Below are 81,253 nucleotides of genomic sequence, written 5' to 3' on the forward strand. Positions count from 1 at the left end.
GTTTTCGCTGCGGCGCGGGGTGTGCATATTACGCTTTCCCGCTTCAGAGTCAAGCGTTTGTTTCGCTTTTCTCTGCTGACCCGGCGGCGTGCGTGCCGTTGTTCCGTGTCAGTGGAGGCGCATTATAGGGAGTTATTCTGAAGTGACAAGCACAAAATACAAAAAACTTTTCGTTCGCTCACTTTTCAAACTTAACGCTTATTTAAGTCGCGAATCGCCCGCTAAATGGGCAATTTCCCGCGCAAAACTGGCCACCTGCGACCAGTCGGTATAAACCACTTCTTTACGCGTATCGGTTTCGCCACCCGTCATCTTCATTATCAGGCGGATCATGAAGCGGTCATACCAGCGGTAGCGAGGATAGCGCAGCGCACCGGCAAAGACGGCGCACAGGTCTGGCTGCCACGGCGAGCCGAGCAAAAACTTGCGCGTGTAGCTGTTGGTCTGCGGCGTACGCTTCTCAGCTTTACGGGCAACCAGATTGACCGAGTAAAACGCGCCCGGCAATGTGTTGAGTACCGCCGTATGCTTTTTCACAAAGCGATCCAGCGCCGGATGGAAGTGTCCGTAACGAATGGAGGCGCCAATCACCACGCGATCGTACTCCTGCCAGGCAATCTCCTCCGCGCGATTCAGGTTCACCACATCTGAGTAAATGCCCAGCTCTTTTAATTCCGACGCCAGATACGCGGCAATCTCACGCGTTTGCCCGTCTCGCGTAGAGAAAAGAATCAGTGTTTTCATCAACGGCTCCTTATTCGCGCCAGAATGTTGGGGTGAACAGCACCAGCAGCGTAAAGACCTCAAGACGACCAAACAGCATATTGGCAATAAGGATCCATTTCGCAACCGGGTTCATGCTGGCAAAGTTATCCGCCACAACCCCCAGCCCAGGCCCGAGGTTGTTCAGTGTTGCGACGACGGACGCAAAGGCGGAGAAATCATCCACTCCCGTCGCGATGATAGCCAGCATGCTGACGATAAAGACCAGCGCATACGCCGAGAAGAATCCCCACACCGCTTCGAGGATACGTTCCGGCAGCGCGCGGTTCCCCAGCTTAATGCTGTAGACCGCATTCGGGTGGACCAGGCGCTTCAGCTCACGGTTCCCCTGCTTAAACAGCAGCAGAATACGAATCACCTTCAAACCACCGCCCGTCGACCCGGCGCATCCGCCGATAAACGCGGAGCACAGCAGAAGTACCGGCAGGAACAGCGGCCAGCGCGCGATGCTGTCCGTGGTAAACCCGGCGGTCGTCGCCATCGACACCACCTGGAAAAACGCCTGATTGAGCGTGGTCAGCGCCGAGTTGTAAACATCATGGAACCACAGCACCAGGGTACAGATGACGACCAGGGTAAGCTGGACGCCAATGAACATGCGGAACTCAGGATCGCGCCAGTACACCTTCAGACTACGTCCGCTCAGTAAAGAAAAGTGCAGGCCGTAGTTACAGCCGGAAATCAGCAGGAAAATCGCAATGATGGTGTTAATCGTTGGGCTGTCGAAGTACCCCACGCTGGCATCGTGAGTGGAGAACCCGCCAATGGCAATCGTCGCGAAGCTGTGCCCGATAGCATCGAAGGCAGGCATCCCGGCAAACCACAGCGCCAGCGCGCAGGCTACCGTCAGCAAAACATAAATCAACCACAGGGTTTTCGCCGTCTCGGCAATACGCGGACGCATCTTGTTGTCTTTCAGCGGCCCCGGCATTTCAGCCCTGTACAGCTGCATCCCCCCGACGCCCAGAATCGGCAGGATGGCCACCGCCAGGACGATGATCCCCATCCCCCCGAACCACTGCAGCATCTGGCGATAAAAGAGAATAGCGTGGGGTAACGAATCCAGCCCCACCAGCGTCGTCGCACCGGTGGTCGTTAAACCAGAAAACGATTCAAAAAAGGCATCCGTGATGCTGAGGTTAGGCTGTTCAGAGAAGATAAAGGGCAGCGAACCGACGCTTCCCAGCACCGTCCAGAACAGGACCACAATCAGAAAGCCTTCGCGAGATTTCAGCTCACCTTTCTGACGACGGTTCGGCCACCACAGCAGCGAGCCGATCGCCAGCGCGACAAAGAAGGTCTGGGTAAAAGCCCGCCCCGCGCCGTCCCGGTAGATAAGCGCCACCAGTCCAGGGAGAATCATCGTCCCCGAAAAGAGTATGACCAGCAGTCCAACGATTCGGGTTATGGCACGAAAATGCATCTCTGCCGCTTCCTTTGGTATTCAAAAAGTGAGGTGGGGATTATTCTTCAATCGGCAGCAATTGCAACGAACCGCGACTGAAATCAGCCAGTTTTGCTGAAAAAGCAGCCAGTTCTGCCTGAGGAAGCGCCACGCGTAATTGCACCATTGCCTGGTAATCACTGTGCGCAATCACGCCGTTAAATTGTTTGAGCAGTGTTTCAATGCCCGATAGCTGAGCGTAATCGCACAATAAAGTATATTCGGTGAGCGGCGTTTTGCGGATGGTCGTCAGGATATTCAGTGCCTGCTGCACTCCACCGCCATACGCTTTAACCAGCCCGCCCGTGCCCAACAGGATGCCGCCGTAGTAGCGCACCACCACGGCGGTAATTTCACCCACGCCGCTGCCCATCAGCTGCGAAAGCATAGGTTTACCGGCCGTGCCAGCCGGTTCACCGTCATCAGAAAACCCCAGCTGTTGCGAATCGTCCGGCGGTCCTGCCACCCACGCCACGCAGTGGTGACGTGCATCAGGATGCTCCGCGCGAACGGACTCGACAAACGCCTTCGCCGCCTCCACCCCATCGGTGTGCGCCAGCAGCGTAATAAAGCGGCTTTTCTTGATTTCCTCAACAACGGTGACCGGTTCAGCCGGTATCAGCCAGCTTTCCATCAGGCCAGCTTCAGGTCTCGCGTCATATTCTCGATACCGTTCTCGTGAACCACCACGTTATCTTCGATACGAATGCCGCCAAACGGTTTCAGCGCGTCGATTTTTTCCCAGTTGAAGTGCTTGCTGAACTGCCCTTCACGCCACGGCGCCAGCAGGGATTCAATAAAGTAGATCCCCGGCTCGATGGTCAATACCATGCGCGGCTCAAGAATACGGGTGCAGCGCAGGTAAGGATATTTAGACGGTGCCGCCAGGTGCGTACCGGTATCATCCTGCATGAAGCCCGCAACGTCGTGAACCTGCAGGCCCAGCGGGTGGCCGATACCGTGCGGCATGAATGGTCCGGTCAGGTCGTTTTCGACCATCGCCTCTTCGCTCATGTCTTTCACAATCTGATGCTTACGCAGCAGTTTAGCAATGCGCTGATGGAACTGGATGTGGTAATCCACGTAGCTGGTTCCGGCCTTCATGGTGCCAATCAACGCCAGCTGTTCGTCGTTTACGTCCTTAATAAGCTGCGCAAAATCGGTGTCCGCATTCGCCGCCCAGGTGCGGGTCAGATCGGCCGCATAGCCGTTGTACTCTGCGCCTGCGTCCAGCAGGAAGCTGCGCATCTCAGACGGAACCTGATGATCCAGTTTGGTGTAGTGGAGAACAGACGCATGCTCATTCAGCGCGACGATGTTGCTGTACGGTACGTCGGTGTCACGATGACCGGTTGCGGTCAGGTAGGCCAGGTTGATATCGAACTCGCTCATGCCTGACTGGAACGCTTCGTGCGCGGCGCGGTGGCCATTCACCGCCGTTTTTTGCGCTTCACGCATGCAGTAGAGTTCATAGTCGGTTTTATACGCGCGGTAATAGTGCAGGTAATCCAGCACGCCTTTCGGATTGAGTTTGTCAGCCGGAATATCCAGACCGAGCGCACGTTCAGGTACAGGGCCAATGTAGCCGATGTTGCCGCGCGCCGCTGGCAGCTGGCTGCCAATGCCGTCCGCTTTTGGCAGGGCGATCACCTCAATTTCTTCGGTCCAGAAAGAGGTCGGCAGCGGTTCGACGTTGTGCCAGTAATCAACCGGCAGGTAGAACCACAGTTTCGGCTTGTTCACGCCGTCCACCAGCAGCCAGCAATTCGGAACCTGTGTCACCGGCACCCAGGCTTTAAACTGCGGGTTAACCTTAAACGGATAGGCGTGGTCATCAAGAAAAGTATTCATCAGCTCGCCGGAGTGGATCAGAAGAGCATCCAGCTTGAAGCGGGCCAGTACATCGCGGGTACGTTCCTGTAGGGTAACGATATGATTTTTATAAAGCGAAGCCAGTGAGTCCATCATTCTTCCTTTCGTTTTTTTGACCTCAAGTCATCGCATCTTAGCACACCTCACTCCGGCTGCGTGATTTCCACCGACCGTGATCAACGCAGCAATTTCTTAATGAGTAATTTGCATTTTATTAACATAAATTCCACACTCCGTCTCATCTGGTATGACCAGATCCACTTGCTGGATTCAGGAGACTGACATGCTTTACAAAGGCGACACCCTGTACCTCAACTGGCTGGAAGATGGCATTGCCGAACTGGTGTTCGATGCCCCCGGCTCAGTGAATAAGCTTGATACCGCGACGGTGGCCAGTCTTGGCCAGGCGCTGGAAGTACTTGAAAAGCAATCTGAATTAAAAGGGCTGCTGCTGCGTTCTAACAAAGCGGCCTTTATCGTCGGTGCCGATATCACCGAATTCCTTTCGCTGTTCCAGGTTCCGGAAGAACAGCTGAGCCAATGGCTGCACTTTGCCAACAGCGTCTTTAATCGTCTGGAAGATCTGCCTGTTCCAACGATCTCTGCCGTGAACGGCTACGCGCTAGGCGGCGGCTGCGAGTGCGTGCTGGCGACCGACTACCGTCTGGCGACCCCGGACCTGCGTATCGGCCTGCCGGAAACCAAGCTGGGCATCATGCCGGGCTTTGGCGGTTCCGTGCGTATGCCCCGCATGCTGGGCGCCGACAGCGCCCTGGAAATCATTGCCGCCGGTAAAGACGTGGGTGCAGAACAGGCGCAGAAAATCGGTCTGGTCGACGGCGTCGTGAAACCAGAGAAGCTGGTTGAAGGTGCACTCGCCATTCTGCGTCAGGCGATTAACGGCGATTTGGACTGGAAAGCCAAACGTCAGCCGAAGCTGGAGCCGTTAAAGCTTAGCAAGATTGAAGCCACCATGAGCTTCACCATCGCCAAAGGCATGGTGATGCAGACGGCGGGTAAACACTACCCGGCGCCAATCACGGCGGTGAAAACCATTGAAGCGGCAGCCCGCTTTGGCCGCGACGAAGCCCTGAAGCTGGAAAACCAGAGCTTTGTTCCGCTGGCGCACACCAATGAAGCCCGCGCGCTGGTTGGCATCTTCCTCAACGATCAGTTCGTGAAGGGCAAAGCCAAACAGCTGACCAAAAACGTTGAGACGCCAAAACACGCGGCGGTACTCGGCGCCGGTATTATGGGCGGCGGCATCGCTTACCAGTCGGCCTGGAAAGGCGTGCCGGTAGTGATGAAAGACATCAACGAGAAATCTCTGACGCTGGGCATGACCGAAGCCGCCAAGCTGCTGAATAAACAGCTTGAGCGCGGAAAAATTGACGGGCTGAAGCTCGCAGGCGTGATCTCAACCATCCAGCCTGTGCTGGAATACAGCGGTTTCGACCGTGTGGACGTGGTGGTTGAAGCGGTCGTTGAGAACCCGAAAGTCAAAAAAGCGGTGCTGGCGGAAACGGAAGACAAGGTTCGCCCGGACGCCGTCCTGGCCTCAAACACCTCCACCATCCCCATCAGCGAACTGGCGAGCGTGCTGAAGCGTCCGGAAAACTTCTGCGGAATGCACTTCTTCAACCCGGTACACCGTATGCCACTGGTCGAAGTGATCCGTGGAGAAAAAACCTCTGACGAAACCATCGCTAAAGTCGTGGCGTGGGCAAGCAAGATGGGTAAAACGCCGATCGTCGTTAATGACTGCCCAGGCTTCTTCGTCAACCGCGTGCTGTTCCCATACTTCGCCGGCTTCAGCCAGCTGCTGCGCGACGGCGCGGACTTCCGCAAAATCGACAAAGTAATGGAAAAACAGTTCGGCTGGCCGATGGGCCCGGCGTATCTGCTGGACGTCGTCGGCATTGATACCGCCCACCACGCGCAGGCCGTCATGGCGGCGGGCTTCCCGCAGCGCATGCAGAAAGATTATCGCGATGCCATTGACGCCCTCTTTGACGCCAACCGCTTCGGACAGAAAAACGGCCTGGGCTTCTGGCGTTATAAAGAAGACAGCAAAGGCAAACCGAAGAAAGAAGAAGATGCGGCGGTGGATGGCCTGCTGGCCGACGTATGCCAGCCGAAACGCGACTTCACCGACGACGAAATTATTGCCCGTATGATGATTCCGATGATCAACGAAGTGGTCCGTTGCCTGGAAGAAGGCATTATTGCCAGCCCGGCAGAAGCGGATATGGCGTTGGTATATGGCCTGGGCTTCCCTCCGTTCCACGGCGGCGCGTTCCGCTGGCTGGATACGCTCGGCAGCGCCCGCTATCTCGATATGGCGCAGCAGTATCAGCACCTCGGCCCGCTTTATGAAGTGCCGGAAGGGCTGCGTAACAAAGCGCGCCATAACGAACCCTACTATCCAGCAGTTGAGCCAGCCCGTCCGGTTGGCGCGCTGAAAACGGCTTAAGGAGTCACAATGGAAAAGGTTGTCATTGTTGATGCGATTCGCACCCCGATGGGCCGTTCAAAAGGCGGTGCGTTCCGTAACGTGCGCGCGGAAGACCTCTCCGCGCACCTGATGCGTAGCCTGCTGGCGCGTAACCCGGCGCTGGACCCAGCAGCGCTCGACGATATCTACTGGGGCTGCGTGCAGCAAACGCTGGAGCAGGGCTTCAACATCGCCCGCAACGCGTCGCTGCTGGCGGAGATCCCGCATTCGGTTCCGGCGGTCACCGTCAACCGCCTGTGCGGTTCGTCGATGCAGGCCCTGCACGACGCGGCGCGCATGATCATGACCGGCGATGCGCAGGCCTGTCTGGTCGGCGGCGTTGAACACATGGGCCATGTGCCGATGAGCCACGGGGTCGATTTCCATCCGGGCATGAGCCGCAACGTGGCGAAAGCCGCAGGCATGATGGGCCTTACCGCTGAGATGCTCTCCCGCCTGCACGGCATCAGTCGTGAAATGCAGGATGCTTTTGCCGCGCGCTCTCACGCCCGCGCCTGGGCCGCCACGCAGTCCGGTGCCTTCAAGAATGAGATCATCCCGACCGGGGGCCACGATGCAGACGGCGTACTGAAGCAGTTTAGCTACGACGAAGTCATTCGTCCGGAAACGACGGTCGAAGCGCTTTCTACCCTGCGTCCGGCATTTGATCCGGTCACCGGTACGGTAACGGCAGGGACGTCGTCGGCGCTATCCGACGGTGCCGCCGCGATGCTGGTGATGAGCGAAAGCCGTGCCCGTGAATTAGGCCTGACGCCACGCGCTCGCGTGCGTTCGATGGCGGTGGTGGGCTGCGATCCTTCAATCATGGGTTACGGCCCGGTTCCGGCCTCGAAGCTGGCGCTGAAAAAAGCGGGCTTAACTGCCAGCGATATCGATCTGTTCGAGATGAACGAAGCGTTTGCCGCGCAGATCCTGCCGTGCATTAAAGATCTGGGGCTGATGGAGCAGATCGACGAGAAGATTAACCTCAACGGCGGCGCGATCGCCCTCGGTCACCCGCTGGGCTGTTCCGGGGCGCGTATCAGCACGACGCTGATTAACCTGATGGAACGCAAAGATGCCCAGTTTGGTCTGGCAACGATGTGTATCGGCCTGGGTCAGGGTATCGCGACGGTGTTTGAGAGAGTGTAAGTAAGGAAAAGTATCTCAAAGCCAATGACGTCAGAACAAGGCGGCAAGCGAGCGAATCCCGATGAGCTTACATTAGTAAGTGATTCGGGTGAACGAGCGCAGCCAACGCAGTTATGGCGTCATTGGCGAAGAGAGACAGTTTAGTTGCCGTTCTTCCCGCCTGTCAGGGGCGGGTTTTTTATTTAAATGAAGGCAAACGCATCGCCAAACAGGCGATCTTCACGCGCATCGCGTTCGTTACAGAACAGGTCGCGGGCAATTTTCGCCATCTCGAAACGGCCTGCAATGTAGATATCATGTCCCGCCAGCGTGCCGTGATCCTGCAGTACCGCCGTCAGCACCGTCCCGCTACGTCCACGCCAGCCCTCTTCCGGCTGCTCGACCACTGGCTCAATGCGCAGGTTAGGATGGTTAACGCTCAGCGCTTCCAGTTCAGACAGGTCGTACAGGTGCTTCTCTTCGCGGCCGCCCCAGTAGATGGTGATGTCACGGTCTGGATTACGCGCCAACGCGGTCAACAGAATAGAGCGCACATAGGAGAAGCCCGTACCGCCCGCGATCAGAATCAGCGGACGGTTTTCGTCATCACGCAACCACGCGTCGCCGTGAGGAATGTCGACCACAATCTCACGCTCTTTCAGGATGCGGTCCATCACGGCCATCGCGTACAGGTTAAGCTCAGACGCACCAATATGCAGCTCAATAAATTCCTGCTCTGCTGGCGTAGAGGCCATAGAGAAAGGACGCTTATCACGCTCATCCATCACCACCATCAGGTACTGGCCGGCACGGAATGAGAATGCCGCTTCAGGAACCAAACGGACGCGATATACGGTGTCGGTAATAGCATCTACCGACGTCACTTTACAGCTTAAGGTTGTCATTCGCTCTCTCTGTCGGGAAGTCTATAGGGCTTAACGGTCAGCTCAGGGTTTACCGTTATTCATTATGGCCAGTTCGTCCCAGATCGCGTCAATTCGCGCGGTCACAGCAGGATCTTTTTTGATCGGGCGACCCCATTCACGGTCGGTTTCGCCAGGCCATTTATTTGTGGCATCCAGTCCCATCTTTGAGCCAAGACCGGAAACCGGCGAGGCAAAATCCAGATAATCTATCGGCGTATTTTCGACTAACACCGTATCACGCGCAGGATCCATTCGCGTGGTTATCGCCCAGATAACGTCGTTCCAGTCACGGGCGTTAACGTCATCATCGCAGACAATAACAAATTTGGTATACATAAACTGGCGCAGGAAAGACCATACGCCCATCATCACGCGTTTAGCATGTCCGGGATACTGCTTCTTCATCGTGACCACCGCCATGCGATACGAGCATCCTTCAGGCGGCAGATAAAAATCAACGATTTCCGGGAACTGCTTTTGCAGGATCGGCACAAATACTTCGTTCAGCGCCACGCCGAGCACCGCCGGTTCATCCGGTGGGCGGCCAGTATAGGTGGAGTGATAAATCGCATCTTCACGCTGAGTAACATGCGTGACGGTAAACACCGGGAAGTTATCCACTTCGTTGTAATAGCCGGTGTGGTCGCCGTATGGGCCTTCTGGCGCCATTTCACCCTGCTCAATGTAACCTTCCAGCACAATTTCGGCGCTGGCCGGCACTTCGAGATCGTTGGAGATACACTTCACGACCTCGGTTTTAGTCCCGCGCAACAGGCCAGCAAACGCATATTCAGAGAGCGTATCCGGTACGGGCGTGACCGCCCCCAGAATGGTGGCCGGATCGGCACCTAACGCGACAGACACCGGCAACCGTTCACCCGGATGTGCAGCACACCACTCCTGGAAATCCAGCGCGCCGCCGCGGTGCGACAGCCAGCGCATGATGAGCTTATTCTTGCCAATCAGCTGCTGGCGATAAATACCGAGGTTTTGCCGCTCTTTATGCGGTCCGCGCGTCACGGTGAGGCCCCAGGTGATCAGCGGCGCAGCATCTTCAGGCCAGCACTGCATGATAGGGATTTTGGTGAGATCCACCGCATCGCCTTCCAGCACTTTCTGCTGACACGGCGCGCCGCGCAGGCGTTTGGTGGGCATGTTCAACACCTGCTTAAACTGCGGCAGCTTATCGAACAGATCGCGGAAACCTTTCGGTGGCTCAGGCTCTTTCAGAAATGCCAGCAGTTTCCCCACTTCACGCAGCGCGGTAACGTCTTCTTGCCCCATTCCCAGCGCGACACGACGCGGGGTGCCAAACAGGTTGCACAGCACCGGCATAGAGTAACCTTTTGGATTTTCAAACAGTAATGCAGGGCCACCGGCACGCAGGGTGCGGTCAGCAATTTCTGTCATTTCCAGATAAGGATCAACAGGAAGTGTAATGCGTTTCAGTTCACCCTGCTTTTCCAGCAGCGTCAGGAAGTCGCGGAGATCGTGGTATTTCATGCAGTTAGTCATGGCCTCTCTGTAAGCGCTTCATTATACGGCGTAAGCCTGCTTGATGCTGTAATTTTGTTAAATTAGCGTGAACTTATCCGCTGTGTTCGAATTTCCCCCATTATAATCAACTTAGCGATCCCTCCAGGGTTTTGATATGCTTGCGCCCCGAACTAAGGGAAAGAGTGATTATGCAGGCCTGGTATTTACTGTATTGCAAACGCGGGCAACTTCAGCGCGCGCAGGAACATCTTGAACGTCAGTCTGTAAATTGTCTGACACCCGTGATCACGCTTGAAAAAATGCAGCGCGGGAAGCGCACAACCGTCAGTGAGCCTTTATTCCCGAACTATCTGTTCGTGGAGTTCGACCCTGAGGTGATCCACACCACTACCATCAGCGCAACGCGCGGCGTCAGCCACTTCGTTCGTTTTGGTGCCCACCCGGCAACCGTTCCGTCGACCGTCATTCATCAGCTGTCTGTTTATCAACAGCCTGAAGGGATCACCGACCCGGAAACCCCTTACGCGGGTGATAGCGTCGTCATTACCGAAGGCGCATTCGAAGGCCTGCAGGCGATTTTCGCCGAGCCGGACGGTGAAGCGCGCTCCATGCTGTTGCTCAATCTGCTGAACAAGCAGGTGCTGCAGAGCGTGAAAAACACCGACTTCCGCAAAGTTTAAACGTTTATCCCGAACAGGCGACGCACGTTGTCATCCGTCTGCGCGGAAAGCCAGTGCGGATCCTCTCCGCGCCAGTGCGCTACGCGCTCAACAATGTGCCCCAGCAAGGCGGGCTCGTTTCGCCGCGATGCCGGTTTGGGCTTCATATCTCGCGGCAGCAGGTATGGCGCATCGGTTTCAAGAAGCAAACGGTCTGCCGGGATTATCGGCAGCAGCTCGCGAAGCTCAAGCCCGCGGCGCTCATCACACACCCAACCGGTGATCCCCAGATACAAACCGCGGTTCAGGCAATCCAGCGCTTCCTGGCGAGACCCGGTGAAGCAGTGGAGCACTGCGCCGGGCAGTTTATCCAGCCACGGGTTCAGCAGTGCGAGAAAACGTTCATGCGCATCGCGACAATGCATAAAGACGGGCATTTTAAGCTCTGCCGCCAGCGCAAGCTGGGCAGTGAACGCCTTTTCCTGTTCTTCAGGCTTGGAGAAGTTGCGGTTAAAATCGAGCCCGCACTCGCCAATAGCCACCACCTCTGCCGTTTTTGCCAGCGTGCGCAGGGTTTCTGCGCTCTCAGCCGTCCACTGGCTGCTGTCATGAGGGTGGACGCCGGCGGTTGACCAGCAGTGTTGATAGCGTTGCGCCAACAGCAGCGCCTGCTCGCTCTCATGCAGGTTGGTCCCGGTCAGGAGCAGCCCTTTTACGCCAGCCTCAAAAGCACGCGCAACCACCTCGTCACGATCTTTCGCAAACTGCGAGCTGGTCAGGTTGAGTCCGATATCAAACATGCGATTCCCCATAGAACAACCGCCCTGACGGGCGGCTGGTTTTACTCTTCAGTGGTCTTTTCGGACGCATCGTCTTCATCGTCCGACCGGCGTCCTTTTCCCACGTAGAAACGCGAGAAGAATACGCCAACCTCAAACAGGCAGTACATCGGTATTGCCAGCAGCGTTTGTGAGAAGACGTCCGGCGGCGTCAGCAGCATGCCGACTACGAAGGCGCCCACCAGAATATAGGGACGCTTCTTACGCAGGTCATCAGGGGTGGTTACCCCAACCCAGCAGAGCAGCACAATGGCCACCGGCACTTCAAACGCCACACCGAACGCCATAAACAGCGCCATCACAAAGCTGAGGTAGCTGGCGATATCCGTCGATACCTGAACCCCTTCCGGCGCGGTATGCGTCAGGAAGCCAAAGGCCAGCGGGAAGACAACGAAGTAGGCAAACGCCATGCCGATATAGAACAGCAGCGAACTGGAGACCAGCAGCGGGATCACCAGTTTACGTTCGTGCCTGTACAGTGCTGGCGCCACAAATGCCCATACCTGATAAAGGATGACGGGTGCAGACGCAATCAACGACACCCAGAAGGTGAGCTTAATCGGGGTGAAAAACGGTGATGCAACGTCTGTTGCAATCATCGTTGCCCCCAGCGGCATCTGCTTGATCAGCGGCGCAGAAACCACCTGATAAATATCGTTGGCGAAATAGACCAGGCACAGGAATATGAGGAATACCGCAATAATGCAGTTTAACAGGCGCTTACGCAGCTCAATCAGGTGCGTAATAAGCGGTTGAGTATCATCTACTGCCATGGTTACGCTTTATCACTCGACGAGGGGGATGATTCGGAAACGGGCGCGGCGGGTTTCGCTTCAGCCGCTTTTACCACCGGTTCTTCCGGCGGCGCCTGTTTTTTCAGTTCAGTTTCCTGCGGCGTTTGTTCAGGCGCTGCGGCCTGGTGCTCCGCACTCGCTGGCGTCACGCCCTCACGCTGCGCTTCGCTGTCCTTCACCACCGGGTTATGAATAGTGTTCGCTTCATCGCTCGCTTTTTCAGGATCGTTAACGCTGTAAGAGCGCTTCATGGATTCCGCCGCTTCGCGCAGCTCATCCATTGAGGCTTTCAGTTCCGGCGTCAGGTTATCCATGCTCGCCTTCTCAACCTTTTTCAGGCTTTCCTGAAACTCCTGCAGCTTAAGTTCCTGCGCCAGCTCGTTCTGAACGGTCGAAGCCAGCGATCTTAGCGCTCGAACCCAGCCCACGACGGTTTTCACCGCTACCGGCAGACGCTGCGGCCCCAGCACGATCAGACCAATCACAAAGACCAGCAGCAGCTCACTAAAACCAATGTCGAACACGACTTACACCTGCTCTTTATCGTGGCGTTTAGCGTCTTCCTTTTTGGCATCTTCTTGCTTATCGGAGATGGATTTAGCAGTAAAGTCAGCGTCCTGGCTGGTTTTATCCTGCTTGCTCTCATCATCGCTCATTGCTTTCTTGAAGCCTTTGATAGACGCGCCCAGATCGGAACCAATAGAACCGAGCTTTTTGGTGCCAAACAGCAGCACAACGATGACGGCAATAATGACTAATTGCCAGATACTGATACCACCCATACATATTCCTCAGGGATAGATGATTAATTGGTCAGGTCGCATTATACGTATGCGACCTGTCGATGGCGATGCAAACTCAGCGCGTTTTTCTCCATCCTGCAAGCCAGACAACAACCCCGCCAGCCATCAGCCAGGCGGGCATCATCTGCCAGTCAGGACGGTTGATCAGCAGCAACGTACCGCTCAGCAGCAGCGTTGCGCCAATGCCAAAGAGGTAGCGTGACTGTCCCTGGCGCACACGGCTGGACTGAAGCTCGCGGGCGATTTTATCCATGCTGTGCTGAAGATTCTTGCTCTGACGCAAACTGTCGTAAACCAGTTCAGGAATTTCAGGCATTTTTTCGATCCAGAACGGGCCTTTCTCTTTCAGCGAACGCACCAGCGCTGGAAGGCCAACCTGATCCTTAATCCAGGATTCCAGGAAAGGTTTAGCCGTCTTCCACAAGTCTAACTGAGGATAGAGTTGTCGACCTACACCCTCAACGTAAAGTAATGTTTTCTGAAGTAAAACTAACTGTGGCTGAACTTCCATATTAAAGCGGCGGGCCGTATTGAACAGGTTTAACAGCACGTGTCCAAAAGAGATCTCTGCCAGCGGTTTTTCAAAAATCGGTTCGCAAACGGTACGGATAGCAAACTCGAACTCTTCGACGTTGGTGTCTGGCGGAACCCAGCCGGAATCCACATGCAGCTCGGCCACCTTACGGTAGTCGCGGTTGAAGAAGGCGATGAAGTTCTCAGCCAGATAACGTTTATCTTCTTTATTCAGCGAGCCCACAATTCCGCAGTCGATACCGATGTATTTCGGATCCTCAGGATGCTCATAGCTCACGAAGATATTGCCCGGATGCATGTCCGCATGGAAAAAACTGTCGCGGAATACCTGAGTAAAGAAGACCTGCACGCCACGTTCGGCCAGCAGCTTCATGTTCGTTCCCTGCTTCTCCAGGGCCACCACATCCGAAACCGGAATACCGTAGATGCGCTCCATGACCATCATGTTCTGGCTGCAATAGTCAGAATAGACTTCAGGCACGTAGAGCATCGGGCTGTTTTCAAAATTGCGGCGCAGCTGAATGGCGTTTGCCGATTCACGCAGCAGATTAAGCTCATCAATCAGCGTTTTTTCATATTCCCGCACCACTTCCATCGGGCGCAGTCGACGGCCGTCCGGCAGCAGACGCGGAACCCAACGCGCCAGACGATAAATTAGCTTCATGTCGGCTTTGATAATCGGCAGGATATCCGGGCGGATCACCTTGATCACCACCTCTTTGCCGTTCTCTTTCAGACGCGCAGTGTGCACCTGAGCGATAGAAGCCGACGCCAGCGGTTCTATTTCGAAATCGTCAAACCAGGTTTCAACGGGAAGGTTACCCATCGCCTCCTCGATCTGTTTCTTCGCTCTCACCCCGTCAAACGGGGCGACACGGTCCTGCAGCATCGCCAGTTCATCGGCAATGTGCGGCGGGAAGAGATCGCGGCGAGTTGAGAGCATTTGTCCGAACTTAATCCATACCGGGCCGAGCTCCTGCAGCGCCAGACGCAGGCGTTCACCCAGCGGCTGGCCTTTATGGCGATTTGGCATCCAGAACAGCGTCCGCCGCCAGATCCTGAGCGGCAGCGTGATACGCATTTTGGGGATGAGCTCGTCGAGCCCGTAACTCAAAAAGGTGTGGATGATAAAATAGAGGCGCCGAATTTCACCAGGCGTCATTTGCCCTCCAGTTTTTCCAGCCGTTTGCTTAGGGCATCAACCGCACGTTCAACCGCGGCCGTCTCTTCTGCGAACCACGCAACTTCCAGCGGCCCGGGCGCCATGCGCCACTCCTCGGTCAGTACTTCTGCGGCATAACGCTGTTGGCGTTGCAGATTTTTGCGCAGGAACGCAGTGCCGCTATGAATAACTTTCCCGATCCCTTCAGCGGCGATGTCGCCAATAAAAGGCGCCAGCAGCTCTGCCGGGTCAAACTCAGCCAGATCGCTGAGCGCAACGAAGTTCTGCACGACCTGGATGTCGCCTTCCACTTCCAGCTCACCGCTGCGGATAAGCGCCGTTAATTGCTGGCGATCGCGCAGTTTTGGCAGCACGCTCATATGGGTAATGACCGAGCAATCAGCTTCACCTTCCCACTCACCCAGAACGTCAAGCTGACGTTCGCTGAAAACCAGCACGAGCGGCGTCGAGAACTCTTTTAACACAATGCGCAGTACCTTCCCGTTAAGCCGCTGACGTGCGGCTTTCAGCGCCGGAGCGCGATACAGGAAGGCATTCAGCACATTCTCGATGCCTGCGGTGACTAAGGGTTTAAAGGGCACGGGACACCTCCACTCAGAATTTGTAACCGCGATGCAGCGCGACGACACCCGCCGTCATGTTGAAGTACTCAACGTTCTCAAATTCCGCATCCTGCATCATGGCTTTTAAGGTGTCCTGATCCGGATGCATGCGAATTGATTCCGCCAGATAGCGATAGCTTTCCGCGTCGTTTGCCACCAGTTCGCCAATACGCGGCAGCACGTGGAAGGAATAGGCGTCGTAGGCTTTGCTCAGCGGGTCGATAATTGGTTTAGAGAACTCGAGCACCAGCAGGCGTCCACCCGGCTTCAACACGCGGTACATGGAACGCAGCGCTTTTTCTTTATCAGTGACGTTACGCAGACCGAAGGAAATCGTGATGCAGTCAAAAGTATTGTCCGGGAAGGGCAGCGCTTCGGCGTTGGCCTGTACGTATTCCACGTTACCCACCACGCCGATGTTACGCAGCTTTTCGCGTCCCATTTTAAGCATGGAGTCATTAATATCAGCCAGTACAACGCGACCGGTTTCGCCCACCAGACGGGAGAATTTCGCCGTCAGATCGCCCGTACCGCCAGCCAGATCGAGAACCGTTTGTCCACGACGCACACCGCTGCAGTCGATGGTGAAGCGCTTCCACAAGCGATGAATGCCGAACGACATCAAGTCATTCATCACATCGTACTTCGCCGCCACGGAATGAAATACGTGGGCCACCATGTCAGCTTTCTGCGCTTTGGCTACAGTCTGAAAGCCAAAGTGCGTCGTGTCTTGTGAATCGTCAACCATTTCAGAGCCTGCTAATCAGTCAAATGTTCGTGAAGTGTAACAGATTGGGCGCAATTGCCCTACGATTCAACCACCGCGAAAGAAACGCGCTGGCTGCTCGTCTGGCGATAAATCCGGCGCTAAATCGTTGTCCTGGCTGGGTGAATTTTGTTCATCCCCGCCCTCACGCAGTCGGAACTCTTCGTCCTGGGCTGTCGCCTGTTCGACCAATTCCGGATTAATCTCGCGTTTAACCTCCACTCCCAGGCTGCGGAATGCTTCAGCCTGCGCAAGCAGGTTGCTACGCCCGGAGGAGAGCTTTTTCATCGCCTGGCGGTAGTTATCCTGCGCACGATCCAGGCTTTGCCCGACGGAGGACATGTCGTCCACGAAGAGGCGCATTTTGTCGTACAGCTTGCTGGCGCGATCGGCAATCTGCTGGGCGTTACGGCTCTGGTGCTCATAGCGCCACAGGTTCGCAATGGTGCGTAAAGCCACCAGCAGCGTGGTGGGGCTGACCAGCATAATGTTATTTTTCAGCGCTTCGGTGATCAGTTCGGGCTGTCTGTCGAGCGCCAGCAAAAACGCGGGTTCGACCGGGATAAACATCAGCACGTAGTCCAGCGAGCGCAGCCCCGGCAGTTGCTGATAATCTTTTCTGCCCAGCAGGCGAATATGGTTACGCACGGAGGCAATGTGCTCCTGCAGCGCCGATTCGCGCGTATAGTCATCTTCAGCGTTGAAGTAACGCTCATAGGCCACCAGCGTCATTTTGGCGTCAATGACCACATCTTTGCCCTGCGGCAGACGCACAATCACATCTGGCTGCATTCGCGAGCGGGCATCGTTTTCGATACTCACCTGCGTTTCGTATTCATACCCTTCCCGCAGGCCAGAGGCCTCCAGCACGCGGGTGAGCACCACTTCCCCCCAGTTACCCTGGGTTTTGTTATCGCCTTTCAGCGCCCGCGTCAGGTTGACCGCTTCCTGCGCCATCTGGGCATTCAGCTGTTGAAGATTGCGGATCTCATGCGCCAGCGTGTGGCGTTCGCGGGCTTCCTGACCAAAGCTGTCCTGTACCTGACGGCGAAAGCCGTCCAGCTGTTCGCGCAGCGGCGTCAGCAGGCTGTTCAGGCTCTGGCGATTTTGCTCATCAACGCGGCGGTTGCTGTGCTCGAAAATGCGGTTGGCGAGGTTCTCGAACTGCTCGCTGAGGCGCTGCTCGCTGTTGATCATCTGGCGGATTTTGTCTTCGGCATGCAGCTGGGTGGATTCAAGGCGGGTAGTCACTTCGCGGAGATCGGCCTCCAGCGAGGTGTTGATATCACGCAGGTTACGCAGTTCGTTATTGAGCAGTTCACACTCGTCGCGCCAGTGGTCGCTTAGGGCAAGCTGCTGTTTTGCGGCGCTTAAATCGGCGACGATCTCTTCGCGTTCAGCCAACTGCTCGGCCTTCTGCTGTACATGCTGATAGCTGGATATCAGCCAGCCTATCGCCACGCCCGCCAGCGCAATTACCGCATAAATCAGGATTGATATATCCACAATGCCCCCTGCATCAACGTATTACCCGCACAAAATAAGATTGTGCTGTATAAACGTCCAGTTTGAAAGGGTTTTCCTGCGAGGCGCTACGCAAAAAATAAAGGCCGAACGCGTCGGCCTTTTATCTCAGAGAGGAGAACTAGATCAGGCGGCGAGCCGCTTCAACCACGATTTTCACCGCGTGACTTTCTGTCTGCTTCATGGTTTCGGCGTTCGGGATCTCCTGCTGGGTACGGTTGACGATAACGCCCGCCACCATACCGGCACGCAGACCCTGGCTTGCGCACATGGTCAGCAGCGTTGCGGATTCCATCTCGTAGTTCATCACGCCCATAGACTGCCACTCTTCCATTGAGCCTTTGAAGCGGCTCACCACGCGGCCTGAGAAGGTGTCGTAACGCTCCTGGCCCGGATAGAAGGTATCAGAAGAGGCAGTTACGCCCACGTGAGTGGTTGCGCCCACGGATTTCGCCGCTTCAACCAGCGCGGTGGTGCACTCGAAGTCAGCCACTGCCGGGAATTCCATCGGTGCAAAGTGCAGGCTTGCGCCGTCCAGACGCACGGAAGCGGTCGTCACCAGCACGTCGCCCACGTTAATGTGCGGCTGAATCGCGCCGGTGGTGCCGATACGCAGGAAAGTACGAATGCCCAGCTGCGCCAGCTCTTCCACGGCGATAGAGGTAGACGGGCCACCGATACCGGTAGAGCACACAATCACCGCTTTGCCATCCAGCTCTGCGCGCCAGGTGGTGAATTCACGATGGGCAGCCAGCTTGACCGGCTTATCCATCAGCGCGGCGATCTTTTCCACACGCTCTGGGTCGCCAGGGACGATAGCGAGCGTAGCCCCTTGTAAATCGTTTTTAGTGAGGCCGAGATGAAAAACATCAGACTTAGACATAGGTGACTCCTCTGTGGGTCGGTTAGTCAGAAGAAGTAAAACGGTACTTTACAGAAGCGGTAAGCATAATTTCGTGACGCATCTCACCATGAATGAAAATGATTGCATTGAATTTCCATCAAAAAGTGATTCACATCACATTAACAAGTTATATCGTCGGGTGCTGCACAAAAGATAGACCGTTTAAGGCACTGTGAGTTGTTAACCTGGTGTCTATATTTACCTTTGCGCTAACTCATTGGTACGGAGAATGCCATGACTGAAAAAACCGGATTTGCACCTGCTGCGGCTCCGCATGCTTCAACCGTCGTCTCAACCTCAGAAGAGGCCATTACGGCGGGCGAGACCTCTATTCCCTCGCAGGGAGAGAATATGCCTGCTTACCACGCCCGACCAAAATCGGCAGAAGGTCCGCTGCCCATTGTGATCGTGGTCCAGGAAATTTTCGGCGTTCACGAACACATTCGCGACCTCTGCCGCCGGCTGGCGCTGGAAGGCTATCTGGCCGTTGCGCCAGAGCTCTACTTCCGTCAGGGCGATCCGAACGATTACAGCGATATTCCCACCTTGCTCAGCAACCTGGTCAGCAAAGTCCCGGATGCGCAGGTGCTGGCCGATCTCGACCACGTCGCCAGTTGGGCGGCGCGCAACGGGGGCGATCCCCATCGTCTGCTGGTCACCGGTTTCTGCTGGGGCGGACGCATCAGTTGGCTGTATGCCGCGCATAACCCGCAGCTTAAAGCCGCCGTTGCCTGGTACGGCAAACTGGTGGGCGAAAAGACGCTGAACTCACCGAAGCATCCGGTTGATATCGCTACCGATCTCAATGCCCCGGTGTTAGGGCTATATGGTGGCCAGGATACCGGCATTCCGCTTGATACCGTCGAGACGATGCGCCACGCGCTGCGGGCGGCGAACGCGAAGGCCGAAATCGTGGTGTATCCCGATGCCGGACACGCGTTTAATGCCGATTATCGTCCGAGCTATCACGCGGAATCCGCGAAAGATGGCTGGCAGAGAATGCTGGCATGGTTTAGCCAGTACGGTGGGAAGAAAGCATAAAAAAAGCCCGGTGGCGACTGCGCCTTACCGGGCCTGCGCGTCATCAAGCCTGACGCAAATTCTGCGCCGCCTTCACCATGTTGGCGAGCGCCGCACGCGTCTCCGGCCAGCCGCGGGTTTTCAGGCCGCAGTCCGGGTTTACCCACAGGCGTTCCGCCGGGATGCGCTGAGCGGCTTTTTTAAGCAGCGCCTCAATCCACTCCACGCTCGGCACGTTCGGGGAGTGAATGTCGTACACGCCCGGCCCAATTTCGTTCGGGTAGTCGAACTCTTCAAACGACTCCAGCAGTTCCATGTCTGAACGCGAGGTCTCGATGGTGATCACGTCTGCATCCAGCGCGGCAATCGAATCCATGATGTCGTTAAATTCGCAGTAACACATATGGGTGTGGATCTGGGTGTCGTCCTTCGCCACTGCGGCGTTGATGCGGAACGCTTCCACGCCCCACTGCAGGTAAGCATCCCAGTCGCTGCGGCGCAGCGGCAAACCTTCGCGCAGCGCCGGTTCGTCAATCTGGATGATGCCAATCCCCGCCGCCTCCAGATCCGCCACTTCATCACGCAGCGCCAGGGCGATCTGTTTGGCGATGGTTTCACGGGTCACGTCTTCGCGCGGGAACGACCAGCAGAGGATGGTCACCGGGCCGGTCAGCATGCCTTTTACCGGCTTGTCGGTCAGGGACTGGGCGTACTTCGCCCACTCCACCGTGATCGGTTCCGGGCGGCTGACGTCGCCAATGACCACCGGCGGCTTCACGCAGCGGGAGCCGTAGCTCTGTACCCAGCCGTTCTGGGTAAAGACGAAGCCGTCCAGGTGCTCACCGAAATATTCCACCATGTCGTTACGCTCGGCTTCACCGTGCACCAGCACGTCCAGCCCGAGGCGTTCCTGCTCGATAATCGCCTGCTTGATGTGTTCCGCAATGCCGGTGCGGTAGTGATTCGCATCCAAATTGCCCTTTTTGAAGTCCAGACGCAGGCCGCGGATCTCGGTAGTTTGCGGGAATGAACCGATGGTCGTGGTCGGCCATGCGGGCAGGTTGAAGCGGGCGCGCTGGGCTTCGGCACGTACCTCGTACGGGCTCTGACGCTGGCTGTCCCCGGCGGTGATGGCCGCCAGACGTTTTTCTACCGCCGGGTTGTGCACGCGAGCCGAGTGACGACGCGCCTGAATCGGTGCGCTCCAGTCGGTAATCGCCGCCGTGTCGCCGCTGTTGAGCGCGTCGCGCAGCAGTGCCAGCTCTTCACATTTTTGCAGGGCGAAGGCAAACCAGCTTTTCACTTCAGGGTCGAGACGGGTCTCCACGCTCAGATCGATCGGACTGTGCAGCAGCGAGCATGATGATGCCACCCACAGCTCGCGTTTGCCGACGATGTCTTTAATTTGGGCGTATTTCTCGGTCAGATCGGCGCGCCAGACGTTACGGCCGTTGACCAGACCGGCGGAGAGCAACCACTCCTCAGGCAGGCGCTTGTGCAGCTCTGCGACATCGTCCTTACCGTGAACCAGGTCAACGTGCAGGCCCTGAACCGGCAGCGCGGTGATAGTGTCGAGGTTCGGCGTCACGCCCTCGAAATAGGTGGTCAGCAGCAGCTTCACCTGGCCGGTGAGCGCGTCATACGCCGGTTTGAAGGCATCGAGCCACTCCTGCGGCAGCTCCAGCACCAGCGCGGGTTCGTCGATTTGCACCCACTGAATGCCGCGCTTGCCCAGCTCAATCAGCACCTGCTTATAGACCGGCAGAATATCGTTCAGCAGGCTGAGGCGGTCAAATTGTTCGCCCTTCACTTTACCCAGCCACAGGTAGGTTACCGGCCCCAGCAATACGGGCTTCACCTGGTGGCCCAGCGCCAGTGCTTCATCCACTTCGTCCAGAAGCTGCGTCCAGGCCAGCGTAAACTGCTGACCTTTGACGAACTCCGGCACCATATAGTGATAGTTGGTGTTAAACCACTTGGTCATTTCCGCCGCTGCCGCTGGCTCACCCGTTGGCGCGCGGCCACGGCCGATGCGGAACAGGGTGTCGATATCCACCGATCCATCTTTGTTCTGATGACGAGCCGGCACGTTGCCCAGCAGCAGGCTGGTCGTCAGAACATGGTCGTACCAGGCGAAATCGCCCACAGGCAGCAGGTCAATACCCGCCTGTTTTTGCTGATCCCAGTGACGGGCGCGCAGCTCCCGCCCCACCGCCAGGAGTTCTTCACGGGTGGCGTTGCCCGCCCAGTAGCTTTCTTGCGCTTTTTTCAGCTCGCGACGCAGGCCAACGCGAGGAAAACCGAGAGTGTGAGTGCGGATTGTCATGGTATGCCCCTTGTGAAATTTGTTATTTAGACGTCCAGATGTTTACACATCTATAATTGGCAGGTACTGTATATTCCTCAAGCGCAAAATGTTCATGGCGGAGTGAAGGACTTTCATGATCGAGATTAAACACCTGAAAACGCTACAAGCGTTGCGGAACTGCGGTTCGCTCGCGGCGGCGGCGGCCACGCTGCACCAGACCCAGTCCGCCCTTTCTCACCAGTTCAGCGATCTGGAACAACGCCTCGGATTTCGTCTTTTTGTGCGTAAGAGCCAGCCTTTGCGCTTTACGCCGCAGGGTGAAATTCTTCTTCAACTGGCGAATCAGGTACTGCCGCAGATCGCCAGCGCGCTGCAGGCGTGTAACGAGCCGCAGCAGACCAAACTGCGGATCGCCATTGAGTGCCACAGCTGTATTCAGTGGCTGACCCCCGCGCTTGAGAACTTTCGCCAGAAGTGGCCGCAGGTGGAGATGGACTTTAAATCCGGCGTGACGTTCGACCCGCAGCCCTCGCTCCAGCAGGGCGAGCTGGATCTGGTGATGACGTCCGACATCCTGCCGCGCAGCGGCCTGCACTATTCGCCGATGTTTGATTTTGAGGTGCGTCTGGTGCTGGCGCCGGACCATCCGCTGGCGGCCAAAACGCGCATTACGCCGGAAGATCTGGCGACAGAAACGCTGCTGATTTACCCGGTTCAGCGCAGCCGCCTGGATATCTGGCGTCATTTTCTGCAGCCGGCAGGCATCAGCCCTCAACTGAAAAGCGTGGATAACACCCTGCTGCTGATCCAGATGGTGGCGGCCAGCATGGGTATCGCGGCGCTGCCGCACTGGGTGGTTGAGAGCTTTGAACGCCAGGGTCTGGTGGTCACCAAAACCCTGGGGGAAGGACTGTGGAGCCGGTTGTACGCCGCCGTGCGCGATGGCGAGCAGCGTCAGCCGGTTACGGAGGCGTTTATTCGCTCAGCGCGGAACCACGCGTGCGACCATCTTCCGTTTGTGCGGAGCGCGGAGCGACCCAGCGGCGATGGACCCACAGTGAAGCCAGGATCACCGCCCCCCCAATAAGGAAGCTCGGCCAGTGCGGCTGTTCCTGCCAGATGGCAAGGTTCACCAGCAGCCCCGCCGGGACGTGCACGTTGTTCATGATCCCCAGCGTACCGGCGTCTACCTGCGTAGCGCCGTAGTTCCACATAAAGTACCCCAGCCCCGACGCCACCACGCCCAGCCAGACCAGAACGCTCCACTGCACGGTGGTGGTCGGCAGCTTTTGCGGGTTGCCGAGCATAAACCACGCCGCCACCGCGACGATCGCCGCACCCATATAGAACCACGCAAACGCGTTGTGCTGCGGCATCGGGCGGGTTTCCATCAGGCGCTTGTAGCCCACCATACCAATGGCAAAGCTGATGTTGGCAAGCTGGACGAACATCAGCCCTGTCCAGAAGTGATCGCTAACTTTGTCGTAGCGAATGATCGCCGCGCCAATAACCGCCAGCGCGGCGCTTAGCAGATATCCCCAGCGCAGACGGCGCCTGCTGAGCAGGTCGTAGATCAGGGTGATATAGAGCGGCGTCAGCACGGTAAAGAGCAGGAATTCGGAGACGGACAGGTAGACGTAAGCCCGGAAGCTGAACAGATACATGATGCCAAGCTGCATCGCCCCCACCAGCATGTACAGCAGAATGGTTTTCAGCGATTGCCCGCGCGTGCGCAGGAACGGCAGAAACACCAGCGCCGCCAGCCCCACGCGCATTAGCACCGAGAAGTAGCTGTCGACCGAACCGGCAAGGTATTCGCCAATCAGGCTAAAGGAGAAGGCCCACAGGATAGTGGTGATAATGAGTAGCGCCACAATGCTTGTCTCTCAGAAAGAAGGACAGGCATTGTAGCGAACTCTTTAGTTGACAACTGAACAATAAACAACCGAATGAAGATTATTCAAGGAACAGTTTGCGCAGGTATTTCGGTACCGCGTTGTCTGCGTTGGTGCCGATGACCTCCAGCTCCGGATGCAGATCCTTCAGGCGCTGGTGCGCGTTTTCCATGATGCAGCCTTTGCCCGCCATAGAGAGCATCTCGGCGTCGTTCATGCCGTCGCCAAAGGCGATACAGTCTTTAAGCGCGAAGCCCAGACGTTTCGCAACCGCTTCGAGCGCGTGACCTTTGGAAACGCCGCCCGCCATCACTTCCAGACAGGTCAGGGTAGAGAAGCTCACGTTGACGCGATCGCCCCAGCGGGCGTTGATCGCCTGCTCAAGCGGCAGCAGCTCTTCGTGGCTGTCGCAGGTGAAGAACACCTTGCTGATCCCCTCTGGATCCAGCAGGCACGGCTCATACAGGGAGTAGTTGAATACCGCTTCCTTGAAGAAACGCATTTCATCCGGGCGGTGGCGGTTCATGAACCATTCGTCGTCACGGTATACGTTGGTGACGATAGCCGGATTGTTATGCACCACGCCGAAGAGATCGGCAGCAATATCGCGATCCAGGTTATGGGTGAAGATCAGGTTGCCGTCGGTATCATGCACGCGCGCACCGTTGGAGGTGATCATGTACGACTTGATCTCCAGATTATCGCGGATCTGCCCCACGTCCACGTGGTGGCGGCCGGTAGCGAACACAAAGTTCACGCCACGGGCGGTCAGAAGCTTTAAGGTCTCTTTCGCATAAGGCGACAGGGTGTGGTCGGGGGAAAGCAGCGTGCCATCTAAATCAGATGCAACAACCTGGTACATAGGAAAATTTAACCTCAATAGAAAATCAGTTATGCCGGTCGAAAAACTCGACGATGGCGTTAAGCGCGACTGAGCGCATAGCGTCCTTTTCAAAAAGGATCTCATGGTACGCGCCGTTGATGACCAGCGGTTTACCCCCTTCACAAGGGTGACCGGCGGCAGCGCGCAGTTCACAATAGCGGTCATGCATGCGGTTATCCACCACACGCTCTTCCTCCGCCTGAATCAGAAGCGTCGGCGTGTCATCATCGCCTACGCCTGCCAGCACCTGCTCACCGGCCAGAATACCCTCACGCACCCAGTGCCAGGTCGGGCCGCCGACGCGCAAGCGCGGTTCATCGGCATAAAAGCGCAGGTTGCGGCGATAGCGCTGCCGACTGTGGGTTAAGACGTTGATGGCGAACGGCAATGCGCGCCAGCGTCCGGTTCCGATGGCATAGCCTTCACGAATGCGCTGATGGCCCTCAGCCCAGTCGAGAAGATGGCGCACCATCCAGTCGGGAAAACGAATGACAATACCGTACATCGGCGCGGTGAGCGCAATGGCGTCGCACTGGTGCTCATACCGCTGCAAAAACAGCGTCGAAATGGCGCCGCCCATGGAGTGCGCAAGGATGTACCGCTTGCGCCAGGGGCCGGGCTGAACTTCCTGCTGCCAGAACGCGGCAAAATCGTCGACATAATCGCTGAAGTGATCCACATGTCCGCGGTGCGTATCCGGCAGCATGCGCCCGGACAGCCCCTGTCCACGGTGGTCGATGATCAGCACGTCAAACCCCATGTTGACCAGGTCGTAGGCCAGTTCGGCATATTTAACGTAGCTTTCGATACGCCCGGGGCAGACCACGATCACCCGGTCATTTTTTTCATTGCGGAAGCGAACGAAGCGCACCGGGATGCCACCGACGCCCGTAAACTCGTCTTCCTCACGCTGCCGCCAGAAATCGGTCAGCGGCCCCATTGAGAAAGCAGCAAACGCGTTTTCTCGTGTTTCCCAGTCCTTTTTCTGCTGAAACATTGGGTTTCCACTCACGTAATCCAGGGAATATCGTTTTTTTTCGTCACTGGTCACAAAATGACTCAACAATAGCGTATTGTGGCATAAAAATAGACGGTTCGGGAGCTTCAAATGACCTTCGAGTGGTGGTTCGCCTACCTGCTGACATCAATCATCCTTAGCCTTTCACCCGGCTCTGGCGCCATTAACACTATGACCACCTCCATCAACCACGGCTATCGCGGTGCGGCGGCGTCCATTGCCGGTTTACAGACCGGGCTCGGCATTCATATTGTGCTGGTGGGGATTGGTCTGGGGACGCTGTTCTCTCGTTCGGTGCTGGCCTTTGAGGTACTGAAATGGGCCGGTGCGGCGTATCTGATTTGGCTCGGTATCCAGCAGTGGCGCGCGGCAGGCTCGATTGACCTGAATACGCTCTCCAGGACGCAAACGCGCGGCCATCTGTTTAAGCGCGCGGTGTTCGTGAACCTGACGAACCCGAAAAGCATTGTGTTCCTCGCCGCCCTTTTCCCACAGTTTATCGTGCCACATCAGCCTCAGGTCATGCAGTACGTGGTGCTGGGCGCGACCACCATTATTGTCGATATCATCGTGATGATTGGTTACGCGACGCTGGCGCAGCGGATAGCGGCGTGGATCAAAGGGCCTAAGCAGATGAAGGCCCTGAATAAAGTCTTTGGTTCGCTGTTTATGCTGGTTGGCGCGCTGCTTGCGTCAGCGCGTCATGCTTAGCGAGAGATGATGAGATGAATGCCGAAGCCGGCGAACAGCGCGCCGGCGAAGCCGTCGATCCACTTCGCGATGCGCTGATAGCCGCGGCGCATCGCCGGTAAGGCGAACAGGCTGGCAACAATAGTGAACCAGGCGAACGTCTCAACAACGATCAGCAGGAAGATCCCCCAGCGCGCGCCTGCGCCGACGCTGTCACCCACAAACAGCGAGAACACGGATCCGAAATAGATAATCGCTTTCGGGTTTGCCAGGTTAGTCAGGAGCCCTTTTACAAAGCTGCGGCCGCCCGTTGCCAGCTCTACCTTTGGCTCTTCCGGTTTTTTCTCTTCTTTCTTCAGCGCCCCGCGCAGCATCTGGTAGCCCATCCAGCACAGGTACAGCCCGCCGCCAACCATAATGATGTTATGCAGCCAGGCCATCTTCGCCAGGATCAGGTTCAGACCGAGCAGCGCGACCGCCGCCCAGACCATAACGCCCATGGTAATACCGAGCACGCCCATCATCGCCTCTTTGCGGGAGCGGCTGACGGCAGTTTGCGACACGAAGAAAAAGTCTGGGCCAGGGCTCATCAGCGCAACGATGTGCACTAACGCCACGGTGAGAAATAGCATTAACATAATTAGCTCGCGGGGAAATAATTCAGTGAGTCATCATCCTGGCACTTTTTCGCCCGGCTGACTACTCCTCATCATCACCATCGGCGTGAGAGCGGATAAGCGCCATAAACTCTTTACCGAAGCGCTCCAGCTTGCGCGTCCCCACGCCGTTAACGCTGAGCATTTCGCTGGCGCTGAGCGGCATCTGCTCGGCCATCTCTATCAGCGTCGCGTCGTTGAACACCACGTATGGCGGGATGTTCTCTTCGTCAGCGATAGCTTTACGCAGCTTGCGGAGCTTGGCAAACAGCTTGCGGTCATAGTTACCGCCGTAGGATTTCTGCATCACGCGCGGCTTGAGGGCGACCACGCGCGGCACGGCGAGCTTGAGCTCAACGTCACCGCGCAGCACCGGACGCGCTGCTTCGGTCAGCTGTAGCGCGGAGTGCTGGGCAATGTTCTGTGTGGCAAAGCCGAGGTGGATCAGCTGACGAATAATGCTGACCCAGTGCTCGTGGCTCTGGTCTTTACCGATGCCGTAAACCGGCAGCTTGTCGTGCCCCAAGTCGCGGATACGCTGGTTATTGGCACCGCGCAGCACTTCCACCACGTAGCCCATCCCGAAGCGTTGATTCACGCGGTAAATGGTCGAGAGCGCTTTGCGCGCGTCCATCAGACCATCGTACTGCTTTGGCGGATCGAGGCAGATATCGCAGTTGCCGCACGGCTCCTGTCGCCCTTCACCAAAGTAGTTGAGCAGCACCAGACGGCGGCAGGTTTGCGCTTCAGCGAAGGCACCCATCGCGTTGAGCTTGTGGCGCTCAATGTCCTGGAGTTGTCCCTGCGGCTTCTCTTCCAGACAGCGGCGCAGCCACGCCATATCGGCCGGATCGTAAAACAGCATCGCTTCCGCAGGCAGGCCGTCACGGCCGGCGCGGCCGGTCTCCTGATAGTAGGATTCGATATTGCGCGGAATGTCGAAATGCACCACAAAGCGCACGTTCGGCTTGTTGATGCCCATCCCGAACGCCACCGTCGCGACGACGATTTGCAGGTCGTCGCGCTGGAATTTCTCCTGCACGTCGGCGCGGATGTGGTTCTCCAGCCCGGCGTGATAGGCCGCGGCGCTAAAGCCGCGATTTTGCAGACGCGCGGCGGTGTCTTCCACCTTCGCACGGCTGTTGCAGTAGATGATGCCGGACTTGCCGCGCTGCTCCTGAACGTAGCGCAGGAGCTGGTCCAGCGGCTTGAATTTTTCCATCAGCATGTAGCGGATGTTCGGGCGGTCGAAGCTGCTGACCTGAATATACGGGTCGTTCAGCCCCAGCAGGCGAACAATGTCCAGACGCGTGGTGTCGTCCGCCGTGGCGGTAAGCGCCATAAACGGCAGTTCAGGGAAGCGCTGACGCAGCTGGCCGAGGGCAGCATATTCCGGACGGAAATCGTGTCCCCACTGGGAGATACAGTGCGCTTCATCCACCGCAAGCAGAACCGGATTCCAGTGCGCGAGATGGTCGAGGAAGTTATCCAGCATCAGGCGTTCCGGCGCGATATACAGCAGGCGGATCTGCCCGGTGCGGCACCCGGCCATCACCTCTTGCTGCTGCTCGCGGGTTTGGGTCGAGTTCAGGCAGGCCGCCGCCACGCCGTTGGCGAGCAGCTGGTCGACCTGGTCTTTCATCAGGGAAATGAGAGGCGATACCACGACCGTCAGGCCGTTAAGCACCAGCGCGGGCACCTGATAACAGAGGGATTTACCGCCGCCGGTCGGCATCACCACCAGGCAATCGCGGCCTTCCAGAACCGTTTCAATGATGGTTTCCTGGCCGGGGCGGAACTGCTGGTAGCCAAAGGTTTCATGCAAAACCTGTTTAGCCAGCGACTCCTGATTCAATACTTCCGCCTGCGCCACGTTAACCCCATTTGCGAAAAATAAAACAGGCGCTATTTTCAGCGCCTGAGAGAGAAACTTCAACGTTTAACGCAAAAACATTCGAGCAGCTTAGAGAATATCGTTCAGCATTACGCCCACGCCAACGCGAGTCTGATTGAAGTTGTAGTCGATCAGCGACTCGCCGTAGCCGCTATACACCTGGGTATAGAGACGCACGTGCTTCGTCACCGGGTAGCTCAGACCGAGCTCCGCACCGCCGTAGCCGGTGTTCCAGTTGTACTGGCCTTTCGCGCTCAGCACGGCATCACCAAGCTGGTAGCCGACCTTGAGCTGGTAGTAGCCCATATATTTGGTGATATCCGGGTTGTCATCGGTGCTGCCGAGCACATACCACGGCTTCACTTCCACCATCCAGTTACCGTTCTGCGCCATCAGGCGCGTATAGGCGCGGTTCCAGCTACGGGAGGTTGGATCGGAACGTCCGTTAGAATCATGGTTAAAGCCCACTTCGACGTCGCGCAGCGTCCAGCCAGCAAATTCATAGTCCGTTGCGAAGCCGAGGAAAAGCTGCGGCTCATAGTTGGTTTCACGGAACGGTGAAGATTCGCCGCTGTTGGAGAGCTGCCACCAGGATTTCTGCGTATAAGACGCGCCGAGCACCGAGTTTGGCCCCAGAATACCGCGCCAGAACGGGAACGCGAGGCTAAGCTGGAACTTCACCTCATCCTTACGCGCATTATCAGACCAGTTATAGGAGCTTATCGCTTCTTTGTTGAGATCGCTGGTTTGGGTATAAATCACGTAGTTCGTGTCATACGGGTAGAGCGTGAACGGATTGTCATGCTCCTGCAGCATATTGGCGATAATGCTGCCCTTAACGGCAGGTTTATCATGGACTTCTTTAATCGTCGCTTCCTGCGCATATGCTGTGAGGGGCAGCGCAACCGCCGCCAGTAACCAGGCCAGATACGTCCGCATCGGTGGTGTTCTCCTGCAAAGAGTAAAATTACCTGAATAGTTATGAGGCGAACATTCTACAGACTTCTGCGATAACTGCTGCATCCTCGTTTCTGAAAGTGGAATTCCTTATTGCTGAAGCATAAAATCAACATTTCATTAACAATAAGGATGTAATGTCTCATGTCAGCCATGCTTACCGCCGAAGAAGTGTTAAAACTCGTGGGCGAGATTTTTGTTTACCATATGCCGTTTAACCGTGCGCTGGGTCTTGAGCTGGAGCGTTACGAGAAAGAGTTTGCCCAGCTGAGTTTCAACAACCAGCCGATGATGGTGGGCAACTGGGCGCAAAGTATTCTGCACGGCGGGGTGATTGCCTCCGCGCTGGACGTGGCGGCAGGTCTGGTCTGCGTGGGCAGTACGCTGACGCGCCATGACACCATCAACGAAGATGAACTCCGCCAGCGTCTGGCGCGCATGGGCACCATTGATTTACGCGTCGACTATCTTCGCCCGGGGCGCGGAAACCGCTTTACCTGCACCAGCAGCCTGCTGCGTGCCGGGAATAAAGTTGCCGTTGCCCGCGTTGAGCTGCATAACGAGGAGCAGGTTTATATCGCCAGCGCAACCGCCACTTATATGGTGGGTTGAGGCGGCAAATTCGGGTAAAATTGATTCACTTTTTTGTCACGGATTTTCCCGATGGATGCTAAACAGACGCGGCAGGGCGTTTTACTCGCCCTTGCCGCTTATTTTATTTGGGGTATCGCCCCGGCGTATTTCAAATTTATCGCCTATGTTCCGGCCGACGAGATCCTCACTCACCGCGTCATCTGGTCGTTTTTCTTTATGATCGCGCTGATGAGCCTCAGCCGTCAGTGGTCCGGCGTCAAAACGCTGCTGCAAACCCCTAAAAAGGTCTTCCTGCTGGCGCTTTCTGCGGTGCTGATCGGCGGCAACTGGCTGCTGTTTATCTGGGCGGTGAATAACCACCACATGCTCGAAGCGAGCCTGGGGTACTTCATTAACCCGCTGGTGAATATCGTGCTGGGGATGATTTTCCTCGGCGAACGCTTCCGCCGGATGCAGTGGGTGGCGGTGATTCTCGCCTTCTGCGGCGTGCTGGTGCAGCTGTGGACCTTTGGATCGCTGCCGGTTATCGCCCTCGGTCTGGCGTTCAGCTTTGCTTTTTACGGCCTGGTACGTAAGAAAATTGCGGTGGAAGCGCAAACCGGGATGCTGTTTGAAACCCTGTGGCTGCTCCCGGTGGCGGCGATCTATCTGTTCGGTATCGCCGACAGCACCACCAGCCATATGGGCAGCAACCCGTGGTCGCTAAACCTGATGCTGATGGCGGCGGGCGTAGTGACCACCATTCCGCTGCTGTGCTTCACCGGTGCGGCAACGCGCCTGCGCCTCTCCACGCTGGGCTTCTTCCAGTACATTGGCCCGACGCTGATGTTCCTGCTGGCGGTGGTGTTTTACGGCGAAGTGCCGGGTGCGGATAAGATGGTGACCTTTGCCTTTATCTGGGTGGCGCTGGCGATTTTCGTCGCCGATGCGATTTATACCCAGCGCAGAACCCGCAGAGGAATGTAGGTGTTTTGTAGGGCGGGTAAGCGCAGCGCCACCCGCCAGATTTTACAGCCAGTTCCGACGCTTAAAGTACAGATATGGTGCCAGCCCGGCGAGGATCATAAAGATAATCGCCCCCGGGTAGCCAAAGCTCCACTTCAGCTCCGGCATAAACTCGAAGTTCATCCCGTAGCTGGACGCCACCAGCGTCGGCGGCAGGAACACCACGGACACTACCGAGAAGATCTTGATAATGCGGTTCTGCTCGATGTTGATAAAGCCCATCGCCGCCTGCATCAGGAAGTTCACCTTCTGGAACAGGGATTCGTTGTGCGGCAGCAGGGATTCGATATCGCGTAAGATCTCACGCGCCTGCTCCAGCTGACCGCCCGGCAGACGCGCCTTGCGCACCAGGAAGTTCAGCGCGCGCTGGGTATCCATCAGACACAAGCGCACCTTCCAGCCGATATCTTCCAGCTCTGCCAGCGTCGAAAGCGCTTCGTCGTACTCATCCCCCTGATGGCCTTCCATGATCACGCGGCTCAGCTTTTCCAGATCGCTGTAGATGTTTTCAATTTCGTCCGCCAGCTGTTCAATTTTAGTTTCGAACAGATCGAGCAGCAGCTCGTAAGCGTTACCGTCCACCATCGCCTGGCTGCGGGCGCGCATGCGGTAGAGACGGAATGCCGGCAGTTCGCGTTCACGCAGAGTAAACAGACGACCGTCGCGAATGGTAAACGCCACGGTGGAGTTGCCCGCGTGATCTTCCGCATCTTCAAAGAAGAAGAAGGAGTGAATGTGCAGGCCGTCTTCATCTTCAAAGAAACGCGCGGAGGCTTCGATGTCTTCCAGTTCCGGGCGGGTTGCCAGGCTTTGCCCCAGCTCAGATTGTACGCGAAGGCGCTCATCGTCGTCCGGCTCGACCAGATCCACCCATACGGCATCAATGAGGGGCTGTGACTCTTCGGCTTCAAGCCGAGTCAGTCGGTTATTTTCGAGTTGAAATGCGCTCAACATGACCGGGACTCCCAATGCAAAAAATATCGGACAGTTCGGTGGGCACACAGAAACAAATTGGGTTTCAGACCATTAAACAGCCTGACTCAGCGCGACGGGAATAATGCAGTCGCTGACAACCACTAAGGCCATCAGCATGAGGAGATAGCCTTAGGAGTTGTTCCTGGATGACAGGGAATTGAGCCAGTATCTACTGGGTGTGTCCAAGGCGAATGTCCTCTTAGCGTAATCGTGCGCGCATGTTACGCCAGCAGTAACTGTGGCGTCAACACGCAACGGAACGCTGAAGGGCATTAATTGACCTTCACTGTATAAGGCTAGCAGATTATTACAAAATAATGATATTTTTCTGAATGTTAGACTGTTTCCAGCTTCGCGTAGGCCGCCACCAGCCATTTGATCCCCTGCCCCTGGAACGCGACCTGCAGGCGGCTGTGCTCGCCGCTGCCTTCCAGATTCACAATGGTACCTTCGCCAAACTTCGAATGGCGCACGCGCTGGCCCAGCTTGTAGCCGGTGTCGGTTTCAGAGATCGGCGAGCCCATGCGCGGATGGCTAACCGGACGGCTGATGCTGGCGCGCAGACGCACCTCTTCCACGCACTCTTCCGGCAGTTCACCGATAAAGCGCGACGGACGGTGATAGACCTCTTTACCGTACAGGCGGCGGGTTTCAGCGTAGGTTAGCGTCAGCTTCTGCATCGCTCGCGTCACGCCCACATAAGCCAGACGACGTTCTTCTTCCAGACGCCCGCCTTCATCGAGCGACATCTGGCTTGGGAACATGCCCTCTTCCATGCCGACGATAAACACCTGCGGGAACTCCAGACCTTTGGCGGAGTGCAGGGTCATCAGTTGAACCGCGTCCTGCCAGGTGTCCGCCTGCCCTTCACCCGCCTCCAGTGCGGCGTGAGAGAGGAACGCCTGCAGCGGCATCAGGTCTTCGTCTTCTTCGTTGTAGCTGAACTGGCGCGTTGCCGTGACCAGTTCCTCTAAGTTCTCAATACGGGTCTGCCCCTTTTCGCCTTTTTCCTGCTCGTACATGGTACGCAGCCCGGAGTCTTTAATCACCCGGTCGGTCTGCACGTGCAGCGGCATGTCGGCGGTTTCCTGCGCCAGGGCATCAATTAATTCCAGGAAGCGCTGGAGCGCGCTGGCGGCGCGTCCGGCAAGGGCCTTTTCCTGCAGCAGCTCGCGGCACGCCTGCCACAGCGTCAGCTGGCGATCGCGCGAGGCCTGACGCACCACGTCCAGCGTACGGTCGCCAATCCCGCGAGTCGGCGTGTTCACCACGCGCTCAAACGCCGCGTCGTCGTTGCGGTTGGCGATCAGGCGCAGATACGAAAGCGCATCTTTGATCTCCTGACGTTCGAAGAATCGCATGCCGCCGTAAATGCGGTACGGCATGCTTACCTGCAGCAGCGCCTCTTCCAGCACGCGCGACTGGGCGTTGCTGCGGTAGAGAATGGCGCACTGCTCCAGCGCGCCGCCGTTGTCCTGCCAGGTTTTGATGCGGTTCACCACGAAGCGGGCTTCGTCGAGCTCGTTGAAGGCGCAGTAAATTGAGATCGGTTCGCCGTCGACGCCGTCGGTCCACAGCTTTTTGCCCAGACGCCCGTTGTTGTTCTCAATCAGGGCGTTGGCCGCGCTCAGGATGTTGCTGGTTGAGCGGTAGTTCTGCTCCAGTCGGATGGTTTGCGCGCCGGGAAAATCGTTGAGGAAGCGCTGGATGTTTTCCACCTGCGCGCCGCGCCAGCCGTAGATCGACTGGTCGTCATCGCCCACGATCATCACCTTGCCGGTATCTCCGGCCAGCAGGCGGATCCACGCGTACTGGATGTTGTTGGTATCCTGGAATTCGTCCACCAGGATGTTGGTGAAGCGTTCGCGGTAGTGCTGCAGGATATGCGGTTTGTTGAGCCACAGCTCGTGGGCGCGCAGCAGCAGCTCGGCGAAATCCACCAGGCCGGCGCGATCGCACGCCTCCTGATAGGCCTTATAGACGTTCTGCCAGGTCTGCTCGACCGGGTTGCCGAAACTCTGAATGTGGTGCGGGCGCAGCCCCTCGTCTTTCTGACCGTTGATGTACCACATCGCCTGACGCGGCGGCCACTGCTTCTCATCGAGGTTCATCGCCTTGATCAGGCGCTTCAGCAGACGGAGCTGATCTTCGCTGTCGAGGATCTGGAAATCCTGCGGCAGGTTAGCGTCCATATGGTGCGCGCGCAGCAGACGGTGCGCCAGGCCGTGGAAGGTGCCAACCCACATGCCGCCCTGGCTGGTGCCCATCAGCTGGGCGATACGGTGACGCATCTCCGCCGCCGCCTTGTTGGTAAACGTCACGGCCATAATCGAGTACGGTGAGCAGTTTTCCACGCTCTGCAGCCAGGCGATACGGTGAACCAGCACGCGTGTCTTACCACTCCCCGCCCCAGCCAGAACCAGCAGGTTGGTGCGCGAGGCGGCAACCGCGTCACGCTGTTTGTCATTAAGGCTGTCGAGCAGGTAAGAAACGTCCATTGGCACCGTCACGTCATGTCGGGCAGGCAAATGTTTCCACTCGCCAAAACCCTGTTAATTTATACAGAACAATTGATGATTATATCAGCGTCGTGAGGGATGCCAACCGCGAAATTTCCACGTGCGGCAGAAGACGGCTGTCTGTTGCGGTCATCAGCTCCGCATTTTCTGGCTTGGTCCAGCAGGCCTGCATGCCGCAGCGGATGGCACCGGCCACGTCGGTGGTCAGGTCATCGCCCACGTGCAGGATCTCACCCAGCGGCAGGTTAAGCTTATCTGCCGCCAGATGGTACATGTCACTGAACGGCTTCGCGCGCCCGTGCGGACCCGCGCGCAGCACGAATTCAAAATAATCGCTGAGGCCAAACAGCTCCGGCTGGGCATTGCCGTTGGTGATGGCCACCAGCGGCCACTTTTCGGCAAGCTTCGCCAGCGTGTCGTGGGTTTCCTGCGGCACGTCGATGCGGCTACGCCATTTGGCGAAGTTTTCCATTGCCGCTTCGGCACCGACGGCGGCATCCTGTGCGCTCAGACCCGCGTTCAGCATCGCCTGCTCAACCGCGCGACGACGCCATTCGGTCACGTCGTGGTAAATGTCCGGCTCGGTCTCCCGCAGGGACTGACGCAGCTTCTGGAAGTCCTTGTTCTGCATCGCCTTCAGCGCGGGATGGTAGTTCTGCACAAACGCCAGCGACTCCTGCTCGGTACGCAGGATCACCTCGCGGTTGTCATAAAGGGTGTCATCAAGGTCAAACGTCAGGGCTGAGATCTGACCGAGTGGGCGGTAAAAACGCATTATTTCCCCCGTTTGGCGCGTGGATGCGCCGCGTCATACACCGAGGCAAGGTGTTGGAAGTCTAAGTGGGTGTAGATTTGAGTGGTCGACAGATTCGCGTGGCCAAGCAGTTCCTGTACGCCGCGCAGATCGCCGCTCGATTCCAGCATGTGTGTCGCAAAAGAGTGGCGCAGCTTGTGGGGATGCACGTGGCTGTTCAGCCCCTGCTTGATGCCCCACTCCGCAAAGCGCTTCTGCACGTTACGCGCGGAGATCCGCTTGCCGAGCTTTGATAAAAACAGCGCATCCTCTTCCGCGCCAAACAGGCCGCGCAGATCCAGCCAGTGCTCAATCCAGGAGACGGCGTTGCGGCCAATCGGCAGGCGGCGCTCTTTGCTGCCCTTGCCCATCACCCACACTTCGCCGGATTCCAGATCGAGATGCTTTAAGTCGAGGTTCACCAGTTCGGAGAGACGCAGGCCCGCACCGTACATTACCTCCAGCATCGCGCGGTCGCGCACGGCCAGCGGATCGTTCAGATCGATATCCAGCAGGCGGTTTACGTCGTCGACGTCAATATTTTTCGGCAGATGGCGCGGCGCCTTCGGCGTGGCGATCCCTTTTGCCGGGTTGGCTTTTAAGCCCCCCTGGCTGACCAGCCAGTCGAAGAAGCTGCGCAGGGCAGAGAGCCGGAGCGCAAGGCTCGCCGGGCTAAGGTTTTTTTTACGGCTACGCACGACGAACCCGCGTACCGTGGCGGCGTCACATTGTTGCCAGCTTTTCAGGCCGATTTCTTCGGCAATCTGCATGATGGCATCAAGCTGACGCTGATAGTTGAGCAGCGTGATGGGGCTGAGCTGACGTTCCACGCCGAGATAGCGCAGAAACCGGGTGACGTCAGTGGCGAGCAGTCCGTCCGTCATACGCGTTCAATCCAGCGCTCCAGCAGCTCGGGCAGCATCAGGGCGATCTCCTGCAGCAGGTGCGTGGCTTGCCCCTGCTCATAGTGGTGCGCGTCGCGGCTGGTAAATAATATTACCCCCAGGTCGCCATCGCGCCCCATCAGCGACATCGCCACCGAGCCAATCGCTTTGGCTTCCGGCAGCACTACCAGCAGCTCAGGTCCGTTCAGCGGCCCCAGATAGTGATGCTCATGACCCAGGCGCTGAATGCGCAGCGGCTCAAACGCCTGACGGCTGAGCGCCAGATGGGTGAACCCCGACGGTGCGCCGATGCGCCAGCGGTCAGGGAACAGACGAATCGTTGCGCCCGCCAGCCCCAGCTCGCGCGCCCAGCGATGGAAGCGGCTGAGAAACTCTTCAAGGCTGTGCGCCGAGGCCAGACGCGCCTGCAGGTGCAGAAGGCGATAGAACAGGCTTTCGTTGGTGCTGGCCTGCTCCATCAGCAGCGTCATGTTCTCTTCAAGCTGGTTGATGTGGTTACGCGAGCGCGCCATGTGCCATTCGACCAGCGACACGGTCCCGCGAACCGGATGCGGCACGCGCATTCGTTCGACGACGCGTGCATTGCGAATAAAAAACTCAGGATTGTTCAGCAGATAATCAACAACAGCGCTGTCGTCCAGTTCCGTCACTGTTTCCTGCAGTTCTTCCCCTGGTTGTTTCATAGATGGATAAACCCGTCATAAACATGTGTCGCCGGGCCAGTCATGTACAGTGGATGACCCGCTCCTTTCCAGGCGATATCAAGACGACCGCCCGGTAATTCCACGCGAACCTCTTCTGCCAGTAACCCCTGGGAGATACCGACGGCCACCGCCGCACAGGCGCCGCTTCCGCAGGCCTGGGTTTCGCCCGCGCCGCGCTCGTAAACCCGCAGACGGATGTGTTCACGCTTCATCACCTGCATAAAGCCGATGTTCGCCCGCTCCGGGAACCGCTCGTGGCTCTCCAGCACCGGACCGAGCGTTTCGACCGCCGCGGTTTCCACGTCATCCACCTGAATCACGCAGTGCGGGTTACCCATCGAGACAACGCCGCACAATACTGTCTGCTCGGCCGCCCGCATAATATAGGTCTTTTCCGCTTTGTTTGCGCGAAACGGCACGGCGGAAGGCTCGAAGTTAGGCTCGCCCATATTGACGCGCACCAGCTCATCGTCGGTAACGCTGAGCACCATACGACCGTTGGCGGTACTGACGCGGATATCGCGCTTATTGGTGAGCCCTTTCAGGCGGACAAAGCGGGCGAAACAGCGCGCGCCATTGCCGCACTGGTTAACCTCACTGCCGTCAGCGTTGAAAATACGGTAGTGGAAATCGAGGTCAGGATCGTAGGGCGGCTCAACCACCAGCAGCTGATCGAACCCCACGCCCACGTGCCGATCCGCCAGGCGGCGGATCAGTTCCGGGGAGAAAAACACATTCTGCGTTACCGCGTCGACGACCATAAAATCGTTGCCAAGGCCATGCATTTTAGAGAACTGCATCATTTGCTCCATTGCGCGGGTACAGAACGTTGTCGTCAGAGGTTAACCTGAGTCGGACCGCCGTTATCGCCACGATCGTTAGTCTTTGGCGTGGAAGACTCGATGCCGCTGTTAACCGGTTTTGTCGGCGGCGGCGCGGTTTTATCCGCAGGCGGGAAGTAGAGTGGTCCCTTCAGTCCGCAGCCGGTCAGGCTAAACAGCGTGATGAGAACGGCAAGCGTTCGGAAAGCGTTTTTCATTATAAAGTTGCCCGTAAGTTCAAATCTGTTTCTATCATCGCAGGAGAAGACACAAAAGCAAGAGTTTGCCGCTTTCCTGCAACGGGAATTATTTAGCGTTATACTGCCGCCATCACGAAAAACAGGAACAAAACCATGAACGACAGTGAATTCCATCGCCTTGCCGACACCCTGTGGATGACCATCGAAGAACGTATCGACGACTGGGACGGCGACAGCGATATCGATTGTGAAATCAACGGCGGCATTCTGACCCTGAGCTTCGAAAACGGCAGCAAAATTATTATTAACCGTCAGGAGCCGCTTCACCAGGTGTGGCTGGCGGCCAAACAGGGCGGCTATCACTTTGATTTGAAGGGTGACGAGTGGGTTTGCGATCGCAGCGGCGAAACGTTCTGGGATCTGCTGGAACAGGCGGCGACCGCGCAGGCGGGCGAGGAAGTGCGTTTCAGGTAGTTTTGTTGCCCGGTGGCGGCTACGCCTTACCGGGCGAAAAGCCTCAGGAAAAATACTGCTGCAACAGCGGTGCGGTATCCTGATTCGCAGGCGCCGCAGGGGTAATTGCCTGCGTACGGAACGGGATCACCTGCGCTCGCCCATCTACGTTCACAATCTGGTAGAACTGCGGCAGGTTGAAGTTGATAAAGCTGGAACCGTAGGTGAAGCGGTCATGCGAGGAAGAGTAGAAGCGGCTGACGTCGCGCACCAGTTCCTCTTTGCTGCCTTCACAGTGGTGATACACCTCGGCGCGGTTGGTCTCATCCAGAATGTAGATGTTGAACCCGGCATCGTCGCCCGACTCTTCAAAGAAGAACTGAATAATCCCTTCACTGGCAAAGCCATCCACCACCTGCGGCAGCTTGACGTGGTTGGTTTCCACCTGAACCGACAGGCCGTGCAGCTTGTTGTGTGAAATCGCGCCGTAGAACTCGATAGCGTTTTCCAGCTTCTGTACCGACACGTTCAGACGCTCGAAGAATAGCCCCCAGGTCTGGCCGGAGACGCGCAGCGCTTTAAAGCGCCCGGTTTCCTGGCGGGTGCTGGATAGACGCAGTTCGATGCATTCAGACACCAGCTGCTGCACGCGGGTACGAATTAAACCGCGAAGGTGCTGGCTGTAGCAGAACACTTCGACGCTGTCCGGCGGCGCGGCGTCCTGGTGCATCTTGCCGAGAATGGTTTTCAGCGCTTCAATCATCGCCTGCTCGCCGTTGAAGTGCAGGGTACGCACTTCGTTCCACGAGTTGCGGTACAGCAGGTCTACGCTGCCCACCAGGCAGTTTTGCTGCTCGCCAAAGCTGAAGACGTCCAGCTTGCGGAAGTCAAAATGGACCACCTGATTGCGGAAGGCCGCCGTCGGGTCGTATTCCAGGTTGACGATGATCGCCAGATGGCGAATCTCACACGGGCTGTAGAGCGCTTTTGGCGTTGGGGCAGGCAGACGCAGCGGGAAGTGGTGCGACACATCCGCCACCATCTCCTGCAGCTTGGCTAAATCGACCACCTCGTTGCCTTTGATAAACAGGCGCGTGCGCGAGGTCAGCAGGCCGTTAAACCAGGCCCACGCCACCAGCTTGTTCAGATAGCGGTTATATTCCAGCGGCTGATGGCTGATGATGGAATCCATGCTTGGCGCACGGTTGTACAGATACCACCCGGTGCGGTTCGCGCGGCCCGGCGGCACATAGATAAAGGTCAGGTTTGGTTCAGACAGGTCAGGCGAAATCTGCGGGTTAACCAGGGTCACTTTGCCCGGCAGCGCTTCAAACGCGGCGTACAGCTTACGGGTTAACACCCCGATATCCTGCGGGCTGGCGGAAACGCTGAGGTTGTTGCGGCGCGCAAAGCGGATCAGATTACGGTAGCTTTGCATCATCGCATCGAGCAGTTCGTTGTGTGCTTCACGCACCTGATCGATTTTCCAGTTGGCCCGGTTGTCGAGCATGGACAGACGCGCTTCGTCCCATCCCCACTCTTTCACTAGCTGACTGACCACTTCACGACGCCAGCCCACGCAGGCGCGCTCACGGCTCAGCTTTTCACAGACCTTGAGATAGAAACATCGACGCACCAGGTCAAGACGCGTGGCGTCATCAATGGCTTTCAGGTATTCGGTAACGCGCTCCAGCATCATGCAGTAGGCGTCGAGCCCGTAGGAGACAATTTCGCCATCGTGCAGGCGCTGCTTGATATCTTTCGCCAGCAGGCGCGGCGTAGGGTATTCCCACGAGTAGGCTTCCAGCAGCAGGGTTTTCAGCACCGCTTTGTACGGTGAATCAATGCTCTTGTAGAGCTGCCAGAGGCTTGCGCCAAAGTACTCTTCGGCGGACAGGGAGCTGAGGCCGCCCAGGTCCAGCCATTCGTTTGGCGTCAGTACGCCCTGCGAGTAAAGCGACATGACGTAATCGTCATAATTCTCTTCTTCATCGCACGGCACCATATTCCACAGAATACGTTTCCCGGCCAGGCGAACGGCAGTACGGTAAAACTCATCCAGCAACAGAATGTGCTGGGTCGAGCCGCAGTCCTCACCACCCAGACTGCCGCTTTCGTTATGGCGGAAACGGTTTTCATCAATCAGGAAGAAGCTCACTTCCACGCCGAGCGATGCCGCCCAGCTCTCCAGCAGGCTGCATTTACGCTGCAGCAGCTGGCGCTCTTCGTTGTCGAGCCAGGACTGATGGCAGACCCAGATGTCCAGGTCCGAAGAACAGCTTTGCCCTACCGATGAGGTGCTCCCCATGGAGTAAACGCCGGTAATCGGCAGTTCACCTTTCGGAGAAACCTGAGGCGGCATGCCGCGGTAAAGTTCCAGCTCGTTCAAATAATGCTGTTGGGTTTCATCAGGCGTGAAGAGGCAAATGCCCTGGGGAACGTTACCATCAAGGTAGCCAGGCATTAGCGGGTGGTGATAGTGCAATAATGTCGGCAGCAGACTGTATACCTGCTGGAAAGCAGGGCCCATGGCAGCAAGCGCGCGATCCACACGCAGTTGATTTATGGCATCCAGTCTCTGTTTCAGAGTCTCAATATAGAGGTACAAGACGTATCGCCTGATGTTTCCGGGTGTCGTAAGCTATTCAAAACACGAATAACAGCGAGCCCGCAGTATTTCAAAAAGATAACCGTTACCCTTTTTTCGCACTTGTCATTATGGTGGTACCGACGAAAAAATGGTCTAAAACGTGATCAATTTAACACCTTGCCGGTTGACCGTAAAGAAAGATGCGCTACATACAAGTGTAGCACCGTTCTGTACGTGTAAATTCCTGAATACGGCTATGGCTGACGAATACGCCGCCTTGTCCCTCTCACGCTTCATCAACCGTAAAACTGCCATCCCAGAGTCAACAATGTTAGGATGGTTAGCGATTGATAATGACGGTAACAAGCATGTTAGACAATGTTTTGAGAATTGCCACACGCCAAAGCCCTCTCGCGCTCTGGCAGGCACATTATGTTAAGCAGCGCCTTGAAGCCTGCCACAGTGGATTGCGCGTCGAGCTGGTGCCGATGGTCACGCGCGGTGACGTGATTCTGGATACGCCGCTGGCGAAAGTGGGCGGCAAGGGCCTGTTTGTCAAAGAGCTGGAACTGGCATTGCTTGAGAACCGCGCCGATATCGCCGTACATTCGATGAAAGACGTGCCCGTCGAGTTCCCGGAAGGGCTGGGGCTGGTGACCATCTGCGAGCGCGAAGATCCGCGTGACGCGTTTGTCTCGAACCACTATGACTCGCTCGACGCGCTGCCGGCGGGTAGCGTGGTTGGCACGTCCAGTTTACGCCGTCAGTGTCAGCTGGCGGAGCGTCGTCCTGACCTTATCATCCGCTCGCTGCGCGGTAACGTTGGCACGCGTCTGGGCAAGCTGGATAACGGCGATTACGATGCCATTATTCTTGCCGTTGCAGGCCTGAAGCGCCTGGGGCTGGAGGAACGCATTCGCGTGGCGTTGCCGCCAGAGCTGTCGCTGCCGGCCGTCGGACAGGGCGCCGTCGGCATTGAGTGCCGTCTGGACGATGCGCGCACCCGCGAGCTGCTCGCTCCGCTGAACCATGACGAGACCGCAACCCGCGTAAAAGCCGAGCGGGCGATGAATACTCGCCTCGAAGGCGGGTGTCAGGTGCCGATTGGCAGCTATGCTGAATTAACAGACGGTGAACTGTGGCTGCGTGCGCTGGTGGGCGCGCCGGACGGTTCACAGATGGTGCGCGGCGAACGTCGCGGCAAGCCGCAGGATGCCGAAGCGCTTGGCGTGTCGCTGGCGGAAGAGCTGCTGAATAACGGCGCACGTGAAATTCTGGCCGAGGTCTATAACGGAGAACCCCCTGCATGAGTATTCTTGTCACCCGCCCTTCTCCCGCAGGAGAGCAGTTAGTGAGCCGTCTGCGCGCACTGGGGCAGGTGGCCTGGAGTTTTCCGCTAATTGAATTCTCCCCCGGTCGGGAGCTCTCTGCGCTCGCCGACCAGATGAATACTCTTCAGGAAGGCGACCTGCTGTTTGCGCTATCGCAGCATGCCGTGGAATTTGCCCATGCGCAGCTGCAACAGGCGGGGACACGCTGGCCGACCGCTCCGCGCTTTTTTGCTATCGGCAGAACCACCGCGCTGGCCTTACATACCGTGAGTGGAACAGACGTTCGCTACCCGTTGGATCGGGAAATCAGCGAAGTCTTGCTACAATTACCTGAATTACAAACTATTGCCGGAAAGCGCGCGCTCATTTTGCGCGGCAACGGTGGCCGCGAACTGCTGGGTGAAACGCTGCGGAAACGCGGGGCTGACGTCACGTTTGTTGAGTGCTACCAGCGCTGTGCGAAACACTACGACGGTGCTGAAGAGGCGATGCGCTGGCACGCGCGCGGTATTAATACGCTGGTGGTCACCAGCGGTGAAATGTTACAACAGCTTTGGTCGCTGATACCGAGTTGGTATCGCGAAAACTGGTTACTCCGCTGTCGGCTTCTGGTCGTCAGTGAGCGTCTGGCGAACCTCGCCCGGGAACTGGGCTGGCAGGATATTCGGATCGCTGATAACGCCGACAACGATGCGCTGCTGCGCGCATTACAATAACTCTCAAATGGGAAGCCATAATGACGGAACACGAAAAATCCTCCGCCGTGGTTGAAGAGACCAGGGAGACTGTGGAGACAACGCCACAGCCAGAGACGACTGAGAAAACCGCTGAGAAGAAAAACGGCAGCAATAAAACCAGCCTCGCGCTGAGCGCGATTGCCATCGCCATTGCGCTGGCAGCAGGCGTCGGCCTGTATGGTCTGGTAAAGCAACAGAGTGCTAACCAGACGGCCACCAGCGATACGCTGGTCAATCAGCTTACCTCCCTGCAAAAAGCGCAGGAAACGCAGAAAACCGAGCTGGAAGCGGTGATTAAGCAGCAGGCCGCCGCGCTTGCCGAGGCGAACAGCAAACAGGAAGAGCTGACCAAACAGCTGGGCGAAGTACAGCAGAAAGTCGCCACCATCTCCGGCACCGATGCCAAAACCTGGCTGCTCTCGCAGGCCGATTTCCTCGTCAAACTCGCCGGGCGTAAGCTGTGGAGCGATCAGGACGTGACCACCGCCGCCGCGCTGCTGAAAAGCGCCGATGCGAGCCTGGCCGACATGAACGACCCGAGCCTCATTACCGCGCGCCGTGCGATTACCGAAGATATCGCCAGCCTCTCCGCCGTTTCACAGGTGGATTACGACGGCATTATCCTCAAGGTGAACCAGCTTTCGAATCAAATAGATAACCTGCAGCTGGCGGATAACAATGACGACGACTCCCCGATGGACTCTGACGGTACCGAGCTGTCCAGCTCCCTGAGCGAATGGCGCATAAACCTGCAGAAAAGCTGGCAGAACTTTATGGACAGCTTCATCACCATACGCCGTCGCGATGAAACCGCCGTACCGCTGTTAGCGCCGAATCAGGATATCTATCTGCGCGAAAACATCCGTTCCCGCCTGCTGGTCGCGGCGCAGGCCGTGCCGCGCCATCAGGAAGAAACGTACAAACAGGCGCTGGATAACGTCTCGACGTGGGTACGCGCCTACTACGACACCGATGATGCAACGACCACCGCCTTCCTCGAAGATATCGACAAGCTGAGCCAGCAGAACATCACCATGAACGTGCCGGATAAACTGGCCAGCCAGCCGATTCTGGAGAAGCTGATGCAGACGCGCGTGCGTAACCTGCTGGCGCAGCCGGGCGTTCCGGCCGGGCAGACCGGCACAGCGGCGGCACCAGCGCCAGAAAGCGCGCCACAGGGAGAGTAATGATGCTAAAAGTCCTTTTACTCTTCATCCTGCTGATCGCCGGGATCGTCCTGGGCCCGATGCTTGCGGGTCATCAGGGATACGTACTGATCCAGACCGATAACTACAACATTGAAACCAGCGTAACGGGTCTGGCGATCGTTCTGATCCTCGGCGTCGTGGTCCTGCTTGCCGTTGAATGGATCCTGCGCCGTATTTTCCGCACCGGTGCCCATACCCGCGGCTGGTTCGTTGGTCGTAAGCGTCGCCGCGCCCGTAAGCAAACGGAACAGGCACTGCTAAAGCTGGCCGAAGGCGATTACCAGCAGGTTGAAAAGCTGATGTCGAAAAACGCCGACCACGCGGAACAGCCGGTGGTGAACTATCTTCTGGCCGCCGAAGCGGCGCAGCAGCGCGGTGATGAAGCCCGCGCTAACCAGCATCTGGAACGCGCGTCAGAACTGGCGTCTGGCGACCCGATCCCAGTGGAAATTACCCGCGTCCGCCTGCAGCTCGCGCGCAATGAGAACCACGCGGCGCGCCACGGCATTGACCGTCTGCTGGAAATCGCACCGCGTCATCCGGAAGTCCTGCGCCTTGCGGAGCAGGCCTATATTCGTACCGGAGCGTGGGGCTCGTTGCTGGACATTATTCCGTCGATGGCGAAGGCCGAGGTGGGTGATGATGAACATCGTGATGAACTTCAGCGTCTGGCATGGATTGGCCTGATGGATCAGGCGCGCGCCGACCTGGGCAGCGAAGGCCTGAAAACCTGGTGGAAGAATCAGAGCCGGAAAACGCGCCAGCAGGTCCCCCTGCAGGTGGCCATGGCGGAACATCTTATTGAATGTGACGATCATGACACTGCCCAGGAGATCCTTCTCGACGGCCTGAAGCGCCAGTACGACGATCGCCTGGTCATGGTGATCCCGCGCCTGAAAACCAATAACCCTGAGCAGGTCGAAAAAGTGCTGCGCCAGCAGATCAAAACCGTCGGTGACCGTCCGCTGCTGTGGAGTACCCTGGGCCAGTCGCTGATGAAGCACGGCGAATGGCAAGAGGCGAGCCTGGCCTTCCGTGCGGCACTGAAACAGCGTCCGGACGCGTTTGACTACGCGTGGCTTGCCGATACGCTGGACAAACAGCATAAGCCAGAAGAGGCGGCCGCTATGCGGCGCGATGGGCTGTTGCTGACGCTGCAAAATAACGGTAACCCGCAATAAATAAAAGAAGGAGGCCAGACGGCCTCCTTTTTTTATCGCCTTTCTCCTGCTACATTCTTTACACCCACATCTGCAAACGAACCCGCCAATGTAACGATGTCTTTTCATTAACCTTTTTTCACACACGCGCACTTTCTGCAGCGTGGATTAAATCGTTTTTGAAAGGAAATCTTCATGAACTCGCTTTTGTATGCGCTTATTGAAGCGCTGCGCTGCCACCGCTGGCTGCGCCTGCTTGCCTGTGCTTTTATCTTTTCTTCGCTGGGAAATGGTTTAACCCAGGTCGTGGTCTTTGGTTTACTGTTAGCGTGGTCGGCCCCGCCCGCCCTGCTCACCCTCGCTTTTCTTTTCGCAACGGTTCCGGGATTCATCGGCAGCGCGATCGGCGAAAAGCTGTGCTCGCGCTATTCTCCAGTATTCCTGCTGATACTGACCGAGGGGCTGGGATTGCTCGCCCTACTCTTCCCCCTGCTCGGTGCGGGTTATCACAGCATTGCCTCGCTACTCGCCGTGCAATCCACCGAAGCGCTGCTCAGCGGGATGAGCTGGCCCGCGCTGACATTGCTCTTTAAACGCGGACTTAGCGAAACAGAGCTGCCTGCTGCAACCTGTCTGGAAAATGTGACTTTTGCTTCTCAGGTGTTATTAGGTACTGGACTCGGCGTGGTGCTATTCAAGCAGACCTCCGTGTTTACCTTGCTGGCTATTGATGCCGCCAGTTTTCTCGGGTCGCTGCTGCTGCTGTGGCTGGCTGGGCGGCGGTTTTCTGCGCCATTGCTACCTCTCCCCGGTGAAGAGGCAGCCCCCGCGCCACTGCGCTGGCGGACGTTGACCGTTCGGCAAAAGCGCAGCCTGCTCATTTTGCCGGCGCTGGCGGCCGTCGGCTCACCGGCTATGGCGCTACTTCCGGCCCTGGCGCAGCAGCTCCATCCTCAGGATGCGGCGGGCCTTGCTCTGCCTCTGCTTTTCGCAAGGAGCATGGGGCAACTTTGCGGCCCCATGCTGCTAAAAAAAGAGAGCCTGACGCGCTTTGCCGTCCACACGCCGCGAATCATCGTTTGTCTCGGTATTTTTCTTGCCGCTTATGGAATGCTGCCGTTGCTGTCTGGGTGGATGGCATGTGCGCTGGGGATGATCTTTATCGCGCATCTGGCCTCAAACGTTCTATTCGCAGCCGGCACGTTTGGCGTACTCAGCAGTTTTCATATCACGCAAACCGCGTCAGCCAGCGGTAAAGCCTGGCGTTGGCAAACGCTCAGCGCCTCGCTTTTCACCGGCATTACAGCGATAGTGGCTGTTGGGCTTGGCTCAGTGCTGGCGCTCTATACGGTCTCGTCAGCCGCCCTGCTGTTGGTCGCCCTGATCATGCGTGGGTATCGGGAATAAGACATAAAAAAACGCCTGCTATAAAAGCAGGCGTTAAAACAGGTCTGTAAGACAACATATTTGGTGCTTCACTCAACGTTATGTCCATGGTGTCTGATGAGGCCGAAGCGACATCTGTCAGTGGACGATAAGCACCGTAAATGGCTCTGCGTCATTCCTGAGTTTATGAGGCACTAAGGCGAACATAAGAGATGGAATGAGCATCTACGCGTATATTATTGCATGTTACGTGCCAGATTTACACGCAGAACTTTTACATGGCGCAACATTTTAAGATAAAAGGAAATTATGCTGTTAAGTCGCATCTGAAGCTTCATAGCGTATCGGCAAAAGCAGAAATATGTCGCCAGGAAGAGACAGTAAATCCCACAAATAATTATTTATCTTATTTTCAATGACTTGCATGTCACTGAATCGCGACAATGATAAAGGGTGCTTTCTGGAGATAACGACAGGGGAAAAAACTTACAGAAAACAAAAAACCCCGCCGAAGCGGGGTTCAAAATTGGTCGGCGAGAGAGGATTCGAACCTCCGACCCACTGGTCCCAAACCAGTTGCGCTACCAAGCTGCGCTACTCGCCGATGTACTGCTTTTTTGAATTTTTAGTTCAATTCATTTAAAAAGTCGTGGTGCGAGGGGGGGGACTCGAACCCCCACATCCTAAGGACACTAACACCTGAAGCTAGCGCGTCTACCAATTCCGCCACCTTCGCAATTCACAACTCTTTCAATAATGGGGTGGCTAATGGGATTCGAACCCACGACAACTGGAATCACAATCCAGGGCTCTACCAACTGAGCTATAGCCACCACTGTATTCTTTCACGCGGTACTGACTACTTCTCAGACCACCGCAGCTCTAGCGCCGGGAACTAAAATGGCGCGCCCGACAGGATTCGAACCTGAGACCTCTGCCTCCGGAGGGCAGCGCTCTATCCAGCTGAGCTACGGGCGCTTAGCGCCGTTGCGGGGCTGGATATTACGTACCTCCGTCCCCGCTGTCTAGTGCTTTTTTGAAAAAAATGCGCGTTTGGTTATGGTTTGCACATTTTGCCGCTTATTCCTCCACTTTCTGCGTGGTGGCACGGCGACCCAGGCCAAAAAGCTTATACGCGGCCGTCACTGCCGCCAGGAAGATCAGCCCGACAAACAGCGACATGCGGGTATCTTCATTAAAGTACATTCCAATTAATACGCAAATCAGGAACGCCATCGTCAAATAGTTCGCATACGGGAAAAGGATCGAGCGGAACGGATGGCTGGCGATCGCTTTTTTATGCGCATGGCGGAAACGCAGCTGGCTGATGAGGATAACAAACCACGGCACCATGCCCGGCAGCACGCTGGCGCTGTAGACATAAACAAACACGCGCTGCGGATTAGGGATGATGTAATTCAGGCAGGAGCCAATCAGCAGGATGACAATGGAGACCGCGACGCCCGCTACCGGCACGCCAGCACGTGAGACTTTACTCATTGCCGCAGGCAGCTGGTTATTTTTCGAGAGTGCGTAGAGCATACGGCCACAGCTGTACATCCCGCTGTTACAGCCTGACAGCGCTGCCGTCAGGACCACAAAGTTGATGATACCCGCTGCTGCTGTAATCCCAATCTTCGCAAAGGTTAATACGAACGGGCTCCCCGTCGTGCCGATTTCGTTCCACGGGAAGATGGTCACAATAACGAAGATTGCGCCCACGTAGAAAATCAGGATGCGCCACAGCACTTTGCCCACCGCGCTACGCAGCGTAACCTGCGGGTTTTTCGCTTCCCCGGCGGTAATCCCGATCAGCTCCACGCCCTGATACGAGGCCACAACAATACACAGCGCCGTCAGGAAGCCCTTCCAGCCGCCGGCGAAGAAGCCGCCGTGTTCAGTCAGGTTGCCAAAGCCGATGGCGTGTCCGCCGTTGCCAAAACCATAGAAAATCACGCCCAGGCCAATAACAATCATCACGATGATGGTGGTTACTTTGATCATCGCAAACCAGAACTCGATTTCACCGTAAAGGCGCACGGCGGCCAGGTTTGCCAGCGCCACCAGCCCCACGGCAATGAGTGCCGGTATCCACTGGACCATGTCCGGGAACCAGAACTGGACGTAAACCCCTATGGCGGTGATTTCAGAGATGCCCACCGCCATCCACATAAACCAGTATGACCAGGCCGTCAGGTAGCCGAAGAACGGGCTCATATAACGGTGTGCGTAAACGGCGAAGGAACCGGTCACCGGCTCCAGAAAGAGCATTTCGCCCATTGAGCGCATGATGAAGAAAACAAACAGCCCGGCGATGATATACGCCAGTAATACGGAAGGGCCTGCCCATTTGAGGGTGCTTGCGGAGCCCATAAACAGGCCAACGCCGATAGTGCCGCCCAGCGCTATCAGTTCGATATGACGAGCTTCCAGCCCACGCTGTAGCTCCGGTTGTTTCTCTGCCATAGATCCTCGATTGTGTTTGCTGTTTCCCGGCTTAATACCGGTTATTGTTTTTTAGGGGTACTAAAATACGGTGCGAATGGTTTCTTAAAATCGGCCAAATGGCAAACGATGCATTAAAAAAATGAATGCATTGCACAAATTATCAGCAGCTTTGCAGGTCAGTTGCAGCGCGAACAGCATATCGCGCTACATTTTGATTACATTTTACCGGTATAGTGCCAGGTGAGGTAGCGAAGCAGTCGAATCTGTCGTTTAATGCGGGTGGGTTGGGAGAGCAGGCGGTAGAGCCACTCCAGCCCCATATTTTGCCAAATCTTCGGCGCGCGCTTCACGTGGCCGGTAAAGACATCGTAGGTGCCGCCGACGCCCATATAAAGCGCATCCGGGCTGACCAGGCGGCAGTCGCGCATCAGGATCTCCTGGCGCGGGGACCCCATCGCCACGGTGACGATTTTTGCCCCGCTGTCGCGCACGCGGGCAAACAAAGCCTGCTGGTCTTCAGGCTTGAAGTAACCATTCTGGCTACCAACAATATTAACATTCCATTGACGACGCAGTTTCTCTTCGGTCTCGGCCAGCACCTCAGGCTTACCGCCAATCAGGAACACCGGCGTACCCTCCGCACCAGCGCGGGCCATAAGCTGCTCCCAGAGATCGGCACCCGCCACGCGAGATACATTAGCGTCAGGATATTTTTTACGGATAGAGCGGACCACGCTGATACCGTCCGCGTATTTAAATTCAGCCGCTTCTATCAGGCTTTTGACTTCGGCGTTATCTTCCACCGCCAGCATCTTTTCCGCATTGATAGCGACCAGCGTACCGGATTTCATCTGCCCGTCGGCGAACAGAAAATCCAGCGCGTGCTGCATGTCGCGCCAGCCAATCAGCTGCAAACCACGAAGCGCATAGCGCGGTGCAGAAGTTTTATCAGTCATTACTTTCCCTACTCAGACTTGCGACAGCGTTGTGCTGCCCTGTGGCTCGCGCTTGTGCACAAGCCCTGCGCTGTCGAACAGCCAGTACAACAGTTTGGCCAGTAACAGGCAGATGCCAAAAACGACCATGAAGAACACCACGCGCGAAACAAACGAGTCCAGCCCCTCGCGCGCCAGAACGATCATATTGAAAATGGCACCAAAGCAGAAACTGTGCAAAATGGCCGCTTTATAGCGGTTGGTCTCTTCGTTACCACGCACGTAAAGCCAGTCAAACCACTTAATAATCAACCCTACGACAAACGCGCCCGGCAGGATAAACCAGCCTCCCCCCATCACCACCAGGGAACCAATCAAGGTTGGCGAGATCGCCAGGCCCGAATGGTTGTTCAGCACTTCCCAGGTAAAATAGTTCGCGGTATTGAGTACTACGCCAGGGCGGTCCGGCCAGAGCCAGCTCGGGATAAAGACGTAGAAATCGCGCACAATCGGCGCCAGCCCCTGGAAATCAATCTTGTCGTAGTTTTGCAGCAACAATGCCAGGTTTTCCCACGGCGAGAAGGTGTCGCGCGTCAGGTAGAGGAACGTGTAAAACGCCTCGTCGCCCGCCACGTTCATCCCGTAGCGCTTCAGCGCCAGCCAGAACATCCCCACAATGCCAAATACCCCTGCCGCAACCAGCATCCACAGCGAGATCCAGCCGCGGATGATGCCGATGAAGAGGAAGATAGCGAAAGCGATGATAATGTTGGCACGCGTACCGCCCACGATCATGTAGGTCAGGATACCGAACGCAACCGTACTGACCAGGAAGAACAGCCATGCCTTGCTGTCCTGGCGAAGGAAGAAGATCACCAGCATCGCCGGGATGAAGAAATAGAAGAATCGCTTAAGCGCCACGCCTGAGACTTCAGCCGAAAAAATCTGGCTGTAGGAGTGGAGCTTAAACAGCAGGAAGCCGTTATGCATGAAGAAGATGCCGACGCTGACCAGGGCGATCGTCATGAGCATCACCCACGTCAGATGGGTCTCCACCCGGTTCATGGTAAAGAGCGCCCGACGCGGGGCAGCGGCCTGCGCTGGTCGCAGACGCGTTTTATAGGTGACGTAGTAAACACCATAGAAGCAGGTCGCCGCCAGCAGGGCCTGGAGAAGAATTTCCGGCGGCGCGACGCTCACGTCAAAACGGAAGACCAGAATGCTGGTCAGCGGGAAGCCGAAAAAGAAGGTCAGCAGAAACAGCAACGAGAAGAACACGTTAAAGTTGAAGCGCACCCGGCGGAACTCAAACCAGGTGAGCGTGGCGATAAATAGCGTGCTCAGAAGCCAGACAACCAGTAAGCCGCTAAACTGCAACTGACTCATGCGTTGTCTCCTGAAGCGATACGCAGCGCGCGGTGCCACGGCGTGAGGTAATTCGGGCTGAAAAAGTCGATGCTATTTTTATCCACCAGCGTGAGCTGGCGTTGTGCTTCACGTACCACTTCGACATTCAGCGCGTCTGAGGTGAACAACACCGGAATATGCTGCTCGGCCATGTCCTGCCAGAACGGGTTTTCACGATTAAGCACGCACGGTACACCCGCCTGAATCAGCAGGCACAGCGTACCAATCCCCTGCTGGCGAGCAAAGATGAAATAGCCCAGATCGCATTTTCGCAGCAGCGCAAGATAGTCATCAAACTCCAGCTTTTCGCTGAGAATGTGCAGATTTTCTTCGCTGAATAACGCAAGCCCCTGCTGGCGAACCTCATCAATGTAGGCGTCGTTGTTGGCCGGATAACCCATCGGCACCACCACGTTCACCGTGTCGCCAAACTGCTGGTGTACCGCCCGGAGCGCGGCGACATGTTCGTTACTGCGGTCGCCGGAATTCCCCACCAGCACCGTCAGCTTGCCTTCGCGAACCGCGTCATTCGCCATGGTGTTCAGCGCCGGATCCATACGGGTTGGGAAATAGAGTAGCTCACCGCGCACATTAGGGTGCTGCTTCGCAAAATAATTCAGATCGCCACGGGTGGCAAAAACGCGGCCCACCCTTCCCTGCGCCATGCGACGCAGCGGATAGAAAAGACGGAATTTCCAGCCGCGCGAGACTTCGTAGAGATCGGCTCCCCAGATATGCCAGCTGCACTGGGAGGGTTTAATTCCCCCGCTGAGCAGAGCCAGCCACAGGCCGGTATTGAACTGCCCGTGGAAAAAGAAACGTTGCTCACGATCCGCTTTGGCTTTGGCAATAACCGCCTTCGCCAGGGTAGCTTTATCCGGCCAGAAGGTGATTGTCAGCGCCGGAAACGCCGCGCTCAGGCCATTATCCTGACCTGCAACCATAAACTCGCGCGCATCAGGATTGCCCGATGCCAGCTCGTCGTTGAAGAACCGCAAAACGGTCTGGTTATGGTGTGGGATATCCGATCCCAGGATGTGAATCAGTGCAGTCATGCGCGTTTACGCCACAATAAAAATACGCCGCAGCAGGCAGCGAAATAAACGATATAGGTTGTCATGTAGGCCTGAGCCGCCCCCAGCGCACCGTGCGCGGGTATCAGCCAGTGTGAAAATGCTGTCAGCAATGCAAACTGGCTAACCTCCGCGAGGATATACAGCCGCAGCGAGGCTTTCGCAATCACCAGATAGCCGAAAACGTAAGCACCCACTTTCAGCACATCACCCACCAGTTGCCAGGCAAAAAGATCGCGCATGGCGGTAAACTTCGCCGAGAACAGCAGCCAGATGGCGACATCACGCAATAACCAGACGGTCAAACTGGCCGCCGCCACTGCGGGTAATACAAAACGCAGGGAGCGGAAAATTTCGCGGGTAATATCCTGCCTGGACGTCAGACGCGATAAGGTTGGCAGCAAATAAACGCTAAAGGAAGCCGTTATAAACTGGAGGTAAGCATCGGAAATACTGCTTACGCCCTGCCAGATCCCCACCTCATCCCAGCTGTAATGCGCCGCCAGCAGGTTTCGCATCATCACGTAGGCCACCGGCAGCGTGACGGAAGTAATGAGCGCCATCAGGGTAAACTTACCCAGCTGGCTGGCAAGCACCTTGTCCCATTGCGGTTTCAGGTAGCTCAGAGGGATAACGCCCTGGCGCATCAGCATGAACGCCGCAGGCACAACAACCAGTGCCGGAACCAGCGCCAGCCCAAGCAGTGCGCCTTCATAGCCGCCCAGGCGGTAGCAGAAATAATAGGCAATCACGCCGATGACGCTACCCAGGATGAGCGCAAGCGCGTTCCCGGCAGCATCGCGAAAACCTTTCATCAGCGCCAGCAGCAGGTTAGCCCAGGCAATGCCCATCTGGACCAGCGCGACCAGACGCACCAGCCCCTGATAATGGGTGTGCCCGAACAATCCCTGGCTAATGGGCGCCGCGGCCAGCAGGAACACAATCGCCAGCAGGGTCGAAAAGCCCGTGACCATTGCCGACGCGGTGCCCACTACCCTGCGAAGCTGGGCCGCATCGTCATGATACTGAGCAACGTATTTGGTCACGCCGTTGAAGATTCCGGCACCGGCCAGCACCCCAAGGACGGTAACAAGCTGGCGGAAGTTGCCCGCCAGCCCGACGCCTGAGGGGCCGAATGAGACGGCCAGCAGCTTGACGACCAGCAGTCCGGCACCAATTTTTACAAGCGTGGACGCGGCGGTCCACACCGATGCTTTTGCCAGAGACATATCAGCCGAAATAGCTCAGAAGGGTATTGATCACCGTACGCTGGTTAACTGGCGCGAGGTTGAAGAACAGTGGCAGGCGAAGCAAACGCTCACTTTCTTTCGTGGTGTAACGGTCTTCACCTGCGAACATCCCAAACGCTTCGCCCGCCGGGCTGGAGTGCAGCGGAATATAGTGAAAGACCGCCATAATTTCGGCCTCTTTCAGCCAGGCGATGAGCTGGCTGCGATCGTCGTTATCGCGCAGCTTGATGTAAAACATGTGGGCGTTGTGGACGCAATCGGCCGGAATGGTTGGCAGCTCAATGCGTCCGGCTTTTGCCAGCGGCTCAAGCGCATCGTAATAGGTTTGCCACAGGGACAGGCGCTGGAGATTAATTCGCTCTGCCGCTTCCAGCTGTGCCCACAGGTACGCTGCCTGCAGGTCGGCCATCAGATAGCTTGAGCCGATATCGCGCCAGGTGTACTTATCAACCTGACCGCGGAAGAATTGGCTGCGGTTGGTGCCTTTTTCACGGATCACTTCCGCACGCTCAACCAGCGCACGATCGTTAATCAGCGTCGCACCGCCCTCACCGCCGGCAGTGTAGTTTTTCGTTTCGTGGAAGCTGAAGCAGCCGATGTGGCCGATAGTGCCCAGCGCGCGCCCCTTGTAGGTGGACATCACGCCCTGCGCGGCATCTTCTACCACAAACAGGTTGTGCTTTTTGGCGATTGCCATGATGGTGTCCATTTCACAGGCCACGCCCGCGTAGTGAACCGGCACAATCGCACGCGTTTTGTCGGTGATCGCCGCTTCAATCAGCGTCTCATCAATGTTCATGGTGTCCGGGCGGATATCCACAAAGACGATTTTCGCTCCGCGCAGGACAAATGCATTCGCGGTAGAGACGAAGGTATAGCTCGGCATGATCACTTCATCACCGGGCTGGATATCCAGCAGCAGGGCCGCCATTTCCAGCGATGCCGTGCAGGACGGGGTCAGCAGCACTTTAGCACTGCGAAAACGCTGCTCCATCCACTGCTGACAGCGACGGGTAAAACCACCGTCACCGCAGAGTTTGCCGCTGCCCATGGCAGACTGCATATAGTCGAGCTCGGTTCCCACGACGGGTGGTGCGTTAAATGGAATCATCTTGTCACCTGTATAACCAGTAGGCGGTGGCGTCGATGTTGGCACCACTCGCAATATAACGTTTAAGCGCGGCGGTGTTGCCCACCTGGGTCGCCACCCGCAGCGTCTCAACCTGCTGCAGCTGCGCCCAGTGCAGCGCCGCCTGCATGAGTTTCTCCCCCATGCCGCGCCCGGCTAATAAGCCAATACGCGCCTCGCGCTCGTTAAGCTTGCGCAGCGAGACAAATCCCTGGATCTGGCCGTTCGCTGCACGGAAAATCAGGCAGACGTGGTCAAAGGTACCTTTGACCGCATTCTCTACCCACTGGGCATAGAAACGTCCGCTATCGTCAGGCGCATACCAGGGCGTGCGAAAGCGGCTCTGCGCAAACGCCCGGGCCGCCATCTGGCGCAGCACAGGAATGTCCTGTTCCGTTGCAATTTCCGCGCCGGACGCATCGTGCCGGGTGAGGGTGATGGAAAGGTCTACCTCGCCTTCAACCAGTTGAAAACCGTGTTGCTGGAGCGCGTCAAGCAGGTCGGCACGGTCCGCCGGGATCTTAGCCTGCACGCGCTGCCAGGCGCTGAAGTCCACTTCCTGCAGAGCGGGCGCATTCTCGCGCCAGCGGACTATCGCCGAGGGGCGGGCAAAAAATGCGCTTTCCCACTCAAGGGATTCCAGCACGCCGTGGAGTGCACTCAACGCCAGACGCCTTTCGTATCAACCACATACTGCTGACGCACTGCATCACCGGACGTCGCTTTAAACTCTTTATGGTCCACCAGCAGCACCAGCACGTCCGCCGTCGCCAGCGCGTCATTGAGCGTCGTCAGCGTGCAGTGCCCCGCCAGTTTTGCCGGCAGTTCATGAATATTTGGCTCGACCACCAGCGTTTCGCCCTTATGCCATTCGGCAATCATCTCAGCAATTTCCATCGCCGGGCTTTCACGCAGATCGTCAATATTGGGTTTAAATGCCAGACCAAAGCAGGCAATTTTCAGCTCGCTGGCGCGCTTGCCGCTCTCTGCCAGACAATCCGCTACCGTCGCTTTAACCTGATTCAGTACCCAGTGAGGTTTGCTATCGTTCACTTCACGCGCGGTGCGAATCAGGCGCGCCTGCGCCGGGTTCTGCGCCACAATAAACCACGGATCGACGGCGATACAGTGACCGCCCACCCCTGGGCCAGGCTGGAGAATGTTGACGCGCGGATGGCGATTCGCCAGGCGGATTAACTCCCAGACGTTAATCCCCTGATCGGCACAGATCAGCGACAGTTCGTTTGCGAAGGCGATGTTAACGTCACGGAAGCTATTTTCCGTCAGCTTGCACATCTCGGCGGTGCGGGAGTTGGTTACCACGCATTCGCCTTCCAGGAAAATCTTGTACAGCGCGCTGGCGCGTTCAGAACAGACCGGCGTCATGCCGCCTATCACCCGGTCGTTTTTAATCAGTTCGACCATCACCTGCCCCGGCAGCACGCGCTCCGGGCAGTAGGCGATGTTGATATCCGCCTGCTCACCGGCCTGCTGTGGGAAGCGTAAATCAGGACGCGCATCGGCCAGCCACTGCGCCATCTGCTCGGTAGCGCCGACGGGAGAAGTCGACTCCAGAATTACCAGCGCCCCTTTCTTCAGCACGGGGGCAATAGATTTTGCCGCCGCCTCGACGTAGACCATATCGGGCTCGTGGTCGCCTTTAAAGGGCGTTGGAACGGCAATCAGGTAGGCATCCGCTTCCACTGGCGTCGTGCTGGCGCGCAGGAAGCCGCCATCAACCGCCTCTTTCACCACGCGGTCAAGATCGGGCTCCACAATATGAATTTCGCCACGATTAATGGTTTCTACCGCACGTGCGTTGATATCCACACCAACAACCTGCTTTTGACGGGAGGCGAATGCCGCCGCAGTAGGCAGGCCAATGTAGCCAAGACCAATGACAGAGATGGTAGTAAAACTCATAGCGATACCCGATTGTGTTTAAGTGCTTGCAAAATACGGCCACAAGCCTGCCCATCTCCGTAGGGATTGTGGGCCCGGCTCATCGCCTGATACGCTTCATCGTCGTGTAGCAGCCGCGTGACCTCTTCGACGATGAGCTGTGCGTTGGTGCCGACAAGACGCACTGTCCCGGCTTTAACCGCTTCCGGACGTTCAGTGGTTTCACGCATCACCAGCACCGGCTTGCCAAGAGAGGGCGCTTCTTCCTGAATCCCACCGGAATCGGTGAGGATCAGCCAGGCGTGGTTCATCAGCCAGACAAACGGCATGTAGTCCTGCGGTTCAATCAGCAGGACGTTTTCGACGTGGCCCAGGATGCGGTTGACCGGCTCGCTGACGTTAGGGTTAAGGTGTACCGGATAGACAATTTGCACATCGTCGTTCTGCGCGGCGATTTCAGCCAGCGCGTGACAGATTTGCTCAAAGCCCCGACCAAAGCTTTCGCGACGGTGGCCAGTGACCAGAATGGTTTTTTTGCCGTTATTCAGGAAAGGATAGCGGGCAGCGAGTTCTTTCTGCAGATCGCTGTTTGCCAGCACGCGATCGCGTACCCAAATCAACGCGTCAATGACCGTATTGCCGGTAACAAAGATGTTGTTATCGGCGACATTTTCACGCAGCAGGTTCTGGCGAGAGTTCTCGGTTGGCGCAAAATGGTACATCGCCAGATGCCCGGTAAGCGTACGGTTGGCCTCTTCCGGCCACGGAGAATAAAGATTGCCGGTGCGCAGACCCGCTTCAACATGGCCGACGGGAATACGCTGGTAAAACGCGGCCAGGCTTGTTGCCATCGTCGTCGTGGTATCCCCGTGCACCAGCACGACGTCGGGCTTGAATGACTCCAGGATCGGCTTGAGATCCTGCAGAATGCGGCAGGTTATTTCCGTCAATCCCTGTCCCGGCTTCATAATATTAAGGTCGTAATCCGGGACGATGGAAAAGAGGGTTAGGACCTGATCGAGCATCTCACGGTGCTGGGCCGTGACGCAGACCTTCGCTTCAATATCAGGATCGCTGGCCAGCGCATGAACCAGAGGCGCCATCTTAATGGCCTCCGGCCTGGTGCCAAATACGGTAAGTACTTTCACATCGATTCTCTTCGATTAGGCGATGAAGGCCGCAGCCTTCATCGTAAACGGCGTTCTTAGTTTGTACGACGACGCGTTAACGCCACGCCAGCACCAACGAGTGCACCCACAATACCCCACATGATCATCAGGAATGCGCGGCGCGGACTGTCGCGTTTTACAGGTTCTTCAGGCGTTCTCAAATAACGATAGGTCTGAAAACGCGGGTCCAGGGAGGGACCGACATTAAGCGTGTTAAGCATCGCGCGGTTTTGATCGTAGTCGAGATCAAAATCAGGCCCAACGGCCTGCAGGTTTTCCAGACGCGCCTGCAGCATTGGGCGACCAAGAAGGAACATTTCAGAATCAGGCAATTCATCAGCCGGAACATCCGTCTCAGTGCGGGAAATGTTGTGCTGCTCCGCAATTTTCAGCGCCTGCTGAATGTTATGCACGCGGCGCGCAAAAATGGCGTTTGCCACCTCTTCCTGACGTTTGACCTGCGCTTTCATCTGGATAGTGCGCGCTGCCCAGGCGCCTTTAAGCTCTTCATTTAGATGGCTGGCGGCACGCTGGCTGGCAAACGCGACGTACTGGCGCAACAGGTTGTTTGCATCCGGCGCAGTTTCGGCAATCAGCTTGACGCTGTCGTTGACGTTACGCAGCACGTCGCCCGGCATAAACTGAATATTGTTAATCAGATCGTCCAGCAGCGCGGCATCGGCTTTGGTGTTATCAACCCGACGCTGCTTGAAGTAATCTGTCTGGGACCAGAAATCGCGGCGCGTATCCCACGAGGCCAGCTGCATCACAAACTCTTTGTAGGCCTCATCCATAACGGAAGCCTGATCCGGGGTGGCAAGGCTGGCTTTAATATCCAGGTTTCGCAGGAACTGCTGCTGGGAGTAGTACCCCCCGAGCATGTTAACCGTGGGTCTGTCCGTGATTGCCGTGGCGCTCCACTCCTGTTTTGCAAAGAACGTGTAGGCTAGCGCTAACAGTGCAAACCCCAGCGCGATCCCCACAATCCAAAGTTTGCCTGCCCATAACACGCGAAACAAACCCCGAATGTCCAGCTCATTCTCTGTTACCACTGATTTCGCTCCCGCCAACGGTTGAGTCATCATAGTCCCGGTTTTACTTAGTTAATGTTGTGTTTTTGCTACTGTTACGTCGCATCCTGCGCTTAATACGTTTAATGAATCGCGCCACCTTCCATGCGCGCTTAATGCAGTAGCCGTAGAGAGAAAATGCTAGCAAGAACAATACCAACATGGCCCACTCAGGCACAAAGTGCGTATATTCCGCCGTCACGCCAATCCCCGCTAGAATAGCAGCCGCCAGCGTAATAAGCACAAATGCCTGCCGGGAAGTGAATCCGGCTCGCATGATCAAATGATGAATGTGCTGACGGTCAGCAGAGAATGGACTCATTCCTTTACGCAGGCGGCGATACATAATCGCAACCATATCCATTAAGGGGATGGCAATAATCCATAGCGCCGTTACCGGGCTGATGGGATGCACATCGCCCTGAGTGGTTTCCAGCAAGATCCAAATGACAGTAAAGCCGATAAGCGTGCTACCCGCATCGCCCATGAAGACTTTATAGCGTCGGCCCAATACGCCGAGATTTAACAGGATATAAGGCAGGATGGCAGCAATCATGGCGAAACACCACATAGCAAGGCTATATTGCCCATCGAACCATAAAATGAAACCAATGGCGGCAAATGAGACGCAGGATAGGCCACCAAGCAAACCATCAATACCGTCAACCATGTTGAACGCGTTAATCGCCACCCACACGGCAAAAAGTGTCAGGAAATAGCCGAATGGGCCGAGTTCCATCTCCCAGGCCCCGAAAATATAGCCCAGGCTACTCAGGTGCAACTTAGCAAACACCATCATTGCAATAGCGACAGCTGCCTGAACGAAAGCGCGGATTTTGACGCTGATGTCGTATCTATCGTCCAGCGCACCAATCACAACAAGAACTGTTGAGCATATGAGATAAAGCCTGGCATGCGGAATATAGTAATCTGCAATAGCAAAAGTGAAGCAGATCCCCGCAAAAACAGAGATGCCACCGACCAGAGGGATCATGCCTTGATGACGTTTACGGAAGTTGGGTTTATCCACTAAGCCCAGATATTTTGCAACCTTACGTGCCAGAAACAAAAAGCAGGTGGTAAACAAGAAAATACTGGTTAGTTCAGTAAACGTATCAAGTAGGTTCACAATGGATGTTCTCAACAAATGTTAGTCAAGGAAGTATAACCATCAAGGGGCCGCGCCTGAAGTTATAAAGCAAACCTCTTACAATTCCATTTGTTTATTATTCAAGCTATTAATGTTTTTACTGTGCGAATTATCTTATTGTCGCACTGACCGGTCAAAATTGGGAGTAGGCGATAATAGCGTATAGTCCATAAAAGAAAAACGCCACGTAAAAACGTGGCGTTCGCTGGCTTTATTTACGTTACGAGCGCTTCATCATGTCGAAGAAATCGTCGTTGGTTTTGGTCATCGCCAGTTTGTTAATGAGGAACTCCATCGCGTCAATTTCACCCATTGGATGGATGATTTTGCGCAGGATCCACATTTTCTGCAGCTCTTCCTGCGTGGTGAGCAGTTCTTCCTTACGCGTACCGGAACGGTTGTAATCGATAGCCGGGAAGACGCGTTTTTCAGCGATCTTACGAGAGAGGTGCAGTTCCATGTTACCTGTACCTTTAAACTCTTCGTAGATAACCTCGTCCATTTTGGAGCCGGTATCGATCAGCGCCGTTGCGATGATGGTCAGGCTACCGCCCTCTTCCACGTTACGTGCCGCACCGAAGAAGCGTTTTGGACGGTGCAGGGCGTTAGCGTCCACACCACCGGTCAACACTTTACCGGAAGCTGGCACCACGGTGTTGTAGGCACGCGCCAGACGGGTGATGGAGTCAAGCAGGATGATCACGTCTTTCTTGTGCTCAACCAGGCGTTTCGCCTTCTCGATAACCATTTCCGCAACCTGAACGTGGCGAGATGCTGGCTCGTCGAAGGTAGAAGCAACCACTTCACCTTTAACCAGACGCTGCATCTCGGTCACTTCTTCCGGACGTTCGTCAATCAGCAGCACCATCAGCACGCAGTCTGGGTGGTTGTAGGCAATGCTCTGCGCGATGTTCTGCAGCAGCATGGTTTTACCCGCTTTTGGCGGGGCCACAATCAGACCACGCTGGCCGCGACCGATTGGCGATGCCAGATCCAGGACGCGCGCGGTTAAGTCTTCGGTAGAACCGTTACCACGCTCCATGCGCAGGCGAGAGTTCGCGTGCAGAGGCGTTAAGTTCTCAAAGAGGATCTTGTTACGCGAGTTTTCTGGTTTATCGAAGTTAACTTCATTGACTTTCAACAGCGCAAAGTAGCGTTCACCCTCTTTAGGAGGACGAATCTTACCTGAAATGGTGTCACCAGTGCGGAGGTTGAAACGGCGGATTTGGCTGGGGGATACGTAGATGTCGTCAGGGCCGGCGAGGTAGGAGCTGTCTGCAGAGCGGAGGAAACCAAATCCGTCTTGCAATATCTCCAGCACACCGTCGCCAAAGATATCTTCGCCACTCTTAGCGTGCTGCTTCAGGATGGCGAAAATGATGTCCTGCTTGCGCATACGAGCCTGGTTTTCCAGTCCCATATTTTCGCCGAGAGTGATCAGCTCAGAAACCGGCGTATTCTTTAATTCGGTAAGATTCATAATGGTGTGGGTTCTTAAACTCGGAGTGATTCTCGAACTTAATGTTGTGAATGGTATGGCAGGATCATCCATGCCTGTTTAGCGGCCATCACCTCATGTCTGTTCGCTGTCTGGTCACAGGGAAAGAACGCAGAACTGAAACGACAAGACGGATTGAGTGACAAGCCCGGAATTTAGCCACTTCACGCATTGTTCATGTCAACAAAGGGAAGTATCGGGTAAAACAAGATTCAAACAATAGATATGTTTAAAACGAAGTCATAGCTAACTTAGCACGACTTCAGCCGGGCGTCCAGAGTTCCACATCATTTAGCCGGGGCTCTGGACGCACAGCGGAGAAACCTTACGCCAGGTTAGCGTCCAGGAACTCTTTCAGCTGACCTTTGGACAGCGCGCCCACTTTGGTCGCCGCCACTTCGCCGTTTTTGAACAGCAGAAGGGTCGGGATGCCACGGATACCGTATTTCGGTGCGGTGCCCGGGTTCTGGTCGATGTTCAGCTTGGCAACCGTCAGTTTGCCCTGATATTCGTCAGCGATCTCATCCAGAATCGGGGCGATCATTTTGCAAGGACCACACCATTCAGCCCAGAAATCGACGAGGATCAGCCCGTCAGCCTTAAGTACGTCCGTGTCAAAACTGTCGTCAGTCAGGTGAATAATTTTATCGCTCATATATAACTCCACAGGAATAAGCCTGGTACGTTGGTTTTGTCTCCACCAACGACGTGTTGATGTCGCATTAACCAACTAAAGGTTGACTTTATTTCACCGGATACGCTTTCGTAAAGCAATAGTAAGCTGATATTCTACCACACTATGAGCAAAACACATTTAACAGAACAGAAGTTTTCCGACTTCGCCCTGCACCCAAAAGTGATCGAAGCCCTTGAAACAAAAGGGTTTCATAACTGCACGCCCATTCAGGCTCTCGCCCTGCCGCTGACGCTGGCCGGTCGCGATGTTGCAGGGCAGGCGCAAACCGGTACCGGCAAAACGATGGCGTTTTTAACGTCAACGTTCCATTATTTACTTTCTCACCCAGCGATTGCAGACCGCAAAGTTAACCAGCCGCGCGCGCTAATTATGGCCCCGACGCGAGAACTGGCGGTACAGATCCATGCAGACGCTGAACCCCTGGCACAGGCTACTGGTCTGAAGCTTGGCCTGGCCTATGGCGGCGACGGCTACGATAAGCAGCTGAAAGTGCTGGAAAGCGGCGTGGATATCCTGATTGGGACCACCGGCCGTCTTATCGACTACGCCAAACAGAACCATATCAACCTCGGCGCCATCCAGGTTGTGGTGCTTGATGAAGCAGATCGTATGTACGATCTGGGCTTCATTAAAGATATCCGCTGGCTGTTCCGCCGCATGCCGCCGGCAAATCAGCGCCTGAACATGCTGTTCTCTGCCACCCTTTCTTATCGCGTACGCGAGCTGGCGTTCGAGCAGATGAACAACGCCGAGTATGTGGAAGTGGAGCCGGAGCAGAAAACGGGCCACCGCATTAAAGAAGAGCTCTTCTATCCTTCCAATGAAGAGAAAATGCGTCTGCTGCAAACGTTGATCGAAGAAGAGTGGCCCGATCGCGCCATTATCTTCGCGAACACTAAACACCGCTGTGAAGACATCTGGGGCCATCTGGCTGCCGACGGTCACCGTGTTGGCCTGTTGACCGGCGACGTGGCGCAGAAAAAACGCCTTCGTATCCTCGACGAGTTCACCCGTGGCGATCTTGATATTCTGGTCGCAACCGATGTGGCGGCACGTGGTTTACACATTCCGGCCGTGACGCACGTCTTTAACTACGATCTGCCAGACGACTGCGAAGACTACGTACACCGTATCGGTCGTACCGGTCGTGCGGGCGCAAGCGGTCACTCGATTAGCCTTGCGTGTGAAGAGTATGCGCTGAATCTTCCAGCCATTGAGACCTACATCGGTCACTCTATTCCGCAGAGTAAATACAATCCGGAAGCGCTGTTAAGCGAACTGCCGCCGCCTAAGCGTCTTTCCCGCCCGCGCTCCGGCAATGGTCCGCGTCGTTCAGGCGGCGCACCGCGTAATCGTCGTCGTTCAGGTTAATACATTATGCTCAGCTCCACCTCGCTCTATGCGGCAATTGATCTCGGTTCGAATAGTTTTCATATGCTGGTTGTGCGTGAGGTGGCGGGAAGCATACAAACGCTGACGCGCATTAAGCGCAAGGTCCGCCTCGCGGCGGGCCTGAGCAGTGATAATTACCTCTCGCCTGAAGCCATGGAACGTGGCTGGCAATGCCTGCGGCTCTTTGCTGAGCGTCTGCAGGATATCCCGCATGCTCAAATCACCGTCGTCGCCACAGCGACGCTCAGACTGGCAGTTAACGCCGTAGATTTTATTGCCAAAGCGCAGGAAATTCTGGGGTGTCCGGTTCAGGTTATCAGCGGTGAAGAAGAAGCACGCCTGATCTACCAGGGCGTTGCCCACACCACCGGAGGTGACGATCGCCGTCTGGTGGTGGATATCGGCGGTGCCAGTACCGAACTGGTAACCGGCACCGGCGCGCAGGCGACGTCGCTGTTCAGCCTGTCGATGGGCTGCGTAACCTGGCTTGAACGTTACTTTACTGACCGGAATCTGGGTAAAGAGAACTTCGACGAGGCGGAAAACGCCGCGCGCGCAGTGCTACGCCCGGTAATGGACGAACTGCGCTATCACGGCTGGAAAGTCTGCGTCGGGGCTTCGGGTACCGTGCAGGCCCTGCAGGAAATCATGATGGCGCAGGGCATGGACGAGCGGATCACGCTTGCCAAACTTCAGCAGCTTAAACAGCGTGCCATTCAGTGCGGACGTCTGGAAGAGCTGGAAATTGAAGGCCTGACGCTGGAACGTGCCCTGGTTTTCCCAAGCGGGCTGGCCATTCTGATCGCCATATTCACCGAACTAAATATCCAGTGTATGACCCTGGCCGGCGGCGCGCTGCGCGAAGGTCTGGTCTATGGAATGCTGCATCTGTCGGTGGATCAGGACATCCGCAACCGTACGCTGCGCAACGTCCAGCGTCGATTTCTGGTTGATATCGATCAGGCTGGTCGCGTATCACAGCTGGCATCACGCTTTGCCGACCAGGTCGCTAACACCTGGGATCTTGATCATCTGAGCCGCGATTTATTGCTGAGCGCCTGTGCGCTGCACGAGGTGGGGCTCAGCATAGATTTTAAGCAGGCACCTGCTCACGCAGCGTATCTGGTGCGCAACCTGGATTTGCCGGGCTACACGCCCGCACAGAAAAAGCTGCTGGCAACGCTACTGCTGAACCAGACCAACGCCGTCGATCTCTCCTCTTTGCATCAGCAAAATGCCGTACCGCCGCGCGTGGCCGAGCATCTGTGTCGCCTGCTGCGTCTGGCAATTCTGTTTGCCAGCCGCCGCCGCGATGATTTGTTACCCGCCATTAATCTGCTAGCCGATGATGAGAAGCTGACGCTGACGCTGCCGGAAAACTGGATTGAGAATCACCCGCTTGGGGCAGAGATGATCGAGCAGGAGTGCCAGTGGCAGAGCTATGTGCACTGGGTGCTTGAGGTGAAGTAATACGCTGAACACTGCCGGGTGGCGGCGTCGCCTTACCCAGCCTACTCATCATTATCCCTTCTCTTTGGCTTTTGCCAGCATGGCGCGAATGTTCGCCACGTTAGCCTGTCCTTTGTGCATCCGCTCTTCCGCGGTAATCACTTTGCGCTCCTGTTCCCAGATCAGATCGTCCTGCGGCAGTTCCAGCAGGAAACGGCTGGGTTCCGGGCGCACGAGTTCACCGTACTGACGGCGCTCTTTACAGAGCGTGAACGTCAGCTCCTTTTGCGCGCGGGTGATCCCCACGTAGGCCAGACGGCGCTCCTCGTCGACATTATCTTCATCAATGCTGCTCTGGTGCGGCAATAATCCTTCTTCCATACCGACCAGATACACATACGGGAACTCCAGCCCTTTTGACGCATGCAGCGTCATCAGCTGAACCTGGTCGGCCTCTTCTTCGCTCTCGCCGCGCTCCATCATGTCGCGCAGGGTAAAGCGGGTGACCACCTGCGTTAACGTCATCGGCTCATCTATCTCAGAGCCTTCCAGCATTTCGGTCATCCAGCTAAAAAGCTGGTTAACGTTTTTCATACGCATTTCTGCCGCTTTCGGGCTGGCAGAGGTTTCGTACAGCCAGGATTCGTAGTCAATGCCGTGGATCAGATCGCGTACCGCCGCCACGGGCTCGCGCTCAGCCAGGCGCTGCACTTCACCCAACCAGTGGGTGAAGCGGGTTAAATTATCATACCCGCGCCCCGTCAGCGTCTGGCTCAGCCCCATATCAAAGCTGGCGGTAAACAGGCTCTTATTGCGGGTCATCGCCCATTCGCCCAGCTTTTGCAGCGTCGCCGGACCAATCTCGCGCTTTGGTGTATTCACGATGCGCAGAAACGCGCTGTCGTCATCCGGGTTCGTGAGCACGCGCAGATAGGCCAGCAGATCTTTAATTTCTGGCCGCGAGAAGAACGAAGTGCCGCCGGAAATTTTGTACGGAATGCGGTTCTGCATCAGCATCTTTTCAAAGACGCGCGACTGGTGATTGCCGCGATAGAGGATCGCGTAATCCTTGTATTCGGTTTTATTGACGAAGTGGTGGGCGATCAGTTCGCCCGTCACGCGCTCCGCCTCATGCTCTTCATTATTGGCGCTGAGCACCTTCAGTTCCGTACCGTAGCCAAGTTCGGAGAAGAGACGCTTTTCAAAAACGTGCGGGTTATTGGCAATCAGGATGTTTGCCGCCTTCAGGATGCGCCCGGAGGAACGGTAGTTCTGCTCCAGCTTAATCACCTGCAGCGCGGGGAAATCTTTGCTCAGAAGCACCAGGTTTTGCGGGCGTGCGCCGCGCCAGGAGTAAATTGACTGGTCATCATCGCCAACCACGGTGAAGCGCGCGCGCTGCCCTACCAGCAGCTTCACCAGCTCGTACTGGCTGGTGTTGGTGTCCTGATATTCATCCACCAGCAGGTAGCGGATTTTATTCTGCCAGCGCTCGCGCACCTCTTCATTTCGCTGTAAAAGCAGCGTCGGTAAGAGGATCAGATCGTCGAAGTCCAGCACGTTGCACGCTTTCATGTGCGCGTCGTACAGACCATAGCAGTGGGCAAAGATCCGATCCCGTTCGCCTTTGGCGATCGCCGCAGCCTGGGCCGGGGTCATCAGATCGTTTTTCCAGTTCGAGATCGTTGAGATCAGCTGCTGCAATAGCACCTTATCATCCTCGATCAGCCCCTCGGTGAGCTCTTTGAGCAACGCCACCTGGTCGGTGTCATCGAACAGCGAAAAGTTGGATTTCATCCCCAGCGCTGCATATTCACGTTTAATGATATCCAGCCCCAGCGTGTGGAAGGTAGAGATCATCAGCCCGCGCGCCTCTTTGCGCCCCAGCGTCTGGCCAACACGCTCTTTCATCTCGCGCGCCGCTTTGTTGGTAAAGGTAACCGCCGCAATGTGGCGGGCCTGATAGCCGCAGCCGCGGATCAGGTGCGCAATCTTATTGGTGATGACGCGCGTTTTACCGGATCCTGCGCCCGCCAGCACCAGACACGGTCCGGTTACAAATTCGACGGCTTGTTGTTGTCCGGGATTTAAACGCATAAATGATCGCTCAATGAAAGTCAGGAGGGGAGAATAACAGCGTGGTAGTATAGCGAGCCTAATCCATACCACTCAAGGCACGATCATGGCAAAAACAGCAGCAGCACTGCATATTCTTGTTAAAGAAGAGAAACTGGCTCTGGATCTTCTGGAGCAGATCAAAAACGGCGCCGACTTCGGCAAACTGGCGAAGAAGCACTCTATTTGCCCGTCCGGCAAGCGTGGCGGCGATTTAGGCGAATTCCGTCAGGGTCAAATGGTTCCGGCGTTCGATAAAGTGGTCTTCTCCTGCCCGGTGCTGGAGCCAACCGGCCCGCTGCACACGCAGTTCGGCTACCACGTGATTAAAGTGCTGTATCGCAAATAAAAAAGCCGGGTGGCGGCTGCGCCTTACCCGGCCTACATCTTACGGTTTTGTAGGTCGGGTAAGCGAAGCGCCACCCGACAAGGTTGTTAACCTGCTACAGCAATACGTTTCATATCGGTCATGTAGCCGCGCAGTTTGTGGCCCACTTTCTCGATCTGGTGGCTGCGAATCGCTTCGTTTACGTCGCGCAGCTGCGCGTTGTCTACCGCACCTTCCGCAATCGCTTTGCCCAGATCGCCCGTTTGCAGTGTGGTCATGAACTCTTTCAGCAGCGGTACGCAGGCGTAAGAGAACAGATAGTTACCGTATTCTGCGGTATCAGAGATAACCACGTTCATTTCGTACAGACGCTTACGGGCGATGGTGTTCGCGATCAGCGGCAGCTCGTGCAGAGATTCGTAATACGCCGACTCTTCGATGATGCCGGAATCCACCATGGTTTCGAACGCCAGCTCAACGCCTGCTTTCACCATCGCAATCATCAGTACGCCTTTATCGAAGTACTCCTGCTCGCAGATTTTACCTTCATATTGCGGCGCGGTTTCGAACGCGGTTTTACCGGTCTCTTCACGCCAGGTCAGCAGTTTCTTGTCGTCGTTGGCCCAGTCCGCCATCATGCCGGAAGAGAATTCGCCGGAGATGATGTCGTCCATATGTTTCTGGAACAGCGGCGCCATAATGGTTTTCAGCTGTTCAGACAACGCGTAAGCACGCAGTTTTGCCGGGTTGGACAGACGGTCCATCATCAGCGTAATGCCGCCCTGCTTCAGCGCTTCGGTGATGGTTTCCCAGCCGAACTGAATCAGTTTTTCTGCATATGCCGGGTCGGTACCTTCTTCCACCAGCTTGTCGAAGCAAAGCAGAGAACCCGCCTGCAGCATGCCGCACAGAATGGTCTGCTCGCCCATCAGGTCAGATTTCACTTCCGCAACGAAGGAAGATTCCAGCACGCCAGCGCGGTGACCGCCGGTCGCCGCAGCCCAGGCTTTGGCAATCGCCATGCCTTCGCCTTTCGGATCGTTTTCCGGGTGAACTGCGATAAGCGTCGGCACGCCGAAGCCACGCTTGTACTCTTCACGCACTTCGGTACCCGGGCACTTCGGCGCCACCATCACTACGGTGATGTCTTTACGGATCTGCTCGCCCACTTCAACGATGTTGAAGCCGTGGGAGTAACCCAGCGCGGCGCCGTCTTTCATCAGCGGCTGTACGGAACGCACCACGTCAGAGTGCTGCTTGTCCGGCGTCAGGTTAACGACCAGGTCCGCCTGCGGGATCAGCTCTTCATAGGTACCCACTTTGAAGCCGTTTTCAGTCGCTTTACGCCATGAAGCGCGCTTCTCGGCAATCGCTTCTTTACGCAGGGCGTAAGAGATATCCAGACCGGAGTCACGCATGTTCAGGCCCTGGTTCAGGCCCTGTGCGCCACAGCCGACGATGACCACTTTTTTACCCTGAAGGTAGCTTGCGCCATCGGCAAATTCATCGCGCGCCATGAAGCGGCATTTGCCCAGCTGCGCCAGCTGCTGGCGCAAGTTCAGTGTATTAAAGTAGTTAGCCATGGGTGATACCTCGTGATGTTGTGTGTCTTATTGTTCGGTTCGCGTTTCAGCGAGAATGTACCCACATTACTACAGGAAATTTATTGCGGAAATTGATATATTCACAACGTCACATTGCAATTTTTGCAATGTAAAAAGAGGGAGTGGAATCGGTGGATTTACGCGATCTAAAAATGTTCCTGCACCTGGCGGAAAGCCGTCACTTTGGCCGCAGCGCCCGGGCGATGCACGTCAGCCCGTCCACGCTTTCGCGCCAGATCCAGCGCCTTGAGGAAGACCTCGGCCAGCCGCTTTTCGTGCGCGATAACCGTACCGTTACCCTCACGGAAGCGGGCGAAGAGCTGCGCATTTTTGCCCAGCAGACGCTATTGCAGTACCAGCAGCTGCGGCACTCTATTGATCAGCAGGGGCCATCACTCTCCGGTGAGCTGCATATTTTCTGCTCCGTGACCGCCGCCTACAGCCATCTGCCCCCCATTCTCGACCGCTTCCGCGCAGCGCATCCGTCGGTTGAAATTAAGCTCACCACCGGCGACGCCGCCGACGCAATGGAAAAAGTGGTGACCGGCGAAGCGGATCTGGCCATTGCCGGAAAACCCGAAACCCTGCCGGGCGCGGTGGCGTTCTCGATGCTGGAGAATCTGGCGGTGGTGCTGATTGCCCCGGCGCTGCCCTGCCCGGTGCGTAATCAGGTATCGGTAGAAAAACCGGACTGGTCGACGGTGCCGTTTATCATGGCCGATCAGGGGCCGGTGCGCCGCCGCATCGAGCTGTGGTTCCGCCGTCAGAAAATCAGCAATCCGTCGATTTACGCCACCGTTAGCGGTCATGAGGCGATGGTGTCGATGGTGGCGCTTGGCTGCGGCGTGGCATTGCTGCCGGAAGTGGTGCTGGAAAACAGCCCGGAACCGGTGCGCAACCGCGTGATGATTCTGGAGCGCAGCGACGAGAAGACGCCATTTGAGCTAGGCGTGTGCGCACAAAAAAAGCGGCTGCATGAGCCGCTTATTGATGCGTTCTGGACGATATTGCCGAACCACTAGCCAGCCAGAAAGAACCTGAACGCCGGGTTATGGGTTTCGTCGTGGCACTCATAGCCCAGCTCGTTCAGCCGCGTTTCGAAATCCGGCTCGTGCTCGCCCAGCTCGAACGCCGCCAGCACGCGCCCGTAGTCGGTGCCGTGGCTGCGGTAGTGGAACAGAGAGATGTTCCAGTGCGTGCCGAGCGTGTGCAGGAACTTGAGCAACGCGCCCGGTGATTCCGGGAACTCGAAGCTGAACAGGCGTTCCTGGAGCGGCTTTGAGGGACGACCGCCAACCATGTAACGCACATGCAGCTTAGCCATTTCATCGTCGGACAGATCGACCACGCTGTAGCCGCCTTCATGCAGCAGGCTGAGGATCTCTTTACGCTCCTCCACGCCACGGCTCAGACGCACGCCGACAAAAATGCAGGCATCTTTCGCATCGGCAAAGCGGTAGTTGAACTCCGTTACCGAACGTCCCCCCAGAAGCTGGCAGAACTTGAGGAAGCTGCCCTTCTCTTCCGGGATGGTCACCGCCAGCAGCGCTTCACGCTGCTCACCCAACTCACAGCGCTCGGAAACGTAGCGCAGGCCGTGGAAGTTCACGTTCGCACCAGAGAGCACGTGCGCCAGACGTTCGCCGCGAATGTTGTGCTGGGCGATGTATTTTTTCATTCCCGCCAGCGCCAGCGCGCCGGACGGCTCCGCCACCGCACGCACATCCTCGAAGAGATCTTTCATCGCCGCGCAGATGGCGTCGCTGTCGACGGTGACGATATCGTCCAGATACTCCTGGCACAGACGGAACGTTTCATCGCCAATGCGCTTCACCGCCACGCCCTCGGCAAACAGCCCGACACGCGGCAGGTCTACCGGATGACCGGCGTCCAGCGCCGCCTTCAGGCAGGCAGAGTCTTCCGCCTCAACGGCGATGATTTTGATCTGCGGCATCAGCTGTTTAATCAGCACCGCCACGCCTGCCGCCAGCCCGCCGCCGCCCACCGGGACGAAGACGCGGTCGAGATGGGCATCCTGCTGCAACAGCTCAAGCGCCAGCGTGCCCTGCCCGGCAATCACCATCGGGTGGTCGAACGGCGGCACCCAGGTAAAGCCCTGCTGCTGCGCCAGCTCAATCGCTTTGGCTTTGGCTTCGTCAAAATTCGCGCCGTGGAGCAGCACTTCCCCGCCAAAACCGCGCACCGCGTCGACTTTGATGTCCGCGGTAGCAACCGGCATCACGATCAGCGCTTTCAGACCCAGACGGGCCGAGGAGAAGGCAACGCCCTGGGCGTGGTTGCCCGCCGACGCGGTAATGACGCCGCGCGCTTTCTGCTCATCCGTCAGCCCGGCCATCATCGCGTAGGCACCGCGCAGTTTAAAGCTGTGCACCGGCTGGCGGTCTTCGCGCTTCACCAGAATGACGTTGTCGAGGCGCGAGGAGAGTTTTTCCATTTTTTGCAGGGGCGTGACCTGCACGGCTTCATAGACCGGCGCGCGTAGCACCGCTCTCAGGTATTCCGCCCCCTCAGGGGCGGCGGATAAGGGTTGTGACTCGGCCATCATTAGCCCCCAAGTTTAGATTTATCGCGCACCGCGCCTTTATCTGCACTGGTTGCAAGGCTCGCATAGGCGCGCAGGGCGAAGGAGACTTCGCGCTGGCGATCTTTCGGCGTCCAGGCTTTGTCGCCGCGGGCTTCCTGCGCTTCACGACGGGCCGCAATCTCCTGGTCGCTCAGCTTGAGCTGAATGCCGCGATTCGGAATGTCGATTTCAATCAGATCGCCATCTTCGATGATCGCGATGTTGCCGCCGCTTGCCGCTTCCGGGGAGACGTGGCCGATGGAGAGACCAGACGTGCCGCCGGAGAAACGACCGTCGGTGATCAGCGCACAGGCTTTACCGAGGCCCATCGATTTCAGGAAGGTGGTTGGGTAGAGCATCTCCTGCATGCCCGGGCCGCCTTTCGGCCCTTCGTAGCGAATGACAACCACGTCGCCTTCCACCACTTTGCCGCCGAGGATGGCATCTACCGCCTCGTCCTGGCTTTCGTACACTTTCGCCGGACCGGTGAATTTCAGGATACTGTCGTCCACGCCTGCGGTTTTCACGATGCAGCCGTTTTCTGCAAAGTTACCGTACAGCACCGCCAGACCGCCGTCTTTGCTGTAGGCGTGCTCCAGCGAGCGGATGCAGCCTTCAGCACGGTCGTCATCCAGCGTGTCCCAGCGGCAATCCTGCGAGAACGCCTGGGTGGTGCGAATACCGGCCGGACCGGCGCGGAACATCTTTTTCACCGCGTCGTCTTTGGTCAGCATCACGTCGTATTGATCCAGCGATTCCGGCAGCGTCAGGCCAAGCACGTTTTTCACGTCGCGGTTCAGCAACCCGGCGCGATCCAGCTCGCCCAGGATACCGATGACGCCACCCGCACGGTGCACGTCTTCCATGTGGTACTTCTGGGTACTCGGCGCGACTTTACACAGCTGCGGCACTTTGCGGGAGAGCTTGTCGATGTCGCTCATGGTGAAGTCGATTTCGGCTTCCTGCGCGGCGGCCAGCAGGTGCAGAACGGTGTTAGTGGAGCCGCCCATGGCGATATCCAGCGTCATGGCGTTTTCGAACGCCGCTTTACTGGCGATATTGCGCGGCAGCGCGCTGGCATCGTCCTGCTCGTAGTAGCGTTTGGTCAGCTCAACGATACGTTTACCGGCGTTGAGGAACAGCTGCTTACGGTCGGCGTGGGTCGCCAGCAGCGAGCCGTTGCCCGGCTGGGAAAGGCCCAGCGCTTCGGTCAGGCAGTTCATGGAGTTGGCCGTGAACATGCCGGAACAAGAACCGCAGGTCGGGCACGCGGAGCGTTCCACCTGATCGCTCTGCTCGTCAGAGACTTTCGGGTCTGCGCCCTGGATCATCGCATCGACCAGGTCGAGCTTGATGATTTTGTCGGAGAGCTTGGTTTTACCCGCCTCCATCGGACCGCCGGAGACGAAGATCACCGGAATGTTCAGACGCAGGGAGGCCATCAGCATCCCCGGGGTGATTTTGTCGCAGTTGGAGATACAGACCATCGCATCGGCGCAGTGGGCGTTGACCATATACTCCACCGAGTCGGCGATCAGCTCGCGCGACGGCAGTGAATAGAGCATTCCCCCGTGGCCCATTGCGATACCGTCATCCACCGCAATGGTGTTGAACTCTTTCGCCACGCCGCCGGAGGCTTCGATTTGCTCGGCAACCAGCTTACCGAGATCGCGCAGATGCACGTGGCCCGGTACAAACTGGGTGAAGGAGTTCACCACGGCGATAATCGGCTTGCCGAAATCGGCGTCGGTCATTCCGGTGGCGCGCCACAGTGCGCGGGCACCCGCCATGTTACGGCCGTGGGTGGTGGTGGCTGAACGATACTTAGGCATGCTTTATTGACTCCCGTCTGACTATTTAATGGGACGGTGCGTGCCGTCCCACATTTATATTTAGTGATTAACCTGATCCAACCAGCCGTATTTGTCTTCTGTTTCGCCGGTGAAGAGGCCGAAGAAGGCTTGCTGGATGCGTTTGGTCACCGGACCACAGCGGCCTTCACCCACCTGAATACCGTCGACGCTGCGAACCGGCGTGATTTCAGCCGCGGTACCGGACATGAACACTTCGTCTGCCAGGTAGAGGGATTCGCGGGACAGCACCTGCTCGCGCACTTCGATACCCAGATCTTTCGCCAGCTTGATGATCGCATCACGGGTGATGCCCGGCAGCGCGGAAGAGGTGAACGGCGGGGTAAACAGAATGCCGTCTTTTACTTCAAACAGGTTTTCGCCCGCGCCTTCTGAGATGTAGCCGTTCACGTCGAGGGCGATGCCTTCCTGATAGCCGTGGCGGCGCGCTTCGCTGCCGACCAGCAGTGAGGAGAGGTAGTTACCGCCCGCTTTTGCGGCGGTCGGGATGGTGTTTGGCGCCACGCGGTTCCAGGAAGAAACCATTGCGTCGATCCCCTGATCCAGTGCTTCTGCGCCCAGGTAGGCGCCCCACGGGAACGCAGCAATGATCACATCAGTGTTGTAACCGGCCGGCGGGTTCACGCCCATGCCCACATCACCCACGAAGACCAGCGGGCGAATATAGGCGCTGGTCAGTTTGTTCTGGCGAATCACTTCGCGGCAGGCTTCCATCAACTCATCAACGCTTTGAGAGACCGGGAAACGATAAATTTTGGCTGAGTCATGCAGACGCTGCATGTGTTCGCGATGGCGGAACACCACTGGCCCTTTGTGAGAATCGTAGCAACGGATGCCTTCAAACACGGAGGTACCGTAGTGCAGCGCATGGGACATCACGTGAACTTTCGCGTCTTCCCAGCGAACCATCTCACCATTGAACCAAATGTAATCAGCTTTTTTTGTCGTCATTTTTTCGTCCTGTCACGCTCAAGCGCGGATTTGTTGTGATGTGGTTGTGCTCTGGCAGATGGCAACATGGGCAACGTCTACCAGCTTTGATAACTGACTAAACAGTAAGTCGACCGGCCGCGGGCTGGCAACGGTTAATTCGATACTGATGTTCTGGGCGTCGGTGGCCGTTTCCATATTCATAGAGCAAATCTGAAAGCCACGGTGGCGAACCACGCGCAATACGCGTTCTAACGTTTCCGGGTTGAAGCGAGCCTGCACGGCGACCTGATGTTGCATCATGATAATTTCTCCAGCATTTGTGAGTTACTGGCACCGGGCGGTACCAACGGCCAGACGTTCTCAAGCTCGTCGATTGAGACATGAAGCAGGTATGGCCCTTCGCTTGACAGCATGGTGTCGAGTGCCGCTTCAACCTGGTCTTTACGGGTGATGTGCTGGCCAGGAATGCCGAAGGCGCTGGCCAGGGTGAGGAAATCGGGGTTATCGGTGAGCGTCGTTTCGCTGTAACGCTCCTGGAAGAACAGCTGCTGCCACTGGCGAACCATCCCTAAACGCTGGTTATCGAGCAACACGATCTTCAGCGGTAACTGCTTGCGCTTCACGGTGCCGAGCTCCTGAACGTTCATCATGAAGGAGCCGTCACCGGAGATACAGATCACGGTATCGTTCGGGCGGGCCACCTGTGCGCCTACGGCTGCCGGCAGGCCAAAGCCCATCGTGCCTAAGCCGCTGGAAGTGATGAAGTTCTCCGGGCGGGTGTAGGTCATGTGCTGGGCTGACCACATCTGATGCTGGCCCACATCCGTCGTCACCACGCTGTCGGCGGGTTTACGGTCGGACAACTGCTTCAACAGCAGCGGCGCATAGATGGCATCGCCTGGGTGATCGTAACGCCAGGCATGCTCGGCGCGCATGTCTGCGGTGTGCTGACGCCATGCGTTGATATCCAGCGGCTGCTCCAGCGCCGGTAACAGCGCGTTAAGATCGCCCTGCAACGCCACGTGCGCCTGACGCAGTTTGTTCATCTCCGCCGGGTCGATATCCATATGGATCACTTTGGCATTCGGCGCGAAGGTATTCAGCTTGCCGGTGACGCGGTCATCGAAACGGGCGCCTGCGACGATAAGCAAGTCGCACTCCTGCACCGCCAGGTTTGCCGCTTTAGTGCCGTGCATTCCCAGCATGCCGAGGTAGTACGGGTAGTCCGCGTCTACCGCACCCAGACCTTTCAGGGTGCAGGTGGCGGGCATTTGCGTGGTTGCAAGGAACGCGCGAAGCGCCGGAACAGCCTGCGCCATACCCACCCCGCCGCCGACGTACAGCATCGGCTGCTTCGCCTGCGCCATCATCTGACGCGCCTCTTCAACCTCTGCATGGGGAAACGCATCGTCGCTTTCCACGGTGGAGAAATGCGGCTCCAGATCGCCAAATGCAACCTGGATATCTTTCGGAATATCCACCAGAACCGGGCCAGGACGGCCAGAACTGGCAACCTCGAACGCTTCGGCCATCACGCGCGGCAGCTCTTCGAGGGACTGAACGAGGAAGCTGTGCTTGGTGCAGGCTAGCGATAAGCCGAGGACATCTACTTCCTGGAAGGCATCGGTACCGATGAACGGAGAGGCCACCTGACCGGTAATCGCCACGACAGGAACGGAATCGAGCAGCGCGTCAGCCAGGCCGGTGATCAGGTTCGTTGCGCCCGGACCTGAGGTCGCCATGCATACACCGGTTTTACCTGTCGCGCGGGCATAACCAATAGCTGCCATCGCTGCGCCCTGCTCGTGTCGGCACAAGAGGTGTTCCACGCCGCCGTCATACAGTGCATCGTAAATCGGCATAATTGCGCCACCCGGATAACCGAATACGGTTTCGACTCCCTGCGCGCGCAACGCATGTACTACCCATTGTGCCCCATTCATAGTTAGTTCCCCGTCATAAATCTGGAGAAACAGAATTTTGTGCTAGTCGTCATTCTCTGCTCCTCATTTAAGTTTTTTAGTCATAAAAAAACCCCCGGACCTTTCGGTGCGGGGGTCTTAGTTCGTTAAGGCTTGATTTCTAAGCCTTTCCTCGTCCAAGTGCAGCCCCGCACGGTGGGATAATAATCACCACCACGCTAATCACGACCAGGCTAATCACTCGTAGAAGGGCTGTCATTTTCAGTTCTTTTTGCATCTTGTTCGAAGGAATACCTAAAGAGTTATCACAGTTTTTAAATCAAACACAAGATTTATTTATGAAGGATTTGGTTAGCAAGCGAACCAAATTTCATGAATGCATTGTTTTATATGAGGAAATTTGGAAGTGAATATTTTTCATTTTTTTATTGCAGATCTAACCCTTAAAGCGCGTCTTTTTACATTTTGCGAGTGTGCTTCCACGGTGATGCAGTGGTTTCAATGCTCCCTGAAAATCTCTGAACAGGCGGCGTAAATACGTAAAAAGAGGCTAAACAGAGAAAACAGGCACTGGCATAGTCAGACCAGGAGGTAGTACAAATGTCACTGTCAGTTGTTTATACGCGAGCGGCTCTCGGGGTAAAGGCTCCGCTTATTTCCGTAGAGGTTCATTTGAGTAATGGGCTGCCCGGACTCACGCTTGTCGGGTTACCTGAAACCACGGTTAAAGAGGCCAGGGACCGCGTTCGTAGCGCAATAATAAACAGCGGTTATACCTTCCCCGCAAAGAAGATCACCATCAACCTTGCTCCCGCCGACCTGCCCAAAGAGGGTGGGCGATACGATTTACCTATCGCAATTGCGCTTCTCGCGGCTTCTGAGCAGCTTAATACGACCAGGCTAGGCTCGTATGAGTTCGTGGGTGAACTCGCGCTCACAGGCGCACTGAGAGGCGTTCCCGGTGCGATATCGGGAGCGCTGGAAGCCATACGTGCAGGGCGGCAAATCGTTGTGGCCAATGAAAACGCATCAGAAGTGAGTCTTATTGCAGAAAAGGGATGTCTCGTCGCCGGGCATCTTCAGGAAGTGTGCGCCTGGCTGGAAGGCCGCCATGAACTGTCCGAGCCGGAAGAGTGCGAAGAGGCTATAGCGGATGCGCCAGAAGACCTCAGCGAGATCATGGGACAGGAGCAAGGGAAACGGGCGCTGGAGATTACGGCAGCGGGTGGGCACAATCTCCTGCTGATTGGCCCGCCGGGTACGGGCAAAACCATGCTGGCGAGCAGGCTAAGCGGGCTGCTCCCGCCGCTTAGTAACCATGAAGCGCTGGAAAGCGCCGCCATCTATAGCCTGATCGGTTCGACGTCGTTGCACAAACAGTGGCGTCGACGTCCCTTTCGTTCCCCGCATCATAGCGCGTCACTGACGGCAATGGTCGGTGGTGGGTCTATTCCGGGGCCGGGTGAGATCTCGCTGGCACACAATGGCATTCTGTTTCTCGATGAGCTGCCTGAGTTTGAGCGCCGCGTGCTGGATGCGCTGAGGGAGCCCATTGAATCCGGTGAGATACATATTTCACGCACGCGAGCCAAAATAAGCTATCCCGCCCGTTTTCAGCTCGTGGCGGCGATGAACCCCAGTCCGACGGGGCATTATCAGGGCAACCATAACCGCTGTACGCCAGAGCAGACGCTGCGCTATCTGGGAAAGCTGTCTGGCCCGTTTCTCGACCGTTTCGATTTATCACTGGAAATCCCCCTTCCGCCGCCGGGCCTACTCAGGCAGACGGATAGACTGGGTGAAAGCTCCGCGCATGTTCGCGAGCGGGTTATCGCGGCACAGGCGAGACAGTATTCCCGTCAAAACAGGCTGAATGCACGACTGGATAATGCAGGGATCCGACAGTTTTGTTCTCTTAACGTTGAAGATGCGGCTTGGCTGGAGGAGACGTTGACGCGCTTCGGGCTTTCCATACGTGCGTGGCAGCGCTTGTTAAAAGTAGCCAGAACCATTGCGGACGTGGAGGGCTGTACTGATATTGCGAGGATACACTTGCAGGAAGCGCTGAGCTATCGGGCGATTGATCGTTTGCTTTTGCATCTGCAAAAGTTACTGGCATAAAAAAGGGGCCGTAGCCCCTTTTTTATTAGTCGTCAGACTCGGTGTAGTCTTCTGCACCTTCCATCTGCGGTTTACCGCCAGACAGCGTATGGAAACGTTTTGGACGCTTAATGCGAGCCATGTACTTGATCCATACACGTTCTGCTTCAGACTGCGGCTCACGCTCACCACGGCACACTGAGACAAACTGTTTTTCATCTTCAGTTGCAGGCTCACGTTTACCCAGATCCAGCTCGTTAAAGGCATAACCATGACGCTCAAGCAGCTGCGCCTCTTTGATGGTGAAATCGCCGTGACGAGAGAACCCGCGCGGATAATGTTTATTGTCGAAAAAACGATTAGTCGTCGTAAAGCTTTCCGCCATCCTACACGCTCCTAATTCTTTGGCCGAGCTATTTATGGCGCGGAGTATTAGTTACGCTTGACAGAGTGTAAAACAAAACATTTAAATCATAACGACAAATTATTTTGCGGAGAAAGATGTGGATACGGAATTGCTAAAAACTTTCCTTGAAGTGAGTAGAACGCGTCACTTCGGGCGAGCCGCTGAAGCCCTTTACCTGACGCAGTCAGCAGTCAGTTTTCGTATTCGACAGCTGGAAAATCAACTGGGTGTGAATCTTTTTACCCGCCATCGCAACAATATCCGCCTCACGCCTGCCGGTGAAAAACTGCTTCCGTATGCGGAGACATTGATGAATACCTGGCAGGCAGCGCGCAAAGAGGTTGCGCATACGTCGAGGCACAACGAGTTCTCGATAGGGGCCAGCGCATCTCTGTGGGAATGCATGCTCAGTCAGTGGCTTACCCGGCTATATCACTCCCATGGCCATTTACAATTTGAAGCCAGAATTGCGCAACGTCAGTCGCTGGTTAAGCAACTTCATGAGCGTCAGTTGGATCTGCTGATCACTACAGAAGCCCCCAAGATGGACGAATTTAGCAGCCAGATTGTTGGACAGTTCGGTCTGGCTCTTTATGCTTCTGAACCCTCAAAGATGAAAGCAGACCTGACCTATTTGCGGCTGGAGTGGGGGCCTGATTTTCAGCAACATGAGACGGGATTGATCGCACCTGATGATGTTCCACAGTTAACAACCAGTTCTGCCGAGATTGCCTGTCAGCAACTCCCCTTGCTGAAGGGTTGCACCTGGTTACCAGTCCGTTGGGCAGACACCAAGCCTGGACTGCATACCGTGGTGGATTCCACCACCCTTTCGCGGCCGCTGTATGCGATTTGGCTGCAAAATAGCGACAAGCAATCGCAAATAAAAGATCTATTAAAAATCAATGTAATGGATTGATGCTGAGGCCAGCAGGGACGCTGGTTGCATTTAAGAATGGTGAAATTTCACCGGGTTTCAGGCAAAAAAAATCCTTTGCCGAAGCAAAGGATTCTATATGGCAGGGGCGGAGAGACTCGAACTCGCGACACCCGGTTTTGGAGACCGGTGCTCTACCAACTGAGCTACGCCCCTAAAGTTTTTTGCCATTAAGCCTGCCATTACTGGCAGGCTTAATGTCTTAATAAGTGGCGGAACGGACGGGACTCGAACCCGCGACCCCCTGCGTGACAGGCAGGTATTCTAACCGACTGAACTACCGCTCCACCGAAGACTGCTTGTAACCACCGGATTAATGCACCGGCTTACTACTTAATTTGATGCCTGGCAGTTCCCTACTCTCACATGGGGAGACCCCACACTACCATCGGCGCTACGGCGTTTCACTTCTGAGTTCGGCATGGGG

Annotated in this window: 74 protein-coding genes, 6 tRNA genes and 1 rRNA gene; 20 read left to right on the forward strand and 61 right to left on the reverse strand. The window is 56.5% G+C overall.

All coding sequences use genetic code 11. The features are described 5' to 3' along the window. Positions 1-198: 198 nt before the first annotated feature. From hemG to pepQ, 4 genes are read right to left on the reverse strand one after another with little or no spacing between them, the layout of a single operon-like run. Positions 199-744, reverse strand: a complete 546-nt coding sequence (gene hemG / locus AC2FAJ_RS21285; protein ID WP_028014767.1) for a menaquinone-dependent protoporphyrinogen IX dehydrogenase — start codon at positions 742-744, stop codon at positions 199-201. Positions 745-754: 10 nt separating this feature from the next. After that, a complete protein-coding gene (gene trkH / locus AC2FAJ_RS21290) occupies positions 755-2,206 on the reverse strand; it encodes a Trk system potassium transporter TrkH (RefSeq protein ID WP_013099227.1) in 1,452 nt (483 codons plus the stop codon). 40 nt (positions 2,207-2,246) lie between these two features. After that, positions 2,247-2,861 (reverse strand): IMPACT family protein, encoded by a 615-nt coding sequence (locus tag AC2FAJ_RS21295; protein WP_485454499.1) that lies wholly within the window; start codon positions 2,859-2,861, stop codon positions 2,247-2,249. Beyond that, positions 2,861-4,192, reverse strand: a complete 1,332-nt coding sequence (pepQ, locus tag AC2FAJ_RS21300) for a Xaa-Pro dipeptidase (protein WP_028014769.1) — start codon at positions 4,190-4,192, stop codon at positions 2,861-2,863. Before pepQ ends, AC2FAJ_RS21295 begins: the two co-directional genes overlap by 1 nt. A gap of 190 nt (positions 4,193-4,382) precedes the next feature. Between pepQ and fadB the strand changes: the two genes are divergently transcribed. Both fadB and fadA read left to right on the forward strand, forming a co-directional pair. After that, positions 4,383-6,572, forward strand: coding sequence for a fatty acid oxidation complex subunit alpha FadB (fadB, locus tag AC2FAJ_RS21305; protein WP_045260977.1), 2,190 nt, complete (start codon positions 4,383-4,385; stop codon positions 6,570-6,572). Positions 6,573-6,581: 9 nt separating this feature from the next. After that, on the forward strand, positions 6,582-7,745 hold the full coding sequence (fadA, locus tag AC2FAJ_RS21310) for an acetyl-CoA C-acyltransferase FadA (protein WP_008501515.1): 1,164 nt from the start codon (positions 6,582-6,584) through the stop codon (positions 7,743-7,745). Between the two features lie 182 nt (positions 7,746-7,927). Here the strand turns inward: fadA and fre are convergent, their stop codons facing one another. Both fre and ubiD read right to left on the reverse strand, forming a co-directional pair. Then, positions 7,928-8,629: an NAD(P)H-flavin reductase gene (gene fre, locus AC2FAJ_RS21315; RefSeq protein ID WP_163333788.1), complete on the reverse strand. Its 702-nt coding sequence runs from the start codon at positions 8,627-8,629 to the stop codon at positions 7,928-7,930. A 42-nt stretch (positions 8,630-8,671) separates the two neighbouring features. Next, positions 8,672-10,165 (reverse strand): 4-hydroxy-3-polyprenylbenzoate decarboxylase, encoded by a 1,494-nt coding sequence (gene ubiD / locus AC2FAJ_RS21320; protein WP_485454500.1) that lies wholly within the window; start codon positions 10,163-10,165, stop codon positions 8,672-8,674. Between the two features lie 170 nt (positions 10,166-10,335). Here ubiD and rfaH point away from each other — a divergent pair, with 170 nt between their 5' ends. After that, complete coding sequence (gene rfaH, locus AC2FAJ_RS21325; protein ID WP_020882871.1) at positions 10,336-10,827, forward strand: transcription/translation regulatory transformer protein RfaH; 492 nt, start codon at positions 10,336-10,338, stop codon at positions 10,825-10,827. Here the strand turns inward: rfaH and tatD are convergent. The 9 genes from tatD to udp all read right to left on the reverse strand — a co-directional run bounded on the left by tatD (position 10,824) and on the right by udp (position 18,734). After that, positions 10,824-11,606, reverse strand: coding sequence for a 3'-5' ssDNA/RNA exonuclease TatD (gene tatD, locus AC2FAJ_RS21330; protein WP_485454501.1), 783 nt, complete (start codon positions 11,604-11,606; stop codon positions 10,824-10,826). The two genes, rfaH and tatD, sit on opposite strands and share 4 nt — an antisense overlap. Before the next feature lie 41 nt (positions 11,607-11,647). Then, on the reverse strand, positions 11,648-12,418 hold the full coding sequence (tatC, locus tag AC2FAJ_RS21335; protein WP_028014775.1) for a Sec-independent protein translocase subunit TatC: 771 nt from the start codon (positions 12,416-12,418) through the stop codon (positions 11,648-11,650). 2 nt (positions 12,419-12,420) lie between these two features. After that, positions 12,421-12,963: a Sec-independent protein translocase protein TatB gene (tatB, locus tag AC2FAJ_RS21340; protein ID WP_222567817.1), complete on the reverse strand. Its 543-nt coding sequence runs from the start codon at positions 12,961-12,963 to the stop codon at positions 12,421-12,423. Between the two features lie 3 nt (positions 12,964-12,966). Further along, positions 12,967-13,221, reverse strand: a complete 255-nt coding sequence (gene tatA, locus AC2FAJ_RS21345; protein ID WP_013099238.1) for a Sec-independent protein translocase subunit TatA — start codon at positions 13,219-13,221, stop codon at positions 12,967-12,969. Positions 13,222-13,297: 76 nt separating this feature from the next. Continuing rightward, the gene (ubiB, locus tag AC2FAJ_RS21350) at positions 13,298-14,938 is read right to left on the reverse strand and encodes a ubiquinone biosynthesis regulatory protein kinase UbiB (protein WP_028014777.1); all 1,641 of its coding nucleotides are present in this window, start codon (positions 14,936-14,938) and stop codon (positions 13,298-13,300) included. Further along, entirely contained in the window at positions 14,935-15,540 is a 606-nt protein-coding gene (gene ubiJ, locus AC2FAJ_RS21355; protein ID WP_485454502.1) for a ubiquinone biosynthesis protein UbiJ, read from the reverse strand. The genes ubiB and ubiJ overlap by 4 nt, the downstream gene beginning before the upstream one ends. A gap of 13 nt (positions 15,541-15,553) precedes the next feature. Beyond that, positions 15,554-16,309, reverse strand: coding sequence for a bifunctional demethylmenaquinone methyltransferase/2-methoxy-6-polyprenyl-1,4-benzoquinol methylase UbiE (ubiE, locus tag AC2FAJ_RS21360; protein ID WP_028014779.1), 756 nt, complete (start codon positions 16,307-16,309; stop codon positions 15,554-15,556). Between the two features lie 66 nt (positions 16,310-16,375). Further along, positions 16,376-17,833 carry a DNA recombination protein RmuC gene (gene rmuC / locus AC2FAJ_RS21365; protein WP_485454503.1) on the reverse strand — a complete coding sequence of 486 codons (1,458 nt, stop codon included), beginning with the start codon at positions 17,831-17,833 and terminating at the stop codon, positions 16,376-16,378. A 139-nt stretch (positions 17,834-17,972) separates the two neighbouring features. Further along, a complete protein-coding gene (gene udp / locus AC2FAJ_RS21370) occupies positions 17,973-18,734 on the reverse strand; it encodes a uridine phosphorylase (protein WP_003860792.1) in 762 nt (253 codons plus the stop codon). A gap of 255 nt (positions 18,735-18,989) precedes the next feature. On the opposite strand from udp, the gene AC2FAJ_RS21375 reads away from it, so the two are divergent. Next, positions 18,990-19,796, forward strand: a complete 807-nt coding sequence (locus AC2FAJ_RS21375) for a dienelactone hydrolase family protein (RefSeq protein ID WP_333112696.1) — start codon at positions 18,990-18,992, stop codon at positions 19,794-19,796. Between the two features lie 43 nt (positions 19,797-19,839). Here the strand turns inward: AC2FAJ_RS21375 and metE are convergent, their stop codons facing one another. Next, entirely contained in the window at positions 19,840-22,101 is a 2,262-nt protein-coding gene (metE, locus tag AC2FAJ_RS21380) for a 5-methyltetrahydropteroyltriglutamate--homocysteine S-methyltransferase (protein ID WP_485454504.1), read from the reverse strand. Between the two features lie 115 nt (positions 22,102-22,216). Between metE and metR the strand changes: the two genes are divergently transcribed. Further along, a complete protein-coding gene (metR, locus tag AC2FAJ_RS21385; RefSeq protein ID WP_028014783.1) occupies positions 22,217-23,170 on the forward strand; it encodes an HTH-type transcriptional regulator MetR in 954 nt (317 codons plus the stop codon). On the opposite strand, the gene AC2FAJ_RS21390 is transcribed toward metR, so the two are convergent. The 3 genes from AC2FAJ_RS21390 to pldB all read right to left on the reverse strand — a co-directional run bounded on the left by AC2FAJ_RS21390 (position 23,058) and on the right by pldB (position 25,858). Further along, a complete protein-coding gene (locus tag AC2FAJ_RS21390; RefSeq protein WP_032644934.1) occupies positions 23,058-23,957 on the reverse strand; it encodes a carboxylate/amino acid/amine transporter in 900 nt (299 codons plus the stop codon). The two genes, metR and AC2FAJ_RS21390, sit on opposite strands and share 113 nt — an antisense overlap. An 82-nt stretch (positions 23,958-24,039) precedes the next feature. Continuing rightward, positions 24,040-24,840 (reverse strand): sugar/pyridoxal phosphate phosphatase YigL, encoded by an 801-nt coding sequence (gene yigL / locus AC2FAJ_RS21395; protein ID WP_485454505.1) that lies wholly within the window; start codon positions 24,838-24,840, stop codon positions 24,040-24,042. A gap of 25 nt (positions 24,841-24,865) precedes the next feature. After that, positions 24,866-25,858, reverse strand: a complete 993-nt coding sequence (gene pldB / locus AC2FAJ_RS21400) for a lysophospholipase L2 (RefSeq protein WP_041911835.1) — start codon at positions 25,856-25,858, stop codon at positions 24,866-24,868. A gap of 111 nt (positions 25,859-25,969) precedes the next feature. Here pldB and rhtB point away from each other — a divergent pair, with 111 nt between their 5' ends. Further along, entirely contained in the window at positions 25,970-26,590 is a 621-nt protein-coding gene (gene rhtB, locus AC2FAJ_RS21405) for a homoserine/homoserine lactone efflux protein (RefSeq protein ID WP_028014786.1), read from the forward strand. Here rhtB and rhtC read toward each other — a convergent pair. From rhtC to pldA, 3 genes are all read right to left on the reverse strand, one after another. Then, positions 26,587-27,207, reverse strand: coding sequence for a threonine export protein RhtC (gene rhtC / locus AC2FAJ_RS21410; RefSeq protein ID WP_010426287.1), 621 nt, complete (start codon positions 27,205-27,207; stop codon positions 26,587-26,589). The two genes, rhtB and rhtC, sit on opposite strands and share 4 nt — an antisense overlap. 61 nt (positions 27,208-27,268) lie before the next feature. Beyond that, a complete protein-coding gene (gene recQ, locus AC2FAJ_RS21415; RefSeq protein WP_485454506.1) occupies positions 27,269-29,098 on the reverse strand; it encodes an ATP-dependent DNA helicase RecQ in 1,830 nt (609 codons plus the stop codon). A 90-nt stretch (positions 29,099-29,188) separates the two neighbouring features. Then, entirely contained in the window at positions 29,189-30,058 is an 870-nt protein-coding gene (gene pldA, locus AC2FAJ_RS21420) for a phospholipase A (RefSeq protein WP_028014788.1), read from the reverse strand. A gap of 162 nt (positions 30,059-30,220) precedes the next feature. Here pldA and yigI point away from each other — a divergent pair, with 162 nt between their 5' ends. Both yigI and rarD read left to right on the forward strand, forming a co-directional pair. Then, entirely contained in the window at positions 30,221-30,688 is a 468-nt protein-coding gene (gene yigI, locus AC2FAJ_RS21425; RefSeq protein WP_028014789.1) for an acyl-CoA thioesterase YigI, read from the forward strand. Between the two features lie 51 nt (positions 30,689-30,739). After that, on the forward strand, positions 30,740-31,636 hold the full coding sequence (gene rarD / locus AC2FAJ_RS21430; RefSeq protein ID WP_193359251.1) for an EamA family transporter RarD: 897 nt from the start codon (positions 30,740-30,742) through the stop codon (positions 31,634-31,636). A gap of 42 nt (positions 31,637-31,678) precedes the next feature. Here the strand turns inward: rarD and corA are convergent, their stop codons facing one another. The 8 genes from corA to lptM all read right to left on the reverse strand — a co-directional run bounded on the left by corA (position 31,679) and on the right by lptM (position 38,610). Further along, positions 31,679-32,629 carry a magnesium/cobalt transporter CorA gene (gene corA / locus AC2FAJ_RS21435; protein WP_008501540.1) on the reverse strand — a complete coding sequence of 317 codons (951 nt, stop codon included), beginning with the start codon at positions 32,627-32,629 and terminating at the stop codon, positions 31,679-31,681. A 150-nt stretch (positions 32,630-32,779) separates the two neighbouring features. Further along, positions 32,780-32,836: a YsgD/CorL family protein gene (gene ysgD / locus AC2FAJ_RS21440; RefSeq protein ID WP_212743980.1), complete on the reverse strand. Its 57-nt coding sequence runs from the start codon at positions 32,834-32,836 to the stop codon at positions 32,780-32,782. A gap of 149 nt (positions 32,837-32,985) precedes the next feature. After that, a complete protein-coding gene (gene uvrD, locus AC2FAJ_RS21445; protein ID WP_041911833.1) occupies positions 32,986-35,148 on the reverse strand; it encodes a DNA helicase II in 2,163 nt (720 codons plus the stop codon). 79 nt (positions 35,149-35,227) lie between these two features. After that, positions 35,228-35,944 carry a 5-amino-6-(5-phospho-D-ribitylamino)uracil phosphatase YigB gene (yigB, locus tag AC2FAJ_RS21450; protein WP_485454507.1) on the reverse strand — a complete coding sequence of 239 codons (717 nt, stop codon included), beginning with the start codon at positions 35,942-35,944 and terminating at the stop codon, positions 35,228-35,230. Beyond that, on the reverse strand, positions 35,944-36,846 hold the full coding sequence (xerC, locus tag AC2FAJ_RS21455; protein WP_059357714.1) for a tyrosine recombinase XerC: 903 nt from the start codon (positions 36,844-36,846) through the stop codon (positions 35,944-35,946). Before xerC ends, yigB begins: the two co-directional genes overlap by 1 nt. Next, complete coding sequence (locus tag AC2FAJ_RS21460) at positions 36,843-37,550, reverse strand: DUF484 domain-containing protein (protein WP_028014794.1); 708 nt, start codon at positions 37,548-37,550, stop codon at positions 36,843-36,845. The genes xerC and AC2FAJ_RS21460 overlap by 4 nt, the downstream gene beginning before the upstream one ends. Further along, positions 37,547-38,371 (reverse strand): diaminopimelate epimerase, encoded by an 825-nt coding sequence (gene dapF, locus AC2FAJ_RS21465; protein WP_028014795.1) that lies wholly within the window; start codon positions 38,369-38,371, stop codon positions 37,547-37,549. Before dapF ends, AC2FAJ_RS21460 begins: the two co-directional genes overlap by 4 nt. 35 nt (positions 38,372-38,406) lie before the next feature. Further along, positions 38,407-38,610 carry an LPS translocon maturation chaperone LptM gene (gene lptM / locus AC2FAJ_RS21470; RefSeq protein ID WP_041911830.1) on the reverse strand — a complete coding sequence of 68 codons (204 nt, stop codon included), beginning with the start codon at positions 38,608-38,610 and terminating at the stop codon, positions 38,407-38,409. 135 nt (positions 38,611-38,745) lie between these two features. Here lptM and cyaY point away from each other — a divergent pair, with 135 nt between their 5' ends. Beyond that, positions 38,746-39,066 carry an iron donor protein CyaY gene (cyaY, locus tag AC2FAJ_RS21475; RefSeq protein ID WP_041911829.1) on the forward strand — a complete coding sequence of 107 codons (321 nt, stop codon included), beginning with the start codon at positions 38,746-38,748 and terminating at the stop codon, positions 39,064-39,066. Between the two features lie 43 nt (positions 39,067-39,109). Here the strand turns inward: cyaY and cyaA are convergent, their stop codons facing one another. Beyond that, positions 39,110-41,653: a class I adenylate cyclase gene (cyaA, locus tag AC2FAJ_RS21480; RefSeq protein ID WP_041911828.1), complete on the reverse strand. Its 2,544-nt coding sequence runs from the start codon at positions 41,651-41,653 to the stop codon at positions 39,110-39,112. A gap of 350 nt (positions 41,654-42,003) precedes the next feature. Here cyaA and hemC point away from each other — a divergent pair, with 350 nt between their 5' ends. From hemC to AC2FAJ_RS21505, 5 genes are all read left to right on the forward strand, one after another. Continuing rightward, positions 42,004-42,945: a hydroxymethylbilane synthase gene (gene hemC, locus AC2FAJ_RS21485; RefSeq protein ID WP_032644935.1), complete on the forward strand. Its 942-nt coding sequence runs from the start codon at positions 42,004-42,006 to the stop codon at positions 42,943-42,945. Further along, positions 42,942-43,682 carry a uroporphyrinogen-III synthase gene (gene hemD / locus AC2FAJ_RS21490; protein ID WP_319880922.1) on the forward strand — a complete coding sequence of 247 codons (741 nt, stop codon included), beginning with the start codon at positions 42,942-42,944 and terminating at the stop codon, positions 43,680-43,682. The genes hemC and hemD overlap by 4 nt, the downstream gene beginning before the upstream one ends. 20 nt (positions 43,683-43,702) lie before the next feature. Beyond that, a complete protein-coding gene (gene hemX / locus AC2FAJ_RS21495; RefSeq protein ID WP_319880923.1) occupies positions 43,703-44,890 on the forward strand; it encodes a uroporphyrinogen-III C-methyltransferase in 1,188 nt (395 codons plus the stop codon). 2 nt (positions 44,891-44,892) lie between these two features. After that, positions 44,893-46,092, forward strand: coding sequence for a protoheme IX biogenesis protein HemY (gene hemY / locus AC2FAJ_RS21500; RefSeq protein ID WP_028014802.1), 1,200 nt, complete (start codon positions 44,893-44,895; stop codon positions 46,090-46,092). A gap of 174 nt (positions 46,093-46,266) precedes the next feature. Further along, positions 46,267-47,478 (forward strand): MFS transporter, encoded by a 1,212-nt coding sequence (locus AC2FAJ_RS21505; RefSeq protein ID WP_273908347.1) that lies wholly within the window; start codon positions 46,267-46,269, stop codon positions 47,476-47,478. Between the two features lie 506 nt (positions 47,479-47,984). Here AC2FAJ_RS21505 and AC2FAJ_RS21510 read toward each other — a convergent pair. The 17 genes from AC2FAJ_RS21510 to trxA form a co-directional block, all read right to left on the reverse strand. Continuing rightward, positions 47,985-48,061, reverse strand: a tRNA-Pro gene (locus AC2FAJ_RS21510). Between the two features lie 46 nt (positions 48,062-48,107). Next, positions 48,108-48,193: transfer RNA gene (locus AC2FAJ_RS21515), tRNA-Leu, on the reverse strand. A 21-nt stretch (positions 48,194-48,214) separates the two neighbouring features. After that, positions 48,215-48,290 (reverse strand) — tRNA-His (locus tag AC2FAJ_RS21520). Positions 48,291-48,358: 68 nt separating this feature from the next. Then, positions 48,359-48,435: transfer RNA gene (locus AC2FAJ_RS21525), tRNA-Arg, on the reverse strand. A gap of 102 nt (positions 48,436-48,537) precedes the next feature. Further along, positions 48,538-49,923 (reverse strand): bifunctional threonine/serine APC transporter ThrP, encoded by a 1,386-nt coding sequence (gene thrP, locus AC2FAJ_RS21530; protein ID WP_041911824.1) that lies wholly within the window; start codon positions 49,921-49,923, stop codon positions 48,538-48,540. Between the two features lie 197 nt (positions 49,924-50,120). Beyond that, a complete protein-coding gene (gene wecG / locus AC2FAJ_RS21535) occupies positions 50,121-50,861 on the reverse strand; it encodes a lipopolysaccharide N-acetylmannosaminouronosyltransferase (protein ID WP_041911823.1) in 741 nt (246 codons plus the stop codon). Between the two features lie 12 nt (positions 50,862-50,873). After that, positions 50,874-52,226: an ECA oligosaccharide polymerase gene (gene wzyE, locus AC2FAJ_RS21540; protein WP_028014806.1), complete on the reverse strand. Its 1,353-nt coding sequence runs from the start codon at positions 52,224-52,226 to the stop codon at positions 50,874-50,876. Next, on the reverse strand, positions 52,223-53,302 hold the full coding sequence (locus tag AC2FAJ_RS21545; RefSeq protein WP_041911821.1) for a TDP-N-acetylfucosamine:lipid II N-acetylfucosaminyltransferase: 1,080 nt from the start codon (positions 53,300-53,302) through the stop codon (positions 52,223-52,225). Before AC2FAJ_RS21545 ends, wzyE begins: the two co-directional genes overlap by 4 nt. After that, entirely contained in the window at positions 53,299-54,549 is a 1,251-nt protein-coding gene (wzxE, locus tag AC2FAJ_RS21550; RefSeq protein WP_041911820.1) for a lipid III flippase WzxE, read from the reverse strand. The genes AC2FAJ_RS21545 and wzxE overlap by 4 nt, the downstream gene beginning before the upstream one ends. A gap of 1 nt (position 54,550) precedes the next feature. After that, positions 54,551-55,681: a dTDP-4-amino-4,6-dideoxygalactose transaminase gene (gene rffA, locus AC2FAJ_RS21555; RefSeq protein WP_041911819.1), complete on the reverse strand. Its 1,131-nt coding sequence runs from the start codon at positions 55,679-55,681 to the stop codon at positions 54,551-54,553. Between the two features lie 4 nt (positions 55,682-55,685). Continuing rightward, a complete protein-coding gene (rffC, locus tag AC2FAJ_RS21560; protein WP_049138385.1) occupies positions 55,686-56,363 on the reverse strand; it encodes a dTDP-4-amino-4,6-dideoxy-D-galactose acyltransferase in 678 nt (225 codons plus the stop codon). Then, positions 56,360-57,622 (reverse strand): UDP-N-acetyl-D-mannosamine dehydrogenase, encoded by a 1,263-nt coding sequence (gene wecC, locus AC2FAJ_RS21565; RefSeq protein WP_048959807.1) that lies wholly within the window; start codon positions 57,620-57,622, stop codon positions 56,360-56,362. The genes rffC and wecC overlap by 4 nt, the downstream gene beginning before the upstream one ends. Beyond that, the gene (gene wecB / locus AC2FAJ_RS21570) at positions 57,619-58,749 is read right to left on the reverse strand and encodes a non-hydrolyzing UDP-N-acetylglucosamine 2-epimerase (protein ID WP_028014812.1); all 1,131 of its coding nucleotides are present in this window, start codon (positions 58,747-58,749) and stop codon (positions 57,619-57,621) included. Before wecB ends, wecC begins: the two co-directional genes overlap by 4 nt. Before the next feature lie 56 nt (positions 58,750-58,805). After that, entirely contained in the window at positions 58,806-59,852 is a 1,047-nt protein-coding gene (gene wzzE / locus AC2FAJ_RS21575) for an ECA polysaccharide chain length modulation protein (protein ID WP_028014813.1), read from the reverse strand. Between the two features lie 13 nt (positions 59,853-59,865). Continuing rightward, positions 59,866-60,969, reverse strand: a complete 1,104-nt coding sequence (wecA, locus tag AC2FAJ_RS21580) for a UDP-N-acetylglucosamine--undecaprenyl-phosphate N-acetylglucosaminephosphotransferase (protein WP_485454508.1) — start codon at positions 60,967-60,969, stop codon at positions 59,866-59,868. Between the two features lie 241 nt (positions 60,970-61,210). Then, positions 61,211-62,470 (reverse strand): transcription termination factor Rho, encoded by a 1,260-nt coding sequence (gene rho / locus AC2FAJ_RS21585; RefSeq protein WP_008501566.1) that lies wholly within the window; start codon positions 62,468-62,470, stop codon positions 61,211-61,213. Positions 62,471-62,813: 343 nt separating this feature from the next. Next, entirely contained in the window at positions 62,814-63,143 is a 330-nt protein-coding gene (trxA, locus tag AC2FAJ_RS21590) for a thioredoxin TrxA (protein ID WP_006179218.1), read from the reverse strand. A gap of 144 nt (positions 63,144-63,287) precedes the next feature. Between trxA and rhlB the strand changes: the two genes are divergently transcribed. Then, positions 63,288-64,556 (forward strand): ATP-dependent RNA helicase RhlB, encoded by a 1,269-nt coding sequence (gene rhlB, locus AC2FAJ_RS21595; RefSeq protein WP_028014815.1) that lies wholly within the window; start codon positions 63,288-63,290, stop codon positions 64,554-64,556. Between the two features lie 6 nt (positions 64,557-64,562). Then, on the forward strand, positions 64,563-66,047 hold the full coding sequence (gene gppA / locus AC2FAJ_RS21600; protein WP_047362660.1) for a guanosine-5'-triphosphate,3'-diphosphate diphosphatase: 1,485 nt from the start codon (positions 64,563-64,565) through the stop codon (positions 66,045-66,047). Between the two features lie 51 nt (positions 66,048-66,098). On the opposite strand, the gene rep is transcribed toward gppA, so the two are convergent. After that, on the reverse strand, positions 66,099-68,123 hold the full coding sequence (gene rep, locus AC2FAJ_RS21605) for a DNA helicase Rep (RefSeq protein ID WP_028014817.1): 2,025 nt from the start codon (positions 68,121-68,123) through the stop codon (positions 66,099-66,101). Positions 68,124-68,208: 85 nt separating this feature from the next. Between rep and ppiC the strand changes: the two genes are divergently transcribed. Beyond that, the gene (gene ppiC / locus AC2FAJ_RS21610; protein ID WP_008501570.1) at positions 68,209-68,490 is read left to right on the forward strand and encodes a peptidylprolyl isomerase PpiC; all 282 of its coding nucleotides are present in this window, start codon (positions 68,209-68,211) and stop codon (positions 68,488-68,490) included. Positions 68,491-68,576: 86 nt separating this feature from the next. Here the strand turns inward: ppiC and ilvC are convergent, their stop codons facing one another. After that, positions 68,577-70,052 carry a ketol-acid reductoisomerase gene (gene ilvC, locus AC2FAJ_RS21615; RefSeq protein ID WP_485454509.1) on the reverse strand — a complete coding sequence of 492 codons (1,476 nt, stop codon included), beginning with the start codon at positions 70,050-70,052 and terminating at the stop codon, positions 68,577-68,579. 152 nt (positions 70,053-70,204) lie between these two features. Here ilvC and ilvY point away from each other — a divergent pair, with 152 nt between their 5' ends. Next, entirely contained in the window at positions 70,205-71,095 is an 891-nt protein-coding gene (ilvY, locus tag AC2FAJ_RS21620; RefSeq protein WP_008501572.1) for an HTH-type transcriptional activator IlvY, read from the forward strand. On the opposite strand, the gene ilvA is transcribed toward ilvY, so the two are convergent. The 7 genes from ilvA to ilvL all read right to left on the reverse strand — a co-directional run bounded on the left by ilvA (position 71,092) and on the right by ilvL (position 77,642). Beyond that, positions 71,092-72,636, reverse strand: coding sequence for a threonine ammonia-lyase, biosynthetic (gene ilvA / locus AC2FAJ_RS21625; protein ID WP_485454511.1), 1,545 nt, complete (start codon positions 72,634-72,636; stop codon positions 71,092-71,094). The two genes, ilvY and ilvA, sit on opposite strands and share 4 nt — an antisense overlap. Before the next feature lie 2 nt (positions 72,637-72,638). After that, positions 72,639-74,489: a dihydroxy-acid dehydratase gene (gene ilvD, locus AC2FAJ_RS21630; protein WP_047366694.1), complete on the reverse strand. Its 1,851-nt coding sequence runs from the start codon at positions 74,487-74,489 to the stop codon at positions 72,639-72,641. 60 nt (positions 74,490-74,549) lie between these two features. After that, the gene (gene ilvE, locus AC2FAJ_RS21635) at positions 74,550-75,479 is read right to left on the reverse strand and encodes a branched-chain-amino-acid transaminase (RefSeq protein WP_003860182.1); all 930 of its coding nucleotides are present in this window, start codon (positions 75,477-75,479) and stop codon (positions 74,550-74,552) included. An 18-nt stretch (positions 75,480-75,497) separates the two neighbouring features. Beyond that, entirely contained in the window at positions 75,498-75,761 is a 264-nt protein-coding gene (ilvM, locus tag AC2FAJ_RS21640; protein WP_003860184.1) for an acetolactate synthase 2 small subunit, read from the reverse strand. Continuing rightward, entirely contained in the window at positions 75,758-77,404 is a 1,647-nt protein-coding gene (gene ilvG, locus AC2FAJ_RS21645) for an acetolactate synthase 2 catalytic subunit (RefSeq protein WP_041911812.1), read from the reverse strand. Before ilvG ends, ilvM begins: the two co-directional genes overlap by 4 nt. 2 nt (positions 77,405-77,406) lie before the next feature. Further along, positions 77,407-77,457 carry a peptide IlvX gene (gene ilvX / locus AC2FAJ_RS21650; RefSeq protein WP_166792073.1) on the reverse strand — a complete coding sequence of 17 codons (51 nt, stop codon included), beginning with the start codon at positions 77,455-77,457 and terminating at the stop codon, positions 77,407-77,409. Between the two features lie 86 nt (positions 77,458-77,543). Further along, complete coding sequence (ilvL, locus tag AC2FAJ_RS21655; RefSeq protein WP_001311244.1) at positions 77,544-77,642, reverse strand: ilv operon leader peptide; 99 nt, start codon at positions 77,640-77,642, stop codon at positions 77,544-77,546. 341 nt (positions 77,643-77,983) lie between these two features. On the opposite strand from ilvL, the gene AC2FAJ_RS21660 reads away from it, so the two are divergent. Next, positions 77,984-79,504, forward strand: a complete 1,521-nt coding sequence (locus AC2FAJ_RS21660; protein WP_485454510.1) for a YifB family Mg chelatase-like AAA ATPase — start codon at positions 77,984-77,986, stop codon at positions 79,502-79,504. A gap of 25 nt (positions 79,505-79,529) precedes the next feature. Here the strand turns inward: AC2FAJ_RS21660 and AC2FAJ_RS21665 are convergent, their stop codons facing one another. Further along, positions 79,530-79,868: a MaoP family protein gene (locus AC2FAJ_RS21665; RefSeq protein ID WP_008501577.1), complete on the reverse strand. Its 339-nt coding sequence runs from the start codon at positions 79,866-79,868 to the stop codon at positions 79,530-79,532. 118 nt (positions 79,869-79,986) lie between these two features. Between AC2FAJ_RS21665 and hdfR the strand changes: the two genes are divergently transcribed. After that, positions 79,987-80,808, forward strand: a complete 822-nt coding sequence (hdfR, locus tag AC2FAJ_RS21670) for an HTH-type transcriptional regulator HdfR (protein WP_028014823.1) — start codon at positions 79,987-79,989, stop codon at positions 80,806-80,808. 98 nt (positions 80,809-80,906) lie between these two features. Here the strand turns inward: hdfR and AC2FAJ_RS21675 are convergent. From AC2FAJ_RS21675 to rrf, 3 genes are all read right to left on the reverse strand, one after another. Beyond that, positions 80,907-80,982 (reverse strand) — tRNA-Trp (locus AC2FAJ_RS21675). Positions 80,983-81,036: 54 nt separating this feature from the next. Further along, positions 81,037-81,113: transfer RNA gene (locus AC2FAJ_RS21680), tRNA-Asp, on the reverse strand. Between the two features lie 56 nt (positions 81,114-81,169). Then, positions 81,170-81,253 (reverse strand): 5S ribosomal RNA (gene rrf, locus AC2FAJ_RS21685); the annotation flags it as partial.

It is taken from the genome of Enterobacter cloacae complex sp. 385G4 (genome assembly GCF_057320665.1).

Coding starts and splice junctions, on each gene's coding strand:
- hemG (WP_028014767.1), bottom strand. CDS start 744: ATGAAAACACTGATTCTTTTCTCTACGCGAGACGGGCAAACGCGTGAG.
- trkH (WP_013099227.1), bottom strand. CDS start 2,206: ATGCATTTTCGTGCCATAACCCGAATCGTTGGACTGCTGGTCATACTC.
- AC2FAJ_RS21295 (WP_485454499.1), bottom strand. CDS start 2,861: ATGGAAAGCTGGCTGATACCGGCTGAACCGGTCACCGTTGTTGAGGAA.
- pepQ (WP_028014769.1), bottom strand. CDS start 4,192: ATGGACTCACTGGCTTCGCTTTATAAAAATCATATCGTTACCCTACAG.
- fadB (WP_045260977.1), top strand. CDS start 4,383: ATGCTTTACAAAGGCGACACCCTGTACCTCAACTGGCTGGAAGATGGC.
- fadA (WP_008501515.1), top strand. CDS start 6,582: ATGGAAAAGGTTGTCATTGTTGATGCGATTCGCACCCCGATGGGCCGT.
- fre (WP_163333788.1), bottom strand. CDS start 8,629: ATGACAACCTTAAGCTGTAAAGTGACGTCGGTAGATGCTATTACCGAC.
- ubiD (WP_485454500.1), bottom strand. CDS start 10,165: ATGACTAACTGCATGAAATACCACGATCTCCGCGACTTCCTGACGCTG.
- rfaH (WP_020882871.1), top strand. CDS start 10,336: ATGCAGGCCTGGTATTTACTGTATTGCAAACGCGGGCAACTTCAGCGC.
- tatD (WP_485454501.1), bottom strand. CDS start 11,606: ATGTTTGATATCGGACTCAACCTGACCAGCTCGCAGTTTGCGAAAGAT.
- tatC (WP_028014775.1), bottom strand. CDS start 12,418: ATGGCAGTAGATGATACTCAACCGCTTATTACGCACCTGATTGAGCTG.
- tatA (WP_013099238.1), bottom strand. CDS start 13,221: ATGGGTGGTATCAGTATCTGGCAATTAGTCATTATTGCCGTCATCGTT.
- ubiB (WP_028014777.1), bottom strand. CDS start 14,938: ATGACGCCTGGTGAAATTCGGCGCCTCTATTTTATCATCCACACCTTT.
- ubiE (WP_028014779.1), bottom strand. CDS start 16,309: ATGGTTGACGATTCACAAGACACGACGCACTTTGGCTTTCAGACTGTA.
- udp (WP_003860792.1), bottom strand. CDS start 18,734: ATGTCTAAGTCTGATGTTTTTCATCTCGGCCTCACTAAAAACGATTTA.
- AC2FAJ_RS21375 (WP_333112696.1), top strand. CDS start 18,990: ATGACTGAAAAAACCGGATTTGCACCTGCTGCGGCTCCGCATGCTTCA.
- metE (WP_485454504.1), bottom strand. CDS start 22,101: ATGACAATCCGCACTCACACTCTCGGTTTTCCTCGCGTTGGCCTGCGT.
- metR (WP_028014783.1), top strand. CDS start 22,217: ATGATCGAGATTAAACACCTGAAAACGCTACAAGCGTTGCGGAACTGC.
- yigL (WP_485454505.1), bottom strand. CDS start 24,840: ATGTACCAGGTTGTTGCATCTGATTTAGATGGCACGCTGCTTTCCCCC.
- pldB (WP_041911835.1), bottom strand. CDS start 25,858: ATGTTTCAGCAGAAAAAGGACTGGGAAACACGAGAAAACGCGTTTGCT.
- rhtB (WP_028014786.1), top strand. CDS start 25,970: ATGACCTTCGAGTGGTGGTTCGCCTACCTGCTGACATCAATCATCCTT.
- rhtC (WP_010426287.1), bottom strand. CDS start 27,207: ATGTTAATGCTATTTCTCACCGTGGCGTTAGTGCACATCGTTGCGCTG.
- pldA (WP_028014788.1), bottom strand. CDS start 30,058: ATGCGGACGTATCTGGCCTGGTTACTGGCGGCGGTTGCGCTGCCCCTC.
- yigI (WP_028014789.1), top strand. CDS start 30,221: ATGTCAGCCATGCTTACCGCCGAAGAAGTGTTAAAACTCGTGGGCGAG.
- rarD (WP_193359251.1), top strand. CDS start 30,740: ATGGATGCTAAACAGACGCGGCAGGGCGTTTTACTCGCCCTTGCCGCT.
- corA (WP_008501540.1), bottom strand. CDS start 32,629: ATGTTGAGCGCATTTCAACTCGAAAATAACCGACTGACTCGGCTTGAA.
- uvrD (WP_041911833.1), bottom strand. CDS start 35,148: ATGGACGTTTCTTACCTGCTCGACAGCCTTAATGACAAACAGCGTGAC.
- yigB (WP_485454507.1), bottom strand. CDS start 35,944: ATGCGTTTTTACCGCCCACTCGGTCAGATCTCAGCCCTGACGTTTGAC.
- xerC (WP_059357714.1), bottom strand. CDS start 36,846: ATGACGGACGGACTGCTCGCCACTGACGTCACCCGGTTTCTGCGCTAT.
- AC2FAJ_RS21460 (WP_028014794.1), bottom strand. CDS start 37,550: ATGAAACAACCAGGGGAAGAACTGCAGGAAACAGTGACGGAACTGGAC.
- dapF (WP_028014795.1), bottom strand. CDS start 38,371: ATGCAGTTCTCTAAAATGCATGGCCTTGGCAACGATTTTATGGTCGTC.
- lptM (WP_041911830.1), bottom strand. CDS start 38,610: ATGAAAAACGCTTTCCGAACGCTTGCCGTTCTCATCACGCTGTTTAGC.
- cyaY (WP_041911829.1), top strand. CDS start 38,746: ATGAACGACAGTGAATTCCATCGCCTTGCCGACACCCTGTGGATGACC.
- hemC (WP_032644935.1), top strand. CDS start 42,004: ATGTTAGACAATGTTTTGAGAATTGCCACACGCCAAAGCCCTCTCGCG.
- hemD (WP_319880922.1), top strand. CDS start 42,942: ATGAGTATTCTTGTCACCCGCCCTTCTCCCGCAGGAGAGCAGTTAGTG.
- hemX (WP_319880923.1), top strand. CDS start 43,703: ATGACGGAACACGAAAAATCCTCCGCCGTGGTTGAAGAGACCAGGGAG.
- hemY (WP_028014802.1), top strand. CDS start 44,893: ATGCTAAAAGTCCTTTTACTCTTCATCCTGCTGATCGCCGGGATCGTC.
- AC2FAJ_RS21505 (WP_273908347.1), top strand. CDS start 46,267: ATGAACTCGCTTTTGTATGCGCTTATTGAAGCGCTGCGCTGCCACCGC.
- thrP (WP_041911824.1), bottom strand. CDS start 49,923: ATGGCAGAGAAACAACCGGAGCTACAGCGTGGGCTGGAAGCTCGTCAT.
- wecG (WP_041911823.1), bottom strand. CDS start 50,861: ATGACTGATAAAACTTCTGCACCGCGCTATGCGCTTCGTGGTTTGCAG.
- wzyE (WP_028014806.1), bottom strand. CDS start 52,226: ATGAGTCAGTTGCAGTTTAGCGGCTTACTGGTTGTCTGGCTTCTGAGC.
- AC2FAJ_RS21545 (WP_041911821.1), bottom strand. CDS start 53,302: ATGACTGCACTGATTCACATCCTGGGATCGGATATCCCACACCATAAC.
- wzxE (WP_041911820.1), bottom strand. CDS start 54,549: ATGTCTCTGGCAAAAGCATCGGTGTGGACCGCCGCGTCCACGCTTGTA.
- rffA (WP_041911819.1), bottom strand. CDS start 55,681: ATGATTCCATTTAACGCACCACCCGTCGTGGGAACCGAGCTCGACTAT.
- wecC (WP_048959807.1), bottom strand. CDS start 57,622: ATGAGTTTTACTACCATCTCTGTCATTGGTCTTGGCTACATTGGCCTG.
- wzzE (WP_028014813.1), bottom strand. CDS start 59,852: ATGACTCAACCGTTGGCGGGAGCGAAATCAGTGGTAACAGAGAATGAG.
- rho (WP_008501566.1), bottom strand. CDS start 62,470: ATGAATCTTACCGAATTAAAGAATACGCCGGTTTCTGAGCTGATCACT.
- trxA (WP_006179218.1), bottom strand. CDS start 63,143: ATGAGCGATAAAATTATTCACCTGACTGACGACAGTTTTGACACGGAC.
- rhlB (WP_028014815.1), top strand. CDS start 63,288: ATGAGCAAAACACATTTAACAGAACAGAAGTTTTCCGACTTCGCCCTG.
- gppA (WP_047362660.1), top strand. CDS start 64,563: ATGCTCAGCTCCACCTCGCTCTATGCGGCAATTGATCTCGGTTCGAAT.
- rep (WP_028014817.1), bottom strand. CDS start 68,123: ATGCGTTTAAATCCCGGACAACAACAAGCCGTCGAATTTGTAACCGGA.
- ppiC (WP_008501570.1), top strand. CDS start 68,209: ATGGCAAAAACAGCAGCAGCACTGCATATTCTTGTTAAAGAAGAGAAA.
- ilvC (WP_485454509.1), bottom strand. CDS start 70,052: ATGGCTAACTACTTTAATACACTGAACTTGCGCCAGCAGCTGGCGCAG.
- ilvA (WP_485454511.1), bottom strand. CDS start 72,636: ATGGCCGAGTCACAACCCTTATCCGCCGCCCCTGAGGGGGCGGAATAC.
- ilvD (WP_047366694.1), bottom strand. CDS start 74,489: ATGCCTAAGTATCGTTCAGCCACCACCACCCACGGCCGTAACATGGCG.
- ilvE (WP_003860182.1), bottom strand. CDS start 75,479: ATGACGACAAAAAAAGCTGATTACATTTGGTTCAATGGTGAGATGGTT.
- ilvM (WP_003860184.1), bottom strand. CDS start 75,761: ATGATGCAACATCAGGTCGCCGTGCAGGCTCGCTTCAACCCGGAAACG.
- ilvG (WP_041911812.1), bottom strand. CDS start 77,404: ATGAATGGGGCACAATGGGTAGTACATGCGTTGCGCGCGCAGGGAGTC.
- ilvL (WP_001311244.1), bottom strand. CDS start 77,642: ATGACAGCCCTTCTACGAGTGATTAGCCTGGTCGTGATTAGCGTGGTG.
- AC2FAJ_RS21660 (WP_485454510.1), top strand. CDS start 77,984: ATGTCACTGTCAGTTGTTTATACGCGAGCGGCTCTCGGGGTAAAGGCT.
- AC2FAJ_RS21665 (WP_008501577.1), bottom strand. CDS start 79,868: ATGGCGGAAAGCTTTACGACGACTAATCGTTTTTTCGACAATAAACAT.